Source organism: Kitasatospora sp. NPDC022856, assembly GCF_055561235.1.
Map to the genome: position 1 here is coordinate 1 of NZ_JBVHHE010000016.1, position 113869 is coordinate 113869.

Here is a 113869-nt window from a genome sequence, read left to right on the forward strand (position 1 = left end):
CGGTTACATTCCGAACCCGGAAGCTAAGCCTCACAGCGCCGATGGTACTGCAGGGGGGACCCTGTGGGAGAGTAGGACGCCGCCGAACAATCATTCCAAAGAACCCCCCGGTCCGTAAGGATCGGGGGGTTCTTTGCGTTTCCAGGGGCATTCTCCGGCGGCATTCGCGGTGGGTGGCTGCGGCTCGCCGGGGACCATAAGGGCAAGCTTCGGGCCGCAGGCGGTACTTCGTAGCGGGGTCAGCAGGCGCCGGTGGCGAGAGACGGCAGCAAGCCCTGGGGGCAGGCAGGCCTCCTCGCTCGACCGCCGGCAGAGTAACGGGCGGTTAGTGGCCGCCACAGGGCACCAGGGACAGAGACCCTCCCGAAGCGGCCGAAGCAGCCGAAGCGGTCGTCAGGGCGCCCGCTGACCGGACGTCCGTCCACGGGCAAGGCGTACGACTGACCCCCCCGCCACGGATGTGGCGGGGGGGGTCAGTCATGCGGTCTCACACCGGCCGTACGGCCGGGGGCTCAGAGGCGGCCGGCGGCCTTGAGGGCGAGGTAGGTGTCGGCGAGGGCCGGGGCCACCGCGGTCGGCGGGGCGTCCAGGACGGTCACGCCGCGCCGGGTGAGCCGGTCCGCGGTGAGCCGGCGGTCGGCGCGGGCCTGCTCGGCGGCGGCCGCGCCGTACACGGCCTCGACGGTGCCGCGGCCGGTGGCCAGTTCGTCCAGGTGGGGGTCGGAGACGGAGGCCAGGACCACTTCGTGGCGCTTGGTCAGCAGCGGGAGCAGCGGCAGCAGCCCGTCCTCGACCGGGGCCGCGTCGAGGCCCGTGAGCAGGACGATCAGGGAGCGGTGCGGCGCCATCTTGAGCGCGGTCGCCACCAGCGAGCGCATGTCGGTCTCGTAGAGGGCCGGTTCCAGGACGGCCATCGCGTTGGTGAAGGCCGGCAGGATCTCGCTGGGGGAGCGGCCGGCCACCGAGACGCGCTTGCGCAGGTCGTGGGCGAGCAGGTCGACCCGGTCGCCCGCCTTGGTGGCGAGCGCGGTGAGCAGCAGCGCGGCGTCGAGCGAGGCGTCCAGGCGGGGCGCGTCGCCGACTCGGCCGGCGGAGGTGCGGCCGGTGTCCAGGACGATCAGGATGTGCCGGTCACGCTCGGGGCGCCAGGTGCGGACGGCGACGGTGTTCCGGCGGGCGCTGGCGCGCCAGTCGATGGAACGGATGTCGTCGCCGGGCAGGTACTCGCGCAGGGAGTCGAACTCGGTGCCCTGGCCCCGGGTCAGGACGGAGGTGCGGCCGTCGAGTTCGCGCAGCCGGGCGAGCCGGGACGGCAGGTGCTTGCGGCTGTTGAACGGCGGCAGGGCGCGGACCGTCCAGGGGACGAGGTGCGAGCCCTGCCGCCCGGCCAGTCCGAGCGGGCCGAGCGAACGGACCGTCACCCGCTGGGCGTGGTGGTCGCCGCGCCGGGTCGGGGTGAGCACGGTGGTGGCCCGGCGCCGCTCGCGGCCGGGAATGCGCAGGGCGTGGCGGGAGGCGGCGATCTCCGTGCCGCGCCGCCACGCGGACGGGGCCCAGGCGTCGCGGACGCGGCCTCTGAGCGGGCGGCCACTGGGGTTGGTGACGGTCAGTTCGACGGTGGCCGGCTCGCCGAGCCGGACGGTCGTGTCGCCGCCCCGGGTGATCCGCAGGCTGCGGACGGGGGCGGCGAGCACCAGGTCGACGACGACGGCGAGCAGGACCGTGCCGGTGACGGCCGCGATCCCGCCCCAGGACGGCAGGAGCAGGCCCACGACGAGCGCGCCGAGTGCGGCGAGCAGGGCGGTTCGCCCGGTGAGGGCCATGCGGTTGCGCTCCTTCGTGAACGGGGCGGGGCGGTCGGTCAGCGGGGGGCGGGCGTCTGGGCCAGGACCGCCTGGATGACGGAGTCGGCGGTGACGCCCTCCATCTCGGCCTCGGCGCGCAGCGCGACGCGGTGCCGCAGGGTCGGCAGGGCGAGTGCCTTGACGTCGTCGGGGGTGACGTAGTCGCGGCCGGCCAGCCAGGCCCAGGCGCGGGAGGCGCCGAGCAGGGCGGTGGCGCCACGGGGGGAGACGCCGATCGAGAGCGACGGGGACTGCCGGGTGGCCCGGCAGAGGTCGACGATGTAGGCGAGCACCTCGGGCGAGACGGTGAGCTTGGCGATCTGCTCGCGGGCGGCGGTGATGTGTTCGGGGCCGGCGACCGGGCGCACGCCGGCTGCGGCGAGGTTGCGCGGGTCGAAGCCGCCGGCGTGCCGGGCGAGGACCTGGAACTCCTGGTCGCGGTCGGGCAGCGGCAGGATCAGCTTGAGCAGGAAGCGGTCGAGCTGGGCCTCGGGCAGCGGGTAGGTGCCCTCGTACTCGACCGGGTTCTGGGTGGCGGCGACCAGGAACGGGACCGGCAGCGCGCGGGGCGAGCCGTCGACGGTGACCTGGTGCTCCTCCATGGCCTCCAGCAGGGCGGCCTGGGTCTTCGGCGGGGTGCGGTTGATCTCGTCGGCGAGCAGCAGGTTGGTGAAGACCGGGCCGGGCTGGAAGGAGAACTCGGCGGTGCGGGCGTCGTAGACGAGGGAGCCGGTGACATCGCCCGGCATCAGGTCGGGGGTGAACTGGATCCGCTTGGTGTCCAGGCTGAGCGCGGTGGACAGGGTGCGGATCAGCAGCGTCTTGGCGACGCCGGGGACGCCCTCCAGCAGCACGTGGCCGCCGCAGAGCAGGGCGACGACCAGGCCGGTGACGGCGGCGTCCTGGCCGACCACGGCCTTGGCGATCTCGGCGCGCAGGGCGGTGAGCGCCTGGCGGGGGTCGTCGGTGGCCCCGGGGGTGCCGGTCGCCGTGCCGGGGGTGGAGACGGGGGTGGCGGTGGCCTGTTCGGTCACGGCTTCCGTACCTGCCTTTCGAGGGCGTCGAGGTCGTCGGCGAGCCGCAGCAGCGCGGCGTCGTCGGTCGGGGGCGGGCCGTAGAGGAGGGCCCGTACGTCCCCGGCGGGTCGGTCGGGGAGGCGGTCGAGGACGGCCGCGCAGAGCGCGGTGGCGTCGGGTGCGCCGCCGGTGGGCGGCACGCCGAGGACGGGCGCGAGGCGGTGGGCGGCGGCGCGGCGCAGGGCGTCGGCGGCGCGGCCCCGGGCCCTGGCCCGGCGGTAGAGGCGGGCGCGGCCCTCGGTGGTCTCGGCGGCCCGGACCACGACGGGCAGGTTCTCGCTGATGACCGGGCCGAGCCGGCGGGCCCGCCAGAGCGCGGCCAGCAGGGTCGCGATGCCGAGCTGGACGGCGGCCCAGCGCCAGCCGTCGGGGATGTAGTCGGTGAACCGCTTGTCGCCGACGCTGTCGCCGAGCGGGGCGGTGTAGTCCGGCAGGTGCCAGGTGAGGCGGGGCTGCGAGCCGAGCAGGCCGAGCGCGAGCGAGGCGTTGCCGTCCTTCTTGATCAGCTCGTTGCTGAGGAAGTCACCGCTGCCGAGGACGACGACGTCGGTGCCCTGGCCGGTCCGAACGGCGACCAGCGGGTAGCCGTGGCCGCGCGGGTAGCAGCCCTCGCCGCGGCTGCCGGCGGTGTACAGCAGGCCGCCGAGGTGGGCGGTGCCGGCCCGGACGGCCTCGGTGAGCGCGCACTGGGCGGCGGTGCTGCGGACGGCGGCGTAGGGGGCGCCGCCGCCCTCCTCGGAGGGGCGGACGCCGGGGGCGAGCGCGCTGAGGGCCGCGGGGCCGGGGGAGACGAGGACCAGCCGGCCGTGCCGGGCTGCGGCGAGGGCGCGCAGCTGGTCGGGGCCGAGCAGGTCGGGTTCGGGGACGACGAGGGTGTCGTTGCCGGTGGAGCGGGCGGGGAGGTCGGCGGTGACGTCGACGTCGAGGCCCTGGCGCTGGAGCAGCGCGACGACGGCGTGGGAGCCGGAGGCGTCGTAGGAGCGCGGGTCGAGCGGGGGGTAGCGGCGGTCCTGGTTGAGCCCGGCCAGCACGGCGGCGGCGAGCAGCAGGAGCACGGCGGTGAGCAGGTACCAGCGGGAGCGGTGCCAGAGGCCGCGGCCGGTGGGCGCGAGGCTGCCGGCCGCGGCGGGCGCGGCCGCGGGCGCGGTCTGCGGCGGTACGGGCGGTGCGGCGGGCGGCGGCCCGCCGGGGGCCGGCGGAGCGGCCGGACCGGGGGTGGGGCTGGTCATGCCGCTCCTCCCGCGGCCGGGGCGAACGCCGGGCGGGCGCGTTCCAGGGTCTGGTCGAGGTCGCGCAGCAGCTGGTACGCGGTGCGGTCGGCGGTGCGGTCGCCGTAGGCGATGTCGTCGAAGGTGCGGGCCGCGGCGCGGAGGGCGTCGGCGTGCGCCGGGAGGGCCCGGCCGGCCTCGGCGGCGGCTTCGTCGGCGGTGCGGCCGGGCCGGGCGTCGAGCAGGGTGCGCTCCTCCAGGGCCCGGACGAGGGCGCGCATCTGCTCGCGGACGGCCTCCGTCCACCGGCCGGCCGCGGCGTGCTGTTCGGCGTCGGCCCGGTACTGGCCGGCGCTGCGCGGTCCGGCGGTGCCGAAGACGTCGAGCACGGTGCGGGCGGCCCGCTTGGGCGCGCCGAACCGCCACCAGAGGGCGGCGGCGATCAGCACGGCGATCACCAGGAAGAGGATCAGTCCGGTGGTGCCGCTGGTGCCGTCGCCGGCGATGGTGGTGAGCGCGTCGTCGATCCGGTCCATGACCCAGTCGTAGACCCGCTGCTGCAGGCTCGGGTCGTGCCGGTGGTACTCCGCGTTGAGCAGTTCGTCGCGGGCGGCGTCGCGGGCCGGGTCACGTGGAACGGTGACCGGGGCGCCGCTCGCCGCCAGCGTCCTCTCCCCCCAGTTCGGCATCCGGTTCAGAGCCTCGCCGGGTTCTGGCCGGCCTGGTCGCCCCAGCCGGTGCCGCCGTACTCGGTCAGGCCCGCGGCGCGGGCGAGCTCGATGTCCAGGGCCTCGCGCCGGATCCGCTGGTCGACGTAGAGCAGCACGCCGATGGTGGCGGTGAACGGGATGGTGACGGTGGAGGCGATCACGCCGGCGATCGCGGTGGTGATCAGGACGGCGGTGGGCAGGGTGGCCGGGTCGCCCGCGTCGACCTGGCCGACGAGGTCGTCGAAGCCGAGGGCCAGGCCGACGATCGTGAACGGCACGCTGATGATCCCGGCGACGATGCCGGCCAGGACCTGGCTGAGGAGGTTGATCCCGAACAGCCGCCACCAGGAGCCGCGGACCAGTCGGCGCGAGCGGGAGAGCGCCGTGATGACGCCCTGCTTCTCCAGCATCAGGGCGGGGGCGGCCAGGCTGAGCTGGATCCAGATCCAGATCGCGACCGGGATGCTGAGCAGGCCGACCACGAAGAGCAGGCCCGCGATGGCGGGTTCGTCCGCGCCGGTCAGCAGGTAGCCGATCATCGGGGCGAAGCCGATCAGCACCACGCCGGCGCCGATCAGGGCGGTCAGCAGGGTGAGGCCGGTCAGCTGGAGCAGCCGGGGGCGGGCGTCCCGCCAGGCGTCGCGGATGGTGGCGGACTGCCCGAGGATGGCGCGGCTCACCACCATGGTCAGCAGGGCGGCGGCGACCACGCTGAGCAGCATGGTCACCGGGAGGCTCACCAGGGCGGAGATCACCGGGGTGAGGTCGCCGGTGTCGCCCCGCACGGCCAGCTGGGTGCCGGTGACGGCGGCCTGCTCGACGACGGCGACGCCGAGCGAGAGGCCGAGCGTCGTGCGCCAGTGCGTGCGGATGGTGGAGACGGCTCCGTCGAGGATCTCGCCGAGGCCGAGCGGGCGCAGCGGGATGATGCCCGGCTTGGGGCTGACCGGGGCGCCCCAGCCGTACTGGCCGTGGGGGCCGTGCGGGCCCTGGCCGCCGTACTGGGGGCCGCCCGGTCCGGGGCCGCCGTAGCCGGCGCCCCAGGCGGGGGGCGCGGCCTGGGGTGGTACCGACGGCCCGGGCGCGGCGGCGGACGTGTCGGCCGGGGGCCGGTCGTCGTCGCGGGACGGCTCGGACGAGCTGGGCGAGGCCCAGCCCGGGGTGTCGGTCATCACTGCTCCTCGGAGGGGCGTCAGGGTTCGCGGGGCCGGGTGGATCTTCACCCGCGCGCAGCGCCCATCGTGCCATGGTGGTCGGACGGCCCCCAGGGGTATCCGGTTGCTGAACGGCAACGGGAGGCCGTCGGGCGGGCGGGACGCGGTCCGGACGCGGCCCGGGGGTGACCGGTGGGGCCGGAGGGGCCGGTTCGGGCCAGGTCATTCGTCCGGTATGGCCGGAATTCGCCGGGCTGCCACTTGGCCGTTCTGGAGCAAAGGGACTGCTGTGCGGCAGGTCACAATCCGGTAATGAGAAGATGGACGCATGAAGGGACGCGTCCTCGTCGTTGATGACGACTCCGCACTGGCCGAGATGCTCGGCATTGTGCTGCGTGGTGAGGGTTTTGAGCCGTTTTTCGTCGCGGATGGGGACAAGGCACTAGCCGCGTTCCGGGAGACCAAGCCCGATCTGGTCCTGCTGGACCTGATGCTGCCCGGACGGGACGGCATCGATGTCTGCAGGCAGATCCGGGCGGAGTCCGGCATCCCGATCGTCATGCTGACCGCGAAGACCGACACGGTCGATGTCGTGGTCGGTCTGGAATCGGGTGCCGATGACTATGTCACCAAGCCGTTCAAGCCCAAGGAGCTGGTGGCCCGGGTACGTGCCCGACTTCGCCGTGCCGAGGAGCCGACTCCCGAGCAGCTGACCATCGGCGATCTGGTGATCGACGTGGCCGGCCACTCCGTCAAGCGGGACGGCCGGGGCATCCCGCTGACCCCGCTGGAGTTCGACCTGCTCGTCGCACTGGCCCGCAAGCCCTGGCAGGTGTTCACCCGGGAGGTGCTGCTGGAGCAGGTCTGGGGCTACCGCCACGCGGCGGACACCCGACTGGTCAACGTCCACGTCCAGCGGCTCCGGTCCAAGATCGAGAAGGACCCGGAGCGTCCCGAGATCGTGGTGACCGTCCGTGGCGTCGGCTACAAGGCCGGACCCAGCTGACGTGACGTACCAGGCTGACGACACCCCGTCGGAGTCCTCGACCGACGGGGACTCCGCCGTGCGCGGCGACGTGCTGAGCTCGACCACGCGCAGCCGCCGCCGTCGCGGGCCCGCCGCTCTGCTCGCGCCGGTGACCCGTCAGCTGCGCCGGCCCCTGCACCGGGTTTCGGCGCTGTACCGCCGTTCCATCCAGCTGCGGGTGGTCGCGGCCACCCTGATGCTCTCCGTCGTGGTGGTCCTGGTCCTGGGCGTGGTGGTGGTGGCCCAGGTGCGCAACGGGCTGCTGGGCACCAAGCGGGACTCGGCGCACAGCCAGGCCCGGGCCGGCTTCCAGACCGAGCAGAAGAAGATCGACGAGGCCAAGGACCTGCGGCTCAAGGTCGGCGCACCCGCCGACCAGGCCGTCGAGGAGACCGGTACCTGGCTGCTCAACCAGGTCGGCGACCTCGCGGCCAGCGGCCAGAACGTCTACTCGGTGATCGCGGTGGTGCGCGGCGGCAAGACGGTCTCGCCGGAGACGGCCGGCCTCGGACCGCGCTACACCGGTGACATCTCGCCGGTCAGCATCCCCGACACGCTGCGGGCCAGGGTCTCGGCGGAGCCCGGCCAGATCTTCGACCAGCCCACGCGGATCCACCGCGTGGACGGCGCTGGGCGGACCGAGCCCGGACTGGCCATCGGCATGCAGTTCACCGGCCCCAACGGCGTCTCCTACGAGCTGTACTACATCTTCTCCTTCGGCCAGGAGACGGACACCCTCGACCTGGTCACCGGGACCCTCGCCACGGCCGGGGTCTTCGTGGTGATCCTGATGGGCGGGATCGCCTGGCTGGTGGTGCGCCAGGTGGTCACCCCGGTCCGGATGGCCGCCGGGATCTCGGAGCGGCTGGCCGCGGGCCACCTGGAAGAGCGGATGAAGGTCACCGGGACGGACGACATCGCCCGCCTCGGCGAGTCCTTCAACCGGATGGCGAACGCGCTGCAGGCGCAGATCCGCCAGCTGGAGGAGCTCTCCCGGGTGCAGCGGCGGTTCGTCTCCGACGTCTCGCACGAGCTGCGCACCCCGCTGACCACCGTCCGGATGGCCGCCGACCTGATCTACGACAGCCGCGAGGACCTGGACCCGATGGCGGCCCGCTCGGCCGAGCTGCTCCAGGGCCAGCTGGACCGTTTCGAGTCGCTGCTCGCCGACCTGCTGGAGATCAGCCGCTTCGACGCCGGCGCCGCGATCCTGGACGCCGAGCCGGTCGACCTGCGCGAGATCGTCACCCGGGTGGTGGAGGCCGCCGACCCGCTGGCCCAGGCCAAGGGCAGCGCCGTGGTGATCCGCGGCGACGGCGAACCGGTGCTGGCGGAGGTCGACTCCCGCCGGATCGAGCGCATCCTGCGCAACCTGGTGGTCAACGCGCTGGAGCACGGCGAGGGCCGGGACGTCGTGGTCCGGCTGGGCTCGGCGGACGGCGCCGTCGCGGTCGGCGTGCGCGACTACGGCATCGGGCTCAAGCCCGGCGAGGCGTCCCGGGTCTTCCACCGGTTCTGGCGGGCCGACCCGTCCCGGGTGCGGACCACCGGCGGCACCGGCCTCGGGCTGTCCATCGCGGTCGAGGACGCGCACCTGCACGGCGGCTGGCTGCAGGCCTGGGGCGAGCCCGGCGGTGGCTCGCACTTCCGGCTCACCCTGCCGCGCACCCGCGGCGGCGACATCAACCGGGCACCGTTCCGGCTGGAGCCGGAGGACTCGCGCAACAACCGGGGCCTCGGCTCGTACGGCGTGCCGTACCGCCGGGCGATCCGGCCGGGCGGCGCCACCGCGCTGACCGCCACCGACGAGCCGGCCGTCCCGGAGACCCCGGAGGGCTCCGGGGGCAGCGGGTTCGGCAGCGGCCTCGGCGGCGTACTGAGCATCGGCCCGGGCCTGGGCACCAGCCGGCTGCCCCAGGGCCCGCGGGCCGACCCCTCGGACGTCCGGACCGCCGGCGCCGGGTACGGTGCCACCGGAGCCCAGGTGATGGTGGACCCGACGCCCGGCTGGCCGTCGGTGGCACAGCGGACGGCGGAACCGGGCCCGGCGGAGGCCGGGCACGGCACGGCCGGGACGGACACGGAGGGGTCGCAGCGTGCGAGGGACGAGCGGGACTGAGCCGCGGCTGGCCGCGGTGGCCGGCGTGGTGCTGGGCACCCTGCTGGCCGGCGGCTGCGCGGCCATGCCGGACTCCGGCGGCGTCAGCAAGGTCGAACTGGCGCAGGACTCGGTGGACAAGAACCTGCAGGTCAGGGTCTTCCCGAAGGCGCCCGACAAGGGCGCCAAGCCGCGCGACCTGCTGGCCGGGTTCCTGGACGCCGTCACGGCGGACGAGAGCTACGACACCGCCCGGATGTACCTCACCGAGGAGGCGGCGGCGAGGTGGAAGCCGGACGAGCGCATCCAGGTGCTCTCCGCGACCCCGTCGCTGCCCGTCCAGACCCTGACCGAGGCCGACACCTCCTTCGCCGTCCCGGTGTCCGGCATGGTGGTGGCCGAGGTGGACGCCAAGCACTCGTACACCTTCCTGGACGGCCAGAAGGACGTGGACTTCCAGTTCTCGTTCGTCCGGGACAAGAAGAGCGGCGAGTGGCGGATCGACGCGCTGCCCGACGGCCTGCTCATCAACGAAACCAACTTCCGCAACAGTTACCGCCAGGTGGACCGCTTCTTCTACGCGGCCGACGACCCGTCCGCGGCCGCGACGCTGCGCTCCCCGGCCGTGCTGATCGCCGACCCGATCTACCTGCGGCGCCGAATAGACCCGCTGACCTCGGCCGCCAGGGCCGTGGTCGCCGGGCCGTCCGACTGGCTCTCGCCGGTGGCCCGGAGCGCCTTCCCGACCGGTACCGCCGTCGAGCGGGTGAGCGTCGACGAGGCCCGCACCGCCCACGTGGTGCTCAACGGTGTCGACCTCGGCGGCGCGATGCTCTGCAAGCGGATGGCCACTCAGCTCTTCTACACCCTCGCCGACCAGGGCAAGGGGCAGGTGGACAAGCTGGACCTGAAGGGCCCGCGCAACAGCGGCTGCCAGGCGACCCGCGGCGACCTCCCGCAGACCGGACCGGGCGCGCTGACCGGGGCCGGCTCCCAGCGGCAGTTCTTCCAGCGGGCCGACAACGGCGTCCTGACCGAGGCTCAGGAGACCGGCGACGGCAACCCGGTGCGCGGCCCGCTGGGCCGTCCGCAACCGGCCGGCCGGGACCCGCTCGGCACGATCGCGGTGGCCCGGGACGGCGAGCGGGCCGCGGCGATCGGCGGCCGGGGCCACCAGCTCTACACGGTGCCGCTGGCGGACGGCGTGCAGGCCATGCCCGAGCCGGTGCTCACCACCCCCGTCCGCACCGGGCAGAAGGACGAGGACGGCCTGACCTCGCCCAGCTGGGACGGCCGCGGCGACCTCTGGGTGGTGGACCGCGACCCGCAGAACCGGCGGGTGGTGATGGTGCGCGGCAACCAGCCCCCGGTCACGGTGCCGGTGGACAGCCCCGACGGGCAGGTGCTGCAGGACCTCAAGATCTCCTCGGACGCCGTCCGGATCGCCCTGGTGTTCAAGGACCAGCGCGGGGCGCAGTCGCTCTGGCTCGGTCTGGTGGTGCACGGCGGCACCAAGGACGCCCCGACCGCGCGGATCACCGGACTGCGCCGGGTGGCCCCCGCGATCACCGAGGTCTCCTCGGTGTCCTGGGCGGAGGCCGACCAGCTGCTGGTGCTGGGCAAGGAGAAGGGCCGCCTCCAGCAGCTGCACTACATCAGTACGGACGGCTCGCAGAGCAGCGAGGCCCCGCCCCAGGGCGGCGAGGGGATGGCCTCGGCCCAGGCCTCGGAGGCGCCCGCCGACACCATGGACCAGGCTCCGCCGGTGCTCGCGCGGCAGGGCACCGACGGCAAGATCTACCGGCTGGTCAACAGCCAGTGGCGTGAGCTCGTCCTGAACTTCCGGGCGTCCTCCTTCATCTATCCCGGCTGAGCCGGCGGTCCGGTCCCGGCTTCATCTATCCCGGCTTCGTCTATCCCGGCTGAGCGGGCGGTCCGGTCCCGGCTTCGTCCGAGCTGGTCCGGGGCTACCGGGGGCGGGGCCCGCCCCCGGGGTGGGGTACCCGGCCGACGGGGCGGTGCGGGACGGCGGCCGCGACAGTGGCGGCCGCCGTCGGCGGGAGCCCGGCCGACGCCAACGCCCGAGCGGCCTCGGCGAGGCTGGCCCCCGTGGTCACCAGGTCGTCCACCAGGACCGGCCGGCGGCCGGTCAGCCGGCGGTCCGCCCGCGGCAGGACGGTGAGCGCGCCGTGCAGGTTGCGCCGGCGCTCGGTGGCGGTGAGGCCGGCCTGGTCCGCGACCGGCCGGGTGTGCCGCAGCAGGGCCGCCGCCCTGGCGTCCACTCCGGCCCGGCGCAGTGACCGGGCGGCCGCGCCGGCCAGCCGCAGCGTCGGATCGTGCCCGCGGGCGCGGACGGCGGAACGGGCCGAGGGCATCGGGACCAGCAGCAGCGGGCTCAGCGCCGCGCGCGGCCCGAGCGAGGAGCGCACGGCCCGGGCGAGTGCTTCGCCGAGCGGCCCGGCGAGGTGCAGCACGCCGCGCTCCTTGTGGGCGAGCAGCAGCTGCCGGACCGGTCCGGCGTACGGGGCGGCGGCGTGCACCCAGGGCAGCGCGGTGGGGCCGGGCCGGGCGGCGGCCAGGACGTGCCGGCAGGCCGGGCAGAGCTGGGTGCGGTCGGCGCCGCAGCCGGCGCAGCGGGCGGGCAGCAGCACCTCCAGCAGACCGGCCAGTGCGTGGCCGAACGGCCCTTGGGCGGACCGTGGACGGGTGGGGACGGCGGTGGGCGGCACGGCTGCTCCTGGCGGCGGCAGGCACGGAGAGTGAGCACAGGATGCGCCGTACGGGGGGTGTTGTCCAGGTATTTACCCATGCTTCACTCGCAAGAGGGTAGACAGGGTGCAACAGCTTGACCGCCAGCCCACAGCCTCGGGTCGTACCCGTATTCCCGTTTGGGGAGGCGAAAACCCCGTGTGAGGTGTTCGATGAGGCTCCAGGGGGTTTCAACCGTCCCTGGTGGGGAGGAAGTGAGGTGAGGGCCAGTCGCTTTCGTCGCTCGCGGCGGAGGTGGAGGGTCAGCAGCGAATTGGCTGGTCCGGCTGGGTCTCAGCCCGATCCGGTAGCACCCGGATCGGCGTCAGCACGAGGGATCGGAGTTCTGCGTGGACATCGTCGTCAAGGGCCGCAAGACCGAGGTGCCCAAGAGGTTCCGCGAGCACGTGGCCGAGAAGCTGGAGAAGGTCCAGAAGTTCGACGGCAAGGTGATCAGCCTCGACGTCGAGGTGTCCAAGGAGCACAACCCGCGTCAGGCCGACCGGTCCGAGCGGGTGGAGATCACTCTCCGTACCCGCGGTCCGGTGATCCGGGCCGAGGCCGCCGCCGGCGACCCGTACGCGGCGCTCGACCTGGCTTCGGCGAAGCTCGACGCGCAGCTGCGCAAGTCCGCGGACCGGCGCCGGGTGCACAAGGGCGGCAACGGCCGTACTCCCATCAGCGTCGCCGAGGCGACCGCGGCCCTGGCCGCGCTGCCCGAGACGACCAAGCCGGAGAACGAGACCAACGGGGCCGTCCGCAAGACCATGATGGGATCCCTGGAAGTGGAGGGCGAAGGCCCGCTGGTGGTCCGGGAGAAGACCCACCCGGCCGCCCCCATGGCGCTGGACCAGGCGCTCTACGAGATGGAACTGGTCGGCCACGACTTCTACCTGTTCGTGGAGAAGGACAGCGGCCTGCCGAGCGTCGTCTACCGCCGGCACGGTTACCACTACGGAGTCATCCACCTGAAGGCCGACGGAACGACCGGGCCGGGTGGCGGTGCCGGCGGCGCCATCGGCGGCGCCGACGACGAGGACTGACCGTCCGAGCGGTGTGGGAGTGGTGACCCCGGCGGCGCTGCCGCCGGGGTCACCGGCGTTCGGGGGGCGTTCCGGGCGCGTTCGGGGGTGTTCCGTGGCGTTCGGGGCTGCTCCGGAGCGGGTGCCGGGCCGGTCCGGGCCGGTGACCGGCCGATTCCGGGCGCCGGGAGGTCACCCGGTGCGGGGGAATCGGCATCGGAGGGTGACCGGAGGACGCCTGCGGCGTGGAATGATTGGCGAACGACGACCGGCGACGGGGGAGGAGCGGATGGGGGATCACTTCGGGCTGGGGCCCGGTGCGGGGCCGGTCGGGGGGGTGGCGCGAGGGTCGGGGGAGGACCTCGACTACGCCCCGCGCCGGAGGGAGCCGATCCGCGTCCTGGTGGTGGACGACCACGCGCTGTTCCGCCGCGGCCTGGAGATCGTGCTCGCCGAGGAGGAGGACATCACCGTCGTCGGTGAGGCGGGGGACGGCGCGGAGGCCGTGCTCAAGGCCGCCGACCTGCTGCCCGACATCATTCTGATGGATGTTCGGATGCCCCGTCGCAGCGGGATCGAGGCCTGCACCGCGATCAAGGACGTGGCCCCCAGCACCAAGATCATCATGCTGACGATAAGCGACGAGGAAGCCGACCTCTACGAGGCGATCAAGGCGGGTGCCACCGGGTACCTGCTCAAGGAGATCTCCACCGACGAGGTGGCCACCGCGATCCGGGCGGTCGCCGACGGCCAGTCGCAGATCAGCCCGTCGATGGCCTCCAAGCTGCTCACCGAGTTCAAGTCGATGATCCAGCGCCGCTCCGACGACCGGGACCTCGTGCCCGCACCCCGGTTGACCGACCGGGAGTTGGAGGTGCTGAAGCTGGTGGCGACCGGGATGAACAACCGGGAGATCGCCAAGGAGCTGTTCATCAGCGAGAACACCGTGAAGAACCACGTGCGCAACATCCTGGAGAAGCTCCAGCTGCACTCCCGGATGGAGGCCGTGGTCTACGCGATGCGGGAGAAGATCCTCGAAATAGGGTGACGGCGGAGCCCGTCGCGGGCCCGGTGCCGGCTCAGTCGGCGAGCAGCTTCTCCAGCGCCGGGCGCAACGCCTCGTCGTGCAGCGCCTCCACCCGGACGCTGTCGCAGCCCACCCACGCGGCCGCCTCGCGCAGCGCGGTCGCCAGCGCCCCGACGTGCCGCGCGGAGTCCAGCGAGACCTGACGGGCCACCAGGGTGCCGCCCGCCCGGGCCGGATCGACCCGGCCGACCAGCTGCCCGCCAGCCAGCAGCGGCATCGCGAAGTAGCCGTGCACCCGCTTGTGCTTGGGGGTGTAGGCCTCCAGCCGGTGCGTCATGCCGAAGATCCGCTCGGTGCGCGAGCGGTCCCAGATCAGCGAGTCGAACGGCGAGAGCAGCGTGGTGCGGTGCCGGCCGCGCGGGGCGGTGGCGAGTGCGGCCGGATCGGCCCAGGCCGCGGCGGGGGCGCCGGCCGGGCCCCAGCCCGCGACCCGCACCGGGACCAGGCCGGAGTCGGCGAGCACCGCGTCCAACTGCTCGGCCTTCAGACGGTGGTAGTCGAGCAGATCGGCCCGGGTGGCCACGCCGAGCGCGGCGCCGGCCTGGGCGACCAGGGTGCGCAGGCAGTCCTCGTCGGTCGGCTCCGCCTCGAACAGCTCGGTGGGGATGGCCTGTTCGGCCAGCGCGTAGACCCGCTTCCAGCTCCGGCGCTCGGTGCAGACCACGTCGCCGAAGGCCAGGGCCCGCTCCACCGCGATCTTGGTGTCGGACCAGTCCCACCAGTCGGCCGTCTTCTTGGCGCCGCCCAGCTCGGTCGAGGTGAGCGGCCCCTCGTCGCGCAGCTTGGCCAGGACGGCGCGGTAGGTGGCGGCGTCCACCTGCATGCCCCAGACGTGGGCGCGCTCGCGGTAGCCCCGGCGGCGGAACGCGAAGAGCGGCCACTCCTCGATCGGCAGGATGCAGGCCGCGTGCGACCAGTACTCGAAGCTCGCTCCCGACGCCCAGTAGGCCGCGTCGACGGCGGGCCGGCCGACGGCGCCGAGCCGGGCGTACGGGACCAGCTCGTGAGAGCGGGCCAGCACCGAGATGGTGTCGAGCTGGACGGCGCCGAGGTGGCGCAGCACTCCGCGGACGCCGCCCCGGCGGCCCGGCGCGCCGAGCAGGCCCTGTGCGCGCAGGGCGATCCGGCGGGCCTCGTCGGCGCCGAGGGTCGCGGCGGGAGTCATGACGGTCATGTCGGCGAGCGTAGACCGCGGCACCGACAACGCCCCGGCCCGGAAGGACCGGGCGCCGGGGCGTGGTCGGCGGCCGTCGGCGGGGTGTGGCGGCGGGGCGGGGCTCCGGAGGGGGGTACGGAGTCGGGGCGGGGCTCCGGGGTGGGTACGGAGTCGGGGTATGTGGCGGCTCAGTCCGCGAGGTCGGTGGCGAGGTCGGTGGCGAGCAGCCCGCCGACCCAGGAGTCGCGGAACTCGCCGCGCTGCTCGGCGTACGAGCGCAGGGTGCCCTCGAAGCGGAAGCCGACCTTCTCGGCGACCGCGCGGGAACCCTCGTTGCCCACGTACGCCGTCCACTCCAGCCGGCGCAGGCCCAGCTCGGTGATCGCGTGGTGGGCGACCGCGCGGGCGGCCTCGACGGTGTACCCGCGGCCGCGGTGCTCCCGGGTGGCCCACCAGCCGACCTCGGCGGTCCCCGGCCTGCCCGGGACGCGGACCAGCCCCTGGGTGCCGACCAGGGCGCCACCGGCGCGCTCGACCACGCACCAGACGAGGTTCTCGCCGGTGCGACGGCCGTTCACGGCCAGGTCGTTGACGAAGTACTCCGCGTCCTCGCGGCGGTACGGGCTGGGAACGACCGTCCAGCGCTGGATCTCCGGGTCCTGGCAGGCCTCGAAGATCGCGTCCAGGTCGGATTCCCGGGGCGGTCGCAGGAACAGCCGCTCGGTGACCAGGAGGCCGGGAACGGAGTCGGGCGCGGTGGGCTCGGGGTGCTCTGCCATGAACGGATTATTCCGTGCAGAAAGGAAACCGGGCATCCGAATAACCGGCTCGACCGCTCAACCGCCCGGGTAGCTGACCGTTTTGCCCCGGTGGGCGATGCTATCGGGCCATGTGCCCGCACGGGTGACACGGGAATAGCGTGCTGACGCACCTCCCGGGGTGTTGGACTCCTCGCATACGATGGCCCGTGCGGTGGGGTAAACCCGTCGTGCAGTCGTCCAGTGCCAATACAGGCAAGGAGCCCGCTCAAGTGTCCGTCTTCGACAAGATCCTGCGCGCCGGCGAAGGCAAGATCCTTCGCAAGCTGCAGCGGATTGCTGCCCAGGTCAACTCCATCGAAGAGGACTTCGTCAACCTCACCGACGCCGAGCTGCGCGCGCTGACCGACGAGTACAAGCAGCGGATCGCGGACGGTGAGTCCCTGGACGACATCCTCCCCGAGGCGTTCGCGACCGTCCGCGAGGCCGCCCGGCGAGTGCTCGGGCAGCGGCACTACGACGTCCAGATCATGGGTGGCGCCGCGCTGCACTTCGGCTACGTCGCCGAGATGCGCACCGGTGAGGGCAAGACCCTGGTCGGCACCCTGCCCACCTACCTCAACGCACTGACCGGCAAGGGCGTCCACCTGATCACGGTCAACGACTACCTCGCCGAGCGCGACTCGGAGTGGATGGGCCGGGTGCACCGCTTCCTCGGCCTCGAAGTCGGCGTGATCCTGGGCAACATGACGCCCGCCGAGCGCAAGCGCCAGTACGCGATGGACATCACGTACGGCACCAACAACGAGTTCGGCTTCGACTACCTGCGCGACAACATGGCCTGGTCGAAGGACGAACTCGTCCAGCGCGGCCACAACTTCGCGGTGGTCGACGAGGTCGACTCGATCCTCATCGACGAGGCCCGTACCCCGCTGATCATCTCCGGCCCGGCGGACCAGGCGACCAAGTGGTACGCCGACTTCGCCAAGCTGGTGCAGCGCCTGAAGATCGAGCGCGACTACGAGGTCGACGAGAAGAAGCGCACCGTCGGCGTGCTGGAGGAGGGTGTCACCCGGGTCGAGGACTACCTCGGCATCGACAACCTCTACGAGTCGGTGAACACCCCGCTGGTCGGCTTCCTGAACAACGCCATCAAGGCCAAGGAGCTGTACAAGCGGGACAAGGACTACGTCGTGATGAACGGCGAGGTCATGATCGTCGACGAGCACACCGGCCGCATCCTGGCCGGGCGCCGCTACAACGAGGGCATGCACCAGGCGATCGAGGCGAAGGAGGGGGTGGAGGTCCAGAACGAGAACCAGACGCTGGCCACCATCACCCTGCAGAACTTCTTCCGCCTGTACGACAAGCTTTCCGGAATGACCGGTACCGGTACCACCGAGGCCGCCGAGTTCCACCAGATCTACAAGCTCGGCGTGGTGCCCATTCCGACCAACCGGGACCCGCTGCGCATCGACCAGCCCGACCTGATCTACAAGTCGGAGCCGGCCAAGTTCGCCGCCGTGGTCGAGGACATCGCCGAGAAGCACGAGAAGGGCCAGCCGGTGCTGGTCGGCACCGTGTCGGTGGAGAAGTCCGAGTACCTGTCGCAGGAGCTGCGCAAGCGCGGCATCCCGCACGAGGTGCTGAACGCCAAGCACCACGAGCGCGAGGCGCAGATCGTCGCGCAGGCGGGCCGCAAGGGCGCCGTGACCGTCGCCACCAACATGGCCGGCCGTGGCACCGACATCATGCTCGGCGGCAACTCCGACCACCTCGCCGCGGCCGAGCTGGCCCAGCGCGGCATCACCCCGGTGGACACCCCGGAGGAGTACGAGGAGGCGTTCCCGGCCGCGCTGGAGAAGGCCAAGGCGTCCGTGAAGGCGGAGCAGGACGAGGTCAAGGCGGCCGGTGGCCTCTACGTCCTCGGCACCGAGCGGCACGAGTCCCGCCGGATCGACAACCAGCTGCGCGGCCGTTCCGGCCGTCAGGGCGACCCGGGCGAGTCCCGCTTCTACCTGTCGCTCGGCGACGACCTGATGCGCCTGTTCAAGGCCGGCATGGTCGAGCGCGTGCTCTCGATGGCGAACGTGCCCGAGGACGTGCCGATCGAGTCCAAGATGGTCACCCGCGCCATCGCCTCGGCGCAGACCCAGGTCGAGCAGCAGAACTTCGAGATCCGCAAGAACGTCCTCAAGTACGACGAGGTGCTGAACCGCCAGCGCGAGGTCATCTACGGCGAGCGCCGCCGCGTCCTGGAGGGCGAGGACCTGCAGGAGCAGGTCGGCCACTTCATGGACGACACCGTCGAGGCGTACGTCAAGGCGGCCACCGGCGAGGGCTACGAGGACGACTGGGACCTCGACAAGCTCTGGACGGCGCTGAAGCAGCTCTACCCCGTCACCCTGGACCTGGAGCAGCTGGAGGAGGACGCCGGCGGCACGGCCGGACTCACCCCGGAGTTCCTCACCAAGGTCATCCAGGAGGACATCCAGGGGCAGTACGGCGCCCGCGAGGACCAGCTCGGCGCGGAGATCATGCGCGAGCTGGAGCGCCGGGTCGTCCTCTCGGTGCTGGACCGCCGCTGGCGCGAGCACCTCTACGAGATGGACTACCTCCAGGAGGGCATCGGCCTGCGGGCCATGGCGCAGCGCGACCCGCTGGTCGAGTACCAGCGTGAGGGCTTCGACATGTTCACCGCCATGATGGAGGGCATCAAGGAGGAGTCCGTCGGCTACCTGTTCAACCTGGAGGTCCAGGTCGAGCAGCAGGTCGAGGAGGTGCCGGTGGAGGACGCCGAGGTGCTGCTCGACAAGCTGGAGAAGGACGCCGCCCGTCCGGAGATCAAGGCCAAGGGCCTGGAGGCCCCCAAGCCGCAGCGGCTGCACTACACGGCCCCCTCGGACGAGGTCGGTGGCGGTGTCGTCGAGGGTGACTTCGAGGACCTCGCGCCGGAGGACGAGGGCGACGGGCTGACCCGCGCCGAGCGCCGCAAGGCCGCCAAGTCGGCCAAGGGCCGCCGTCGCAAGAGCTGAGGCGGGGCCGGTCCGCCCGGTCCGCCGCCACGCAGGGCGCCACTCCCGCAGGGGGGTGGCGCCCTGCGCCGTTGCGCCGGTGCCGCTGCCGGTGTGGCTGCCGGTGCCCACGGCGTCGGCGGGCCGGTCGGACCGTGGGGCGGGGTCGGACCGCGGGGTCCACGCGGCCCGTGCGGGCCGCGTGGCGCCGTCGCGGAAGCCGCCGTGGGCACCTGGTGCGGGCCGGCCGCCGCAGCCCGGTGCGGCGCCCGTCCGGGACCGGGGGCGGTGCGACGGGAGGGGCGCGCCGGGCGGGTTCACCGGGCCTCCACGGCGGTGCACTGCCACTGCCCGGCCGCCCCGCGCTGCTCCAGCCGGAACGCCACCACGTGGTGCCGGCTGCCGAGGTCGACCCGGACGCAGGCCTCGATCGCGTCGGGCGAGGGCGACCGGTCGTGCACCGGCCCGAGCCGGGGCCGGTCGGCGGCGCCGCCGCGCCGCAGGATGCCGATCCGGACGAGCGAGGCGAGCTGGCCGTAGCCGTCCAGGCTGGTGTGCCGCATCAGCTGGCCGGACGGCCGGGCGCCGGTGAGCACCTCGACCAGCTGGTGGGCGAACCGTGTGCTCAGCCCGGTGTGGGGGCCCGGGGCGGCGGGGGCGGCGCAGGCGGTCCGGGGCCGGCGCGGTCGCCGGCCGTCGTAGGGGTGGTGGCCGGTCCGGGCGGTGGGGTGGTGCGGCCGGTGCGGGTGGGCCGAAGGGCGGACGGGCCGGCCACCGTGGCCGCCGGGCGGTACGGCGGCCGGCCCGGCGGGTCGGGGGGCGGGCTGGGCGGCGGCGGGGACCGGGCTGGTGGTCATGGGGCCCTCCCGGGCAGTTGGTGCGGGTACGGACGGGTCCTTGGTAGCCCGGTGCCGCACGGGGCGGCAAGCGGGTTCGGCGCATCCGGCGGGCCCGCCCGCGGTCTCACCTATCCGGGTGAAAGACCCGGCGCCGCAAGGGCTGCCGGGCCCGTCGGGAGGGCGCCCGGTTGACGTACCGGGGCCAGCGGGAAGGCCCGAAAGGGGACACCCCGCACCGTCGGGACGGGCGGCGCGCCCGTCGGGCGCGACGTTGCGCCGCCTGGCCCTGGGCGCGCACGATCGGAGCCGGTCCGGGAACCGTGGAGGACGGACCACGACAGCGCCCCGACGAGGACAGGCGGCCGGCATGACGACATGGGTAGCGCAGACACGGGCGTCGTCGTCGGCGGCGCCCGCCGACGGCCGGCCCCGGCGCGGCCTGGTGCTGGGCGGTGGCGGGATGCTGGGCGCGGCGTGGACGGTCGGCGCGCTCTGCGCCGTCGAGGAGGCGGTCGGCTGGCGGCCGGGCGACGCCGAGGTGGTGCTCGGGACGTCGGCGGGCGCGATCCTCGCCGCGATGCTCGCCGGTGGGGTCGGTACCGGCGAGCTCCGCGACCACCAGCGCGGTCTGCCGATTCCGGACGGCCCGCTGGCCGGGGTGGCCTTCGACTACGAGACCGCGGTCGGCGGGGCGCTGCCCCCGCGCCCGCGCGCCGGCATCGGCTCGCCGGGCCTGCTGCGGGACGCCGTCCGCCACCCGCGCGAGTACCCGCTGCTGACCATGGTGTCGGCGATGGCGCCGCACGGCCGCGGCTCGCTGGAGCCCGTCGGCGAGCTGGTGCGCGGTCTGCTGGGCGGGGACGGCTGGCCGGCCGGCTCGCCGCTGCGGGTGGCGGCGGTGGACTACCGCGGCGGCCGCCGGGTGGTCTTCGGCGATCCGGGCGCGCCGGCCGCCGCCGTCGCCGACGCGGTGATGGCCTCCTGCGCGATCCCCGGCTGGTTCGCCCCGGTCCGGGTGAACGGCTCGGCGTACGTGGACGGCGGCTGCTGGTCGGCCACCAACGCCGATCTGATGCTCGGCCGCGGTCTGGACGAGGTGTTCGTGCTCGCCCCGATGGCGCTGCGGCTGCACCCGCGCGGGCGCGCCGAGCCCGGTCGCGGCACCGTGCTGGCGCTGCGCGAGTGGCGCGCCCGGGACCGCCCGCGCGGGGTGCTCGCCCAGCTGGTCGGCCGCTACCGCCGGGCGGTGACCAGGCAGCTGATGCGGGAGACCCGGTTGCTGCGGGCGAGCGGCGTCCGGGTGCACCTGCTCGCGCCGACCCTGGCGGACCTGACGGTGATGGGCCCGAACATGATGGACCCGGCCCGCCGCGGAGCGGTGTTGGAGAGCGCGCTGCGGACCAGCCGGGCGGCCCTGGACGGCGTGCGGTGATCCGGCCCGCGCGCGGGGCAGCGCGTGCGGCGGGTCGTGGCGGTCGGGGGCGCGTGCTCGGGTCGAGGGCGTGCCCGGCCGCCGGGGGCGCCCGGTCCCCTCGCGTGCGGTGATCCGGCCGGCGCCCCGGGTGGTCGGCGGCCGTGTCGGGCACGCCGCAGGGCCGCCGGCCGGCCCGGTTCCCGGCGGCACCGGCGGTGCGCGGCGCCGTCGCCGGGAGCCGGCGGTGCGGGCGGGAGTGAGCGCGTGATCACGGATGCCACCCCGGCGCTTATTCTTGGGGCGCTGGAAGCTGTGCCGCTGGACGAACCGGAGAGTGCCACCGATGCGCGTGTACGTGCCCACCACCCTGACCGGCCTGGCAGCGGCGCACCCGGGCGGCGCCCTGGAGCAGTCCGCGGCGTACGCCGTGACCCCCGCGCTGCGCGAGTGGTACGTCAGTGACGACCTCGAAGAGCTGGAGTACGCGGCGCTGAACCGGGCCGCGCAGTCCTCGCTGCGGCTGCTGGCCGCCGACCCGCAGGCGCCGCGCCGCCGGGTGGTGGTGGCGCTGGACGTCGCCGACTCCGCGGTGCGGCCGTTCCCCGGCGACGAGTACCAGGACCAGGCCTCGCTGGGCCGGGTGGTACTGGCCGGGCCGGTGCGGCTGGCGAAGGCGGCCGCGGTGCACGCGGACGTGGCCGACCAGGAGGTGGTCGCGGACGTCGAGGCGGCGGTCGCGGCCGTCGCCGCGGCCGACGAGGGCGATCAGGACGCCCAGTTCACCGTGGACGGCGCCGAGGACCACGAGCTGCTCTGGTTCGCCACCCAGGAGATCGCCGCCCTGCTGCCCTGAGCCCGGCCCGGGCGGCCTGAGCGGCCCGCCTCGCGCCGCCCGCCCGCCGGGCCCCGGCCACCCCGTCGTACCGCTTCGTCGGTGACCGGGGTTACCGTTCCCTGCGTGCGCACTCATATCGTCTGGGACTGGAACGGCACGCTCTTCCACGACATGGAGGCGGTGCTCGGCGCGAGCAACGCCGCGTTCGCGACCATCGGCATCGGCCCGATGACCATGCAGGAGTACCGCGAGCAGTACGAGATCCCGATTCCCCGCTTCTACCAGCGGCTGCTCGGTCGGATGCCCTCCGACGCCGAGTGGCTGCGGCTCGACGACGTCTTCCACGACCGCTATCTGGAGCTGAGCGTGGCGTGCGGGCTGACCGAGGGCGTGCTGGAGCTGCTGAGCGGCTGGGGGGAGGGCGGGCACAGCCAGTCCCTGCTGTCGATGTACGAGCACCACAAGCTGCTGCCGGTGGTCGACGGCTTCGGCCTGACCGGTCACTTCCTCCGGGTGGACGGCCGCAGCGGGCCCGCCGGTGGCCAGAAGGCGGAGCACCTGGCCAGGCACCTGGCCGCGCTCGGGGAACAGGTGGACCCGGCCCGCACGGTGCTGATCGGCGACGCCGCGGACGACGCGCTGGCGGCGCTGAGCGCGGGTGCGCACGCGGTGCTGTACACCGGTGGCTCGCACACCCGGGCGAAGCTGGAGCCGGTGGGCGTCCCGGTGGTGGACAGCCTGGCCGAGGCCGTCGAGCTGGCCGCGAGCCTGGTCGGCTGAGTCCGGCCCGGTGGCCCGGCGTCCGGTGGCCCGGCGCCCGGACGTGGCGCGAACCACGTCCACCGGTGGCGTGTCCGAGCGGGCGAACCGGCCCTCCGCTCGTCAGTCTGGATTGACGCCAGGCCATCAGGACGACGAGCGGAGCCGCCATGCCCATCGACGCAGTCACCCAGGTCCCGACCCCGGGCAACGAGCCGGTGCACGGGTACGCGCCCGGCAGCCCGGAGCGGACCGGGCTGGTGCGCCGGCTGGACGAGCTGGCCGCCGAGCAGATCCCGCTGCCGATGACCATCGCCGGCGAGCAGCGGTTCGGCGGCGGCGAGCGGATCGAGGTCGTCCAGCCGCACCACCACGCGGCGAAGCTGGGGGTGCTGGGCAACGCCACCCGGGAGGACGCCCGGGCCGCGGTGGACGCGGCGCTGGCGGCCGGGCGCGAGTGGCGCGGGCTGTCCTTCGACGACCGGGCGGCGGTCTTCCTGCGCGCCGCCGACCTGCTGGCCGGCCCCTGGCGGGAGACCCTCAACGCGGCCACCATGCTGGGCCAGTCCAAGACGGTCCAGCAGGCCGAGATCGACTCCGCGTGCGAGCTGATCGACTTCTGGCGGTTCAACGTGCGGTTCGCCCGCGAGATCCTGGCCGACCAGCCGATCTCCTCGCCCGGGGTGTGGAACCGCACCGACCACCGCCCGCTGGAGGGCTTCGTCTACGCGGTCACCCCGTTCAACTTCACCGCCATCGCCGGCAACCTGCCGACCGCGCCGGCCCTGATGGGCAACACCGTGGTCTGGAAGCCGGCGCCCACCCAGACCCTGGCCGCGTACTACCTGATGCGCCTGCTGGAGGCCGCCGGCCTGCCGCCCGGGGTGATCAACATGGTGACCGGCGACGGGCAGCAGCTCTCCCAGGTGGCACTCACCGACCCCGCCCTCGCCGGGCTGCACTTCACCGGCTCCACCGCCACCTTCCAGTCGCTCTGGCAGACCGTCGGCGCCAACATCGGCGGCTACCGGACGTACCCGCGGATCGTCGGCGAGACCGGCGGCAAGGACTTCCTGCTCGCCCACCGCTCGGCCGACCCGGCGATCCTGCGGACCGCGCTGATCCGCGGCGCCTTCGAGTACCAGGGCCAGAAGTGCTCGGCGCTCTCCCGGGCCTACCTGCCGCGCAGCCTCTGGCAGACGATCAAGGACGAGTTCCTGGCCGAGGTGGACGCGCTGGCCGTCGGCGACGTCACCGACCTGTCCAACTTCATGGGCGCGCTGATCGACCGGCGCGCCTTCGAGAAGAACCGCGACGCGATCGACCGGGCCAAGGCCGACCCGACGGTGGAGCTGGCGGCCGGCGGGCAGTACGACGACGCGATCGGCTGGTTCGTCCGCCCCACCGTGCTGGTCTCCTCCGACCACCGGGGCGAGATCTTCCGCACCGAGTACTTCGGTCCGATCCTGGCCGTCCACGTCTACGAGGACTCCCGCTGGGAAGACGTCCTCCGACGGGTGGACTCGGGCGCGCCGTACGGCCTCACCGGTGCGGTGATCGCGCAGGACCGCTACGCCATCGCACAGGCGGTGGAGGAGCTGCGCTTCGCGGCGGGCAACTTCTACATCAACGACAAGCCGACCGGCGCGGTCGTCGGCCAGCAGCCGTTCGGCGGCGGCCGGGCCTCCGGCACCAACGACAAGGCCGGCGCCGCCCAGAACCTGCTGCGCTGGACCTCGGCGCGGTCGATCAAGGAGACCTTCGTCCCGCCGACCACGTATGTTCACCCGCATATGGGCTGATGGCGAACACAGCGGGTCGGATTGGACATGGTGTCCAGGACGGCGGGATCTTCCTGCAGGATTGCGCCTCCCTGTCCCCTGACACCTTCGAATCGGCCCGTTAGGCTGGCTGGCGTCGTCGGGTGGCTGCAGGCCGAACGTCTCGTCCTACCCGCTGCGGAGGTGTTTCATGCGCGCCATGGAGACCTTTCAGCCGGTTGGTGCGGCAGGATTGCGGTGGACCCGGCGGTGAGACCACACACCACCGAGTCACGCAACGGCGCGCGACAGGAGCCAAGAAGTCATGCAGACCAAGCTGGACGCAGCCAAGGCCGAACTGCTCACGAAGGCAGCAGCAGCCGCTGAGAACAGCCAGGTGGGGGGAGCGGCGCCGGGGGAGGGTCTGAGCAACGGCGCTCTGACCGCGTACCTGCACCACTACTACCTCCACACCGCGCCCGAGGACCTGGTCGACCGCGACCCGGTCGACGTGTACGGCGCGGCCGCCTCCCACTACCGCCTCGGCCTCAAGCGCCCGCAGGGCACCGCCGAGGTCCGCGTGCACACCCCGTCGGTGGAGGAGAACGGCTGGTCCTGCGGCCACACCGTGGTCGAGGTCGTCACGGACGACATGCCCTTCCTGGTCGACTCGGTCACCAACGAGCTGTCCCGCCAGGACCGGGCGATCCACATCGTGATCCACCCCCAGCTGGTGGTCCGCCGTGACATCACCGGCAAGCTGCTGGAGATCCTGGACATCGACGCCTGCGCCCGCAGCCAGGCCGCCGGCGCCGAGTGGCCCGCCGACGCCGTCGTCGAGTCCTGGATGCACATCGAGGTCGACCGCGAGACCGACCGCGAGGACCTCCGCGCGATCGAGGCCGACCTGCGCCGGGTCCTGGGCGACGTCCGCGAGGTCGTCGAGGACTGGACGAAGATGCGCGAGTCCGCGCTGCGGCTCGCCGACGAGCTCGCCGAGGAGCCCCCGGCCCACCTGCCCGAGCAGGAGGTCGGCGAGGCCTGGGAGCTGATGCGCTGGCTGGCCGACGACCACTTCACCTTCCTCGGCTACCGCGAGTACGACCTGGTGGAGCACGAGGGCGAGGAGGTCCTGAAGGCCGTCGCCGGCACCGGCCTCGGCATCCTGCGCTCCGACCCGCTCAGCCACGACGACGACCACCACCCGGTCAGCGAGGCCTTCGGCCGGCTCTCCGCGCCGGTGCGCGCCAAGGCCCACGAGAAGAAGCTGCTCGTCCTCACCAAGGCCAACAGCCGCTCCACCGTGCACCGCCCGGCCTACCTCGACTACGTCGGCGTGAAGAAGTTCGACGCCAACGGCGAGGTCGTCGGCGAGCGCCGCTTCCTCGGCCTGTTCTCGGCCGCCGCCTACACCGAGTCGGTCAGCCGCATCCCGGTGGTCCGCCGCAAGGTCCAGGACGTCGTCCTCAGCTCCGGCTTCTCCACCGAGAGCCACGACGGCCGCGACCTGGTGCAGATCCTGGAGACCTTCCCCCGGGACGAGATCTTCCAGACCCCGGCCGAGGAGCTGCTCCAGATCGCCACCAGCGTGCTCTACCTCCAGGAGCGCCGCCGGCTGCGGCTCTTCCTGCGCCAGGACGAGTACGGGCGCTACTTCTCCGCGCTGGTGTACCTGCCGCGCGACCGCTACACCACCCGCATCCGGTTGCGCCTGATGGACATCCTGATGCAGGAGCTCAACGGCGCCTCGATCGACTACACGGTCTGGTCGACGGAGTCCGTGCTGACCCGACTGCACTTCGTCGTCCGGGTCACCCCCGGCAGCGAGCTGCCGCACCTGACCGACGCCGAGATCGAGCGGATCGAGGGCAAGCTCGCCGAGGCCGCCCGGTTCTGGATGGACGGCTTCAACGACCAGCTGCACCTGGAGCTGGGCGAGGAGCGGGCCGCCGAGCTGTCCCGCAAGTACGCCAACGCCTTCCCCGACGGCTACCGCGCCGACTTCACCGCGCGCACCGCCGTCGCCGACCTCAAGCAGATCGAGTCGCTGCACGGCGAGGGCGACTTCCGCCTCAACCTGTACCAGCCGGTCGGCGCGGGCGACGACGAGCGCCGCTTCAAGATCTACCGGGTCGGCGGCCCGATCTCGCTGACCGAGGTCCTGCCGGTCCTGCAGCGCCTGGGCGTCGAGGTGCTCGACGAGCACCCCTACGCGCTGACCCGCTCGGACCAGACCACCGCCTGGGTCTACGACTTCGGCCTGCGGCTGCGCGAGGCCGTCGAGCTGACCGACGAGGCGCGCGACCGCTTCCAGGAGACCTTCGCCGCCACCTGGACCGGCAAGGCCGAGAACGACGGCTTCAACGAGCTGGTGCTGACCGCCGGGCTGACCTGGCGCCAGGCGATGATGCTGCGCGCGTACGCCAAGTACCTGCGCCAGGCGGGCTCGACGTTCTCCCAGGACTACATGGAGGACGCGCTCCGCAACAACACCCACAGCACCCGGCTGCTGGTCAACCTCTTCGAGGCCCGGCTGAGCCCCAGCCACCAGCTGGGCGCGGCCGAGCTGACCGACGCCATCCTGGAGGAGCTGTCCGGCGCGCTGGACGAGGTCGCCTCGCTGGACGAGGACCGCATCCTGCGCTCCTTCCTGCACCTCATCAAGGCCACCCTGCGCACCAACTTCTTCCAGCACACCGGAGAAGCGGGCGCCTGGCACTCCTACGTGTCGATGAAGTTCGACCCGAAGGCCATCCCGGACCTGCCGGCCCCGCGCCCCGCGTTCGAGATCTGGGTGTACTCGCCGCAGGTCGAGGGCGTGCACCTGCGCTTCGGCAAGGTCGCCCGCGGCGGTCTGCGCTGGTCCGACCGGCGTGAGGACTTCCGCACCGAGATCCTGGGCCTGGTCAAGGCGCAGATGGTGAAGAACACCGTCATCGTGCCGGTCGGCGCCAAGGGCGGCTTCGTCGCCAAGCAGCTGCCGGACCCGTCGGTGGACCGGGACGCCTGGCTGGCCGAGGGCATCTCCTCCTACAAGACCTTCATCTCGGCGCTGCTGGACATCACCGACAACCTCAAGGGCGGCGAGGTCGTCCACCCGGCGGACGTGGTCCGCCACGACGAGGACGACACCTACCTGGTCGTCGCCGCGGACAAGGGCACCGCGACCTTCTCCGACATCGCCAACGGCGTCGCCGAGTCGTACGGCTTCTGGCTGGGAGACGCGTTCGCCTCCGGCGGTTCGGCCGGCTACGACCACAAGGGCATGGGCATCACCGCCCGCGGCGCCTGGGAGTCGGTCAAGCGCAACTTCCGCGAGCTCGGCCACGACACCCAGTCCGAGGACTTCACCGTCGTCGGCATCGGCGACATGTCCGGTGACGTCTTCGGCAACGGCATGCTGCTCAGCGAGCACATCCGCCTGGTCGCCGCCTTCGACCACCGGCACATCTTCCTCGACCCCAACCCGGACGCGGCCGTCTCGTACGCCGAGCGCCGCCGCCTCTTCGAGCTGCCGCGCAGCTCCTGGGACGACTACGACAAGTCGCTGATCTCGACCGGCGGCGGGGTCTTCCCGCGCAGCGCCAAGTCGATCCAGCTGACCTCGCAGGTGCGGGCCGCGCTCGGCGTCGAGGAGAGCCGGCTCACCCCGGCCGAGCTGATGAAGCGGATCCTCCAGGCGCCGGTCGACCTGTTCTGGAACGGCGGCATCGGCACCTACGTCAAGGCCTCCACCGAGACCAACGCCGAGGTCGGCGACAAGGCCAACGACGCCATCCGGGTCAATGGCGAGCAGCTGCGGGTCCGGGTCGTCGGCGAGGGCGGCAACCTCGGCTGCACCCAGCTCGGCCGGATCGAGTACGCGGCGTCCGGAGGCCCGCAGGGCGCCGGCGGCTGGATCAACACCGACGCCATCGACAACTCGGCCGGGGTGGACACCTCGGACCACGAGGTCAACATCAAGATCCTGCTCAACCAGGTCGTCGGGGACGGCGACATGACGGTCAAGCAGCGCAACCAGCTGCTCGCCGAGATGACCGACGAGGTCGGCCACCTGGTGCTGCGCAACAACTACGCGCAGAACGTGGTGCTGGCCAACGCCGTCGCCCAGGCGACCAGCATGGTCAACGTCCACTCCCGGATGATCAACCGCCTGGAGCGCGACGGCCGGCTCGACCGCGGGCTGGAGTTCCTGCCCACCGAGCGGCAGATCCGCGAGCGCCAGCAGAACGGCCGCGGCCTCTCGCAGCCCGAGCTGTCGGTGCTGCTCGCCTACACCAAGATCACCCTGGCCGACGAGCTGCTCGCCACCGAGCTGCCCGACGACCCGTTCTTCCGCACCGCGCTGCACGAGTACTTCCCCAGCGCGCTGCGGGCCCGGTTCGCCGAGGCGATCGACAACCACGCGCTGCGCCGCGAGATCATCACCACGCTGATCGTCAACGACACGATCAACCGCGGTGGCTGCACCTTCGCCTTCCGGCTGAAGGAGGAGACCGGCGCCACGTACGAGGAGATCGCCCGGACGCACACCGCCGCGCGGGCCGTCTTCAGCCTGGAGCAGATCTGGTCCGAGATCGAGGCCCTGGACAACCGGGTCCCGGCCGGCGCCCAGACCAGGATGCGGCTGCACTCGCGCCGGCTCGTCGAGCGCGCCACCCGGTGGATGCTCAACAACCGCCGCCAGCCGCTCGACATCGCCGGCACCATCGAGTTCTTCCACGACCGGGTCAACCAGGTCTGGGGCTCGCTGCCCAAGCCGCTGCGCGGCGAGGACCTGGCCTGGTTCGAGTCGGTCTACGGCGAGCTCGCCGCGGCCGGCGTGCCGGAGGAGCTGGCCACCCGGATCGCGGGTCTGTCCTCGACCTTCCCGACCCTGGACATCACCGAGGTCGCGGACCGGTCCGGCAAGGACGTCGCCGAGGTCGCCGAGCTGTACTACGACCTGGCCGACCGGCTGCAGATCACCCACCTGCTCGACCGCATCATCGAGCTGCCGCGGACCGACCGCTGGTCGTCGATGGCCCGCGCGGCGATCCGCGAGGACCTCTTCGCGGCCCACGCGGCGCTGACCGCCGACATCCTGGCCTGCGGCCCCGAGGGCGCGACCCCCGAGGAGCGGTACACCGCCTGGGCGGAGCTCAACTCCACCCTGCTGAACCGCGCCAAGAGCACGCTCGACGACATAAGGGGTTCGGACAACTACGAGCTGTCCAGCCTCTCCGTCGCGATGCGCGTCATTCGCACCCTGCTCCGCACGGGTTCGATGCGCTGACGACCGGGAGCCGGACGGCCCGGACGGCGGGGCCGCGTCTTCGGACGCGGCCCCGCCGTCGTCGTTCTCCGGGTCGGCGGCCGGGGCTGCGGCCGGGTCGGCGGTAGGGGCTGCGGGTCGGCGGGAGGGCGTCGAGGCGGAGCGTGTCAGGGCGGTCACTCCGGGTGCGAATCCGTTTGTGGCCCGGATGTGAGGTGCGGGTGAACGCGGGGTCACAATGTCCGGTACGTCGGCCCCGAAGTGTCGTCAGGTGGCGGAGTTCCTCCCCAACTGCCCTGATTGGCAACTGTTCTGACATGCCAAGAGTTGCAGTAAGCTAACTCCGCGATAGGCGTTGCCGCAGGTCCGTGCCGGAAGAGCTCCACCGACGTGCTGGAACAACAGGTGTCTTTCGGCGGGGAGCAGGCCGCCAGTCCCACCCGCGCAGGGCGGTCCGGACCAGTTCCTGACGCGATGCCACCTGAAGAGAGTTTCATGACGTCATTTGTGCAGGAACCCTTTTTCTGGGTCTCCATCGTGGTGATGCTCGTAGTAGTCGGGGTCTCCCTCCAAGCCCGCAGGACGAACCTCTCCCTGCGCAGGCGAAACGTTTCCCTTGAGGAGGCGGCCGCCCAGGCGCAGCGGCAGCGCGACGAACTCGGCGCGCTGAACTCGCGCCTGCAGAGCCAGCACGCGGCCGTGCTGGCGGAGGTCCGCCGGGACGCCGAGGAGGACACCAAGGCCGTCCTCAAGGCGGCGATGCGGACCCTGCAGGGTCTGGCCGACGAGCAGCAGGTCGTCATCGACAAGGTCCAGCGCAAGTACGGCGACAGCCCGCAGATCCTCGCCGACCTGATGCTGATCGACCACACCAACAGCCAGTTCGGCCGGCGCGCCCAGGGCATCGCGGTGCTCTGCGGCGGCTGGCTGGGCCGCCGGGAGACCGTCGCCTCGATCTACGACGTGGCCCGCAGCGCCCAGGGCCGGATCCGGCACTTCGACCGGGTGCAGATCCACTCCCGGGTCAGCGTCTCGCTGGTCAGCAAGGTCGTCGAGCCGGTCGCCGTCGTGCTGGCCGAGCTGCTGGCCAACGCCACCAACTACTCCGCGCCGGACACCCCGGTGGAGATCAGCGTCCAGGCCGTCCCGACCGGGGTCTGCCTGATCATCGACGACGCCGGCCTCGGCATGGGGCAGGAGGAGAAGGACCGCGCCGCCGCGCTCCTGAACCCCGGTGCGCCGATCAGCCTCACCGGCCTCGGCAACCCCCCGAAGTTCGGCTTCGCCGTCTCCGGCATGCTGGCCGCCCGCTACGGCTTCCGGGTCTCGGTCGACTCGGTCTCCCCGTACGGCGGGGTGCGGGCCGTGGTGCTGCTGCCCGCCGAACTGCTCAGCAGCGAGGTCGCGCCCCCGGCGGCCGCCGGCCACGGCGACTACAGCGGTGCCTACCAGGGCGCCCAGCAGAACGCGTACCAGGGCGAGTACGACGGCGCCCAGCAGAGCACGTACCCGAGCACGTACCAGGGTGAGTACCAGGGGGAGCCGGTGGAGCAGCCCGTACCGGCCCGGGCGCAGCGGCTCGCGTCGCTGCCCGAGCCCGTTCCGGCCGCCCTCGCCCAGGTCGCCCCGGCCGCGGCGCAGGCGGTCCCGGAGATGACGGCGGACGGACGGCTGCCCAGGCGCCGCCGCCAGCGCACTGTCTCGGTGGTCCCGCACCCGCAGGACTCCGGCCGCGTCGACGAGCCGGTGCCGAGCACCGGCCAGGAGACGGCGTCCCGCCTCGGCGCGTTCCAGCGCGGGACGCTGTCCGGGCGCAACACCATGACCACGGAAGGAACCGAGATCCAGTGAGCCCTGATCTGACCTGGGTGCTCAACGACGTGCTGCAGGTGCGCGGTGCCCGGCACGCCATTCTCGTCTCCGCCGACGGCCTCCTGCTCGAACGGTCCAGCGAGATCGGCCGCGACGAGGCGGAGACCAACGCCGCCGCGATGAGTTCGATGCAGTCGCTGAGCCGCGCGGTGGCCCCGTTCGTCGGCGGCAACGGCGGGACGTGGCGCCAGACGCTCCTGGAGTACGACCACGGCTGGATCTTCCTGATCGCGGCCGGCAGTGGCGCCTACCTCGCGGCCTCCACCGCCTCCGACGTGGACATGGAAGCGATGTCCTTCCGGATGCAGCAGCAGGTGGGCGCGCTCGGACGGGCCATGACAGCGGCGCCGCGCCAGAGCACACACAGCGGCTCATGACGGTTCCCGGCGAGGAGCAGCGGGTTGCCAGCGGATTCATCCGCTCCTATGTCATCACCGGCGGCCGTGAGCTGCCGAGTGCGGACGACCTGTCCCTGATCACCCTGGTCACCGTCGCTCCCGAGCAGGGCCTCCCGGCCCGGCCGAGCCCGGAGACCACGGCGATCTGGGAACTGTGCTCCGGCGGCTACCTCTCGGTGGCCGAGGTCGCGGCCCACCTGGTGCTCCCGGTGGGGGTGGTCCGGCTGCTGCTGACGGACCTGATCCGCGAGGGGCGGCTGCTGCGCCGGGCGGCCCCGCCACCGGCCCAGGCCCCGGATCCGAGACTTCTAGAGAAGGTACTGCATGGACTTCAACGCCGGTTCGCCTGAGGACATCTACGTCCCGGGCGGGGTGACGACCGCCGTCAAGATCCTGGTCGTGGGCCACTTCGCGGTCGGCAAGACCACGCTCATCGGCGCCCTGTCGGAGATCGCCCCGCTGAGCACCGAGGAGAAGATGACGCAGGCGTCCACCGGCGTCGACGACCTCCGGGGCGCACCGGACAAGAAGACCACGACCGTGGCCCTGGACTTCGGCCGGCTGACGCTCGGCGACGACCTGGTGCTGTACCTGTTCGGCACGCCGGGCCAGCAGCGCTTCATGCAGCTCTGGGAGGACATGGCGCGGGGGGCGCTGGGAGCGCTGCTGCTGACCGACCCGACCCGGCTCACGGACACCTTCCCCGTCATCGACCTGATCGAGCAGTACGGCCTGGAGTACGCCGTGGCGGTCAACAGCTTCGACCGGCAGAGCGACTACACCGAGGACGAGCTGCGCGAGGCGCTCGACCTGCTGCCGCACACGCCGGTGGTGTTCTGCGACGCCCGCGACCAGCGGTCGTCGGCCGACGCGCTGCTGACCCTCGTCCGGCACCTGCTCGAACGCGCCTCCTGACCCTTCCCCGTCACCGCCCCCCGTCACCGCCTCCCGGGGCCGCACCCGCCCGGGGCCATTTCCGAGGAACGACCCATGGAATCTCCGCAGCGCTCCGCCCCGCAGTCGCCGCCCCCGGGCTGCCCGATGCACGGGGGCCCGACCCCGCTGTACGGGGAGATGTTCTCGTCCGACCCCGAGGCGGTCTACGACGCGCTGCGCGCGCACGGCCCCGTCGCGCCCGTGGAGTTGTCGCCCGGTGTGGACGCCACGCTGGTGACCTCGCACGAGGTCGCCCTGCGGGTGCTGCAGAACCCGGGGCTGTTCGCCCGGGACTCCCGGCGGTGGTCGGCGCTGAAGGAGGGGCGGGTGCCGATGGACAGCCCCGTCCTGCCGATGATGTTCTACCGGCCCAACTGCCTGTTCACGGACGGCACCGAGCACCTCCGGCTGCGCAAGGCCGTCACCGAGAGCCTGGAGCGGCTCAACGACAACCGGCTCAACCGGCACGTCGAGCGGATCGCCGGCTACCTGATCGACCAGTTCAGCCCGCTGGGCCGGGCCGACCTGATCAACGACTACGCCAAGCTGCTGCCGCTGCTGCTGTTCAACCAGCTCTTCGGCTGCCCGGCCGACATCGGCGACCGGCTGACCCGCAGCATGTCCGCGCTCTTCGACGGGCTGGACGTGCTCCAGGCCAACGAGGAGCTGAACGCCTGCCTGATGGACCTGGTCGCGCTGAAACGCCGCCAGCCCGGCGACGACATCACCTCGTGGCTCGTCCAGCACCCGGCCGGGCTGCGCGACGAGGAGCTCAAGGACCAGCTGGTCATGCTGATGGGCGCCGGGGTCGAGCCCGAGCGCAACCTGATAGGCAACGCGCTGCTCCTGCTGCTGTCCGGTGACGCCGGCTCCGGGATGCGCATCGAGGACGCCCTCGACGACGTGCTGTGGAACAACCCGCCGATCGCCAACTACGCGACGCACTTCCCGATGCAGGACGTCGAGGTGGGCGGGGTCCGGATGCCCGCGGACAGCCCGGTGGTGATCAGCTTCGCCGCCGCCAACACCGACCCGGCGCTGACCGACGCCCGACTGACCCTCAGCAAGGGCGCTCACCTGGCCTGGGGCGCCGGCCCGCACGCCTGCCCGGCCAAGTCGCCGGCCCAGCTGATCGCGCTGACCGCGATCGAGTGCCTGCTCAACGCGCTCCCGGACGTCACGCTCGCGGTGCCCGCGCAGAGCGTGGGCTGGCGGCCGGGCCCGTTCCAGCGCGGACTGGTCTCGCTGCCGGTGCGGTTCAGCCCGGCGCCCGTCCGCCCCCCGGTGGCGGGCACGGGAGCCGGCCTCGGTGGCCCGCCCGTCGGCCAGGCCGCCGCCAACGGGACGCCGCACCCGCCGTCCGCCACCGCCGCGGCGCCCGCCGCGGGCCGGGCCCCGGCCAAGCAGAAGGGGTGGTGGAGCTCCTTCCTGGACGTCTTCCGGCTCTGACCGGGACGGCGCGGGGGACCGGACGACCGCTCAGCGGTGCACGTGGTCCGGTGACTTCGCGCATGTGACGGGGGCAACTCCGTTCGACGCTTGAGCGTGCTCCCGGTGGGTAGGTCGCCGCCGTACTGCCCGCCAGCGCAAGGAGCCCCGTGTGACCGCCATGATGGAAGCCCGCCCCGGGACGCCGGAGTGCCGTGCTGGAACCGTCGACCGCCGCGCCGCCGTGCCGTTGCTACGGCGGCTGCGGTCGGCGGAGGGGCTGGCCGATCCGTTCCCGATCTACGACGAGCTGCGGGCCATGGGCGATCTCGTGCCGGCGCCGTGGGGCGGGTACCTGGTCACCGGTTACGACGCGTGCGACCAGGTCCTGCGGGGCAGGAACTGGCTCGTCCCCGACCTGGCCTGGCAGGGGCGGCAGACCGAGACCGAGCGCTGGCAGGCCGTCGCCACCCAGGAGATGAGCCGGACCCTCCACCGGCTCAACGCCCCCGTCCACACCCGGCAGCGGCAGGGCCTCGGGAACCTCTTCGGCCGCCACACCCTCCAGGCCCTGGCGCCGGAGATCGAGGCCGACGTCACCGAACTGCTCGACCGGCTGGCCGAGCGAATACGCGTGGACGGCGAGGCGGACCTGGCCTCATTGGTCGGCGACCGGCTCCCGATCAACACCATCGGGCGCTGGCTGGACCTTCCGCCGGAGGACTACGCGCACATCCTGGAGATCACCCACAACCAGGTGCACGCCCAGGAACTCCTGCCCACCAAGAGCCAGTTGGCGATCTCCGAAGCGGCCACCCTGCACCTGCGCCGGTACTTCACCGACCTCGTCCAGGAGCGTCGTGCCCATCCGGGCGACGACGTGGTGTCCGGCTGGATCCGCACCTGGGACGCGCTGGAGTCGGACCGCGAAGCCACCGACCGGACCGTCTACGAGCTCACCATGTTCGTCACCATCGCGTCGCTGGAGGCCACGGCGGCGTCGCTCTCCCTGATGGTGTGGTCGCTGCTCCGGTCCCCGGGCACCTGGGACTGGCTGCGGGCCCGGCCGGAGCACATCGACGACGCGGTCGAGGAGGCGCTGCGCTACGACCCGCCGGTCCGCCTCAACAGCCGGGTGGCGGGGGAGGACACGGAGCTGGCCGGGGTTTCCATTCCCAAGGACACCATGGTCCACGTGATGTACGGCGCGGCCAACCGCGACCCGCGCCGCAATCCGGCTCCGCACACCTTCGACGTCCTCCGCAAGGGCTCCCACATCGCCTTCGGCGGGGGCGCCCACTACTGCCTCGGCGCGGCCCTGGCCCGGCTGGAGGCGCGCACCCTGCTGGGGCAGCTGCTGCGGCGCTTCCCGACCCTGCGGGTGGTGGGCCAGCCCGAGTTCGCACCCCGGATGGTCTTCCACCGGGTGATGTCCTTGAGAGTGGCGGCATGAACGTTTCCTCCGAGGCGATCCCGTACCCTCCGTACCCCCTCCAGCCGCCGGCGCCGCCCGGGCGGGCCCCCGCGGGCGAGGCGGCCCATGACCGCGCCGCGTACGAGGCGGGCGATCCGGAGCCCGCCGGTTCCCACGCCCCGGCGCCCCGCGCCGTCCACGCCGAGCGCCGGGGCGCGGTGCTGTACGTCGAGCTGGACAGCCCCGAGACCGGCAACGCCGTCACCGAGGCCGTGCTGCGCGACCTCCTCGCCGTGCTGGCCGCGCCGGACCCGGCCGTCCGCGCCGTGGTGCTGTCCGGCGCCGGTCCGGACTTCTGCCTCGGCGGCGACCGGGACGAGTTCGCCGACTCGCTCGGCGCGGACCCCACGGGTGGCGGCATCCGCACCGCCGGCACCCTGGCCCGCCAGGTCTGCGCGGCCCTCACCGACAGCCCGGCCGTCACCATCGCGCGGGTCCAGGGCCGGGCGATCGGCGCCGGCTTCGCGCTGGCCCTCGCCTGTGACCTGCGGGTCGGCGCCGACACGGCCGCCTTCCGGCTTCCCGAACTCGCCCTCGGCCTGCCCGTCGCGTGGGGCGGCCTGCTGCCCCGACTGCTGCACGAGGTGGGCGCGGCCCGGGCTCGCGAGATCATCCTCACCGGCCGCCCGGTCGGTGCCGCCGAGGCGTACGACCTCTCCATCCTCCAGCGGGTCGTCCCCGAGGAGGAGCTGGACGTGGCGGTGGCCGAGTGGGTCAGGCCCGTGACGCGCCGCCCCGAAGCCGCGCTGCGGGTCACCAAGACGCTGCTCAACTCCCACGCGGCGGCGACCAGGCTGGCCGACACCTCCGTCCTGGACGCGGAGTTGATGGCCGCCGTCCTCGCCGGCGCCCACTACGCCCGCGGGACCGGCGCTCCTCTTCCTGAGCCGCCGTCCTCCTGAGCCGCCGTCCGAGCGGATGAAGGCCAACCAGGGGACGCTCGAACAGCTGGCCAAGGCCACCGACGAGCTGAAGGTCGCGCGGGCGACCCGCGACGCCGCGTTCCTGGCCACCGGCCGGGCCGGGTTCGGCCCGGAGGGTCTGCGCGAGCTGGTGGCCCCGGCGGGCGCCCGGACCGCCGAGGGCATCGGGGCCGGTTCGACGGTCGAGGCGCTCAGGGAGGCCTACGGCGACAAGGGGCTGGAGCTGGCCAGGAGCGGCAAGTTCGAGATGCCGGTCGAGGGCGGCCGGGGCACGCAGGGCTGGAAGGACGAGTTCACCCTGGACGGTGACAAGGTCGGCGGCCTGGCCGTGGCGAACCGCGGCATGTACTGCTCCTGAGCACCCGCGCGCCGGACGACCGGGGCGGGGCGGACCGGCGACCGGTCCGCCCTGCCGCCGTGTCAGTGCGTGGCCGCCCGCTGGAGCGCGCTCGCCAGCAGGGCGAGGTCGGTCGGGCCGTTGCCGAGCTCGCGCACCGGCCGGCGGGCCGGCGGGGCACCGAGCTGGAGCGGGTCTATCGCGACCACCGTCGGCCGCAGGGTGGCGGTCCGCGGGATGCGGCCGCTGATCCGGGCGCTCTGGAACGCGGTGACACCGCCGTCCGGCAGCCGCAGATAGCCGCGGCCGGGGGTGTCCTCGCCCAGGGCGGCGGCGTCACCGAGGTGGATCAGCAGGTCCGAGTCGGCCGGGTCGTCGGTGCGCAGCGCGATCCGCAGCAGCGCGGCCTCGTCGACCTCGGTGCCGGCGCTCTCCTCGGGGCGGCCGGTGGTGACGGCGAGGTGGACGCCGAGCGGGCCGCCGCGGCGGGCGACGGCCGCGAGGGCGCGGGCCAGGGGCCGGCCGGCCGGGGAGGTCGGGGCGAGCAGGGCGTCGTAGTCGTCCACCACGACGACCAGCCGGGCGGGCACCACAGGGGCCGGGGCGGCGGCGGACCGGGGGGAGTCGCCGCTGCGGGGGTGGATGATCCTGGCGGTGGTCGCCGGCGCCGTGGTGCCGGCGGCGCCGACCGCGGCGGGTACCGGGACGGCCGGCCGCCCCGCTTCCAGGCCCCGGGCGTCGTCCTGCCCGCGCTCGCCGTCCAGGCCCCGCTCGCCGTCCAAGATGCGGGCCGCGTGCCAGGAGGCGAAGTCCAGGCCGTCGAACAGCCGCTCCCGCAGGGCGAGTTCGTCCTCCAGTGCCTCCGCCGCGAGCAGTGCGGCGCGCGGGTCGGTGGCGGCGTTGACCAGCCCGGTGACGTGCGGCAGTTCGGTACAGCCGTCCAGGCCCTCCTCCGTCGCCCGGCCCTCGATGAGGGAGACGGCCAGCCGCTCGGGCCGCTCGGAGACGGCCAGCGAGGCGACCAGGGTGCGCAGCAGCTCGGTCTTGCCCGAGCCGCGCGCGCCGCCGATGAGCAGGTGCGGGCCGCCCGGGTCGGGCGAGGGCAGGGCGAGCTCGGGGTCGGCGAGGTCGAGGGTGCAGAGCTCGTCGCGGGTGGTGCCCAGCAGGGCGGTGGCGGCGCCGATGCCGCTGGCGTGCGCGGCCCAGCGGGCCGAGAGCTTGGCCGGGGTGACGGTGTCGAGCTGCAGCAGGTCGAGCAGGCGCAGCGCGTCGGGCAGCGGGCCGCGGGCGGCGGGGACGGCCTCGCGCAGCGGGGCGAGGACGCGGGCCAGCCGTTCGGCCCAGACGTCGGAGACGGCGTCCAGCGAGACCTCGTGCAGCGTCTCGCGGCCCCGGGCGACCGGCCGGTCGAGGGAGAGCTGGGTGCCGACCTCGCCGGTGATCAGGGCGGTGGCGCCGACGCCGCGCGGCAGCAGCTCGGGCTGTTCGGCGAGGCAGATCGGGAAGATGCCGACGGCCGGGCCCTGGCGCAGCAGCAGGTCGAGGGCCTGCCGGGCGGCGTCGCCGGGCGGGCGGCCGTCGACCACGACCACGGTGGCGGGGTGGCCGCCGAGCCCGACCGGGCCGCTGAGCCGGGCGGTGAGCTCGGCGAGGCGGGCGGTGGCCTGCTCGTCGTCGAGGCCGATCAGCAGCCGGCAGTCCTGGCCGTCGACGGGGCGCAGGTGCGGCAGCCACAGCGCCCAGGCCCAGGTGTCGACGCGGTCCTGCGCGGGCCGCGCCGGGTCGGCGTCGACCACGACGAGGCTGAGGCCGGTGGGCGGGTGCAGGGCGGCCAGCTGGGCGACGACCGCGCGGGTGAGGGCGTCCAGCCGCTCGCGCGGGCCGCTGAGGCCGAGGCTGCCGGCGGTCTGCAGGTCGAGGGTGACCGGGACGGCGGGCAGCAGCGTGCCGGGGGTGGTGCCGGGCCCGCCGGGCCGGTCGGCGGTGCCGAGGCGCAGGGTGAGCGCGTCGGGGTGGCCGGGGCCGCGCTCCCAGAGCCGCGGGCCCGGGCCGAGGGCGTTGAGCAGCAGGGTGGCGAGGTCGGGCCAGCGCTCGCGCTGGGCGGCGGCCTGCCGGGTGCGGACGGCGGCGTGGTGGCGCTCGGCGCTCTCCTGGCCGGGCGGCTCGGCGCCGGCGCGGCCGAGCCGGAGCGAGAGCAGGCCCCGGCCGCGGCCGGGGGCGGGCTCGGGCACGGCGGGCGGTTCGGCCACCGGCGGCGCGGGCCGCGCGGGGGCGGGCGCGGCGAGCTGGAGGTGGCCGTTGCCGTCGGGCAGCGCAGCGCGGGCGGGCGCGCCCGGGCCGGACCCGGGATCCGGCGGGGTGACCCGCAGGGTGGACTCGCCGATCCGGAGCAGGGCGCCGCCCTCCAGCGGGACGGCCTCCTCGGGCGGTCCGGGCGGGACGATCCGGCCGTCCAGGGTGGTGCCGTTGGTGGAGCCGAGGTCCCGCACGGTGACCCGGCCGTCCTCCCCGAGGTGCAGCGCGAGGTGGAGGCGGGAGACGTCGGGGTCGTCGAGCGGGACGTCGGCCTCGCCGGAGCGGCCGACCCGGATCTCCCGGCCGTGCAGGCGGTGCACGCCGCCGGCGTCGGGGCCGCCGACCACCCGCAGCTCGGCGGCGGCCGGGCCGTCGTCCGGGTCGTCGGCGGTCGGGTCGGGCTCGTTGAGGCTGAGGACGGCGCCGTCGAGCAGCGGGGGGTGGCCGAGCAGGGTGTGCTCGTCCACCCGGTGCGCCCCGGCGTACAGGTGTACATGGGTGGCGGCTCGTGGGCCGCGCACGCCCACGGCGCCCGCGAGGGCGCCCGCGAGGGAGCCGAGCGCGGTGCCGACGGGCGCGGTGACCAGCACGTCCACGTAGGGGATGGCGGAGCCGGCGGCTGCCGGGCCGCTGCGCGGTCGGAGGACGGTCAGCCGGATCTGCATCTCGCCCGCGGTCCCTTCTGCTGGTGCTGACGCCTGGTGCTGACGCTTGCTGCCCGGGCTGCCTGCGGTGGACGCCCCTGCGGGCGGCTGCGACGACGGTGGGCCACAAGAGTGGCGACTGTCATCCTGCCATCCGTCACCGACAGTCCGCGCACGGTACCGGATTTGACGATCTTGCGATCATCGCCATGGTGGGGGCGACGGAGGGTCAGGTCAACCGTCCCCCCGAACGCCCCGCCCGCCGGCCTCGGGGACCCCCCTAGGGGATGTCCCCCAGACCCGTCCGGAACCCTCGCCGGTCGCCCCGAAAACGTGAACGGACCCGGTTAGAGTGGCCGCAACACGGGCCCGGCAGGCTCACCGCACCTGCGGAGGAGCGCCCCGCGCGGGCGGCACGGCGAGGAGTGCGACAGGTGCGGCCAGTCGGCAGCAAGTATCTGCTTGAGGAGACCCTCGGACGGGGGGCCACCGGCACCGTCTGGCGCGGACGGGTCCGCGCGGATGTCGCGGTGCCCGGCAGCGAGCCCGGGCAGCCGGTGGCGATCAAGGTGCTGCGCGAGGAGCTCGCGGCCGACCCCGACGTGGTGATGCGCTTCCTGCGCGAGCGCTCGCTGCTGCTGCGGCTGACCCACCCCAACATCGTCAAGGTCCGCGACCTGGTGGTCGAGGGTGAGCTGCTGGCCCTGGTGATGGACCTGATCGAGGGCCCCGACCTGGCCCGCTACCTGCGCGGCAACGGCCCGTTCAGCCCGATCGCCGGCGCCCTGCTGATGGCCCAGGTCGCCGACGCGCTGGCGGCCAGCCACGCCGACGGCGTCGTCCACCGCGACCTCAAGCCGGCCAACGTGCTGCTCGCCTCCAGCGTGGTGGACGGCACCGAGCAGATGCACCCGATGCTGACCGACTTCGGCATCGCCCGCCTCGCCGACTCTCCCGGCATCACCCGCACCCACGAGTTCGTCGGCACTCCGGCGTACGTCGCGCCCGAGTCCGCCGAGGGCCGCCCGCAGACCTCCGCGGTGGACGTCTACGGCGCCGGGATCATGCTGTACGAGCTGGTCACCGGCCGCCAGCCGTTCCAGGGCGACGGCCCGCTGCAGATCCTCCAGGCGCACCTCGCCCAGGAGCCGCAGCGGCCCTCCACCATGCCCGACCCGCTCTGGACGGTGATCGAGCGCTGCCTGCGCAAGGACCCGGCGCAGCGGCCGAGCGCCGTCGCGCTGGCCCGCGCGCTGCGGGTGGTCGCGGCCGGGGTCGGCGTGCACGCCTCCCCGGCGGCGGTGGACGCGGCGCTCGCGGTGGGCGCGCTGCTGCTGCCGGACCCGCAGCCGGCCGCCGTGCCGGGCAACCCGCCGGGCGTCCTCCCCGACGCCGCCGCGGGCGGGCCGGGTACGGAGGACCGGACCCAGGTGCTGCCGGCCGGCCAGCCGGGCGGGCAGCACTACGACCCGGCCGCCGCGACCCGGGTGATGGGCACCCAGCCGCCGCCGGCCGCCCCGTACGGCGCCGCGGACCGCACCCAGGTGATGCCGCCCACCCCGCCGGGACCGCCGCAGCCGGAGGCGCCGCACCCCTGGCAGAGCCAGCTGCGCGCCGCCCGCGACCGCAACCAGCAGACCGAGATCGGCTACTTCGACCCGGCGGACTTCGAGGCTCCGCCGGTCGCCCCGCCGCCGTACCAGGCCCGACCGGGCGGCCGGGCCGACCAGGGCGGCCAGGGCGGCCAGGGCGGCCAGGGCGGCCAGGGTGGTCAGCCCCGGCCGCAGGGCTACCCCCAGCAGCCGCCGCCGCGCGGCTACCAGCAGGCCCCGCCGCCCGGCTACGCCCAGCGGCCGCCGGTGGCCCCGCCGCCCTACCAGGCGGGGCAGGGGGGCCAGGCCCCCGGCGGCCGCCCGCAGCCGCCGGGCGGCTACAACCAGGCCCCGCAGCACAACCAGGCCCCGCAGCCCTACGGGCAGCAGCAGCCGCAGGCCGGCCCGCCCGGCGGCTACCAGGCCCCGCCGCCGCCCGCGCCGCAGCGCCGGGCGGAGCCGCCCGCCCCGCAGCGGCGGGAGCCCCCGCAGCGCCGCGAGGCACCGCCGGAGCCCGCCCGGCGGGAGGCCGCGCCGGCCCGCGAGCCGCGCCGGCGCAGCCGCAACCGGATGTACATCCCGGGCCTCGGCTGCCTCAAGGGCTGTCTGATGGTGCTGCTGGTGCTGGCCGTGGCGGCGGTGGCGCTGTGGAACTTCACACCGCTCCCGCAGTACTGGGCCGACGTCCAGGACTGGTTCAGCAGTGCGAGCGACTGGGTGAGCAATATCGTCGGCAGCTCCAAGAACTGACCGCGGGGGCCCGGCGCCGCGCCAGGGGCCGGGCCCGGCGGCAACATTGACGCTTTATCGACAATCCACGAGATTTCTCGCCCGTCAGTGCCCGCCGAGCGCCCTCAGGCGGCCCGCGAAGGGCGTTCGGGCGCGTAGGTTGGTCGCTGTTGTCCCGCCCCACCGAGCGCACCGGACCCTCCCCCGCGCGCTCCCGCCGCCCACGGAGCAGCATTGGCACGCAAGATCGGCAGCCGCTACACCGTCCACCAGGTGATCGGCCGGGGTTCCGCCGGGACGGTCTGGCTCGGTGAGGGCCCGGACGGCCCGGTCGCGGTCAAGCTGCTGCGCGAGGACCTCGCCGCCGACCAGGTCCTGGTCGGCCGCTTCGTCCAGGAGCGCGCCGCGCTGACCAGCCTCGACCACCCCCGGGTGGTCGGCGTGCGCGACATGGTGGTCGACGGCAGCGACCTCGCCCTGGTGATGGAGCTGGTCCAGGGCACCGACCTGCGCTCCCGGCTGGAGCGCGACGGCGCGCTCGCCCCGCAGACCGCCGTCTCGGTCATCGCCGACGTCGCCGACGGCCTGGCCGCCGCGCACGCCGCCGGCATCGTCCACCGCGACGTCAAGCCGGAGAACGTCCTGCTCGACCTCGCCGCCGCGCCCGGCCCCGGCGGCGCCCCGCGCGCCAAGCTGACCGACTTCGGCGTGGCCCGCCTGGTCGACGCCCCGCGCCGGACCCGCGCCACCCGGATCATCGGCACCCCCGACTACCTCGCCCCCGAGATCATCGAGGGCCTGGAGCCGCGCGCCGCCGTCGACATCTACGCGCTCGCCACCGTGCTCTACGAGCTGCTGGCCGGTTCCACCCCGTTCGGCGGCGGCCACACCGGCGCCGTGCTGCGCCGCCACGTCACCGAGCAGGTGCCGCCCGTCCCCGGGCTGCCCGACGGCCTCTGGCGGATCATCGCCGAGTGCCTGGCCAAGGCCCCGGCCTCCCGGCTGCGCGCCGCCGAGCTGGCCGCCCGGCTCCGCGAGCAGCTGCCCGCGCTGGCCGGACTGCCGGTGCTCGCCGTCCCGCAGCAGGGCCGGACCCCGGCCGAGGAGCAGCTGACCCCCGGCGAGGCGGTGTACGCCGAGGTGGACGCCGCCCCCGGCGCCCACAAGCGCCGCCGCGGCCCGGCCGTCCCGCTGGTGCCCGGGGTCGCCCCCGACTCCACCCGGGACACCCACACCAGCCTGCGCCGCCCCTCCGCGCAGGAGCTGGCCTCCTACGCCGCCGAGTCCCGGGCGCAGCGCACCGCCCCGGGCGCCACCCACCGCCGGGACCGCCAGGCCCTGCTGCGCCGCCGCCGGCTGCTGGCCGTCCTGCTGGCCACCGTGCTGCTGCTGGCCGGTGCGGCCGCCGCCTGGACGGCCTTCGCCGCCACCGCGCCGGAGGGCGGGCAGGCGCCCCGTCCGGCCGTCCACTCCGCGCCGCCGCGGGCCCCGTAGGAGGCCCGGCGACCCCGGTGTCGCCAGGTGCCCCCCCGGAACCATTACCCTGGGTGCGTGGCAGCCGTCGATCCTTCCGAAGAGCTCAAGAACCTCGACACGACCATGGGGTCGATCGAGGCAGTCCTCGACCTGGACAAGATCCGGGCCGACATCGCGCGTCTGGAGGAGGAGGCAGCCGCCCCCGACCTGTGGGACGACCTCGCGAACGCGCAGAAGGTGACCAGCCGGCTCTCCTTCCTCCAGGGTGAACTGCGCCGCGTCGAAGGCCTGCGCAGCCGCATCGACGACCTGGGCGTCCTGTTCGAGCTCGCCGAGGCCGAGGACGACGCGGACACCCGCGTCGAGGCCGAGCAGGAGCTCGGGGTCGTCATGAAGGCGGTCGAGGAGCTGGAGGTCCGCACCCTCCTGTCCGGCGAGTACGACGCCCGCGAGGCGCTGATCAACATCCGCGCCGAGGCCGGTGGCGTGGACGCCGCCGACTTCGCCGAGCAGCTGATGCGGATGTACCTGCGCTGGGCCGAGCGGCACGGGTACCCCACCGAGGTGTACGACACCTCGTACGCGGAGGAGGCCGGCATCAAGTCCGCGACCTTCACCGTCAAGGCGCCCTACGCCTACGGCACCCTCTCGGTCGAGCAGGGCACCCACCGCCTGGTCCGCATCTCGCCCTTCGACAACCAGGGCCGCCGGCAGACCTCCTTCGCCGGTGTCGAGGTGCTCCCCGTCGTCGAGCAGTCCGACCACGTCGACATCGACGAGTCCGAGCTGCGGATCGACGTCTACCGCGCGTCCGGCCCCGGCGGCCAGGGCGTCAACACCACCGACTCGGCGGTGCGCATCACGCACCTCCCGACCGGCGTCGTGGTCTCCTGCCAGAACGAGCGCTCGCAGATCCAGAACAAGGCGTCCGCGATGAACGTCCTCCAGGCCAAGCTGCTGGAGCGGCGGCGCCAGGAGGAGCGGGCGGCCATGGACGCGCTGAAGGACAGCGGCAGCTCCTGGGGCAACCAGATGCGCTCCTACGTGCTGCACCCGTACCAGATGGTGAAGGACGTCCGCACCGAGTACGAGGTCGGCAACCCGCAGGGCGTGCTGGACGGCGACATCGACGGCTTCATCGAGGCCGGCATCCGCTGGCGCAAGCAGCGCGAGACCGCCGCGAACTGAGCGTGAACGACGGAAGGCCCCCGACGGATCCCCGTCGGGGGCCTTCCGGCTGTCCGTCGTGGCTCAGGCCAGCGCCTGCCGGGCGATCAGTGCCACCGCGATCAGCCCGGCCAGCAGGGCCAGCAGCATCACGGGGGAGAGCGTGGCGAACGGACCCTGCTGCTCCTGCAGCCGGGCCCGGTTGGCGCGGCACACGGGGCAGCGGCCATCGCTCACGCGGCCGTTGCAGTTGGCGCACACCAGATGGTCGCAGGTCATGCGATCTCCTCCTCGCTGCTACTGCCAACGCACCGGACGGGGCTTTGGTTCCTGTTCTTGCCCTGTGCGGGGGAGTGGCCGGCCCCGGCCACCACCTCCACTCTGCCAGGTTCCGACCGTTCCGGCCCCCGGGCTGTGAGATGCCTCCAAATTTTCCGGGCATAACCGGACATTGTCTCCCAAGATGAGGTTTCCGTCCCGGACCGGCCCTGCGAGCCGGACGCCGGTTCGCGTATGGTCCCAAGCCGGGAGCGGCCCTTTCCGCTCCCGCCGCCCGCCCCCGGGCCGGGCGCCCGGGGTGGACCGACCGAGGACTGGCGCCGCCTAGGATGGCCTCCGTGATGCAGCCGTGATCAGATTCGACAACGTCTCCAAGACCTATCCCAAGCAGAACCGTCCCGCCCTGGACAACGTCTCGCTGGAGATCGAGAAGGGTGAGTTCGTCTTCCTGGTCGGTTCGTCCGGCTCGGGCAAGTCCACCTTCCTGCGCCTGTGCCTGCGCGAGGAGCGCCCCAGCACCGGCGAGGTGCACGTGATGGGCAAGGACCTGGGCAAGCTGTCCAACTGGAAGGTGCCGCACATGCGCCGCCAGCTGGGCACCGTCTTCCAGGACTTCCGCCTGCTGCCCAACAAGACGGTCGCGCAGAACGTGGCCTTCGCCCTCGAAGTGATCGGCAAGCCCAAGAGCGCCATCAACAAGGTGGTGCCCGAGGTGCTGGACCTGGTCGGCCTCGGCGGCAAGGAGGACCGCATGCCGGGCGAGCTCTCCGGTGGTGAGCAGCAGCGCGTCGCGATCGCCCGGGCGTTCGTGAACCGCCCGATGCTGCTGATCGCGGACGAGCCCACCGGCAACCTCGACCCGCAGAACTCGGTCGGCATCATGAAGCTGCTGGACCGGATCAACCGCACCGGCACCACGGTGCTGATGGCCACGCACGACCAGGCCATCGTCGACCAGATGCGCAAGCGCGTCATCGAACTCGACAAGGGGCTGCTGGTCCGCGACCAGGCCCGCGGCGTCTACGGGTACCAGCACTGATCCCGTAGGCCGCCGGCCCGTCTCGCCCGACCAGCAACCGACCCTGGAGTTGTTACCCGCATGCGCGCCCAGTTCGTCCTGTCGGAGATCGGTGTGGGTCTCCGCCGCAACCTGACGATGACCATCGCGGTGGTCGTCAGTGTCGCGCTCTCCCTCGCCCTCGCCGGTGCCTCCCTGCTGGTTCGTGACCAGGTGAACTCCATGAAGGGGTACTGGTACGACAAGGTCGAGGTGAGCATCTACTTCTGCACCAAGGCGGATGCCCGCAACTCGCCGCAGTGCCAGGCGGGTGCGGCCACCGACCAGCAGATCGCCGACATCAAGACCCAGCTCGACAAGATGGACTCGGTCGTCCAGTCCTCCGTGTTCGAGGACTCCGCCGAGGCCTACAAGCACTGGAAGGAGATGAACCCGGACAACCCGCTCATCTCCGTCCTCGGGCCGGAGGCCATCCCGCAGTCCTGGCGGGTGAAGCTGAACGACCCGACCAAGTACGACGTCATCCAGAGCGCCTTCGCGGGCAAGCCCGGGGTGAAGTCGGTCGAGGACCAGCGCAAGATCCTGGAGAACCTGTTCGGCCTGCTGAACGGCCTCCAGACCGCGGCCTTCGTGATCATGGTGCTGATGCTCTTCGTCGCGTTGCTGCTGATCGTGAACACCGTCCGGGTGTCGGCGTTCAGCAGGCGGCGCGAGACCGGCATCATGCGCCTGGTCGGTGCCTCGAACTTCTACGTCCAGATGCCCTTCATCGCCGAGGCGGCGTTCGCCGCGCTGCTCGGCGCGGTGATGGCCTCCGGACTGCTGCTCGGCGGGCACTTCTTCGTCCACAGCTGGCTGGCCGAACGGGTGCAGTTCATCCACTTCATCGGGCTCGGTTCGGTGCTGGCGGTGATACCGCTGCTGGTGGTGGTCGGTATGGGCATGGCCGGCATCGCGGCGTTCTTCACCCTGCGCAAGTACCTCAAGGTCTGACCCCGCACGGCCCCGACGGCCCCGGACGGCACTGCGCCGTCCGGGGCCGTCGGGGTTTCGCCGTCGGCCGATCCGGCCCACCGCCCCGCACGCTGCGCCTACACTCCGATGCCATGCCAGAAACTCCGCGCAGAGCACGTCAGGTGGTCACCCTCAGCCTGGTGTTCGGCGCCGTGCTGCTGGCCGGGGCCGCGACCGGTGCCTGGGGCGACCCGGCCGCGCCGCACCCGCGCCCCTCCGGCGACGCGGCCCCGGCCGCCGTCGCCACGGTCGGGGCCGGCCAGGACCCGGCCGGCGCGACCCTCTCCGAGCAGCAGGCCGAGCACCTGATCGGCGCCACCGGCGACCGCTGGGGCGCCTACTACAGCGCGCGGGAGTACGCCGAGTTCAGCCAGGGCCTGGACGGCCGCTACCTCGGCGTGGGCCTCTCGGTCGGCCGGGGCCAGGACGGCGTCACCGCCGTCTCCCAGGTGCTGCCGGCCGGTCCGGCCGCCGCCGCCGGGATCGCGGTGGGCGACCGGCTGCTGACGATCGACGCGGACCAGGCCGACCGGCTGCCGGTCACCGAAGTGGTCGCCCGGCTGCGCGGCCGCGAGGGCGAGCGCCAGGCCGGCTCCGAGGTGACCCTGACCGTCCGGCGCGGCGATGGCGAGGTCCGCGAGGTCCGGCTGCGGCGGGCCCTGCTGGACAGTCAGCAGGTCGCGGTGGAGCGGCTGGACAAGGGGGTCGTGCGGATCACGGTGCGGGCCTTCACCAGCGGCGTCGCCGAGCAGGTGCGCGCCGCCGTGCACGGCGCCCACGGGGTGGTGCTCGACCTGCGGGGGAACTCCGGCGGCCTGGTCGAGGAGGCCGCCGGCACCGCCGCGGTCTTCCTGGACGGCGGTCCGGTCGGCTCCTACCAGGAGCGCGGCGGGACGCGCGAGCTGACCGCCCCGCCCGGCGGCGACCAGCGCACCCCGCTGGTGGTGCTGGTGGACGGCGGCACCATGAGCGCCGCCGAGCTGCTCACCGGCGCCCTCCAGGACCGCAGCCGGGCCGTCGTGGTGGGCGGCCGGACCTTCGGCAAGGGCACCGTCCAGCAGCCCAGCCGGCTGGCCGACGGCGCGGTGCTGGAGCTGACCGTCGGGCGCTACTACACCCCCGCCGGCCGCTCCCCGGAGGGCGTCGGCCTGGTGCCCGACGTGCCCGCGTCCGGCACCGAGGACGCCGGCGCGCTGGCCCTGCGGGTGCTCGCCGGCCTCGGCACCCGGACCTGAGGCACCGCGGGGAAAGGAGCTGCCCGCCACCGCGTCGAGGTGCGAGAATGGCGGCGCTATGGCAAAGGAAACCGGACACAAGCTGATCGCGCAGAACAAGAAGGCGCGACACGAGTACACCATCCTCGACACCTACGAGTGCGGTCTCGTGCTCACCGGCACCGAGGTCAAGTCACTGCGCGAGGGGCGGGCCAACCTGGTCGACGGCTATGCCTACATCCAGAACCACGAGGCCTGGATCGACAACGTCTTCATCCCCGAGTACACCCAGGGGACGTGGACCAACCACGCCGCGCGGCGCAAGCGCAAGCTGCTGCTGCACCGGCTGGAGATCCACAAGATCGAGGCGAAGGTCCGGGACGCGGGTCACACCCTGATCCCGCTCTCGCTGTACTTCAAGGACGGCCGGGTGAAGCTCGAACTGGCACTCGCCGTCGGCAAGAAGCTGTACGACAAGCGCCAGACGCTGCGGGAGAAGCAGGACACCCGCGAGACGGCCCGCGCCGTCGCCGCCGCCCGGCGGCGCCAGCAGTGACCCGGCGGCCACGTCGGAGTTAATCCGCTGGACCCTCGCAGGCCGCCTCGCGTAGTATGGCGCCAGCACCACGGACGGTTCGCCGTCCGAGTTGTTTCTCAACAAAACATGGGGATGATCGGTTTCGACAGGGGAAGTCGAAACAGGAGAAGCGAGCCGAGGAACGCGGCAATGATCTCGTTAACCATCTGTCGCAAACAAATAATCGCCAACTCTAAGCGCGATTCCCAGCAGTTCGCTCTCGCTGCCTAATAAGCACCGATAGCGCTTGGGTGTCAGACCGGGGAGTTCCCGACCCGGACCCTGGCATAATCTAGGGAACTCAACCGTCCACCCGGGCTGCGGGGGTGGAGGGGAAATCAAACAGCAGCTGGGCCTGTTGGCGGCTTGTCCGCGTGACCGCCAGGGCCGAGAAAATCACAGCGGACTGCGCTCGGAGAAGTCCTGAATCCACTCCACTGGACCCGGGTTCGATTCCCGGCATCTCCACCACCCCATGTTTGAAGATCGAAGGCCGCCCACCGCTCAGCGGGGGGCGGCCTTCGTGCGTCCCGGGTCCCGTCCGGAGCCTCCCGCGCCACATTCCGGCCCTGGTGCGGCGCGGGGGAGGGGTGGGGGCGTAGGATTTTCCGTCCGCTCGTTTCGCCGGGCCGGACCCCATCCATCGCAGGACGTACGTCAGGGGGCTTCTTGGGCGAGACCGGCTCCACCCAGTACTCCGCCGCAACCACCGAGGCCATGCAGAGCAACACGGACACCACCGCCGTCACCGATTCCGAGACCGTCCGCGAGCGCGAGATCGCCGGGGAACAGCGTCACCTCGACACGGTCTACCACCGCCTGGAGGAGAAGCTCGCCGAGGCCGAGTACATCCTGGAGGACGCCGCCAAGCGCGTGCAGGTCGGCACCCCCGGCGCGCTCGCCGAGCGCGACGCCCAGGTGTACCGAGCCGGCGCGCACCTCCAGCGGCTCAACAACGAATTCGAGGACTTCCTCTTCGGCCGGATCGACCTCCAGCAGGCCGATGCGCCGGAGGAGCACGGCATCCCCTCGGACACCCCGCTCGACCCGGCCGACCCGGCCGTCGCCGAGACCCTGCACATCGGCCGGCTCGGGGTGCTGGACGCCGAGTACGGCCCGCTGGTGATCGACTGGCGGGCGCCCGCGGCGGCGCCCTTCTACCGCGCCACGCCGCTGGAGCCGGGCCGGGTGGTCCGCCGCCGGGTGATCCGGTCCAAGGGCCGCCGGGTGATCGGGGTCGAGGACGACCTGCTCCGCCCCGACCTGACCCCCACCCTGGACGGCCGCGAGCTGGCCGTGGTCGGCGACGGCGCGCTGATGGCCTCGCTCGGCCGGGCCCGCAGCCACTCGATGCGCGACATCGTCTCGTCCATCCAGAAGGAGCAGGACGAGGTGATCCGCGCCGCCGCGGCCGGGGCCACCCTGGTCACCGGCGGCCCCGGCACCGGCAAGACCGCCGTCGCCCTGCACCGCGCCGCCTTCCTGCTCTACCAGGACCGCCGCCGCTACGCCGGGGGCATCCTGGTGGTCTCCCCGACCCCGCTGCTGGTCTCCTACACCGAGGGCGTGCTGCCCTCGCTCGGCGAGGAGGGGCAGGTCGCCGTCCGCGCGGTCGGCTCGCTGGTGGACGGCATCGAGGCGGGCACCTACGACACCCCGGAGGCGGCCCGGATCAAGGGCTCGGCCCGGATGACGCAGCTGCTGCGCCGGGCCGCCAGGGGCGCCCTGGAGCTGGGCGCGCCGCAGGAGCTCAAGGTGGTCGCCCGCGGCGAGGTGCTGCGGCTGGACGCCGGCCGGCTGAAGGCCGTCCGCGGCCACGTGATCGGCTCCGGCGGCACCCCGCTGAACCTGCTGCGCCCGCGCGCCCGCAGGCTGCTGCTGGACGCCCTCTGGCAGGAGCTCACCCGGCACCTGCCCAGGCCCGCCGACCACTACGCCCGCGAGCAGCGTCAGGAGGAGAAGGAGTCCTTCGACGACTACGTCTCGGACGAGGCGCCGTTCCTGGACTTCCTGGACGCCTGGTGGCCCGCGCTGACCCCGCGTCGGGTGCTCGCCACGCTGAAGCAGAGCCGGCACACCAACCGGATCGCCCGTCGCGCCGTCACCCCGGAGGAGGCCAGGGTGCTGGCCGGCTCCTGGCGGCACCTGTCCGAGCGCGGCGAGGGCGCGCTGTCGGCGCACGACGTCGCGCTGGTGGACGAGCTCCAGGTGCTGCTCGGCGAGGCGGCCCGCCCGAAGGTCCGCGAGGTGGACGCGGTGGACCTGCTGAGCGGGCTGGACGAGGTCACCACCTTCGCCGACCGCAGCTCCAGACAGCGGGAGAAGGTGCCGGTGGAGCGCACCGAGTACGCGCACATCATCGTGGACGAGGCGCAGGACCTCACCCCGATGCAGTGGCGGATGATCGGGCGCCGCGCCCGGATGGCCACCTGGACGATCGTCGGCGACCCGGCGCAGTCCTCCTGGCCGTTCCCGCAGGAGGCGCAGGCCGCGCTGGACGAGGTGCTGGCCGGCAAGCCGCGCCGGCGGTTCACGCTGACCGTGAACTACCGCAACCCCGCCGAGATCGCCGAGGTCGCGGCCAAGGTGCTGGCGCTGGCGGCCCCGGGCACGCCCTCGCCGAGCGCGGTGCGCCACGTCGGCGTGGAGCCGCGCTTCGCGGCCGTCACCGATCCGTCGCCCCGGGCCTTCGGCGCGGCGGCCCGGGCGGAGCTGGAGTGGCTGCTGGCGGAGGTGGACGGCACCGTGGCGGTCGTCGTGCCGATGGACCGGCGGGCCGAGGCGGCGGGCTGGATCGAGGGTCTGGGTGCCCGGGCGGTGGCCCTGGGCAGCCTGGAGGCCAAGGGCCTGGAGTACGACGCGACCGTGGTGGCCGACCCGACCGGGATCGCCGGCGAGTCGGAGGCCGGTCTGCGGGTGCTCTACGTGGCCCTCACCCGGGCGACCCAGCGGCTGACGGTGCTCTCCGGTCCGGACGACCTGCCGGACGCGGCCGGGGTGCCGGCGCTGCTGCACGGCTGACCGACCGTCGCGTGCCGCGGGCACGAAGAAGGCCCCTCACCGGTGGTGAGGGGCCTTCAGACGTTGATGACACCGACCCGCCATGCTCGCCTCGCGGCAAGTGGTCCCTCGAAGGGACGAAGGTTGGGCCCGGGGGCTTGGATCGAGCCGGTGTCCCGTCCAATGTAACGCATCTGCCCGGGGAGGCAAGAAGTTGTCGAGTCCGCACACTCAATGAACGTTATTTCTGGCTTCGCCCTGGTAGGTGCGACGATCGAGGTCTAGCATGCGCAGGCGAAGGGCTTCAACATTCTGTTGAAGCAGCTGACGGACGGAAGAAGGAAACGTCGATGGCGACGGTGCCCAGTGTCTCCAACTCGATCACGGTGCGGCTGGAGGTCCCGGCCAGGGGCAACGCCGTCAGTGCGATCACCACGGCGGTCGAGTCCTCCGGCGGCTCGGTCACCGGCCTCGACGTGACCGCCTCCGGCCTGGAGGCCCTGCGGATCGACGTGACGGTGGCCGCGTCCTCGGTCGCGCACGGCGAGGAGATCGTCGAGAAGCTCCGCACCATCGACGGCGTGTCGATCGGCAAGGTCTCGGACCGCACCTTCCTGATGCACCTCGGCGGCAAGATCGAGATGTCCTCGAAGCTCCCGATCCGCAACCGTGACGACCTGAGCATGATCTACACCCCGGGTGTCGCCCGGGTCTGCATGGCGATCGCCGAGAACCCCGAGGACGCCCGCCGCCTGACCATCAAGCGCAACAGCGTCGCCGTGGTCACCGACGGCTCCGCGGTGCTGGGCCTGGGCAACATCGGCCCGGCGGCCGCGCTGCCGGTGATGGAGGGCAAGGCGGCCCTGTTCAAGCGCTTCGCCGGCATCGACGCCTGGCCGATCTGCCTGGACACCCAGGACACCGACGAGATCGTGGCCATCGTCAAGGCGATCGCCCCCGGCTTCGCCGGCATCAACCTGGAGGACATCTCCGCGCCGCGCTGCTTCGAGATCGAGGCCCGGCTGCGCGAGGCCCTGGACATCCCGGTCTTCCACGACGACCAGCACGGCACCGCGATCGTGGTGCTGGCGGCGCTGACCAACGCGCTCAAGGTGGTCGGCAAGGAGATCGGCGACATCCGGGTGGTGATGTCGGGCGCCGGCGCCGCCGGCACCGCGATCCTCAAGCTGCTGCTGGCGGCCGGCGTCGAGCACGCCACCGTCGCGGACGTGCTGGGCGTGGTCCACCAGGGCCGTGAGGACCTCAACGACTCGCTGCGCTGGATCGCCGAGCACACCAACCGCTCGGGTCGCACCGGCAGCCTCAAGGAGGCCGTGGCGGGCGCCGACGTCTTCATCGGCGTCTCGGCCCCGAACGTGCTGGACGGCGACGACCTGGCCACCATGGCCGAGGACGCGATCGTCTTCGCGCTGGCCAACCCGGACCCGGAGGTCGACCCGGCGATCGCCCGCCAGACCGCCGCGGTGGTCGCCACCGGCCGCAGCGACTTCCCGAACCAGATCAACAACGTGCTGGTCTTCCCGGGTGTCTTCCGCGGCCTGCTGGACGCGCAGAGCCGGACCGTCAACACCGAGATGATGATCGCCGCCGCCCGCGCGCTGGCCACCACCGTCGCGGACGACGAGCTGAACGCCAACTACATCATCCCGAGCGTCTTCCACAAGGACGTCGCCAAGACCGTGGCCGCCGCAGTCCGGGACGCCGCCCTGGCCGGCCCCCTGGAGGAGCAGGCGCCGTCCCGGCCGACCCCGGGCATCGTCGGCACGCTCGACACCTCGTCCTTCCCCGTCTTCAAGCTCTGATGGCGGTACGCGACAGGTGTCGCGGATCGGTCAAATGACCGATTAGCGTCCTTACCCGCCCAAGTCCGCCCCGAACCCTTGCGACACAAGGGCGAGGGGCGTGTTTGGGCTTGTCGGGCCTAGGGCGTACGGTAGCCCTGCACGGGGCAGGCGTGTCCGACAAGTACGGAACGTCCCCCTGGTCTTCCGGCGCGTCGTCCCGACCGCCGCCCGCGCCCGGTCCGCCGGAGCCGACGGAGCGTCACACCTCCGGCGGGCGGGCTTTGTTCGGGTGGCACGGCCGGGGCCCGATTGGCTTTCTCGGGGCCGGTCGGGGCAGGATTCGTATCCAGGCAGGCAGACGGGCCGTCGACGGCACCGACCGCGGCACAGGGCGCGAACCCGGCCTGCGACCACGCATTGCCTGAATGAGCACTGTGTGCGGACCTGCGGCCTGTCCGGGTGCCCCCGGAGGGGAGCACCGATGGGCCCCCGCACACCGCAAGCGAACAGACCACAGGAGTACACATGAACCGCAGTGAGCTGGTGGCCGCGCTGTCCGAGCGCGCCGAGGTGACCCGCAAGGACGCCGACGCCGTTCTGGCCGCCTTCGCCGAGATCGTCGGCGAGGTCGTCGCCAAGGGCGACGAGAAGGTCACCATCCCCGGTTTCCTGACCTTCGAGCGCACCCACCGCGCTGCCCGCACCGCCCGCAACCCGCAGACCGGTGAGCCGATCCAGATCGCGGCCGGCTACAGCGCCAAGGTGAGCGCGGGCTCCAAGCTCAAGGAAGCCGCCAAGGGCGCCTGAGCAACCCCTTGAACGCCGAGAGGCCGGGTTCCCTTCGGGGAGCCCGGCCTCTCGCCGTGCGGCCGGGCTCCCCGAAGGGAACCCGGCCCAGGATCAGGCGGTGACCAGCCGCTCGTTGGGCAGCTCGACGTGGGCGCCCAGGTCGCGCAGCTTCTCCATGAAGTTCTCGTAGCCGCGGTTGATCAGGTCGATGCCGTGGACGGTCGAGGTGCCCTCGGCCGCCAGCGCCGCGATCAGGTACGAGAAGCCGCCGCGCAGGTCCGGGATGACCAGCTCGGAGCCCATCAGCTTGGACGGGCCGGAGACGACCGCGGAGTGCAGGAAGTTGCGGGCGCCGAAGCGGCACGGGGTGGCGCCCAGGCACTCGCGGTAGAGCTGGATGTGCGCGCCCATCTGGTTCAGCGCCCCGGTGAAGCCCAGTCGCGACTCGTACACCGTCTCGTGCACGATGGACAGGCCGGTCGCCTGGGTCAACGCGACGACCAGCGGCTGCTGCCAGTCGGTCTGGAAGCCGGGGTGCACGTCGGTCTCCAGAGCGATCGCCTTGAGCTCGCCGCCCGGGTGCCAGAACCGGATGCCCTCGTCGTCCACCTCGAAGGCGCCACCGACCTTACGGAAGGTGTTGAGGAAGGTCATCATCTCCAGCTGGCGGGCGCCGCGGACGTAGATGTCGCCCTTGGTGGCCAGCGCCGCGCAGGCCCAGGAGGCGGACTCCAGGCGGTCCGGCAGGGCGCGGTGGTTGTAGCCGGAGAGCTCGTCCACGCCGGTGATCAGGATCGTCCGGTCGGTGCCCATGGTGATGATCGCGCCCATCTTCTGCAGCACGCAGATGAGGTCGACGATCTCGGGCTCCACGGCCGCGTTGCGCAGCTCGGTGACGCCCTCGCAGAGGACGGCGGTGAGCAGCACCTGCTCGGTCGCGCCGACCGAGGGGTAGGGCAGCTCGATCCGGGTGCCGCGCAGGCGCTGCGGGGCCACCAGGTAGGTGCCCTGCGGGTGCTTCTCGATGCTGGCGCCGAACTGGCGCAGCACCTCGAAGTGGAAGTCGACCGGGCGGCCGCCGATGTCGCAGCCGCCGAGGCCGGGGATGAAGGCGTGGCCGAGGCGGTGCAGCAGCGGGCCGCAGAAGAGGATCGGGATGCGCGAGGAGCCGGCGTGCGCGTCGATGTCGGCGACGTTGGCACTCTCCACGTGGGAGGGGTCGAGGATCAGCTCGCCGTCCTCGTCACCGGTGCGCACGGTGACCCCGTGCAGCTGGAGCAGGCCGCGGACCACCTTGACGTCGCGGATGTCCGGGACGTTGCGCAGTCTGCTGGGGCCCTGCCCGAGGAGGGCGGCGACCATGGCCTTGGGGACCAGGTTCTTCGCACCGCGGACGCGGATCTCGCCTTCGAGCGGGTTTCCGCCGTGGACCAGCAGGACGTCGTCGGTCATCGTTCTCGCAATCCGGGGTGCCAGAGGAGTGGGTGCGGCTCCGGGTGGGAGCCGGGCGGTGGACCGGTCGTGCGGGCGCGCTCGGGCCCCCGGCGTGACCGAGTCGGCACCGCATAAGGGCGTCCACCATCAGTAGATGGTAGTAGGCGTATCGGTGGTTCCCGTCTGCCTCTCCCGTGATGGTGCTCCCGTCCGGGGGTGTCGCGCCCGCCGGTGCGTCCGTACGGGTGTTCGCGCCGCCGTCCGCGGCGGGTGGCGGGCGCTCGCCGGCCGGCTTCGCGTCGAGGTGTCCGGCCCCGGTGGTTCTGCGGGATCATGTGAGACATGACGGCGGCCCATACGCACGGAGGCCGGTCGCACACCGGCCGATTGCTCGTCGCTACGCCCGTGCTCACCGATCCGAACTTCGCCCGGGCGGTGGTGCTCCTCCTCGACCACGACGCCGAGGGGGCGCTCGGTGTGGTCCTCAACCGGCCGACGCCGGTCGAGGTGGGCAGCGTGCTGGACGGCTGGGGCGGTCTCGTCGGGCACCCCGCCGTGGTGTTCCAGGGCGGGCCGGTGGCGCTGGACTCCGCGCTCGGCCTGGCGGTGGCACCGGGGGAGCCGGAGACCGTGGAGCCGCTCGGCTGGCGCCGGGTGCACGGGGCGATCGGCCTGGTGGACCTGGAGGCGCCGCCCGAGGTGCTGGCCGGTGAGCTCGGCGGCCTGCGGATCTTCGCCGGGTACGCGGGCTGGTCGCCGGGGCAGCTGGAGGCGGAGCTGGGCACCGGGGCCTGGTACCTGGTCGACTGCGAGCCGGGGGACATCTCCAGCCCCGAGCCGGAGCGGCTGTGGCGCGCCGTGCTGCGCCGCCAGCGCGGCCCGTTGGCGCTGCTCGCGACGTACCCGGACGACCCCACGCTGAACTGACCCGAGGGCCGGCCGGCGGGCCGGTCCGCGCCGCCCGCGGCGGCCCAGCGGGCGCGGCCGCCGGCACGACACTGGCCCGGTTTCCCGGGGCGCCCATAGACTTGGCACCTATGAGCACTCTTGAGCCCGAGCGCGGCCTCGGCACCGGCACCCTGGTCGAGCCCGTCCCCCAGGTGTCCCACGGGGACGGCGACCACGAGCGCTTCGCGCACTACGTCCAGAAGGACAAGATCATGGAGAGCGCGCTCTCCGGGTCTCCCGTGGTGGCGCTCTGCGGCAAGGTCTGGGTGCCCGGGCGCGACCCGAAGAAGTACCCGGTCTGCCCGATGTGCAAGGAGATCTACGACGGCATCGGCAAGCCCCAGGACGGCAAGGGCGGCGACGACAAGTAGCCCGGCCGCCTGGTCGGGCCGGGGTGCCCGGCCCGGGACGGCGCCGACCCGTCCGCACTGCGCTGTTCCGCACTGCGCTGTTCCGCACTGCGCTGTTCCGCACGGTGCCGTTTTGCACTGTGCGGCATTGTGCAAAGTGGTCTATGCCAATTGACCGGGCCGGGGGCAGGATGGCGGAATGGACCTCATTCCCGCCCCCTTGAGTTCCGTCCGCCTCCAGGACCAGGACTTCCCCCTCGACCGCTCCACCACCCTGACCGCGCCGCCGGAGCTGTCCGGGGCCGAGCGGTGGCTGCGCACCGCGCTGACCGCCGCCACCGGACTGCCGCTCGGTCCCGGGCGGCCCGGCGAGGGCATCGAACTGGTCCACGACGCGGCGCTGGCCGGTGAGGCGTACCGGCTCTCGGTGCGCCCCGGCCGCGCCGTGGTCACCGCCGGCGGCCCGGCCGGCGCGCTCTGGGGCGCGCAGACCCTGCGCCGCCTGCTCGGCCCGGACGCCTACCGCCGGGCGCCGCTGCGCGACACCGGCTGGGTGCTGCCCGGCGTCGACATCGAGGACGCCCCCCGCTTCGGCTGGCGCGGCGCGCTGCTGGACGTCGCCCGACACTTCCTGCCCAAGTCCGACGTGCTGCGCTTCATCGACCAGCTCTCCGCGCACAAGCTCAACGTGCTCCACCTGCACCTGACCGACGACCAGGGCTGGCGGGTGGAGATCAAGCGCTACCCGAAGCTCACCGAGCTGGCCTCCTGGCGGGAGCGCTCGATGGTCGGCTACCGCTCCGCCCAGCGCCGCGACGACCGCCCGCACGGCGGCTTCTACACCCAGGACGACCTGCGCGAGATCGTCGCGTACGCCGCCGAACGGGCGATCACCGTCGTCCCGGAGATCGACCTTCCGGGTCACTCCCAGGCCGCGATCTCCGCCTACCCCGAACTGGGCAACACCGACGTGGTGGACACCGCCGCCCTCGGGGTGTGGACGGACTGGGGCGTGAGTCACAACGTGCTCAACCCCTCCGAGGCCACCGTCCGCTTCTTCGAGGGGGTGCTGGAGGAGGTCCTGGAGCTCTTCCCGTCGGAGTTCGTCCACCTGGGCGGCGACGAGTGCCCGAAGGAGCAGTGGAAGGACAGTGCCGCGGCCCAGGAGCGGATCCAGGAGCTCGGGCTGAGCAACGAGGACGAGCTGCAGAGCTGGGTGATCCGGCACTTCGACCGCTGGCTGGCCGAGCGCGGGCGCCGGCTGATCGGCTGGGACGAGATCCTGGAGGGCGGGCTGGCACCCGGTGCGGCGGTCTCCTCCTGGCGCGGCTACGGGGGCGGGATCGCCGCCGCGCAGGCCGGGCACGACGTGGTGATGTGCCCCGAGCAGCACGTGTACCTGGACCACCGGCAGGCCCCGGGCGAGGACGAGCCGGTCCCGGTCGGCTTCGTCCGCACCCTGGAGGACGTGTACCGCTTCGAGCCGGTGCCGTCGCAGCTCGACGAAGCCGCGGCCCGCCGGGTGATCGGCACCCAGGCCAACCTGTGGAGCGAGTTCATGGACAGCGCCCGGGACATCGACTACCGGGCCTTCCCCCGGCTCGCGGCCTTCTCGGAGGTGGCCTGGTCCGCGCTGCCCGCCGACCCGGCCGAGCGCGACTACGCGGGCTTCGAGCGGCGGATGGAGTCGCACCGGGCCGTGCTGGACGCGCTCGGCGTCGAGTACCGCCCGGTCGACGGGCCGCACCCCTGGCAGCGCCGGCCCGGGGTGGCCGGCCGTCCGATCGAGGGTGCGCCGCCGGCGGTCTGACCACGATCGGCCACCGGGCTCCATGGCGACCGGGAACTTCTGAGTGGTCATCCGACGTCAAGAACAGATGAACATCTGCTCCGGTCCGGTTTCGGGCCGGAGCAGATACCGCCCGGTATGCGTCCCAATCGGGCAGTTCCGTTCGCCCGTCCCGAAATGATCATCGAGCATTGTGTGCCAGAGTTGCCCAACCCGGCCCGATCGCCCGTACCCTACGGGCCAGGCCGGGCTGCCGACGCGGACACCCCGGCCGAGGGCCGCGGGCGGCAGGCGATCGATGAGCAAGTGGAGCACGGTGGGACCCAGGTGAACCGGACGATCATGCTGCCGGCCTCCCTCGACGAGGCCGTCGACGCGCTGGCCGCCACCCCGGCCGCGGTGCCGGTGGCCGGCGCCACCGACCTGATGGAGGCCGTCAACGCCGGGCGGTTGCGCCCCGCGGCCCTGATCGGCCTCGGCCGGATCACCGAGCTGCGCGGCTGGCGCTACGAGGACGGCGGCACCGCCGTGCTCGGCGCCGGGCTCACCCACGCCCGGATGGACCGCCCCGACTTCGCGGCCCTCATCCCCGCCCTGGCCGACGCGGCCCGGACCGCGGGGCCCCCGCAGGTGCGCAACGTCGGCACCCTCGGCGGCAACATCGTCACCGCCGCGCCGGCCGGCGACACCCTCCCGGTGCTGGCCGCGCTGGAGGCCACCGCGACCCTCGCCCGGGCCGGCGCCACCCGCGAGGTCCCGGTCAGCCACCTGCTCACCGGCCTCGACCCGCTGCGCCCCGGTGAGCTGCTCACCTGGGTGCGCGTCCCGCTGCTGCACGCCCCGCAGGTCTTCCTCAAGGCCACCGGCCGCAGCGGCCCGGCCCGCGCCACCGCCTCCGTCGCGCTCGTCCTCGACCCCGCCCGGCGCGCCGTGCGCTGCGCCGTCGGAGCCGTCGCCCCGGTGCCGCTGCGCCCGCTGGAGGCCGAGGCCTGGGTGGCCGGCTGCATCGACTGGGACGGCAGCCGCGAGATCGACCCCACCGCGACGGCCGCCTTCGGCGAGTACGTGGCCGCCGCGTGCGTACCCGACAGCTACGGCGCCGAGGGCGCCTGGGAGGCCGTGACCGAGGGGCCGAGCGCGGCCGCCGTTCGGCTGCGGCGTACCGTATCGGTGCTGGCCCGCCGGGCACTGGGAAGGGCGCTGAAGTGACCACTGACCCCATCGGAACCCTCGACGCCGGCCCGTTCGACCACGCGCCGCAGGTCAGCCGCGAGCTGCGCCCCTGCGCCTCGTACACCCTGCGGGTCAACGGTTTCGAACGGCCCGTCACCGACGCCTGGATCGGCGAGAGCCTGCTGTACGTGCTGCGCGAGCGGCTCGGGCTGGCCGGCGCCAAGGACGGCTGCGAGCAGGGCGAGTGCGGCGCCTGCTCGGTCCAGGTGGACGGCCAGCTGGTGGCCGGCTGCCTGGTGCCCGCCGCGCTGGCCGCGGACAGCGAGATCAACACCGTCGAGGGCCTCTCGGCCGGCGGCGGCGCCAGCGAGGTCCAGCAGGCGCTGGCCGAGTCCGGCGCGGTGCAGTGCGGCTACTGCACGCCCGGCATGGCGATGGCCGTGCACGACCTGCTCCAGCGCAACCACCGGCCCACCGAGGTCGAGGCCCGCCAGGCGCTCTGCGGCAACCTCTGCCGCTGCACCGGCTACCGGGGCGTGCTGGCCGCGGTGCAGTCCGTCGCCGACGCCCGCGCCCTGGAGGCCGAGGAGGCGGAGGAGGCCCACGCGGCGGCCGCCGGAGCGGCCGCGCCCGCCGGCGACGCCCCCGCGGGCGGGGCACCGGCGCCCGAGCCGGCCGCCCGGGCCGCCGACCTGCCGGTCTACACCGACGCCGACGCCTGGATCGAGCACGTCCCGCAGTCGCACGGCTCGCAGTCGCACGCCCCGCAGCCGCCCGTCGAGGAGGCCCCGGCCACCGGCGGGGCGGGCCCGGGCGTGCCCTACGGCAGCCCCGACGGCCACGGCGGCTACGACACCGGCGTGTACGACACCGCGGTGCTCACCCCCGTCACCGGCATCCCCGCCCAGGCGGCCGGCGAGGGGCAGGGCTACTACCCGCCGCAGGGCTACCCCGAGCAGCAGCCCTACCAGGGCGCCCCCGCACCCGGTGGCTACCTGCCCGGCGGCTACCCGGACGGGGGCTACCCGCAGCAGTCCGGCTACGACGCCTCCCCGTACGACGGCCCGGTCTACGAGCAGACCCCGGCGCACGGCATCCCGGCCCCCGGCGGCGGGTTCGACGGCACGGCCCCGAACGGGGCCGGGTACGACGGCACGCCCGCCCACGGCACGCCGTACGCGCACACGCCCCCGCACGGGGTCCCGGTCGAGGGCGTCGCCCCCGCCGGCGTCCCGTACGGTGCCACCCCCGCCCACGGCATCCGGCTCCCCGAGGACGACCACGCATCATGACGTCGCCTACCGACATCGGCGCAGCACCCCAGCAGGACGGCGACGAGGGCGGCGCACGGGAGCCGTTCGGGCTGGGCAGCTCCCCGCTGCGCAGCGACGCCCTGCCGAAGGCACTCGGCATCTACCCGTACGCCGCCGACCTCTGGGCCGAGGGCCTGCTCTGGGGCGCGGTGCTGCGCTCCCCGCACCCGCACGCCCGGATCAGGGGCATCGACACCTCGGCCGCGCTCGCGCTGCCGGGCGTGCACGCGGTGGTCACCTCCGCCGACCTGCCGCCCGGGCCGGACGGCACCCCCGACGGCGCCCCGGCCGGGCCGATCGTCGCGGACCGGCCGGTGCTGGCCGCCGGTGTGGTGCGCCACCACGGCGAGCCGGTCGCCGCGGTCGCCGCCGACCACCCGGACACCGCCCGGCTGGCGGTCGGTCTGATCACCGTCGAGTACGAGCCGCTGGAGGCGGTGACCGATCCCGAGCAGGCCTTCACCGCCGGCCCGCTGCACCCGGACGGCAACCTCTTCCGGCACCTGCCGCTGCGCACCGGGGACCCGGACGCGGCCGGCGAGGTCATCGTCGAGGGCCTCTACCAGGTCGGCCGCCAGGACCCGGCGCCGCTCGGCGCGGAGGCCGGTCTGGCCGTGCCGCGCCCGGACGGCGGCGTCGAACTGCACCTGTCGTCCACCGACCCGCACGGCGACCGCGACCGCACCGCCGCCTGCCTCGGCCTGGAGCCGGACCGGGTCCGACTGGTGGTCACCGGCGTGCCCGGCGCCACCTCGGACCGCGAGGACCTCTCCTTCCAGGTGACCCTGGCGCTGCTGGCGCTTCGCACCGGCCGCCCGGTGAAGATGACCCTCACCCGCGAGGAGTCGTTCCACACCCACACCTCCCGCCACCCGGCGCTGCTGCGCTACCGCCACCACGCCGACGCCGAGGGCAAGCTGGTCAAGGTGGAGGCGCAGATCCTGCTGGACGGCGGCGCCTACGCGGACGTCTCGGCCGAGGCGCTGGCCGCCGCCACCGCCTTCTCGGTCGGGCCCTACGTCTGCCCGAACGTCTTCGTGGACGCCTGGGCGGTGCGCACCAACAACCCGCCGGCCGGCCGGATGCGCGGCGAGGGCGCCCTGCAGGCCTGCTTCGCCTACGAGTCGCAGCTGGACCAGCTGGCGGCCCGGGTCGGCGTGGACCCGGTGGAGATCCGTCGGCGTAACGCGATGGCGACCGGAGACCCGATGCCCACCGGACAGGCCGTCACCTGCCCCGCGCCGGTGGCCGCGCTGCTGGACGCGGTCGCCGAGGAGCCGCTGCCCCCGCTGCCGGTGGACGACCCGGACGCCGAGTGGCTGCTGCCGGGCGGGCCCGGCGGGGCCGGCGACCCGGCGGCGGTGCGCCGCGGCATCGGCTACGCGGTCGGCATGGTGCACATGCTGGGCGCCGAGGGCGAGGACGAGGTCTCCACCGCGACGGTGCGGGTCAGCGGCGACCACGCCACGGTGATCTGCGCCGCCGTCGACTCCGGGCAGGGCTTCGCCACCCTGGCGCGGCAGATCGTGCAGTCGGTGCTGGGGATCAACGAGGTCTACATCGCACCGGCCGACAGCGACCAGTCGATCGCCGGGCCCGCCGCCCGGGGCCGGCACACCTGGGTCTCCGGCGGCGCGGTCGAGCGGGCCGCGCTGATGGTCCGCCACCAGTTGCTCCAGCCGATCGCCGCCGACTTCGGGATGTCGGTCGAGCTGCTGCAGATCTCCGACGGAAAGATCACCTCCTACGACGGCGTGCTCGGTATGCCGGTCGCCGAGGCGCTGGAGGGCAAGGAGCTCTGGGCGACCGCGCAGTGCCGCCCGCACCCGACCGAGCCGCTGGACGACGCCGGGCACGGTGACGCCTTCGTCTCCATCGCGTTCTGCGCGATGCGCGCGGTGGTGGACGTGGACATCGAGCTGGGCGCGGTCCGGGTGGTGGACGTGACGGTGGCCCAGGACGTCGGCCGGGCGCTCAACCCGCGTCAGATCGAGGACCGGATCGAGGCGGGCGTGGCCCAGGGCGTGGGGCTGGCGCTGCTGGAGGACCTGCGCACCGAGGGCGGCCTGCTGCTGAACCCCTCGCTCACCGGCTACCGGCTGCCGACCGCCCTGGACACCCCGGAGGTCCGCATCGCCGCCCTGGTCGAGGAGCGCGACGTGGTCGCCACCTTCGGTGCCAAGGCGGTCAGCGCGGCCCCCGCGGTGGTCGCCCCGGCCGCCGTGGCCGCCGCCGTCCGGGCCGCGACCGGCCTCCCCGTCGGGCGGCTGCCGATCCGGCCCGAGGACGCCGTCGCCGGCTGACCGGGGGGCGGGGCACCCGCCCCGCCGCCGGGATGAATTCCCGACGGTATTCCGGGGGCCCGGAATATCCGGCCGGGAGAACGCCGAACAGCCGGTCCGCGAATTCTTCGCGGACCGGCGCATTCATTTCGGTGGAGGCCATGACGGGAATCGAACCCGTGTAAACCGCTTTGCAGGCGGTTCCCTAAACCACTCGGGCACACGGCCGTGGGGAGGAGCTGTTCCGCAGATGCGCTCAGGCGTGGCGGCAACAGCGACAGGCGCGACAACACCGGGGAGCCGCGGCACAGGCGCGGGGCGCGAGAAGGGCCACCGTCTTCCTGTCCATTGCCGACTCCTGTCGTCGTTCGCCATGTTGGTGAATTCATCTTCGCGGAATGGCGGGCGGCCCGTCAACGTCCTTGTGTAAATTCTGTGTGGCGGGTCGTGCTACCGTCGAAAGCAGGTGGCCGGACTCCGGCCGCTCCGGACGAGCGCGTCGTACCCGGTGACGACAAGACGGCGCAGCACAGCGGCAACCCGGCCGCTGCTGACTGCGGAGGTCCCTCGTCATGGCATGGCTCGTTCTCATCGTCTCCGGTGTCCTGGAGACCGTCTGGGCGGTGGCCCTGGACTCGTCCAAGGGCTTCTCCCGGCTCGTCCCCACCGTGGTCTTCGCCGTCGCGCTGGCGCTCAGCATGGGCGGTCTGGCGTACGCGATGCGCTCCATCCCGATCGGCACCGGCTACGCGGTCTGGGTCGGCATCGGCGCGGTCGGTACGGCGCTCTACGGCATGGCCGTCCTGGGGGACGCGGTCACCGCGGCGCGGATCGGCTGCCTGCTGCTGATCGTCTCCGGCGTGGTGGGCCTCAAGGTGCTGCACTGAGCGGGTCGCCCCACGGGCCGGGGCCCCGGGTCCTAGGCCCTGCGGACCACGCGGAACCGGTCCACCGGTCAGGGGTCATGGTGCCCTACGGGCCTTACGATATGACCCATGACCACAGCCTCCGCCACCTCGGTCGACTCCGGCCCGACACCCCCCGACGAGACCGACCCCGGTGGCGGCGTGCTCACCGGCCGCTACCGGGCGCTGACCCTGGGGATCGTCTCGGTGGTCCTGCTGCTCGCCTTCGAGGCGACCGCCGTCAACACCGCGATGCCGGTGGCGGCCCGCCAGCTGGACGGGCTCCCGCTGTACGCCTTCGCCTTCTCCGGGTACTTCACCACCACGCTGTTCGCCCTGGTGGTCTCCGGCCAGTGGTGCGACCGGCGGGGTCCGCTGCGACCCCTGTTCACCGGCATCGCGGTGTTCGGGGCCGGTCTGGTGGTGGCCGGGGCGGCGCCCGGCATGTGGGTCTTCGTGGCCGGCCGGGCGATCCAGGGCCTGGGCGGCGGGCTGGTGATCGTCGCGCTGTACGTGGTGGTCGGCCGGGCCTACCCGGAGCGGCTGCGGCCGTCGGTGTTCGCGGCCTTCTCCTCGGCCTGGGTGCTGCCCTCGATCGTCGGCCCGGTGGTCTCCGGCGCCGTCACCGACCACCTGGGCTGGCGCTGGGTGTTCCTCGCCGTCCCGGTGCTGATCCTGCTGCCGCTCGCGGTGATGGGGCCGGCGCTGCGCCGCTCCGAGCGCGAGCAGCCGGTGCTGAAGGGCGCGGAGTTCGACCGCCGCCGGAGCAGGTTGGCGGCGATGGCGGCGCTGGGCGCCGGTCTGCTGCAGTACGCCGGCCAGCGGTTGGACCTGATCGGGCTGCTCCCGGCGTTCGCGGGGGTGGCGCTGCTGGTGCCCGCCGTCCTGGGGCTGCTGCCCGCCGGGACGCTGCGGGCCGCGCGCGGGCTGCCGACGGTGATCCTGCTGCGCGGCGTGGCCGCCGGGGCGTTCTTCGCGGCGGAGGCGTTCATCCCGCTGATGATGGTGACCCAGCGCGGCCTGTCGCCGACGCTGGCCGGTCTGACCCTGACCAGCGGCGGTCTCTCCTGGGCGCTCGGCTCCTGGCTGCAGGGCCGGCCGGGCGCGGAGCCGTACCGGGAGGCGATGATCCGCTGGGGCTTCCTGCTGACGGCGGTGGCGATCGCGGGGGCGGCGCTGGTGCTGGTCCCGGCGGTGCCGGCCTGGGTGGCGGCGGCGGCCTGGGGTGTCGGCGGGATCGGGATGGGGCTGACGGTGGCGAGCGTCAGCGTGCTGATGATGAAGCTGTCGACGCCCGAGGACGCCGGGGCCAACTCCGCCTCGCTACAGATGAGCGACGCGCTCGGCAACGTCCTGCTGGTGGGGCTGTCCGGGGTGCTCTTCTCGGCGCTGGGCGGCGGCTCGGTGGCCGCCGCCCACGCGGGCGCCGAGGGCTCCGGTTCGGTCGGCGCGTTCACCGTGATCTTCCTGACCATGACGGGCGTGGCGCTGGTGGGCGCGCTGCTCGGCGGCCGGGTCCGGAGGACGGCGTAGCGTCAGCCGGCGGCGGCACCGGCCGGCGCGGGGGAGCCGAGGAAGGTCTCCCAGCCGCCGGTCGGCGCCTGGCCGACGGCGAGGCCCTGCAGCTTGCGGAGCACCGCCGGGTCCTGGGCGTCCAGCCAGTCGACCAGCTGGCGGAACGAGACCAGCCGCACCCCGGGCTTTCCGGCGATCTCCTTGAGCGCGTCCTCGACGGCGTTCATGTAGATGCCGCCGTTCCACTGCTCGAAGTGGTTGCCGATGACGAACGGCGCCCGGTTGCCGTTGTAGGCGCGCTCGAAGCCCATCAGGTAGGAGTCCCTGGCCTGGGTCTGGTACGCGGCGTGCAGCGAGGGGTCGGCCTTGGTGTTGCTGCCGGACTGGTTGAACATGATGTTGTAGTCCATCGACAGCACCTGGAAGGTGTGCCCGGGGAAGGGGATGGACTGCAGCGGGAGGTCCCAGAGCGCCCCGCCCTGGATCTTCTGCGGCCAGACCTGCGTCCCGTTGCCGCTGCTGTCGTAGCGCCAGCCGCGCTTGACGGCGGTCGGCAGCAGGTTGCGCTGGCCCTCCAGGCACGGGGTGCGGCTGCCGATCAGCTCCTTGCGGTAGTCGAAGGGCAGCGCCGGCAGGTCGGTGAAGCCGGTGGTGGTCTTCCAGTTGGTGACGAAGTCCATCGCCTGCTGGATCTCGCTGTCCCACTCCTGCGGCGACCACTGCCCGACGCCGGTGGCGCCGCAGAAGTGCCCGTTGAAGTGGGTGCCGATCTCGTGCCCCTCCAGCCAGGCCGCGTGCAGGTTCTCCAGGGTGTCGTGGATGTGCTGGTCCGACAGGTAGCCGATGTCGGAGGCGCCGACCTTGTGCTGCGGCGGACGGTAGAGGTCCTTCTTGGCCTCGGGCAGCAGGTAGAGGCCGCTCAGGAAGAAGGTCATCGACGCGTTGTGCTCCTGCGCCAGCCGGCGGAACCGGCGGAACAGGCCGTTGTCCAGTTCGCCGGCGCCGTCCCAGGAGAAGACCACGAACTGCGGCGGGCGCTCGCCGAGCTTCAGCGGCTCGACGGCGGGCTGGTTCGGCTGCGCACCGGTGTCCGAGGTGGAGCCGTCGCCGATCAGCGTGACGGGGGCCTTCGGGGGCGCGGAGCCCGGGCCGGCGTGGTCCGCCGCGGGGCTGGCCGGGGCCGGTTCCGGGGTCGCCGCCTGCGCTCCGCCGGCCCCGCCCTTGGTGCCGCAGCCGGCCGTGAGGGCGGCTGCGGTCGCGGCTCCGGCGGCCAGTAGGGTGCGGCGGGAGAGAGCGTCCATGGTCACTCCGTTCGTGGGGCGTGCGGCGGACCGGAGGCGCCCGGTCGGACAAGTGCGGTGATAGGCCTGTGAACGGGGTCAGCATGGCATGCGGACACGATCGGTCGGTGATCCACCACGAACGGTCGCAACTGATCGCCCGATTGGTGCAACCGGACAGGTGTCCGAGATTGTCGATGGTCATGCAGGTGGACTCGGGGGCGGTCCGTCCGGCGGGATCCGGTCTCTCCCCGTGTTCGCCCCCCTACCCGGAGCACGGATCGGGCCGGTAGCCCTGCCGATCGGGGGGTGTCGATAGGACCATCGTATGGACGTGCCTTAAGGTCCAATCCGGTTGAATTGTTCCCAGGAAACTCTCAGGAACGATCGAGCTGTCAGCAGAGGGGAGCGCCGGGTGGGCGCCCAGCAGAGCAGGAGCCCGTGGCCGGGTACCCTGGCGGTCGGCGCCGCGATCGTCCTCGGGGCCTGGCTGCTGAACGACGGGGGCCACGCCGCACTGCCTCCGGCCCCCGGTGCGGGACAGTCCCTCTCCGGCTTCGCCCCGGTCTCCGTCGTCCCCCCGCTCGGCCCCTCCGCCCCGACCCGGATCAGGATCCCCGCCGTCAAGCTCGACGCCCCCGTCACCGGACTCGGACTGGACGGCGACGGCCGCCTCCAGACGCCCCCGGCGGCCGACCGCAACCTCGCCGGCTGGTACCGCGGCGGCGCCACCCCCGGTCAGCGCGGCACCGCGATCCTCGCGGGGCACGTCGACAACCAGAGCGGGCCCGCCGTCTTCTATCATCTGGGCGCGCTGCACCGCGGCGACCGGATCGAGATCGCCCGCGAGGACGGCGCGACCGCCGTCTACCAGCTCTACGCCATCGAAGTGCACGACCGAAAGGACTTCCCGGACGACCGGGTGTACCGCCAGGCCGCCGACGCCCAGCTCCGGGTGATCACGTGCGGCGGCGGGTACAGCGAGGAACACGGCTACCAGGGAAACGTGGTCGCCTACGGATTCCTGGCCGACACCACCCGGCCGGGGACACGTACATGACCACCGCCACGCTCGCCGTCCAATGGAACCCGATCGACTGGCCGCTGACGCACGGCCCGATCCCGCTCGCCGTGCTCGCCGCCGGCTGGGGCTCGTTGCTCCTGCTCGCGCTCGCCCGCGGCCGGAGCTGGTGGAACCGCCGGCTGCCCGCCGCGCTGTTCAGCGCCGCCGCGCTCAGCCTGGTGCTGGACGTCGTCGTGGACGACTGGTGGCACCCCTTCCCGGAGGGCCTGCCCCGCTACGTCACCTGGTGGATCGCCGTCGCGCTCCTCGGACTCTGCCTGGCCGGCTTCCGGATGCCCCGGCTCGGCCGGCGCGGCAAGCTGCTGGCGGTCGCCGCCGGAGCGCTGGTGCTGCTGATGGCCTCCTCCCAGGTCAACCGCGGGTTCGGCCAGTACCCCAGCGGCCGGGTCATGCTCGCGCCCTGGCTCTCCAAGACCCAGGGCCTCACCACCGGCTTCGACGCCCGGACGGTGAGCCCGCCCCCCGGCAAGGTGCTCGCCGACGTCTGGCAGGCGCCGCCCGGGCTGCCCGCCAAGGGCACCGTCTCGATCGAGCCGATACCGGGCGGAAAGTCCGGCTTCAAGGCCCGCGACGCGTACATCTACCTGCCGCCCGCCTACCAGGCCAGCCCGCGCCCGCTGCTGCCGGTGGTGGTCCTGGTCACCGGCCAGCCCGGCAACCCGGGCGACTGGGTGCTCGGCGGCCAGGTGAACGAGGCGCTGGACGCCTTCGCCGCCGAGCACGACGGCCTGGCCCCGATCGTGGTGATGCCCGACCAGCTCGGGTCGATCTGGAACAACACGCTCTGCATGGACTCCAAGCTCGGCAACGTGCAGACCTACCTGGCCGAGGACGTGCCGAACTGGGTGCACCAGCACCTCCAGGCCGCCAAGGGCCGGGGCTCCTGGTCCATCGGCGGCGCCTCGATGGGCGGCACCTGCGCGCTCCAGATGGCCGTCAACGCCCCCGACGTCTACGGGTCGTTCCTCGACATGTCCGGGCAGGAGGAACCCACCCTGGGTACCCGGGAGCAGACCGTCGCCGCCGCCTTCGGCGGTGACCACGCCAAGTTCGACGCGATCGACCCGCTGCAGGTGATGCGGCGCAAGCGGTTCCCGGACACGGCGGCGGCGATCGTCGTCGGCCGCACCGACGGCGAGTTCCGCCCGCAGCAGGAGAAGGTCTACCAGGCGGCGCTCGACGCCGGGATGAAGGCGAGGTTCGATCTGATGCCGGGTGGGCACGGCTGGGTGGTGTTCCGGCCCGGAATCGTCGACCAACTGCCGTGGCTGGCCCAACAGACGGGATTGATCCGGTGATCCGGCTCAGCGCGGCTCCGGCGGTCGTCGCCGCCCGCGAACGGGAACGCGAACGGGAACGCGAGCGCGAGCGTGAACGCGCGCACGACCACGGCCCCGGGCCGGTACCGGTGGCGACCGCCCCCGAGCCGGCCCCCCAGCCCGGGCGGCAGGCCGTCACCGGGATCGCCGACCGGCTGCGCGCCGCGCCGCTGACCCTGGCGCTGCTCGGCCTGCTCTGGACGGTCGGCGCCGCCACCGGCAGCCTGGCCGGCGGCCCCTCCCGGGGCCTGCTGGCCCAGATCGGCGTCGGCCTGCCCACCCTCGGCGAGGGCCGCTGGTGGACGCCGTTCACCTCGCTGCTCTGGTGCTCCAGCGCGGGCTCGTACGTCTTCACCAGCCTGCTGCTGCTCCTGGTCGGCCCGGCCGCCGAGAGCCGGCTCGGCCGGCGCCGGACCCTCCTGGTGCTGGTCGGCGGGCAGGTGCTGGGCACCCTGCTCGGAACCGGACTGGTCGCCTTCGGCTCACGGGCCGGCGAGCAGTGGACCCTCGCCGTCGCCGACCAGACCGCGACCGGCCCGGTCGTCGGCCTGTTCGCGCTGGCCGGCGTGCTCGGCTACCGGCTCACCGTGCTCTGGCGCCGCCGGCTGCACCTGCTGGTGGTGCTCGTCCCGCTGGTGATGACGCTGTACGTCGGCCACCTGCAGAGCGTCCAGCGCTGCGCCGGCGCGCTGCTCGGCCTCGGCATCGGCGCGCTGCTCGCCCGGCGCCGATGGCAGCTGCGCCCGCACCGCTCCTCGCACACCGAGACCCGGGTGCTGGTCGCGCTCTGCCTGGTGGCCGCCGCCCTCGGGCCGCTGGTCGCCTCGCTGTACGACAACGCGGCGGGGCCCTTCAACACCTTCTCCGAGCTGTACTTCTCGCACCGGCTCTCCCCGGACGAGGTCGCCGACTTCTGCGCGATGTCCGCCCACGACTGCGCCCGCGCGCACGCCGTCGAGCGGATATTCGACACCCCGGCGCGGCTGATGGCCGCGCTCTTCCCGGCCCTGCTGCTGGTCCTCGCCGAGGGCCTGCGCCGCGGCCTGCGGCTGGCCTGGCGGATCACCGTCGCCACCGAACTGCTCTGGGCGGCGCTGCTGCTCTGGCTGTTCGCCGGCACCGGCACCGGCGCCGGCGACGTGGTGCAGTACTTCGTCGAGGCGCTGCTGCTGCCGCTGCTCACCACCGGCCTGCTGCTGGCCACCCGGCACCGGTTCGGGCTGCGGCTGCCGGCCGCGGTGCTGCGCCGGCTCGCCCTCGTCACCGGCGGGGCGGCGCTGGCCGCGGCGGCCGCGTACGTGGGGTTCGGCCGGCTGGTGGCCGGCGAGTTCGACCCCCGCGCCGGGGTGGGCGGCCTGGTCGCCGGACTGCCGGCGCAGTTCCTGCCGCCCGCCTACAACGACCTGCTGCCCGACTACCCGATAGCGGTCGGCCCGCCGGCCCGCCTCCTGGAGACGTACTGCGGCCTGGCGTTCTGGGTGGTCGCGCTGACCGCCCTGCTGGTCGCCTTCCGCCGCCCGGTGGTGCACGCCGACGCCGAGGACGCCGCCCGCGCCCGCGCGCTGCTCACCGCGCACGGCGGCGGCACGCTGTCCTTCATCACCACCTGGGACGGCAACCACTACTGGTTCGACGAGGAGGGCCGGGCCGCCGTCGCCTACCGGGTGCTCTCCACCGTGGCGCTGACCACCGGCGACCCGTTCGGCGAGCCGGAGGCCCGACGCCGGGCGGTGGCCGGCTTCGCCCGGTACTGCGACACCCGCGGCTGGACGCCCTGCTTCTACAGCGTCACCCCGGAGACCAGCGACGCCGCCGGGCAGCTCGGCTGGCGCTCGCTCCAGGTGGCGGAGGACACCGTGGTCGCCCTGCCCGGACTGGCCTTCACCGGCCGCAAGTGGCAGGACATCCGGACCGCCCTCAACAAGGCGGGCAAGCAGGGCATCACCGCCGAGTGGTGGGCCTACCACGACGCGCCGCTCGCCCTGCGCGACCAGATCCGCTCGATCTCGGAGGAGTGGGTCTCCGAGAAGGGCCTGCCCGAGATGGGCTTCACCCTCGGCGGCCTGGAGGAGCTGGACGACCCGGCGGTCCGGCTGCTGGTCGCCGTCGACGGCGACCGCGTCGTGCACGGGCTGACCAGCTGGATGCCGGTCTACGAGGACGGGGTGCCGGTCGGCTGGACGCTGGACTTCATGCGCCGCCGCTCGGACGGCTTCCGGGGGGTGACGGAGTTCCTGATCGCCTCGGCCGCGCTCGGCTTCAAGGAGGAGGGCGCGCGCTTCGTCTCGCTCTCCGGCGCGCCGCTGGCCCGCTCCGGGCAGGACGCGCCGCCCAACGGGCTGCAGCGCACGCTGGACTGGATGGGCCGGGTCCTGGAGCCGGTCTACGGGTTCCGCTCGCTGCTGGCCTTCAAGGCGAAGTTCCAGCCGGAGTACCGGCCGCTGTACATGGCGTACCCCGACCCGGCGGCGCTGCCCAGCATCACCCGGGCGATAGGGAAGGCCTACCTGCCGCACCTGACGGCGGCGCAGGGCGTCCGGCTGATGCGCCGGCTCTCCTCCTGAGCCGCCCCGCTCCCGGCCCGCCGGGACGCCCGCCCGGGCCTCGGCCCCGGGCGGGCGCCGGCGGGCGCGCCACCGCCACCGCCACCGCCGGCGCCGGTCAGCCCAGGAGCTCGGCGAGGGCGCGGTCGGCGTCCAGGTGGCGGTGCTCCTCGCCCTCGGGAACGACCAGCCGGCTGTGCCAGAGGAAGCGCCGCAGGTCGGCGGTGTCGAACCGGACCAGCGCGGTGCCCTCGGCCGCGCGCAGCTCGACCATGGTGCGCCGGCCGGGGGCGGGCCGGACGTGGACGTCGCCGTCGCCGGCGGCCAGCTCCAGGCCGGCCGACAGCAGCTGCCGGGCGAAGACCCACTCGATGTCCGGGCCGGCGTCCCGGCCGGAGCCCGGCCCGGCGCCGTCGCCCGGTTCGTCCAGCGAGAACTCGGCGGGGAAGCCCATCCGGACGGCGAGCGGGTCCTCCCGGCGGTAGCCGAGGGCGACCCGCAGCCGGACCGACCGGTGGGCGGACAGGATCAGACGGGCCTGGACGGTCTCTTCGACGGTGGCGTGCACGGCGCGCCCTTTCTGGGGGAGTGAGGTCTTCGCGGGGGCATGAGGCCGGGGTGGCGGCTCTGGAGGGTGGGGCGGCCTCACTGGAGAGAGTCGGGCGGGGCGGTAGCGCTTACGCGGTTCCGGTGGGTGATTTCCGTGATCCGGGTCACATCGGTTTCCGGCCGTCCGGGCGAACCGGAGGTCGAGCCTGGCCGCTCGAACGGCGCCGGACCGGTACGCTGGACCGGTTGTCCGATTGCCGCCCGACCGCGGCCGGGGGCCGCTAAACGGCCTCTGACCTGCGATGATCCCCCTCGGAGACCGTGAGTACTGCCGCCGCCTCCTCGATGCCCCTCTTCTCCGACGCGCAGGAGCCGCACGCGCCCGCCCGGGCCGCCGGCCAAGGCGCGTCGGCCGCTTCGCACCACCTGTCGCCGGCCTTCCCCGGCCGGGCCCCCTGGGGCACCGCCGGCAAGCTCCGGGCCTGGCAGCAGGGTGCGCTGGACAGGTACATCGAGAACCAGCCGCGCGACTTCCTCGCGGTCGCGACCCCGGGCGCCGGTAAGACCACCTTCGCCCTGACGCTGGCCTCCTACCTGCTGCACAACCACCTGGTGCAGCAGATCACCGTCGTCGCGCCGACCGAGCACCTGAAGAAGCAGTGGGCCGAGGCCGCCGCCCGGATAGGCATCAAGCTCGATCCGGCCTACTCCTCGGGCCCGCTCTCCCGCGAGTACCACGGCATCGTGGTCACCTACGCGGGCGTCGGGGTCAACCCGATGCTGCACCGCAACCGGACCGAGGCCCGCAAGACGCTGGTCATCATGGACGAGATCCACCACGCCGGTGACTCGAAGTCCTGGGGCGAGGCCTGCTTCGAGGCCTTCGAGCCGGCCTCCCGCCGGCTGGCGCTGACCGGTACGCCGTTCCGTTCGGACACCAACCCGATCCCGTTCGTCCAGTACGAGGCGGGCGGCGACGGCATCCGCAAGTCGGTCGCCGACTACACCTACGGCTACGGGCACGCGCTCGCCGACCACGTCGTGCGTCCGGTGATCTTCCTGAGCTACAGCGGCAACATGCGCTGGCGCACCAAGTCCGGCGACGAGCTGGAGGCGCGGCTCGGCGAGCCGATGACCAAGGACCTGATCGCCCAGGCCTGGCGCACCGCGCTGGCGCCGCAGGGCGAGTGGATCCCCAGCGTGCTCCAGGCCGCCGACCGGCGGCTGAGCGAGGTCCGCAAGGCGATCCCGGACGCCGGCGGCCTGGTGATCGCCACCGACCAGAACACCGCCCGCGCCTACGCCAAGATCCTCCGGGAGATCAGCGGCGAGAAGGCCACCGTGGTGCTCTCCGACGAGGCGGAGGCGTCCCAGCGGATCTCCGACTTCTCGGCGGGCGACGCGCGCTGGATGGTCGCGGTCCGGATGGTGTCCGAGGGCGTCGACGTGCCGCGGCTGGCCGTCGGGGTGTACGCCACCTCGATCTCCACCCCGCTGTTCTTCGCGCAGGCCGTCGGCCGTTTCGTGCGGGCCCGCAAGCGTGGCGAGACCGCGTCCGTCTTCCTGCCGACCATCCCGACGCTGCTGGGCTTCGCCAACGAGATGGAGCTTCAGCGCGACCACGTGCTGGACCGGCCGAAGAAGGAGGGCGAGGGCCTCTTCGACGAGGAGGACCGGCTGCTCGCCGAGGCCGAGCGGGCCAACGACGGGCCGGACGGCGCGGGCGGCGAGGAGTTCTCCTACGAGGCGATCGGCTCCGACGCGGTCTTCGACCGGGTGCTGTACAACGCCATGGAATTCGGCATGCAGGCGCACCCGGGCAGCGAGGAGGAGGAGGAGTACCTCGGCATCCCGGGCCTGCTGGAGCCGGACCAGGTGCAGATGCTGCTGCAGAAGCGCCAGCACCGCCAGATCCAGCGCAGCAAGGCCAAGCCCGCCGAGGAGGCCGACCTGCTGGAGCTGCCGGCCGAGCAGCGGCCGGTGGTCACCCACCAGGAACTGCGCGAGCTGCGCAAGGAGTTGAACGCGCTGGTGGCGGCCTGGCACCACCGGACGAGCCAGCCGCACGGCACCATCCACAACGAGCTGCGGCGCCAGTGCGGCGGTCCGCTCACCGCGCAGGCGACGGTCAATCAGCTGAAGGCCCGGATCGAGCGGATCCGGGAGTGGGCGAAGTAACGGACGTCGGCGAATTGTCCGGCAACGCCCGAAGGTCATGTGACGGTCAGGCGAACGCGAAGAATCTGTGGAGACAGCCGGTGTGATGATCGGCTAGTGTTCCGCGTGCCGCGCCGCCTCCGGGTCTGTCGTGGCTGCGCCCCGCCCCGTCCGGACGGTGGCCGCAGCCCCCGGTGAGCCGGGCCGGCAACCTCACCAGTCGAGGCAGCGACCGTCCCGTCGCGAGCTCGAACATGCCGTCACAAGGAGCACACCGAACGTGTCGTACCCGCCCCACGCCCAGCCCGAGCTCTCCGACAAGTCCAAGGTCGTCGCCGGCATCCTGACGATCCTGCTCGGCAGCCTGGGCGTCGGCCGCTTCTACACCGGCCACATCGGCATGGGCATCGCCCAGCTGCTGACCTGCGGTGGTCTCGGTGTCTGGTCGCTGATCGACGGCATCCTGTTCCTCACCAGCAACGACCGCACGGACGCCCAGGGCCGTCTGCTGCGCAGCTGATCTTGCCCAGGCCATTCGCGGCGCGCCGCCCCGGCTCCGGCCGGGGCGGCTTCGCCGTGCCCGGGGCCGACGGCCCCGCCCCCCGGCTGCCGCTCCTCGCCCGGCTGCCCCTCCCGGCCCGGCTGCGCACCGCGGGACCGCCGCTGGCGGTGCTCGGCGGCGGCCTGGCCGGCTGCGCCTACCTGTGGTCGCGCGACCCGCACCTGCCCGGGCAGCTGCTGCCGTTCTGCCCCTGGCACAAGGTCACCGGGCTGGACTGCCCCGGCTGCGGCGGCACCCGGATGACGTACGACCTGCTGCACGGCGACCTCGCGGCGGCCTGGCACGACAACGCGGCGCTGCTGCTCTCGCTGCCGCTGGTCGCGCTCCTCTACCTCACCTGGCTGCGGCACGGCCTGGCCGGCCGGAGCTGGCGGCCGACGCTCGGCCGGGGCGGCACGGCGGTGGTGCTGGGCACCGCGGTGGCCTGGACGGTGCTGCGCAACCTGCTCTGAGCCGCGATCTGCTCTGAGCCGCGATCTGCTCCGAGCCGCGATCTGTTCCGAGCCGCCACCTGCTCCGAGGCGCGACCTGCTCCGAGCCGCGCCCGGCGAGCGGCCCCCGCCGCGGGGCTGTCCGAACTTCGGACTGTGGTCGAACTTGCGCCCAGTCCAGGGCTGTGAAATGTGGGCGTTTGTCCGGGTTCGTCATGCGTGACGAAATCGATCATGCCCGAATTTTGGACAACCACTTCCGCCGCGACAATTCCTTCACTACCTTTCCCACACGCTCCCCCGTCGGGTAACCCACGTCGGGACGGGCGCTGCAGGACCGCCAGGACGTCAAGGACGACACACCGCGGCCCGAGCGCGGCCACCCACCTGCGCGCGACACCTGAGTCCCGGACCGGCGCCGCCGCTCCGGCGGCCGCCGCGGAAAGGACATGCGCGTCGTGACTGCAGAGACCTCCCAGACCCTGGACCGGGGCGTCCGGGTCCTCAAACTCCTCGCCGACTCGGAACGCGGGCTCACCGTCACCGAGCTCGCCGCCCGCCTCGCGGTCAACCGGACCGTCGTCTACCGGCTGCTGGCCACGCTGGAGCAGCACGGGCTGGTCCGCCGCGACATCGGCGGCCGGGCCCGGGTGGGCCTGGGCGTGCTGCGGCTGGCCCACCGGGTGCACCCGCTGCTGCGCGAGGCGGCGCTGCCGGCCCTGCGCAGCCTGGCCGAGGACCTCGGCGCCACCGCCCACCTCACCCTGGTCGACGGCAACGAGGCGCTGGCCGTCGCCGTGGTCGAGCCCAGCTGGACGGACTTCCACGTCGCCTACCGGACCGGGCTGCGCCACCCGCTGGGGGAGAGCGCCGCCGGGCGGGCGATCCTGGAGGCGCGCGGCTTCCCCAGCCAGCGCCGTCCGGAGTCCGGTTTCGTCATCACCCGTGCGGAGGAGCAGTCGGGTGCGAGCGGCGCGGCCGCCGCACTGGTCGGGCTGAGCGGGATCGAGGGCAGCGTCGGCGTGGTGATGCTGAACGGGCTCGTCCCCGAGCGGGTCGGCCCCCGGGTGGTGGAGGCGGCGACCGAGGTCGCCGACGCCCTGCGATAGCGCCGGGTGTGTTTGGATGCCTCTGTGTCCGACACCAAGCTGCCCAAGGCCCTGACCGCCCCCCGCACCCGCGCGCTGGCACTGTGCGGGGTGCTGGTCGCCGCGCTGTTCGGCGTGGCGGCCTTCGTCCCGCTGCCGTACACGCTCACCTGGCCGGGGGTCACCGCGGACACCCTCGGCAGCTACCAGGACAAGCCGGTGCTGACCGTCACCGGAGCGCCGGTGCGCACCACCGACGGGGAGCTGCGGATGGTGACCATCTCGGCGACCAATCCGGGGGACCGCACCACCTTCTGGCGGTCGCTGCGGGCCTGGTTCGACCAGGACGAGGCGGTGCGTCCGACCGAGACGGTCTACCCGCAGGGTGATCCGGCCAAGGCGCAGGAGGTGACGGCCCAGCAGATGACCGAGTCGCAGGACAGCGCCACCACGGCCGCGCTCTCCTACCTCCACCTCTCGCCCGCCCAGGTGAAGGTGAAGGTCGACCTCGGTGACATCGGCGGCCCGAGCGCGGGCCAGATGCTGGCGCTGGGCATCGTCGACAAGCTGGCCGGCGACGGCAAGGGCGGCGACCTCACCGGCGGGCTGACGGTCGCGGGGACCGGCACCATCGACGACCAGGGCGTCATCGGCCCGGTCGGCGGCGTGCCGCTGAAGACCCAGGCGGCGGCCCGGGACGGCGCGACGGTGTTCCTGCTGCCCAAGGACGAGTGCGCGGACGCCAAGGTCAACCTGCCCGACGGTCTGCGGCTGGTGCCGGTGGGCACGCTGAGCGAGTCGATCTCCGCGCTGGACGCGCTGCGCGGCGGCGGGACCGTCCCCACCTGCTGAGGTCCCGGCGGGCACCGCCGGAGCCGGACCGGACGGGCTACTCGGCCGCGGCCTGGTCCACCAGCGGCAGGATCCGGTACGGCACCGGGTTCTCCAGCGCGATGGCCGTCGAGGAGCGGACGATCCCGTCGAACCCCACCACCCGGTCGATCACGCGCTGCAGATCGGCGTTGGAGCGGGCCACGATCCGCACCATCATGTCCCCGTGCCCGGTGATCGTGTGCAGCTCCAGGACCTCCGGCACCGCCGCCAGGTGGGCCCGCACGTCGGCGCCCTGGCCCTGGGAGATCTCCAGCGTGGCGAAGGCCGTCACCGGGTAGCCGAGCGCGGCCGGGTCGACCTCGGGCCCGAAGCCGCCGATCACCCCCTTGGCCTGGAGCCGGTCCAGCCGCGCCTGGACGGTGCCCCGGGCCACCTGGAGGCGGCGCGAGCACTCCAGCACGCCGATCCGCGGCTCCTCCGCCAGCAGCCGGATCAGCCGGCCGTCCAGGACGTCGATCGCGTCGTTGGCGGTACCCGGCGCGGCGGCCGAAGACGCTTGCCCAGGAGTGGAGTTGGGCGATCCGGTGGAGTTCGGGGAACTCGGGGAGTGGGCGGGGGGCATCGCGGGGCTCCGTCCTCCGGTGGGCATTCTGTACAGCGGTGCGGCCGATTCTCCCGCCCCGGCGCACACCTTGACCAGGAGGAAACGGAACAGTTGCGCGCCGGTCGGCCCGGCGCCACCCTCCAGCCACAACCCCGTGAGCCGGTCCCCACGCCGGCCCGCGGGGCAGACCGTGGTTGCGCACGCCCACCGGGAGGGCCGTCATGACCGACACCGCCGCCGAACCCCTGCTGTTCACCGCGGGCCTGGAGGAGCCCGACCTCGTCCCGATGGGGCACGCCGACGCGGTGGTCTTCGCCGTCGCCGACGCGGAGCGTGCGGCACGCCGCTACGCCACGGCGCTCGGCCTGCGCTGTACCGCCTACGCCGGGCCCGACACCGGCGAGCCGGAGACCGTCTCCTACGTGCTGCGCGCACCCGGGACCAGGTTCGTGCTGACCTCGCTGGTCCAGGTGATCGGGCCGCGCGGCCGGGAGCTGGCCGGCCACCTGGCCCGGCACGGCGACGGGGTGCTCGACCTCGCCGTCGGCGTTCCGGACGTCCACTACGCCTACGACTACGCGGTGGACCGGGGCGCCAGCTCGCTCGCCGAGCCCTACGAGGCTCACGACCGGTACGGGGTGGTGGTGCTGGCCTCGATCGGGGTGCCCGGCGGCACCCGGCACACCCTGGTCGACCGCTCCCGCTACCGGGGCCCGTAGTACCTGCCCGGGTACGTCCCCTTCGACCGGTGGTGACCGCCCGGGGGACCGCCGGGCGGACGGCGGTCAGCGGACGACCGTCTCCACCGTCGGCGGGTGGCCGTTCCAGGCGACGAAGACCGAGTTGGCCTGGTCGCCCTTGGTGAAGTCCACCCGCATCCACTGCGGGCCGTTCCAGACCTGCATCTGCCAGCCCGGGTCCGGGGTGGCGGAGACCAGCGAGGCGTTGTCCGGCCGGATGTCCAGGGCCACCTTGCCGCCGGGGACGGGGTAACTGCGCACGGTGGACGTGGCGGTCGGGGCGGCGGCCGCGGTCGTCGTGGCGGTGGTGGGCGCGGGACGGCGTGACGCGGGCGAGGTACCGGGCGCCGCCGCACTGCGCTGGGTGGTCGACGAGGCCGGCGCGGGCGTCGGGCCGGAGCTCTCCGGCCGGGGCGCGGACGGCTCCTGGGGCGGCGTCGGAACCGGCGCCGACGTGACCGGGGAGCGTGCTCCGCCGGCGGCCGGGGACGGCAGCGGCAGCGCCGTCGGCTGCTCGAACGCGGCGCCGGTCAGCACCGCGTGCACGCCGAACCAGGACAGCGCCACCGCCGCCCCGGTGGCCGCCGCCCAGGCGCCGAGCTGTACCAGTCCGTTCCGCATCGTGCGCACATCCTGCCGTATTCGGGGCCGCCGCAGGTGGGCAGCCCTGCTATTCAGCAGGCAACTTGCACAAAACACCAGGGGACGGAGCGAATCGGTCCGGAGCCGTCCGGCGGCCCCTCCCGGACCCACCCCGAGGTACAGACCACCGCACGCCGATGGCGTACCGTGCAGCCCCATGGCAACAGTGCTCGTGGTCGAGGACGACCCCTTCGTACGCTCCGCCCTCATCCGGCATCTGGCCGACACCGGTCACGCGGTCCGCAGTGTGGGCACGGCACTTGAGGCGTTGCGCGAGGTGGCCCAGGTCGGCTGCGACCTGGTGATCCTCGATCTCGGCCTGCCCGATCTGGACGGCAGCGAGGCGCTCAAGATGATCCGTGGCCTGACCAACGTGCCGGTGATCATCTCCACCGCCCGGGACGACGAGGCCGAGATCGTCCGGCTGCTCAACGACGGTGCCGACGACTACCTGGTGAAACCTTTCTCCGGGGAACACCTCAGCGCCCGGATGGCCGCCGTACTGCGCCGCCTCGGCGGCGGGACGGCCCCGGTCACCCAGGTGCTCCGGGTCGGCGGGCTCGCCATCGACCTCCAGCGCCGCGAGGCCACCCTGGACGGCCGGGCGCTCGACCTGACCCGCCGCGAGTTCGACCTGCTGGCCTTCCTCGCCGCCCGCCCCGGCGTGGTCGTGCCGCGCAAGGAGATCCTGGCCGAGGTGTGGCGCCAGACCTACGGCGGCGACCAGACCATCGACGTCCACCTCTCCTGGCTGCGCCGCAAGCTCGGCGAGACCGCCTCCAACCCCCGCTACCTGCACACCGTGCGCGGCGTCGGCGTCCGGCTGGAGGCGACCGGGCACCCGGCGGGGCCCGGCCCCGCCCCCACGGAGGGCCGGGCGTGAGGCGGTTCGGGCACTCGTTGCGCTGGGCCCTGATCAAGGCCGCGGTGGCCGGGACCACCATGGTCGCGCTGGCCTTCCTCATCCCGCTCGGGCTGATGGTCCAACAGACCGCGCGGGACCGGGCGTTCACCGCGGCCGAACGGCAGGCGGCGGCGCTCGGCCCGGCCCTCGCCATCACCACCGACCAGGGCGCCATCGCCCGTGCGGTGGCCAGTACCGACGCCGGTGCGCAGGGGCGGATGGCGGTCCATCTGCCGGCCCCGGGCCCGGTGCCGGCCGCGGACTCGCCCTCGCCGCCCTCGGCGCCGTCGAACCCGCCGTCGAACCCGCCGTCGAACCCGCTGCCGTCATCGTTGCCCTCCTCGCTGCCCTCCGAACCGTCCTCCGCCGGGGCGCCGATGATCGGGCCGGACGGCGGGGCGACCATCGGCGAGGCCCGTGCGCTGGCCGCCGACGTGGGCACCGCCGGCGGCCAGGGCCGCTCGTTCACCGTCGAGGTGCCCGGCGGCTTCGCCCTCCTGCAGCCGGTGGCCGTCGACACCGGCCGGACGGCCGTGGTCGAGGTGTTCGTGGCCGACGGCGACCTCACCCGCGGGGTCTCCACCGCCTGGCTGGTGCTGTCCGCGGTCGCGCTCGCCCTGGTCGCCATCTCGGTGCTGGTGGCCGACCGGATGGGCACCCGGATCGTCGGCTCGGCCCGCCGGTTGGCCGCCGCGGCCCGCTCGCTCGGCGGCGGCAACCTCGCCGTCCGGGTGCCCGTCGACGACCGGCGGACCGCCGGGAGCCCGGAGGAACTGCGCGAAGCCGCCCACGCGTTCAACACGATGGCCGACCGGGTCGTCCAGTTGCTCGCCGCCGAAAGGGAGTTGGCCGCCGACCTGTCGCACCGGCTGCGCACCCCGCTCACCGTGCTGCGGCTCAACGCCGCCTCGCTGGGCGAGGGCGACGCGGCCGACGCCACCCGGCACGCCGTCTCCCAACTGGAGCGCGAGGTCGACCAGATCATCCGTTCGGCCCGGCGGGCGCCCGAGGACGCGCCCGCCGTCACCGTCGGCTGCGACGCCGCCGAGGTGATCCGGGAGCGGGTCGGCTTCTGGTCCGCGCTCGCCGAGGACGAGGGGCGCCGCTGGCAGTTGGCCGGCGCCGACCAACCCGCCGGCGTGTCCGTCCAACGCGGCGACCTCGCCGCCGCCGTCGACGCCCTGCTCGGCAACGTCTTCCGCCACACCGCCGTCGGCACCGCGTTCTCGGTCGACGTGCTCGCCACCGACAGCTCGGTGATCGTGCTGGTCGGCGACGCCGGACCGGGCTTCACCGACCCCGAGGCCGCCCTGGAGCGCGGGCAGGGCGACGGCGGCGAGGGCTCCACCGGCCTCGGCCTGGACATCGCCCGCAAGCTCGCCGAGGTCACCGGCGGCGACCTCGCGCTCGGTCGCTCCGCCGGGCTCGGGGGCGCCGAGATCCGGCTGCGGCTGCAGGCCCGCCCCGACGGCGCCCCCGCCCGCGCCAGCCGCCGGCGCAGCCGCGGCACGCTGTTCCAGCGCTGAGCGGTCCCCGGCGCCGGGCGGCCCCGCGCGCCGGTGCCGCGCACCGGTGTCGCCCCTCTTCCTTAAGCGGGCCCTAAGAGAGCTGTACCCCTCGCTCAGCAGGCCCGTTCCGGCCCTCCCGCCCCACTAGCGTCATCCGCGCCGGTCACCCGACCGAGCCGGGTCACGCCGCCCGCGACGGGTCCATCCACCCGCGCCCGGCCGCCGCGACCCCGTCCGGCCCAGCCGTCCCCCGCGCCCTCCGGGCGGGAGGCGCCCCCTACGGAGGTACGCCCATGACGACCCAGCCCGAACGCCGCCGGGGCCGCCGCCGACGCAGCCGCAAGGGAGTCGTCCTCGCCTCCTCGGCCGTCGCCGCCGCGCTGGTCGCGGGCGCGGCCGTGGCCCTCGCCTCCTCGGCCAGCGCCGCCTCGCTCGGCGCCGTCTACACCCGCACCAGCGCCTGGGACGCCGGCTACACCGGCCAGTACCTGGTCACCAACCCGGCCGGCAGCGCGATCGAGGACTGGACGCTGTCCTTCGACCTGCCGGCCGGAGCGAAGATCGACTCGCTCTGGAACGCCACCTTCAGCGCCGACGGGCAGCACGTCACCGTCAAGCCCGAGGCTTGGAGCAAGCGACTGGAGCCCGGCCGGAGCCTGGTGGTCGGCTTCGTCGCCCAGGGCGCCGGCGCCGCGCAGGCGGAGCCCGGCAACTGCCTGATCAACAACGCCTCCTGCAAGGCCGGCGACACCGTGCCGACCCCCTCGGGCCGCCCGACGGGCACCCCCGGCACCTCGCCGACCCCGACCGGCACGCCCGTCGTGACGCCGACCGCGACGGCCACCGCCACCGCCCGGCCGACCACCGCGTCCCCGAGCCCCACCGCCACGACCAGGCCGACCACCCCGGCGCCGACCACCAGCGCCACCCCCGCGCCCACCGCCACCGCGACCGGCACGCCCGCCCCGGCCACCGGCGCCGGCTTCGCGCCGTACGTGGACACCTCGCTGTACCCGCCGTACGACCTGGTCGCCACCGCGAAGGCCACCGGCGTGAAGAACTTCACCCTCGCCTTCGTGGTCTCCGGCGGCGGCTGCACCCCGAAGTGGGGCGGCGTCAGCGAGCTGTCCGCCGACGCGGTGGCCGCCCAGATCGGCGCGCTGCGGGCGATCGGCGGCGACGTCCGGGTCTCCTTCGGCGGCGCCAACGGCAGCGAGCTGGCCCTCGCCTGCGCCACCACGGCCGACCTGACCGCCGTGTACCAGAAGACCGTCGACGCCTTCGGTTTGACCAAGGTCGACTTCGACGTCGAGGGCGGCGCGATCGCCAACACCGCCGCCAACACCCGCCGTGCCCAGGCCGTCGCCCAGCTGCAGAAGAACGCGGCCGCCAAGGGCAAGGCCCTGGACGTCTCCTTCACCCTCCCCGCGCTGCCCTCCGGCCTCACCCAGGAAGGCGTCGACCTGGTGGCCGACGCCAAGCGCAACGGCGTCGCGATCGGCGCGGTCAACATCATGGCGATGGACTTCGGGGACGGCGTCGCCCCGAACCCGCAGGGTCAGATGGGCAAGTACGCCATCGCCGCGGCCACCGCCACCCAGGCCCAGGTCAAGAGCGTGCTCGGGCTGGACGACGCGGCCGCCTGGCGCAAGGTCGCGGTCACCCCGATGATCGGGGTCAACGACGTGGCCAGCGAGGTCTTCACCGTCGCCGACGCCAAGCAGCTCGCCGAGTTCGCCGGGACCAAGCACCTGGCCTGGCTGGCGATGTGGTCCGGCACCCGCGACAAGGCGTGCGCTGGCGGTGCCAAGGCGTACGCCGACGCGAGCTGCAGCAGCATCGTCCAGCAGCCGCTGGACTTCACCCGGGCCCTCGGCGCCTACGCCGGCTGAGCCCCGCGATCCCTCCCCGGGACCCCGGCCGTCCGTGCTCCGCCCGCAACGGAGTACGGCCGGCCGGGGTGCACTTCCACCCGGGCGATCACGCTCGGTAGTCGGCTCGACCGGACCCGGTCGCCGGGCATCCGGTATCGTCGCTGGTTGGCCGAACGGTGGACGGAGCGAACAGTGACAGCGGTGCAAGACGAGCGCAGCGTGGTGCCGACGGCACCGGACCCGGCGCCCGGACCTCTGTCGGACCGCCTCAAGGACGCCCTCGGCGCGCCCGTGCGGGCCCTGCGGGAGGCACCGCGCCGCCCGCTGCTGGCCGTCTCCGCCGTGGCGCTGCTGTCCCTGGTGGTCTACGCCGTGGTGCGGCACTTCGTCCACACCTCGATGGTCGACATGATCGTCTACCGGGCGGAGGGCGGCGCCGTCGCCGACGGGACCGACCTCTACGCGCTGCGGGTCACCGAATGGAACCTGCCCGCCACCTACCCGCCGTTCGCCGCGATGCTGTTCGTGCCGACGACCTGGTTCCCGGTGCCGTTCCTGCGGGTGGCGATCACGCTCGGCAACCTCGGGCTGCTCGCGCTGCTCACCCACCTGTCGTTCAAGCTGGTCGGCTGGCCGCGCCGCGAACTGCGCCCGCTCGGCGTGATCCTGGTCACCGGCGGCGGCGTCTGGCTCGAACCGGTCTTCACCACGCTGCGCTACGGCCAGATCAACCTCGCGCTGGCCTGCCTGATCCTCTGGGACCTCACCCGCCCCGACGGCCGCCGCAGCAAGGGCGTCGCGATCGGCATCGCCGCGGGCATCAAGCTCACCCCCGGCCTCTTCGCCGTCTACCTGCTGCTCACCGGCCGGATCCGGGCCGCCTTCGTGGCCGGCTTCACCTTCCTCGGTACCTTCCTGCTCGGCGCGCTCGTCCTGCCCGACGCCACCTGGGGCTTCTGGACCAAGTACCTCTACGACTCCTCGCGGGTCGGCAAGACCGAGATCGTCGACAACCAGTCGGTACGCGGCGCCGTGGCCCGGCTGCTGCACACCGCCGAGCCCGGGACCGTCGCGACGCTGGCCGGCGCCGTGATCGCGGTGCTCGGCCTCGCCATCGCCGCCTGGGCGGCCTCCAGCTCCCGCTGGCTGCCGCGCGCCGAGGCGTGGGGCGTCTGCTGCGCCGCCGTCACCGCGGTCCTGATCTCGCCGATCAGCTGGACCCACCACTGGATCTGGTGCGTGCCCGTGCTCGCGCTGCTCGCCTGCGAGGCCGCGGTCGAGCAGGCCCGCCCGGCCGCCGTCCGCCGGCTGCGCTGGCGCGCGGCCTTCGGGGCGACGCTGATCGCCTTCTTCTCGTTCGGGATGTGGGTCGTGCCGCACCACGGCGACCTCGACCTGCACCTGTCGGCGGTCAGCCAGATCCCGGCCTCGGTCTACCCGCTCGTCGGGATCTGCTTCCTGCTGGCCTCGGCGCTACGGATAAGGGCGCGGCGGCGGGCCGCCGGCGCCCCGCTCGTCCCGCTGCCCGGGCAGCGCAGCGGCGGCGGCCGTCCGGGCCCCGCGCACGACCGTCAGCAGGCCCCCGCGGCCCGCTGAGTCGCCGGGGACTCCCGGGCCCACGGGCCCGGGGGTGCTCCACCCGGGGCCGCCGTGGGCGGGGGTCCCGCTTCCGGGGGTTCCGCGTCCGGGGCTGTCCCGCCCGGGGGTGCCCGGTGCCGGGGCGGCCGGGGTGGGGCGGCGCCGTGCGGCGCGGTCGCTCACGCGAGCAGCTCGGCGAGCGACCCGTCCATGTCCAGCGCGGCCAGTTCGCTGCCCGGCGGCACCAGCCGGTGCGCCCGCTCCAGCCAGGCGGCCACCACCGGCAGCGGGGCCTCCAGCAGGGCGTCCCCGGCGGGCGAACTCAGGGCCATGCAGAGCACGCTGCGCCGGCCCGAGCGGGTCGGCCAGATCCGCACGTCCCCCTGGCCGCACGGCCGGAAGGTGCCCTCCACCAGCAGCTCGCGGGCGAACACCCAGGTGACCGGCGAGCCGGTGTCCAGGTGGAAGGTGATGTGCACCGCGTAGGGGTCGTGGCTGCCGTAGGACAGTCGGGCCGGGACGGGGACGCTGTGCTCGGGGGAGAGCACCAGGTTGAGTTCCAGCTCGTGCTCGACCACGCTCGTCGCGCGCTCCATGATCGGGTTCCTCTCTGACTCCGGTTCGTGCCCGGTTCCGGGCCCTGTGACCTTGGAGAGCGCGGGTCGAGGGCGCTCTTACACATGTTTCCGAGATTTCTTGGCGGAGTTCCCGCGGGCGTGGGCGGGCCGTGGAGACCGTGGGGGAGCGGGCGCGGGTCCGCTGACGCGCGCCGTCCTCCTTATCCCGGGCGGACCCGGCCTGTCCGGCGATCGCGCAACTTGCCACCTTCGCGCCGCCGAGGTACTACCCTTTGTGACTGCCCCGCGACTGTCCGCCAATGAGGCGGTGTCCTCGCGCGCGCCGACGGGCGAAGCGACCTCCGCCGCCCGAGTCGCCGTCGCGTGGTCCGCCCGCCGGGTGCGCCGCAACGGCCCTGCCAGAAAGAAGACCCCATGACGGACCGGCCCTTCGCCGGCGGCGCGGAGACGGCCGTCGGCCCCACACCGGGGTACTACCCCGACCCCTCGGTGCCCGGCTTCGTCCGCTACTGGGGCGGTACCGCGTGGGTGCCGGGCACCAGCCGCCCGGCCCCGGCCGCGGGCGAGGTGCTGCAGCCGCCCCGGTTCGCGGCCCGCCGCGGCGGCGTGGCGGGTGGCGCGGCGGCCGGCGCGGGGGCTGGGCCCGGGGCGGGGGCGCGCTTCGTGCCGCCGCCGGCGTCGCCGGAGGCCCGTCCGCCGTCGTCCGCGGTGCCGTCTTCCGCGGTGCCGTCTTCCGCTGTACCTCCGTCCGTCGCGCCTTCGTCCGTCGCGCCTGCGCGTGCGGTGCCCTCGCCCGCGGTGCCGGCGATCGCCGGGATGTCCGGGGAGACCGGGCCGGTGTACCTGGACCAGACGGCGGGTGGGGCGTCGTTCAGCGTCGGGCCGCATCTGGCGGCCCGTGCGGCGCTGCGTCCGGCGGTGGCGCAACCGGCCGCCGGTGAGGAGGCGGCGCGCGCCGGGGAGATCCGCGACGGGGCCGCCGGGCGGGAGCGCGGCGGCACGGTCGAGGAGGCGGAGGAGGTCGAGGAGCAGCGTGCGGGCGAGCCGGGGGCCGTCGGCTGGCAGGTCGACCCGCGGGCGCAGCGTGGCCTGATGGAGACCGGCGGTGCGCCGCGCTGGGTCTCCTGGGGCGTGCTGCCGGGGGCGGAGCCGGACTCCGGCGCGGACGGGCCGGCGGAGGATCGGGCGGTGGGTGCGGCGCGGCTGTCCGGCGAGGCATCCGGCGAGCGGGCGGAGCCCGTCGCCGCGCCGGTGGCCGGGCGTGCTCCCGAGGCGGTGCCGGTGCCCGCGTCGGTGCCTGCGCCTGCCTCGGAGCCGGAGCCGGAGTCGGAGCCGGTGTCGGTGTCGGAGTCGCAGCCGGTGTCGGAGCAGGCCTCGGGGTCGCAGCCGGACGCTTCGGCCGAGTCGGCCGTCGCGGTGGTGCCCGCCGTCACGGTCCCCCGCACCCTCACCACCTCGTCCGCCGCCACCACCTCGTCCGCCGCCCCGGTCGCGGGGCCGGTCGGAGCCCCCGCTCCGGGCGCGCTCGCCGACCCGGCGAAGGCCGGGGCCGCCGTGCCCCGGCCGGCTCGCCGTCGTCCCCCCGCCCCGCTGCCCGCCGGGCTCGGACGCCGGCTGGCCGCCCGACTGGTGGACACCGCCGTCCTCGCCGTGGTCGCCACCGCGACCGCCATCCCGCTCGGCAACTCCGTGGTGTCCCACGTCCAGCAGAAGCTCGACCAGGCCAGGATGGCCAGCGCGCTGACCCGCCGCCAGGTGGACGTCTGGCTGGTGGACGGGGTGGTGCTGGGCAAGGTGGCCGTCCTGTTCGCCGTCCTCGCCTTCGTCGGGGTGCTCTACGAAGTCCTGCCGACCGCCCGCACCGGGCAGACCTTCGGCAAGCGCCTGGTCCGGATCCGGGTGGTCCACGCGGCCCCGTCGGCCGCCCGGGACCGGCTGAGCCTCGCCCGGTCGCTGGCCCGCTGGCTGGCCCGGAACGCCTCGGCGGTGCTGCTGCTCGGCCTGGTCTGGCCGCTGTTCGACCGCCCCGCCCGGCGCGGGTGGCACGACCGGATGGCGGGCACCCGGGTGGTCCGGGGCTGACCGCGGTACGCCGGAGGTTGCCGGGCGAAACGGACTAAATATCCGAAACTTAGCCAATCTGCAATGTTCTACTCGTTGAATGAGCACCCAGAACCCCTCAGGCTCCGAGCCGGAGGGGGGCGGTCAGCCCTCCTTCGACAAGCAGCCCCCGTCCCCGGGTGGCGGCACGCCGGAAGGTGCGCCGTCGGACCCGTCCGGAAACCCGCCGCCGTCCTCGACCCCGCCGCCCGGCAGTCCCTACGGCGACCGGCCCGGCGCGTACGGGGGCGACTACGGGGGCACCCCCGGCGGTTCGCCGTACGGGCAACCGCCGCACGGGCAGGACCCGTACGGCGGGCCGCCGTCCGACCAGCCACCGCCCGGATACGGGTCTGCGGGGCACGGCACGCCCGGCGCCGGGCCCGTCCCCGGGATGCCGCCGCTCGGCACCTGGCCGAACCGGATCCTCGCGCAGGTGATCGACTACGTCCTGGTGCAGATCGTGGCGATCGTCCTGGTGCTGCCCTTCGCCACGCTCAGCGACCGCTCGGGCGAGGCCGGCGCGTTCTGGCTGGCCTGCGGCCTCTACCTGATCTACGACGGCGTGATGCTCAGCCGGGACGGCCAGACCCTCGGCAAGAAGGCCATGAAGATCAGGGTCGCGATGCTGATCGACGGCAGCACGCCGCCACCGGCCGCCGCCTGGACCAGGGCCGCCGTCTTCATCCTCCCTGCGGTCATCTGCTGCGCGGCGCTCTGGTGGCTGATCGACGGGCTGTTCGGCGTCTTCGACAAGCCGTACCGCCAGTGCCTCCACGACAAGGCCGCGAAGACCGTGGTGGTCTCCACGGTCTGATCCCGTCCGCGTGTCCGGACCGCCCGGTGGTGCCGCCTCAGCGCTGCCGGGCGTACGCGTGCCCGGCCGGGGCCGGGGCGTCGGCTTGGCGGGGTGCCGCGCCGGGCGTGGCGGTGGTGCCGGCCGTGGCGGTGGTGCGGCGCTGCGCGGCGGTGGACAGCGACAGCAGCGTCACCAGCGTCCCGAGCGCGAGCGCGAAGCCCACCAGCACGGCGATCTCCAGGACGCCCGTGGCGCCCGAGACGGCCAGCAGCGCCACGGCGGCGGCGACGACGGTGCAGGTGCCGAGGCAGAACTGAGCGGTGGTCGGGCGCGGCATGGCGATCGGTCCTTCGCACGTCGGGGGAACGGGCGGGAAGCGGGGTGGAGCGGTGCCGGTGCTGGAAACCTCTCCACAACTCCTACCCAGTACGGCAGTTCGGTAAGTGCAGCCTAAGCCGCCGGATCCGGGGCACGGGGGGCGCACAGGCTCACTGCGGGGTCGTCCGCCCCACTCGGTACGGTGACCGGGACACATTCCTTGACACCCGACGCCCCAGGGGGAGACCCTCCGTGCCCATCCCCGCCGACTGGCCCGCCACCGAGGCCGAGGCGCTCACCGAACAGGAACGGCTGCGACCGCTCGTCCAGCCGTACGGCCCCGTCCCGGGGGCCGGGACCGAGGCCGACGACGCGCTGATCGCCGGTGTGGACGTCGCCTACGACGACGAGCGGGACCTCGTGGTCGCCGCCGCCGTGGTCCTGGACCGCGAGACCCTGGCCGTCGTCGACGAGTCGACCGCCGTCGGCCGGATCGCCTTCCCCTACGTGCCCGGCCTGCTCGCCTTCCGTGAACTCCCGGCCGTGCTGGACGCCCTGGCCGCCCTCCGCCGCACCCCCGGCACCGTGGTCTGCGACGGCTACGGCCTCGCCCACCCGCGCCGCCTCGGCCTGGCCAGCCATCTCGGCGTGCTCACCGGCCTGCGCACGCTCGGCGTCGCCAAGACCCCGTTCGTCTTCGACCACCACGAGCCCGGGGCCGCCCGCGGCGCCTGGACCCCGCTCACCGACCCGGCCACCGGGGAGGAGGTCGGCCGCGCCGTCCGGACCAGAGCCGGCGTCAAACCGGTGTTCGTCTCCGTCGGCCACCGGATCGGCCTGTCCGAGGCGGTCGCCACCACCCTGGCCCTCGCCCCGCACTACCGGCTGCCCGAGACCACCCGCCGCGCCGACTCGCTCTGCCGCCGCGCCCTCACGGCCCGACAGCGTGGAACATCCGTGAACTGACGGTCCGCCAGGACGTCGACCGCTTCGCCGCGAGCACCGTTCAGCTTGCCCCGCCCATGTGTTAGACATGTGTCTCCCGGAGCTGTGCACGACAGCGCGGGGCGGACGCACGGGGGAGGCGCCGGACGTGTCAACGGGGACCGGATCGACGGGCGGGGCCGGCGGCGGCTACCGCGTCGAAGTCGAGCAACTACGGGCCTTCGCCGCCCAGGTGAGGCTCCTGCTGGCCGAGTTCGAACGCCATGCCGACGGCACCCGCACCCACGGACAGAGCGCTGTCGGCAAGACCTCCTTCGGCACCTTCGCCGAGGCCACCGAACTGCACGGCCGGTACCAGACGATGCGCGACGGCCTGCGCGACGTGCTCAACCAGCTCCAGGAGGCCGTCGACGAGGCCCAGAAGAAGGCCGAACTCACCGCCACCAACTACCAGGAGCAGGAACACCGCACCGCCGGCAAGCTGAAACTCGGCGACGACGGCTGGTCGGTGGCGGAACCGTCCGCCACCAGCACCGCCGCCTACACCCGCACGGTGGCGCCGCCCCGGCACGACGGCGGGAAGTCCGAACGATGAGCGCCGACCGGGCACAGCCCCGCGGGAACGGAGGCGGCCACCGATGACGTACACCAACTTCAACGACTACAGCCACGCCGAACTCCGGAAGATGGCCCAGGCCCTCAACCCCGGAGAGGTGATGGCCGCCGGCGACCCCTGGCGCCGCGCCGCCGACACCCTCAAAGCCATCCGCGCGACCCTCACCCGGGCCAGCACCGAGGCCGCCGTCAGCTGGGAGGGCACCACCAGCGACGCCTTCCACACCCGCATGCTCAATCTCGCCGCCACCATCAACAACGCGGCCTCCTACGCCAACGACGCCGCCAACACCCTCAAGGCGATGTCCGAGGCCATCGCCAAGGCCAAGCACGACATGCCCGAGGAACCCAGCGGCTGGGACCAGGTCAAGGACGGCATCGGCGACACCGTCTCGTCCCTCTTCGGCGACGACGACGAGGACAGCAGAACGGCCATCGCCGAACAGCGCAAACTCGAAGCCGCCGCAGTGATGCAGACCCTCGCCATGCACTACCGCGTCGCCACCCCGATGCTGAAGCCACCACCGCCTTACCAGCCGCTCGGAAAGCTGGGCGACAATCGCGACATCGGTCCTCAAGACGATTCGAGCGGCTCGGCAGCGGTCGCCAGCGCGATGATGGCGGGTACCGGCCTCGGCGGTCCCACAATGACTCCGACCCAGGTCGGGGAGCAGCAGGCGCGGCCTCGGAGGACGTCCGAGCCGCCCCTGGTCAAGCGCCCCGTCTCGGCCGCTCCTCCCGCGCCCACCGATGCGGGGATCAAGGGCGGCACCGCGCAGACGCTTCCCAAGCCGCCCGGAACGACGAACTACGGCCCGGGAGTGGGTATCGATGCCGCGGTGGTGAACGCTCCCAACAACGCCACCAGCAACAACGTCGTGACAGCCGGAACACAGTCGTCCGGTGGCAATCCGGGTAGCGGGCCCGGAGGGCTTCCGAGGCCCACCGGGGCCGTCCCCGGAGGCGGGCCGTCCGTCGACCCGGGCGGGACGACCGCGGGTGCGAAGAGTGCCTCCGGAAGCGTCCAGGGCAAGGGCGCCGCCTTGGGTAAGGACCCGATGGGCCGGCCGAGCGTCGCTGAGAAGTCTGTGAACCGTAGCGGTCGAGCCGTCGGCGCCGGTGAGGTGTTCGGGAGCGGGACCGGGAGCGGAGCCGGTGGCCGTGGCGCAGGTGCGACCACGGGTGGCAGCAGGACACCGGGGCGCACCGGCGGTGTCATCGGTGAGGGCGGCCGTTCCAGCACCGGCGGGGGCGGTAGGTACGCATTCACCGAGGGAGGCTCGGGCCTGGGCGCCCGAGCCCGGGCGAAGGCCGACCTGGGGGTCGGAGGTACGAGCGGGGTGGCACCGGGAGTGCCGGTCGGCGAAGCCAGGCAGCGCAAGAAGAACGAGGAGAAGAGCTCCAAGCGCCCGGACTATCTGGTGGAGGACGAGGAGACCTGGGCGTCGGACAAATCGACCAATCCGAACGTGGTGGAATGAGCCTGTCCTCGGGGAGGACGGGTTGATCTGATCCGGTGCCCCGCAGATCGGTGATCTGCGGGGCACATCGCTGAGTGGAGTGACCAGATTTGACGAGCAACCGACTGGCGCGCAGTGCAGCGGCTATCGCCGCTGGGGGCTTGCTCTGGGCCACCTGCGCCACGCCGGCAGCGGCAGATCAGATCCGCGACAAGCAGTGGGCTCTGAAGACCTTCGAAGCCGAGAAGAAGGTCTGGCCCGTCAGCCAGGGCGAAGGCGTGATTGTCGGGCTGCTGGACAGTGGAGTCAGCCAGGAACACCAGGACTTGGCAGGGCAGGTCCTCCCCGGCGCCGACTTCTCCGGGGCGAACTCGGACGGGCGTGTCGACAGCGACGGCCATGGAACGTCGATGGCGAGTCTGATCGTGGGGCACGGGCACGGCGCTCAGGACGGAATCATGGGGCTGGCGCCCAAGGCGAAAGTCCTCCCCGTCAGACTGACGGCGAACGGCGAAGCGACAGGGCTTCAACAGAACAGCCTTGCGTCGGCCGTTCGGTTCGCGGTGGACCACGGCGCGAAGGTGGTCAATATGTCCATCGGCGGAGCGTCCCGATTCGACTCCGAGGTGCGCGAGGCCATCGGCTATGCCGCTTCCAAGGACGTCCTGCTGGTAGCCGCCGCCGGGAATACCGGAGGGGATCTGAAGGCAGTCTCGTACCCGGCCGCGTTTCCCGGAGTCGTCGCGGTCGGAGCCGTCGACGACGGAGGACGGGTCTGGGAGAGATCCACCTCGGGGCCCGAGGTCACCCTGGCCGCACCGGGGGTCGAGGTCTATCAGGCCACGGCCAAGTCCGCGTCGAGCTATGGCATCGGCAACGGCACCTCCGACGCCACCGCCTACGTCTCGGCCACCGCCGCGCTGATCAGGTCGAAGTATCCCGGGCTCTCGGCGGGGCAGGTCATCAATCGGATGATCAAGAGTGCGACGGCGCCGGGGGACGGGTCGGCGGTGCCGAACGCGCACTACGGGTACGGGATCGTCGATCCGGCCAAGGCGCTGGAGGCGAATCCCGCGGTGGACGGCGGGCCCAGGGCCAATCCGTTGCTCGGGCGGGCGGAGTCGCAGGGGGCTCCGCCGGATTCCGGGGCGGTGCCCGGCGACGGTGCCTCCGGGCCGCCGATGGCGGCGCCGGTGGCGGGGGCGGGCGGGAACGCGGGGGTCACGTACACGCTGCTCGGGGCCGGGGGGCTGCTGGTGCTGGTGGTCGCCGGGCTGGCGGCGCGGTTGGCGGCGCGGGCGCGGAAGCGGCGGCGGGCCGTCGCGGCGAGCCCCTATCCGTACCCGCCGCAGCAGCCGCCGCAGTGGTGAGCCGGGTGTGCGCGGGCGCCGTCCTCAGAGCCGGCGGTGCATGATGTGCAGGCCGACGTAGCCCTTCCGGGGGTGGTGGAAGGCTTCGGGGACGGTGGTGAGGATCTCGAAGCCCAGGGACTCCCAGAGGGCCACCGCACGGGTGTTGGTCTCCACGACGGCGTTGAACTGCATCGCCCGGTAGCCGTCGGCGCGGGCTTGGTCGAGGACGTGGGCGCCGAGGGCGCGGGCGACGCCCCGGCCGGAGTGGCGGGGGTCGACCATGAAGCCCGCATTGGCGACGTGGGCGCCGCCGCCGGCCTGGTTGGGGTGGCTCTCGGCGGTGCCCAGGACGGTGCCGTCCTCGTCGACGGCGACGAAGGTGCGGCCGGGGGCGGGTTTGCACCAGAGCGCGCGGGCCCGGTCCTCGGTGGTGTCGCGGTCCCAGCTGTAGGTCTCGCCGGCGGCGACGATCTCGCGGAGGAAGGCCCAGATGGCCGGCCAGTCGGCGGGGGTGGCTTCGCGGATGAGCATGGTGCCCAGCATGGACCCGGGCACCCCCGCCCGACCACGCGGGAGGCGTACGAGCGGGACGAGGCCGGGCGGAACGGCTGAGCCGGGCGGGACGGCTGAGCGGGACGGCGCGGCCGTGCGGCGCTGGCAGGATGTCGGCGGTCGGTGGCGGTCGGGCGGCTGGTGGCGGGCCGTTCCCCGCGGCCATCCTGGACGCATGACCAGCCCCGAGAACGCCCCCGCCCCGAAGGCTCCGGCCGCCGCCCCCGGAACCGTCGACACCCCCGACGCCGTCGTCCCGGACACCAAGGACTGGACCTGGGTGCTGGAGCGGGCCTGCCCGGACTGCGGCCTGGACTCCGGGGCCGTGGCCCGCGAGGCCGTCCCCGGGCTGATCCGGGCCAACGCGGACGCCTGGGTGGCGGTCCTGGCCGGCGACGGGGAGGCGCTGCGCCGGCGGCCCCGCCCGGAGACCTGGTCGGACCTGGAGTACGCCTGCCACGTGCGCGACGTCTTCCGGCTGTTCCACGTCCGGCTGAACCTCATGCTCGACCGGGAGGGCCCGGACTTCCCGAACTGGGACCAGGACGAGACGGCCGTCGCCGAACGCTACGGGGAGCAGCGGCCGGACGCCGTCGCGGCGGATCTGGCCGCGGCGGCGCGGATCCTGGCGGACGCCTTCGAGCGGGTCACGGACGGGCAGTGGCGGCGCACCGGCAACCGCAGCGACGGCGCGCGCTTCACGGTGGAGTCGTTCGCCCGCTACCTGGTCCACGACCCGGTCCACCACCTCTACGACGTGACGGGCGAGCGGGTCTGATCCACCGGTCGCGGGTCCGGGCGCCGGTACGCGGCGCGGCGGCCCGGCGCGAGGGCTCGGCCGGGGTCACCAGCCGGATGCCTCACGCAGCATGGTGCGGCGGAGTCGGCCGGCCACGCTGGCGGTGTCGGTGCCGATGACATCGGCGATCTCGGGTGCGGCGAGGCCGACCACGTAGTGCAGGATCGCCAGGTCGTCGTCGGCGGCCGGGTGGTCGGGTCCGGGCCGGCGGGTGTGGTCGCCGACCGTGCCGCGCAGGATCTGCCAGGCGTGCGCCGTGGGGTTGGAGCTGCCCAGCAACTCCCGCCAGTGGACGGCGATTTCAGCGAAGGCCTGTTGGACCGCGCCGTCCGCCTCGGTCTGGTCCGGCAGCCATACCCGGGCGTAGCTGAGGTACCGCGGTCGGTGCAGCTCGCAGAAGGCCGCGAACTCCAGCGGTACGGCAGGCGGTTCGTCGAGCCCCGGGGGAGGTTCGGCGGTGCTGTCATGACGGTTGGTCATCTCGGCTTCTCGGCAAGTGAGATGGGCTTCTGACGGTCGATCATCTGTGCTCACTCTACGGTAGGCGCTCGGTGCGCTGGGTGACCAATCGGATTGAATGCCCGGAACGCACCGCCGCTCGGCCGGTTCCGGCGGTGGCCGGATGCGGGCGGGCGGACGGCAAGGTGGCGCGGGGCCGGTGGTGGAGTGGGGCGCAGTGGTGCGGCAGGCGCGGATCTGAGTGCGTCGTGGCCGGTCAGCGGGGTGGGGCGACGGAATCGCGGGGCGGTTGATGAGCCACCGTAGGCGGTTCGGCGGCTCACGTCCACGCCATCGGCGTGAAGCCGCACGCGCGCAACCGGTCGCGCGCGTGGCGGGCCTGGGCAGGTGTTCGGACGGTCCCCGGGGCGGGTCGGCGAAGGGGTGGTGCGCTCGCGCCGCCGGGGGGCGGTGCCGGGTGGGAGCCGGCCGGCCGGGGAGGGGTCACGTGGGGCCGGATGGGGCCTGACGGAGTCCCCGGTGCAGCCCTGTGGGGCCGTGCGTGCTGGGCGGGGCCGTGCGGTGCCGGGCGGCGCTGTGCGGAGACGGTGGGGACGGGTGGACCGGGGCCGGGAGCGGGTCGAAGCGGTGCGGTCGGTGCTGCGGCGTCCAGAGCGGCCCCCCGAGCGGTCCGTCGGGCGGTGCCGCCCGGTCGGTGCGGTCGAGGCGGCGGGGCGGGCGGTCCGGCCCCCTCCGGCCGCCCTGTCCGTGTCGGTGGCGCTCCGGCGCCCGGTGCGCGGGCGCGTGACGCGGGTCGCTCGTCCGAGCGAACGTCAGCCGGTGCGCCCGGCCTCCGAAGTGGTGATCCGGCCGTCCGCCGCGGCGGCCCGTCCGAGCTGGGCGGGAAACGCCTCGACGGCCCGCCGCCGGGCCAGTTCGGCCGCCGCCGCAGCGGCTCCGGCGGCGCTCGCGGCCGGGTCCGGCCCGGTGGCGTCGTCGGTCCGTCGTTCGCGGCCGACCGCGGTGCGGGCGGCCTGGTCCTCGGCCGCCTGTCTCGCGGCCAGGTAGGCCTGGACGGCGGCCATCCCGTAGACGGGCTGGATCAGCTGGTGGCCCTTGAAGAAGGGCCTGGCCGGGGCGAATCCGGCGGCGACCACCAGGTCGCGGATCTCGGCTATCTCCGCCTCGCTGCGGGCGGTGAAGCGAACCTCCCAGCCCTTTTTGTACGTATGGCCCTGTTCGCCGCTGCGGCGGGCCGGGTCCGGCCGGCGGACGTATCCGGGCAGGCGGCCAAGGCGGAGCTGGGCCGCGCGGAGGCCGGCGGTCTCGTCACGTGACATGCACCAAGAGTAGGCAATCCGGGGAGTGGGAGTGACGTCCGGACGCGCTTCATCGTATGCCCTTGGTCACGCACGGTCAGACACCCTGGTGGTCGATCGGCATCGATCAATGATGACAAGTATATGAACGCCTATTACGCCGAATGAGTGAGGGTATGAGGACTTTAGTGCGGGCTGGTCCCGGTTTCGCGACGGTTGGGTAACAGTGCGTCAGGTGGCCGATGGTCGGTGCGGGCGGTTGGGGATGGTGTCGGCATGAGCTACCGGATCCCCTCGCCGCCGCCCTCCCTGGAGGAACTGGCGAAGCGTCAGCAGAACGTCATCACCGCCAGCCAGCTGCGCGCCCGGGGCGTGCCGGCCCGGGTGGTCACCGAGCACTGCCGCCGCGGCGGCCCCTGGCAGCGGCTGCTGCCCAGGGTCTACCTCCTGCAGTCCGCCGAGCCGACCCCGGAGCAGCGGATGTGGGCGGCCCTGCTCTACGCCGCGCAGAACGGGCGCGAGGAGGGCCGCCGGGAGGGCGCCGTGATCACCGGGACGGCCGCGCTGGCGCTCTACGGCTTCGCCGCCGTGCCCCGGCTGCCCGCCGTCACCGGGGTGGACGTCCTGGTGCCCCGCCAGCGCCGCCTGAAGGACGCCGGCGGGGTGCGGATCCGGCGCACCGAGCGGGAGCTGGTCGCCAGCTCGGTGCACGGTCTGGCCTGCGCGCCGGTCGCCCGGGCGGTCGCCGACGCGCTGCGCGAGTGGACGGCGGACGGCGCCGCGCCGGAGTTCGGCGAGGGCGTCGCGCTGCCGGTCCGCGCGGTGCTGCGGGAGGCCGTGGCGCGCCCCGGCATCCGGTGCACCGTCCGGGAGTTGGTCGCCGAGCTGACCGAGTCCGGGCTGGCCGCCGACCTGCGGGTGCGGGCCGCGCTGGACGAACTGCTGGCCGCCGAGCGGGAGGCGGTGCTGGAGCGGGTCGGCGCCCTGCTGGACGAGTGGCTGCTGCCCGCCCCGCTGACCGGTCCCGAGCTGCGGATGCGCGGCGGCACCTACATCGCCGTCCCGGACCTCTACTGGCCGCGGTCGGGGGTGGCGGTGGAGGTCGACTCCGAGCTGCGCTGCGTCAGCGAGGGGGAGGCCGCCTGGGTGCGCGCCGGCCAGCACCGGATGGAGTACCTCGGGGTCCGGGTGGTCTACCTCTCCGGTGCGCGGCTGGCCGATGAGCCGGAGGCCGTCGGCGCCGAGCTGCGCGAGGCCTTCCGGCAGGGCGGCACCGACGTGGTGGAGCTGCTGGTCACCGAGCGGTGAGCCGGCGCCGCTCCGGGGCTCAGCCCCGAACCGTCGGCGTCCCGACCAGTTCGACGCCGGCCGCCCGCAGCTCCTCCAGCGCGGCGGCGGTGGTCCGCGGCGACACGCCGGCCGTGAGGTCGAGCAGGATCCGGGTCGCGAAGCCCGCCCGGACGGCGTCCAGCGCGGTGGCCTTGACGCAGTGGTCGGTGGCGAGCCCGACCACGTCGACCTCGCTGACCTGACGCTCGCGCAGCCACTCGATCGGGCCGCGGTTGTTCTCGTCGACGCCCTCGAATCCGCTGTACGCCGCCGCGTAGGCGCCCTTGTCGAAGACCGCCTCGATCGCGCCGGAGGTGACGGAGGGCGCGAAGTTGGGGTGGAAGCCGACGCCCTCGGTGCCCGCCACGCAGTGCACCGGCCAGCTGTTGACGTAGTCCGGGTGGTCGGAGAAGTGGTCGCCCGGATCGATGTGGTTGTCGCGGGTCGCGAGGACGTGCTGGTAGCCGGCGGGGGACTCGGCGATCAGGTCGGTGATCGCGGCGGCCACCTCGGCCCCGCCGGCGACGGCCAGGCTGCCGCCCTCGCAGAAGTCGTTCTGCACGTCGACGACGATCAGTGCCCGGTGCATGGCTTGCATCCTCGGTGGTGTGGTGGGGGCGGTGCGCTGGTTCTCCGCGCTTCCGGTTGAACTCTACGGTCGACTGTAGGCAGTGGCACCCGGTGGCGGAAGGCCCGGGGAGCGCCCGGGCCCTCCGCCGCCGGCCGTGCGGCCCGCGCCGACCGGCGGTCAGACGATCAGTTCGGTCGGCAGCACCGGGTCGCCCTTGGACAGCTGGGTCGCCGACAGCGGCAGCCCGGCCAGGGCCCGGACGAGCCGCTCGCGCGCCGCGCCGAGCGGCTCCCGCCCGACCACCTCGCCGGCCCGCACCAGCGGTACCTGAAGGAGGTGCGGCTCCAGCTCGGCCGGGATCGGCCCGGTGCCGACCACCTCGGCCTCGGCGACGCCGTCCTGGTCGGGGCGGCGGGCCGCCCACTTGCGGCCGCCGACACTGCTCTTGGCGCCCGCCGAGCGCTTGGCGACCGGCAGCAGCGGTCCGTCCGGCACCTGGGCGCGGGCGACCAGCTTGTAGACCATCGCGCAGGTCGGGTGGCCGCTGCCGGTGACCAGGCTGGTGCCGACGCCGTAGCCGTCGACCGGGGCGGCGGCCAGCGCGGCGATCGCGTACTCGTCCAGGTCGGAGGTGACGATGATCCGGGTCTTCTCGGCGCCGAGCTCGTCCAGCTGACGGCGGACCCGGTGGGCCAGCAGGGTGAGGTCGCCGGAGTCGATCCGCACCGCGCCGAGCTCGGGGCCGGCCACCTCGACGGCGGTGCGCACGGCCTCGCGCAGGTCGAAGGTGTCGACCAGCAGGGTGGTGCCCCGGCCCATCGAGGCGATCTGTGCCCGGAACGCGTCCCGCTCGTCGTCGTGCACCAGGGTGAAGGCGTGCGCGGCGGTGCCGGTGGTCGGGATGTCGTAGGTGAAGCCGGCCTCCAGGTCGGAGGTGGCCGCGAAGCCGGCCACGTACGCGGCGCGGGCGGCGGCCACGGCGGCCTGCTCGTGGGCGCGCCGGGCGCCCATCTCGATGCACGGGCGGCCGCCGGCGGCGGCGGTCATCCGGGCGGCGGCGGCCGCGATCGCCGAGTCGTGGTTGAGGATCGAGAGGATCACCGTCTCCAGGATCACCGCCTCGGCGAAGCTGCCCTCGACGGTGAGCAGCGGCGAACCGGGGAAGTAGACCTCGCCCTCCGGGTAGCCGTGGATGTCGCCGGTGAACCGGTAGTCGGCCAGGAAGCGCAGGGTGTCCTCCTCGACCACGCCCTGGCCGGCCAGCCAGTCGAGCTGCGCGCTGGTGAAGCGGAAGTTCTCGACGGCGTCGAGCACCCGCCCGGTGCCGGCCATCACGCCGTAGCGGCGGCCGGCCGGCAGGCGGCGGGTGAACACCTCGAAGACGGAGCGGCGGTGCGCGGCTCCGCTGCGCAGGGCGGCCTGCAACATGGTGAGCTCGTAGCGGTCGGTGAGGAGCGCGGTCGAACCGGCCGCGCGCACTGAAGTGGCGTCCATGGGGATGATGCTACTACCACTTAGCGTCAGATTGACGATTTCTCGTCGGGGGTGTTCGCGGACCCCGGGTCGGAATCGCCCGGAGGTTCCCCGGATGGCAGCATGGGGGCTGAAGGGGTATGTGCGGGAAGAACCGGCGAGGAGGACCCAGCGGTGAGTGTCGCGCCCGTGGAGATCGAGCGCCCGGAGGTCGAAGGCCTGCCGGTGGCGGAGCCGGACACGCCCTGGGTGACCATCGTGCACAACGACCCGGTCAACCTGATGAGCTACGTCCAGTACGTGTTCCAGGCCTACTTCGGCTACCCGAAGGACAAGGCCCGGAAGCTGATGATGGAGGTGCACAGCAAGGGCCGGGCGGTGGTCTCCAGCGGATCCCGCGAGGAGATGGAGCGCGACGTGCAGGCGATGCACGGCTACGGGCTGTGGGCCACGCTGCAGCACGACTGACCCGCGGACCGCGTCCCCGCACCCCACCGAAGACGACGAAGACGGGCTGACCGATACAGATGGCTGGGTTGTTCGAGAGTGCCGGCGGCGGGAGCGCGGCGATCGCGCTGGACGAGCTGGAGGCCTCCATCCTGCGCTCGCTGGAGGTGCAGATGCTGGAGCTGATCGGACCGGGCCCGGGTGGGGACTCCGACGACCCGCTCGCCGCGCTGTTCGCGGACGGGCCGACCGAGGCCCCCGCCGACCCGGCGCTGGCCCGGCTCTTCCCCGACGCCTACGGCGACCCGGAGAAGCCGGACGACGCCGAGGCCAGGGAAGCCGCCCGGGAGTTCCGCCGCTACACCGAGCTGGACCTGCGGGCCCGCAAGCGCGAGGACGCGCTGCAGGTGGTCCGCGCGCTGGACGGTCTCGGTGGCGAGGGCGGCGTGCTCAAGCTGGCCGCCGCCGACTGCCTGCGCTGGCTGGGCGCGCTCAACGACCTGCGGCTCACCCTGGGGGTGCGGCTGGAGGTCGAGGAGGAGGACGAGCAGGGCCTGTACGACCTGCCGGACAGCGACGAGCGCAAGCCGCTGGTGATGGCCTACCTGTGGCTGGGGGCGCTGCAGGAGTCGCTGCTGGAGGCGATCGCGGACTGATCCCGCCCCGCTGCCGGGCCGCCGTGACCCCCCGTCCGCATGCTGGACGGGGGGTAACGGCTTTTCCGCTCAAAACGGGCGGAATCATATGACGACATGCTCAAATGTCGCTCAGATGAACACCGCTATCCGGAACCTGCGTGGTACGACTGCTCCACCCCACGAGACCCACCCAGGACGGTGCACCATGGCCGAACAGATCTACGACGAGGTCGTCGACTCCAAACCGGACGAGGAGGGCTACGAGCGGGGTCTGGGCAGTCGCCAGATCCAGATGATCGCCATCGGCGGCGCCATCGGCACCGGGCTCTTCCTCGGCGCCGGCACCGCGATCTCCAAGTCCGGACCGAGCCTGATCCTCTCCTACGCCGTGGCCGGCGTGGTGATCTTCGTGATCATGCGGGCCCTCGGCGAGCTGCTCACCTACCGCCCGGTCGCCGGCAGCTTCGCCGAGTACGCCCGGGAGTTCCTCGGCCCCTTCGCGGGCTTCGTGACCGGCTGGACGTACTGGCTGTTCTGGGTGGTCACCGGCATGGCCGAGACCACCGCCGCCGCCGTCTACGTGAAGTTCTGGGCGCCCGGCATCCCGCAGTGGCTCAGCGCGCTCACCTTCCTGGTCATCCTCTACGGGGCCAACCTGATCTCGGTGAAGCTGTTCGGCGAGATCGAGTTCTGGTTCTCGATGGTCAAGGTCACCGCCATCATCGGCATGATCCTGATCGGCATCGGCGTGCTGACCCTCGGCTTCAGCGACGCCGGTGACACCGCGTCGATCACCCACCTCTGGGACAACGGCGGCTTCTTCCCCAAGGGGATCGGCGCCACCGTGATGACCCTGCAGATCGTCATGTTCGCCTACCTCGGCGTCGAGCTGGTCGGCGTCACCGCCGGTGAGAGCGAGAACCCGCAGAAGACCCTGCCGCGCGCCATCAACACGCTGCCCTGGCGGATCGCGCTCTTCTACATCGGCGCCCTGGTGATCATCCTGTCGCTGGTGCCGTGGACCGAATTCCAGCCCGGCGTCAGCCCGTTCGTCGCCGCCTTCGGCAAGATCGGCATCCCCGCCGCGGCCGGCATCATCAACTTCGTGGTGCTCACCGCGGCGCTCTCCTCCTGCAACTCCGGCATGTACTCCACCGGCCGGATGCTGCGCGACCTCGCCCTGCGCGGCCAGGCCCCCGGCCGGCTCACCAAGCTCAACTCCCACCGCAGCCCCGCCGTCGCGATCACCCTCTCCTCGCTGCTGATGGGCGCCGGCGTGGTGCTCAACTACCTCGTCCCGGCCAAGGCGTTCGAGTACATCACCTCGGTGGCCACCGTCTGCGGCCTCTGGACCTGGGCGGTCATCCTGGTCTCCCAGATCCGCTACCGGAAGGCCTGGAAGGGCGGCCACCTGCCGCCCCCCGGCTTCAAGGCGCCCGGCGGCCTCTGGAGCAGCTGGGCCGCCCTCGGCTTCCTCGCCCTGGTGATCGTCCTGATCGCCCTCGACAAGGACAACCGCATCTCGCTGTACGTCTTCCCCGGCTGGGCCGTCCTGCTCGTGGTCGGCTACCAGGTGCTCAAGCGCCGCCGCCCGCAGGCCGTCCACGCCGTCGCCCACGACCACCTGCACGCCCGCAACGGCAACGGCGGCGGCCACTGAGCCGCCCGCCGTCCGCCTCCCGGACCGGCGCCGACCACGCCCCGGACGCTCCGGCGGACACCCGCCGGGGCGTGGCTATCCTGACCGCATGCTGACCATCACCCGAGAACTGCGCGACGCCATCGTCGCCCACGCCCGCGCCGACCACCCGGACGAGGCCTGTGGCGTGGTCGCCGGACCGGCCGGCAGCGGACGGCCCGAGCGGTTCGTCCCGATGCTCAACGCCGCCCGGTCGCCCACCTTCTACGAGTTCGACTCGGGCGACCTGCTGAAGCTCTACCGCGAGATGGACGACCGGGACGAGGAGCCCGTGATCGTCTACCACTCGCACACCGCCACGGAGGCCTACCCCTCGCGCACCGACGTGAGCTACGCCTCCGAGCCGTTCGCCCACTACGTCCTGGTCTCCACCGCCGACGGCAACGGCCCGGACGACCCGTACCAGTTCCGATCGTTCCGCATCGTGGACGGCGCGATCACGGAGGAAGACGTCCAGGTCGTCGAGGCCTACCAGCCCTGACCGGCACCCCCCTGGGCGCGGCCCGCCGACCGTCCGAGCGACGGCGGCGGGCCCTGCCGTCTCAGCCACAGAAACGGAAACATCCGGATTCCGAGACGGGCATGTCGGAGCGAGCCCGGGAATCTATACGATGAGCCCATGCGTTCCGTCGATGTGAGCACTCAGGCCCCGGGCACCCGCCTCGTGGCGCGCCTGCACGTCGACCTGTGCCGGCTCGCCAGCGCGATCTGTCCCGGCACGCCGGCGCGCTCGCGCTGAGCCGCCCGCCCCAGGCCCGCCGCACGCCCTGCGCACCGGGCCGGACCCGACCTGCCGCGCCCGCTGCGGCCTACCCACCTCACGACTCGCACAGGAGCGCACCCATGGCCATCGAGGTCCGCATCCCGACCATCCTCCGCACCTACACCGACGGCGCCAAGGCCGTCGAGGGCACCGGCAGCAACCTCGGGGAACTCTTCCAGGACCTCGACGCCCGCCACCCGGGCATCGCCGCCCGCCTGCTGGACGGCGGCGAGCTGCGCCGCTTCGTCAACGTCTACCTCAACGACGAGGACGTCCGCTTCCTGGAGGGCATCTCCACCGCCCTCGCCGACGGAGACAGCGTCACCATCCTGCCCGCCGTGGCCGGCGGCGCCCGCTGACCTCCGGTCCTCCCGCCCGCCGGCCGCGCGGGCGGGAGGACCGCCGCACCCGACCCTCACCGCCGTTGCCGGAGGCACCCCTTGCGTTACGACAGCCCGCTCGAAGCCGTCGGCAACACCCCGCTGGTCCGCCTGCCCCGACTCTCCGCCGCCGTCCCCGGCAACACCGACGGCCTGGTGACCCTCTGGGCCAAGCTGGAGGACCGCAACCCCACCGGCTCCATCAAGGACCGCCCCGCGCTGCACATGATCGAGCGCGCCGAGGCCGCCGGGCTGCTCACCCCCGGGTGCACCATCCTGGAGCCCACCAGCGGCAACACCGGCATCTCGCTCGCCATGGCCGCCAAGCTCAAGGGCTACCGGATGGTCTGCGTGATGCCGGAGAACACCAGCGAGGAGCGCCGCGAGCTGCTGCGCATGTGGGGCGCGGAGATCATCCCCTCACCGGCCGCCGGCGGCTCCAACACCGCGGTGCGTATCGCCAAGGAGATCGCCGCCGAGCATCCCGACTGGGTCATGCTCTACCAGTACGGCAACCCCGACAACGCCGGCGCCCACTACGCCACCACCGGCCCCGAGATCCTCGCGGACCTGCCCTCCGTCACCCACTTCGTGGCCGGCCTGGGCACCACCGGCACCCTGATGGGCGTCGGACGGTTCCTGCGCGAGAAGGTGCCCGGGGTGCGGATCGTCGCCGCCGAGCCCCGCTACGACGACCTGGTCTACGGCCTGCGCAACCTCGACGAGGGCTTCGTCCCCGAGCTGTACGACGCCGAGGTGCTCACCACCCGCTTCTCGGTCGGCTCCGCCGACGCCGTCCGCCGCACCCGTGAACTCCTCCAGCAGGAGGGCATCTTCGCGGGCGTCTCCACCGGCGCCATCCTGCACGCCGCGATCGGCGTCGGCCGCAAGGCCGCCACCGCCGCGGAGCGCGCCGACATCGTCTTCGTCGTCGCGGACGGCGGCTGGAAGTACCTCTCCACCGGCATCTACACCGCCGAGTCGACCGAGGCCGCGGTCGAGGCCCTGCAGGGCCAGCTCTGGGCCTGACGGAGGCTCCGGGCCCGTCCCTGCGGCCCGGCCCGGCCCGGCCGGACGCCCCTAGCCCGAGACCGCCTGCCGGGCCCGGGCCCAGATCCGCCCGTCGACCACACCGGCCCGGCGGCGGAAGGCCGAGAGCGGCACCTCGCGCAGCTCGTCGGTCTCCAGCCAGCTGGTCCGCCCCTGGCGGTCGCCCACCGAGCCGGGCGGCAGCGCCAGCACGCCCGGCCGCTCCGCGTGGTGCTTGCTGGTGATCTTCGCGACGGTCGCGGTCCGGCCGCCGACCCGCAGCACCAGGCAGGGGCGGTCCTTCGCCCCCGGGCCGTCCTCGAACGGCACCTCCGCCCACCAGATCTCCTGCGGCGCCGGGCCCGGGCGCCCCTTCGCCGGGCGCGGCCGCGGCGCCGGCCGGGTCGGCGCGGGCCCGCCGCGGGCCCGCCGGACCAGTACCGACACGACAACGGCCAGCAGCGCGGCACCCGCCACGGCCAGCAGCACCCAGAAGCCAGTCATGCGCCAGACCGTACCCGGCACCCGGCCGGCCCCACCACCACGACGGCTGTGACAGTCGGGCATTTGTCCGTTCCCTGCTCCCGGTTCGTCACGGAATGACCACGGAGTCCGTTGTGCGCAGGATGCCGCTCCCGGGGCCCGGAAAGCTGATCACGCACGTCCCCCCTGCACCCCGAGGTGACCCGTGAGCCGCAGCACCGACCTGTGGTCGTACGCCGAGATCGCCCGCCACATCAACGTCCAGCCGGAGACCGTCCGCAACTACCGCCGGCACGGCCTGCTCCCCGACCCCGATGCCGTCGACGGCAACGGACACCCCCGCTGGCACCCCGACACGATCAAGGCCTGGGCCCGCCGGCGCCCCGGCCACCGCTGAACCACCGCACCGAGCCGCCCCCGGCGTTCTGGTGATTCCAGCCACAGCCCGGCACGGAGACGGGGGCAAAGTGCCCCTCCGCCCTTACTCTCGACACGCGAACGCAGTGCTACCCGCCGGTTCACCGGCCGGTACTGCCATTGACCAGCAGCAGCCGAAACGTGTCGGGGCGGAGGGGCTCGGATGAAACTGACCGTGGTGGGGTGCTCGGGGAGCTTCCCGTCCGCCGACTCGCCGTGCTCCAGCTACCTCGTGGAGGCCGACGGCTACCGCGTCGTGCTCGACCTCGGCAACGGCGCGCTCGGCGCCCTGCAGAAGTACGTCAGCCTCTACGAGGTCGACGCCGTCCTGCTCAGCCACCTGCACGCCGACCACTGCGTCGACCTCTGCGCCTACTGGGTCGCCCGCAACTACCGGGCCGAGGGCTGCCCCGACCCGCTGCCCGTCTACGGCCCCGCCGGCACCGCCGAGCGGATGGCCCGCGCCTACGACATGCCCGAGAACCCCGGCATGAAGGGGGTCTTCGACTTCCGGACCCTCACCCCCGGCGCCTTCGACCTCGGCCCGTTCCGGATCGAGGTCGCCCAGGTCAACCACCCCGTCGACGCGTTCGCCTTCCGACTCGAACACGCCGGCCGCACCCTCGTCTACTCCGGCGACACCGGCGAGAGCGCCGCCCTCGTCGAACTCGCCCGCGACAGCGACCTCTTCCTCTGCGAAGCCGCCTACATCGACGGCCGCGACACCTACCGGGCCGTCCACCTCAACGGCCGCGAGGCCGGCGAACACGCCACCGCCGCCCGCGCCCGCCGGCTCGTCCTCACCCACATCCCGCCGTGGACCGACGCCGAACACAACCGCCGGGACGCCGCCGCCGCCTTCGCCGGACCGGTCGACGTCGCGAGAGCCGGCGCCGTCTACGACCTCTGAACGCTCACCCCACCGGCGTCAGCCAGCGCCGGTAGCGCGGGTCCTCGCCGGAGACCGCCGCCTCGTACGCCTCGCGCAGCCGCTCCGTGACCGGGCCGGGGGAGGACGGCAGCTCGCGGTCGTCCAGTGACCGCACCGGCACCACCCCGGCCGCCGTCCCGCACAGGAACACCTCGTCCGCCGCGTAAAGGTCCGAGCGCAGCAGACCCTCCACCCGCACCGGCACCCCCAGACCGGCGGCCAGCTCCAGCACCGTGTCCTGGGTGATCCCCTCCAAGGCGCCCGCGCTCGACGGCGGCGTCCGCAGCACCCCGTCACGCACCAGGAACACGTTCTCGCCGGTGCACTCGCTCACCGAACCGTCCGACCCCAGCAGCAGCGCCTCGTCGTACCCCGCGTCGCTCGCCTCCCGGCGGGCCAGCACCGAGTTCAGGTACGGCCCGGTCGCCTTCGCCGCAGGCGGCACCGCGTTCGGGTCGTTCCGCCGCCAACTGCTCGTCTTCACCCTGATCCCACCACCGCCGTCCGGCAGTTGGGACTGCCACTGCCAACTCGCGATCGCCGTGGTGGTGGGCGAGAAGCGCATGTCCAGGCCCATCGAGCCGTACCCCAGGAACGCGAAGTGCCGCAGATAGCACGACCGGTGGCCGTTCGCCCGGACCAGCTCCACCGTCGCCTTGGTCAAATCCTCCACACTGTAGGGGAGTTCCATTCGCAGCATCCGCGCACTGCGGTCCAGCCGGCGCAGGTGCTCGGGCAGCCGGAACACCGCCGGACCGTCCGCCGTCTCGAACACCCGGGTGCCCTCCAACACCCCCGTGCCGTAGTGCAGGCCGTGCGTCAGCACATGCGTCCGCGCCTGCTGCCAGGGCACCAGCGCGCCGTCCATCCAGATCGTCGAAGCCTCGGGAAGAGCCATGGCCCCATCCTGGCCGCCGCCGGACCGCGGCCGGGCCCTCCCGGCGCTGCCGCAACCGGACATGACCGGGAGCGGAACCGGCCCGCCGCCCCGCCCCTCGGAGACCCCGGCCCGCCGTCTCGGTCCTCGGGAAACCCCGGCCCGCCCGCGCCCGGCCTCACTACGCTGCGCCGATGGAGCGCATGGAGAGTGCGGCGCGGGCCGACCACCCCGCCGGCGGCCCCGACCGAGACGCCACCCGGCTCTACGCCCGGCTGCTCGCCGAACCCGGCCGCCCGGCCGCCGACCTCGGCCTCGGCTGGGACGAGCCCCGCCTGGCCGCCGCCACCGCCGAACTCCGCGCCCTCGGCCTGCTCCAGCCCACCGCGGCCGCCGGGGCGGACGGCACCGGCACGGCCGGACACGCCGCCGTCTCCGTCGACACCGCCGTCCGCCAACTGCTGCTCGACGCGGACACCCAGGTCACCGCCCTCGTCGAGGCCCTGGGCCGGGCCCGCGACTCCGTCGACCGGCTGCACACCGGCTACCTGCCGGTCCAGCACCGCCGGCCCGGCGGCGCCGCCCTCGAACTCGTCCGCGGCGCCGACCGGATCGCCGCCCTGCTGGAGGACGCGGCCCGCGGCGCCCGCACCCGGGCCCTCTCCCTCCGGCCCGGCCAGGACCTCTCCGGCCCCGCCCTGGCGGGCAAGTTGGCCCGCGAACGCCTCGCCCTCGACCGCGGCGCCGCCCTGCGCTCCGTCTACCCGGCCGCCGCGCTGCGCCGGCCCGCCGTGCTCGCGCACGTCCGGGAGCTGACCGGGGCCGGGGCGCGGATCAGGGTCGCGCACTCGCTGCCGCTCCGGCTGATCGTGGTCGACGCCCGGCTGGCGGTCCTGCCCGCGCCGGGCGACCTGTCGGACGAGGTGTCCGAGGACGGGCCGGACGCGGCTGCTCCCCGGGTCCGGGGCCGTGCGGAGGCCGCCGTGGTGGTCCGCGAGCCGGCCCTGGTCGCCCTGGTCGCGGAGCTGTTCGAGTACTTCTGGTCGGCGGCCTCGGCCCCGCCGGAACTGCATCCGGGGGCGGCGGGGAGGACGGACCGTCATGACGTGGTGCTGCGGCTGCTCGCGGCCGGGCTGACGGATGCCGCGATCGCCCGGAAGCTGGAGGTCTCCGAGCGGACGGTGCGCCGGCTGGTCGCCGAGCTGACCGCCGACCTGGGCGCGGAGAGCCGCTTCCAGGCCGGCGTCCACGCGGCCCGCCTCGGCCGGATCTGAGGCCGTTCCGGGCGGGGCGCCCGCTCGTCCGAGGCGCTCAGCGCCGCCCGGGGACGGGCAGGCCGAGGTGGTCGCGCAGGGTCGTCCCGGTGTACTCGGTGCGGAACACCCCGCGTTCCTGGAGCAGCGGCACCACCTGGTCCACGAAGTCGTCCAGGCCGCCCGGCGTGAGGTGCGGGACGAGGATGAAGCCGTCCGCCGCGTCGTTCTGCACATAGGCGTCGAGCTGCTCGGCGACCGCCGCCGGGGTGCCGATGAAGGACTGCCGTCCGGTCACCTCGATCACCAGCTCGCGGCTGCTGAGCCGCTTCTCGGCGGCGACCGCGCGCCACCGGGCGGCGATCTCCAGCGGGTCCCCGATCCTGGTCCGGCCCTGGACGACGGTGCTGTCGACCACCGGGTCGGCGGTGGGCAGCGGGCCGTCCGGGTCGTGGTCGGACAGGTCGATGCCCCAGACCTGCTCCAGGTAGGCGATGGCGGTCCGCGGTCCGACCTGGGCGCGGCGGATCTCGGCGGCCCGCTCGGTCGCCTCCTCGTCGGTGTCGCCCAGGACGTAGGTGACCCCGGGCATGATCTTCAGCTCGTCCGGCTTGCGCCCGTACGCGGCCAGCCGGCGCTTGACGTCGGTGTGGAAGGCCTGGCCGGCGGTGAGGGTCGAGTGCCGGCTGAAGATGATGTCGGCGGTGGCGGCGGCGAACTCCCGGCCCTCGTCGGAGTCCCCGGCCTGGATCACCACCGGGTGGCCCTGCGGCGGGCGCGGCAGCGACAGCCGGCCCTCGACGTCGAACTGCGGGCCGCTGTGCCGGACCTGCCCGCCGTCCCAGAACTCCCGTGCCAGCTGGACGAACTCGGCGGCCCGGGTGTACCGGTCGGCGCGGTCGAGGAAGCCGCCGCGGCGGAAGTTCTCGCCGGTGAAGGCGTCCGAGGAGGTGACCACGTTCCAGGCCGCCCGGCCGCCGGAGAGGTGGTCGAGCGACGCGAACCGGCGGGCCAGCTCGTACGGCTCGTTGAAGGTCGCGTTGACGGTGGCGGCCAGTCCGAGGTGGGTGGTGACGGCGGCCAGCGCGCCGAGCACGGTGATCGACTCGGGCCGGCCGACCACGTCCAGGTCGTGGATCAGGCCGTTGACCTCGCGCAGCCGCAGGCCCTCGGCGAGGAAGAAGAAGTCGAACCGGCCGCGCTCGGCGGTCTCCGCGAGGTGGCGGAAGGAGGCGAACTCGATCTGGCTGCGGGACGCCGGGTCGGTCCAGACCGTGGTGTTGTTGACGCCCGGGAAGTGCGCGGCGAGGTGGATCTGCTTCAGCGGTCGGTCCGTCATCGGGTCACCTCGGCGTGGGCGGCGGCGGTCGCCGTGGGAGCGGCGGGAGCGGGAGTGGCGGGGGCGTACCGGTTGGCCGGGCGGGCCAGGCCGAGGTGGTCGCGCAGGGTGGTGCCGGTGTAGCCGGTGCGGAACAGGCCGCGCTCGCGCAGGGCCGGGACGACGTGGTCGGCCACCGCGGCGAGGTCCCGGGCCGGGTCGGCGGGAACGAGGTGGAAGCCGTCGACGCCGCCGCCGCCCTCGGTGACCTCCTCGATCAGCGCGCTGATCGAGGCGCCGTCGGGGAGGTCCGCGGTGAGCCGGGCGAGGATCCGCAGGCCCTCGCCCGCCCGCAGCCGCAGTTCGGTGGCGGCGGTCAGCCGGGCCGCCGGGCCGGGGGCGTCCAGCAGGACGACGTCCGCGTACCGGGCGGCCGTCTCCACCCGGGCCCGGCTGCCGGCGGGGGCGCCCGGGGCGAGGTCGGCGGCGGAGACCGGGACGGCGATCACCGGTCGGCCCTGGGGCGGGCGAGGGGTGATGGAGGGGCCGCGGACCGAGAAGTGCGGGCCCGCGAAGTCGATGTAGTGCAGCTTGCCCCGGTCGATGAACCGGCCGGTGGCCACGTCGCGGATCTCCGCGTCGTCCTCCCAGCTGTCCCAGAGCCGCGCGGCGACCTCGGCGGCGTCGGCCGCCTCCGCCCAGAGCTCGTCGGCCGGGGCGACGCCCTTGCGCCCGAAGGCCCGGGCCTGCGCCTCGGTGTCGGAGATCCCGATCAGCCAGCCGGCCCGGCCCTCGCTCACCCAGTCCAGGGTGTTGACCGATATCGAGGTGTGGAACGGCTCGGTGTGCGTGGTGGTGACGGTCGGGACCAGGCCCAGCCCCCGGGTCAGCGGCGCGAGCCGGGCGAAGGCGGCGAGGGCGTCGAGCCGGTGCGGCTCGGGTGCGTAGGAGTCGTCGAGGGTGACGAAGTCGAGCGCGGCGCGCTCGGCGTGGCGGGCGAGGGCGGTGAAGTGCCCGGCGTCGAAGCGGCCGGGGCTGTCGACGGCGGCGGACAGGTGCAACTGGCGCGGCATGGCGTGGCCTTGACTTTCCTCGTGCGTGCGCTGCTTCATCTTCGTTTCGCGCACGGGACGCAGCTGGGTACGTGGCGGTGGCCCGGGTACGGGCCGACACGAGAGGCGGGGAAGCGGGGGCCGGGGCGCGGCGGGAGGTCAGCCGGGCGGCGGCGGGGGGAACGGACGGGTCAGGCGCAACACGCGGCCGACCACACACGACCGAAGTCGATGTGGCAGCGGCTGACCAGGATGCGCGGCGCGTTCACCGCCTCAGTTGACCAGCGCGGTCGCCGGTTCGTCAACCGTCGTCCCACCGGTCGGGCGGTGGCCGCGGGCCGGGCCGGGACGCGCGACGGCCCCGCCCCGCCGCTCGGGGGAGCGAGCGGCGGGGCGGGGCCGTGGGGTGGTGCGGGTCGTTCCTCGGCGTCAGGCCTTGGTGACGTCCTCGATCTCCTCGTCGTCCTCGCGACCGGGGGTCTTGAGGTTGAACTTGACGATCGCGAAGCGGAACAGGAAGTAGTACAGCGCTCCGAACACGAGACCCAGCGGGATGATCATCCACGGGTCGGTGGCCTTGTTCCACGCCAGCAGGTAGTCGATCAGACCACCGGAGAAGGTGAAGCCGTCGTGCACGCCGAGCGCCCAGGTGACGGCCATCGAGACGGCGGTCAGCAGCGCGTGGATCACGTACAGGACCGGGGCGATGAAGACGAAGGAGAACTCGATCGGCTCGGTGACACCGGTCACGAAGGAGGTCAGCGCCAGCGAGAGCATCATGCCGGTGACGGCCTTGCGGCGGTGCGGCTTGGCGGTGTGGGCGATGGCGAACGCGGCGGCCGGCAGGGCGAACATCATGATCGGGAAGAAGCCCGACATGAACTGTCCGGCGGTCGGGTCACCGGCGAAGAAGCGGGTCAGGTCGCCGTGCACGACGGTGCCGTCGGGCTTGGTGAAGTCACCGGTCTGGAACCAGGCGTAGGAGTTCACGAACTGGTGCATGCCGACCGGCAGCAGACCGCGGTTGACCAGGCCGAACGCACCGGCGCCGAACGCGCCGGCACCGATCAGGGAGTCGTTCAGGCTCTTGATGGCGTCGCCGATCGGGCCCCAGGTCAGGGCGAAGACCACACCGACGGCGGTGCCGACGAAGGCCATGATGATCGGGACCAGGCGGCGGCCGTTGAAGAAGCCGAGCCAGTCGACCAGCCGGGTGCGGTGGTACTTCTGCCACAGCACGGCCGAGAGGAGACCGATCACGATGCCGCCGAGCACGCCCGGGTTCTGGTACGTGGCGGCCGCGTCCTTGCCGGGCAGGACCTGGGCCTCGGTGACCGGGAACGCGGTCAGCACGTTCTTGTACACCAGGAAGCCGACGAGGGCCGCGAGCGCGGTGGAGCCGTCGGCCTTCTTGGCGAAGCCGATCGCGATGCCCACCGCGAACAGCAGCGGCAGGTTGTCGAAGACGGCGCCACCGGCGGTGTTGAACACCGCGGCGACCTTGTCCCAGCCGAGGCCGTCCTTGCCGAACACGTCGTCCTGGCCGAGCCGCAGCAGCAGACCGGCGGCGGGGAGAACGGCGATGGGCAGCTGGAGGCTGCGGCCGATCTTCTGCAGACCCTGCAGCAGGTTCTGGCCGAACTTCTTGGTGGGGCTTGGCGTGGCCGGAGCCGCGGCGGGCGCCGGTGCCTGCGCAGACTGACTCATGGGGGTGGGTTCCTAACGGCAGGGCGGGTCGGTCGGGGGGTAGGTGCACAGAGGGGCCGAACCGCGAACTGGTCTACACCACACGTGGTGT

General features: G+C 73.6%; 96 protein-coding genes, 1 tRNA gene, 1 rRNA gene, 1 other RNA gene and 1 riboswitch. Of the genes, 70 read left to right on the forward strand and 29 right to left on the reverse strand.

All coding sequences use genetic code 11. The annotated features are described in order from the left end of the window. Positions 1-88, forward strand: a 5S ribosomal RNA gene (rrf, locus tag ACZ34W_RS21230); the annotation flags it as partial. Between the two features lie 424 nt (positions 89-512). Here the strand turns inward: rrf and ACZ34W_RS21235 are convergent. The 5 genes from ACZ34W_RS21235 to ACZ34W_RS21255 form a co-directional block, all read right to left on the reverse strand. Further along, the gene (locus tag ACZ34W_RS21235) at positions 513-1823 is read right to left on the reverse strand and encodes a DUF58 domain-containing protein (protein ID WP_465606186.1); all 1311 of its coding nucleotides are present in this window, start codon (positions 1821-1823) and stop codon (positions 513-515) included. 38 nt (positions 1824-1861) lie between these two features. After that, positions 1862-2782: an AAA family ATPase gene (locus ACZ34W_RS21240; RefSeq protein ID WP_329492121.1), complete on the reverse strand. Its 921-nt coding sequence runs from the start codon at positions 2780-2782 to the stop codon at positions 1862-1864. A 92-nt stretch (positions 2783-2874) separates the two neighbouring features. After that, positions 2875-4149: a DUF4350 domain-containing protein gene (locus ACZ34W_RS21245; RefSeq protein ID WP_465606188.1), complete on the reverse strand. Its 1275-nt coding sequence runs from the start codon at positions 4147-4149 to the stop codon at positions 2875-2877. Then, on the reverse strand, positions 4146-4817 hold the full coding sequence (locus tag ACZ34W_RS21250) for a DUF4129 domain-containing protein (RefSeq protein ID WP_465606190.1): 672 nt from the start codon (positions 4815-4817) through the stop codon (positions 4146-4148). Before ACZ34W_RS21250 ends, ACZ34W_RS21245 begins: the two co-directional genes overlap by 4 nt. A gap of 5 nt (positions 4818-4822) precedes the next feature. Then, on the reverse strand, positions 4823-6010 hold the full coding sequence (locus tag ACZ34W_RS21255; protein ID WP_329487906.1) for a DUF7847 domain-containing protein: 1188 nt from the start codon (positions 6008-6010) through the stop codon (positions 4823-4825). 310 nt (positions 6011-6320) lie between these two features. Between ACZ34W_RS21255 and mtrA the strand changes: the two genes are divergently transcribed. From mtrA to ACZ34W_RS21270, 3 genes are read left to right on the forward strand one after another with little or no spacing between them, the layout of a single operon-like run. Then, a complete protein-coding gene (gene mtrA, locus ACZ34W_RS21260; protein WP_030061806.1) occupies positions 6321-6998 on the forward strand; it encodes an MtrAB system response regulator MtrA in 678 nt (225 codons plus the stop codon). A 1-nt stretch (position 6999) separates the two neighbouring features. Further along, complete coding sequence (gene mtrB, locus ACZ34W_RS21265; RefSeq protein ID WP_465606193.1) at positions 7000-9138, forward strand: MtrAB system histidine kinase MtrB; 2139 nt, start codon at positions 7000-7002, stop codon at positions 9136-9138. Beyond that, a complete protein-coding gene (locus tag ACZ34W_RS21270; RefSeq protein ID WP_465606195.1) occupies positions 9116-10990 on the forward strand; it encodes an LpqB family beta-propeller domain-containing protein in 1875 nt (624 codons plus the stop codon). Before mtrB ends, ACZ34W_RS21270 begins: the two co-directional genes overlap by 23 nt. Positions 10991-11084: 94 nt before the next feature. On the opposite strand, the gene ACZ34W_RS21275 is transcribed toward ACZ34W_RS21270, so the two are convergent. Beyond that, a complete protein-coding gene (locus ACZ34W_RS21275) occupies positions 11085-11765 on the reverse strand; it encodes a ComF family protein (protein WP_465606395.1) in 681 nt (226 codons plus the stop codon). A 450-nt stretch (positions 11766-12215) separates the two neighbouring features. Between ACZ34W_RS21275 and hpf the strand changes: the two genes are divergently transcribed. Beyond that, entirely contained in the window at positions 12216-12908 is a 693-nt protein-coding gene (gene hpf, locus ACZ34W_RS21280; RefSeq protein WP_329487904.1) for a ribosome hibernation-promoting factor, HPF/YfiA family, read from the forward strand. 268 nt (positions 12909-13176) lie between these two features. Continuing rightward, on the forward strand, positions 13177-13935 hold the full coding sequence (locus tag ACZ34W_RS21285) for a response regulator transcription factor (protein ID WP_329487903.1): 759 nt from the start codon (positions 13177-13179) through the stop codon (positions 13933-13935). A gap of 31 nt (positions 13936-13966) precedes the next feature. Here the strand turns inward: ACZ34W_RS21285 and ACZ34W_RS21290 are convergent, their stop codons facing one another. Both ACZ34W_RS21290 and ACZ34W_RS21295 read right to left on the reverse strand, forming a co-directional pair. Continuing rightward, on the reverse strand, positions 13967-15148 hold the full coding sequence (locus tag ACZ34W_RS21290) for a winged helix-turn-helix domain-containing protein (RefSeq protein ID WP_465606197.1): 1182 nt from the start codon (positions 15146-15148) through the stop codon (positions 13967-13969). Positions 15149-15318: 170 nt separating this feature from the next. After that, positions 15319-15909 carry a GNAT family N-acetyltransferase gene (locus tag ACZ34W_RS21295; protein ID WP_465606199.1) on the reverse strand — a complete coding sequence of 197 codons (591 nt, stop codon included), beginning with the start codon at positions 15907-15909 and terminating at the stop codon, positions 15319-15321. A 251-nt stretch (positions 15910-16160) separates the two neighbouring features. Here ACZ34W_RS21295 and secA point away from each other — a divergent pair, with 251 nt between their 5' ends. Then, positions 16161-18923: a preprotein translocase subunit SecA gene (gene secA, locus ACZ34W_RS21300; RefSeq protein ID WP_329487900.1), complete on the forward strand. Its 2763-nt coding sequence runs from the start codon at positions 16161-16163 to the stop codon at positions 18921-18923. A gap of 296 nt (positions 18924-19219) precedes the next feature. On the opposite strand, the gene ACZ34W_RS21305 is transcribed toward secA, so the two are convergent. Continuing rightward, positions 19220-19759 carry an Rv3235 family protein gene (locus tag ACZ34W_RS21305; protein WP_465606202.1) on the reverse strand — a complete coding sequence of 180 codons (540 nt, stop codon included), beginning with the start codon at positions 19757-19759 and terminating at the stop codon, positions 19220-19222. 349 nt (positions 19760-20108) lie between these two features. Between ACZ34W_RS21305 and ACZ34W_RS21310 the strand changes: the two genes are divergently transcribed. The 13 genes from ACZ34W_RS21310 to ACZ34W_RS21370 all read left to right on the forward strand — a co-directional run bounded on the left by ACZ34W_RS21310 (position 20109) and on the right by ACZ34W_RS21370 (position 37152). Next, positions 20109-21173 (forward strand): patatin-like phospholipase family protein, encoded by a 1065-nt coding sequence (locus ACZ34W_RS21310; RefSeq protein ID WP_465606204.1) that lies wholly within the window; start codon positions 20109-20111, stop codon positions 21171-21173. 325 nt (positions 21174-21498) lie between these two features. After that, the gene (locus tag ACZ34W_RS21315; RefSeq protein WP_329487897.1) at positions 21499-22008 is read left to right on the forward strand and encodes a DUF6912 family protein; all 510 of its coding nucleotides are present in this window, start codon (positions 21499-21501) and stop codon (positions 22006-22008) included. A gap of 105 nt (positions 22009-22113) precedes the next feature. Next, positions 22114-22770: an HAD family hydrolase gene (locus ACZ34W_RS21320; protein ID WP_465606206.1), complete on the forward strand. Its 657-nt coding sequence runs from the start codon at positions 22114-22116 to the stop codon at positions 22768-22770. A 155-nt stretch (positions 22771-22925) separates the two neighbouring features. Beyond that, positions 22926-24551, forward strand: a complete 1626-nt coding sequence (gene pruA / locus ACZ34W_RS21325) for an L-glutamate gamma-semialdehyde dehydrogenase (RefSeq protein ID WP_465606397.1) — start codon at positions 22926-22928, stop codon at positions 24549-24551. Positions 24552-24834: 283 nt separating this feature from the next. Further along, the gene (locus ACZ34W_RS21330) at positions 24835-29784 is read left to right on the forward strand and encodes an NAD-glutamate dehydrogenase (protein ID WP_329487895.1); all 4950 of its coding nucleotides are present in this window, start codon (positions 24835-24837) and stop codon (positions 29782-29784) included. 474 nt (positions 29785-30258) lie between these two features. Continuing rightward, positions 30259-31614: an ATP-binding protein gene (locus ACZ34W_RS21335; protein WP_465606209.1), complete on the forward strand. Its 1356-nt coding sequence runs from the start codon at positions 30259-30261 to the stop codon at positions 31612-31614. Beyond that, positions 31611-32012, forward strand: coding sequence for a roadblock/LC7 domain-containing protein (locus tag ACZ34W_RS21340; RefSeq protein WP_329487893.1), 402 nt, complete (start codon positions 31611-31613; stop codon positions 32010-32012). The genes ACZ34W_RS21335 and ACZ34W_RS21340 overlap by 4 nt, the downstream gene beginning before the upstream one ends. Further along, complete coding sequence (locus tag ACZ34W_RS21345; RefSeq protein ID WP_329487892.1) at positions 32009-32383, forward strand: DUF742 domain-containing protein; 375 nt, start codon at positions 32009-32011, stop codon at positions 32381-32383. Before ACZ34W_RS21340 ends, ACZ34W_RS21345 begins: the two co-directional genes overlap by 4 nt. Next, entirely contained in the window at positions 32358-32948 is a 591-nt protein-coding gene (locus ACZ34W_RS21350; RefSeq protein ID WP_329487891.1) for a GTP-binding protein, read from the forward strand. The genes ACZ34W_RS21345 and ACZ34W_RS21350 overlap by 26 nt, the downstream gene beginning before the upstream one ends. Before the next feature lie 75 nt (positions 32949-33023). Continuing rightward, positions 33024-34418 carry a cytochrome P450 family protein gene (locus tag ACZ34W_RS21355; protein ID WP_465606212.1) on the forward strand — a complete coding sequence of 465 codons (1395 nt, stop codon included), beginning with the start codon at positions 33024-33026 and terminating at the stop codon, positions 34416-34418. Between the two features lie 298 nt (positions 34419-34716). Then, positions 34717-35850 (forward strand): cytochrome P450, encoded by a 1134-nt coding sequence (locus ACZ34W_RS21360; protein WP_329492117.1) that lies wholly within the window; start codon positions 34717-34719, stop codon positions 35848-35850. Further along, positions 35847-36773, forward strand: a complete 927-nt coding sequence (locus tag ACZ34W_RS21365) for an enoyl-CoA hydratase/isomerase family protein (RefSeq protein WP_465606214.1) — start codon at positions 35847-35849, stop codon at positions 36771-36773. Before ACZ34W_RS21360 ends, ACZ34W_RS21365 begins: the two co-directional genes overlap by 4 nt. Positions 36774-36789: 16 nt before the next feature. Next, positions 36790-37152, forward strand: coding sequence for a hypothetical protein (locus tag ACZ34W_RS21370; RefSeq protein WP_465606216.1), 363 nt, complete (start codon positions 36790-36792; stop codon positions 37150-37152). Positions 37153-37214: 62 nt separating this feature from the next. Here ACZ34W_RS21370 and ACZ34W_RS21375 read toward each other — a convergent pair whose 3' ends face one another. Next, positions 37215-40091: an FtsK/SpoIIIE domain-containing protein gene (locus tag ACZ34W_RS21375; RefSeq protein WP_465606217.1), complete on the reverse strand. Its 2877-nt coding sequence runs from the start codon at positions 40089-40091 to the stop codon at positions 37215-37217. Positions 40092-40504: 413 nt separating this feature from the next. On the opposite strand from ACZ34W_RS21375, the gene ACZ34W_RS21380 reads away from it, so the two are divergent. The 3 genes from ACZ34W_RS21380 (at position 40505) to prfB (ending at position 45055) form a co-directional block, all read left to right on the forward strand. Then, the gene (locus tag ACZ34W_RS21380) at positions 40505-42412 is read left to right on the forward strand and encodes a serine/threonine-protein kinase (RefSeq protein ID WP_465606219.1); all 1908 of its coding nucleotides are present in this window, start codon (positions 40505-40507) and stop codon (positions 42410-42412) included. A gap of 213 nt (positions 42413-42625) precedes the next feature. Then, positions 42626-43885: a serine/threonine-protein kinase gene (locus ACZ34W_RS21385; protein ID WP_329487885.1), complete on the forward strand. Its 1260-nt coding sequence runs from the start codon at positions 42626-42628 to the stop codon at positions 43883-43885. 57 nt (positions 43886-43942) lie between these two features. Beyond that, positions 43943-45055, forward strand: coding sequence for a peptide chain release factor 2 (prfB, locus tag ACZ34W_RS21390; RefSeq protein WP_329487884.1), 1113 nt, complete (start codon positions 43943-43945; stop codon positions 45053-45055). 63 nt (positions 45056-45118) lie between these two features. Here the strand turns inward: prfB and ACZ34W_RS21395 are convergent, their stop codons facing one another. Next, complete coding sequence (locus ACZ34W_RS21395) at positions 45119-45313, reverse strand: hypothetical protein (protein WP_380575627.1); 195 nt, start codon at positions 45311-45313, stop codon at positions 45119-45121. A gap of 349 nt (positions 45314-45662) precedes the next feature. On the opposite strand from ACZ34W_RS21395, the gene ftsE reads away from it, so the two are divergent. The 8 genes from ftsE to ACZ34W_RS21435 all read left to right on the forward strand — a co-directional run bounded on the left by ftsE (position 45663) and on the right by ACZ34W_RS21435 (position 54748). Continuing rightward, the gene (gene ftsE / locus ACZ34W_RS21400; protein ID WP_329487882.1) at positions 45663-46352 is read left to right on the forward strand and encodes a cell division ATP-binding protein FtsE; all 690 of its coding nucleotides are present in this window, start codon (positions 45663-45665) and stop codon (positions 46350-46352) included. Between the two features lie 60 nt (positions 46353-46412). Then, the gene (gene ftsX, locus ACZ34W_RS21405) at positions 46413-47324 is read left to right on the forward strand and encodes a permease-like cell division protein FtsX (protein ID WP_329487881.1); all 912 of its coding nucleotides are present in this window, start codon (positions 46413-46415) and stop codon (positions 47322-47324) included. Between the two features lie 113 nt (positions 47325-47437). Next, complete coding sequence (locus ACZ34W_RS21410; RefSeq protein WP_465606223.1) at positions 47438-48580, forward strand: S41 family peptidase; 1143 nt, start codon at positions 47438-47440, stop codon at positions 48578-48580. Between the two features lie 58 nt (positions 48581-48638). Further along, a complete protein-coding gene (gene smpB, locus ACZ34W_RS21415; protein ID WP_329487879.1) occupies positions 48639-49115 on the forward strand; it encodes an SsrA-binding protein SmpB in 477 nt (158 codons plus the stop codon). Positions 49116-49225: 110 nt separating this feature from the next. Next, positions 49226-49607, forward strand: a transfer-messenger RNA (tmRNA) gene (gene ssrA / locus ACZ34W_RS21420). 246 nt (positions 49608-49853) lie between these two features. Further along, positions 49854-52157 (forward strand): HelD family protein, encoded by a 2304-nt coding sequence (locus ACZ34W_RS21425; RefSeq protein ID WP_465606400.1) that lies wholly within the window; start codon positions 49854-49856, stop codon positions 52155-52157. A 329-nt stretch (positions 52158-52486) separates the two neighbouring features. Then, the gene (locus tag ACZ34W_RS21430; RefSeq protein WP_465606225.1) at positions 52487-53959 is read left to right on the forward strand and encodes an NAD-dependent malic enzyme; all 1473 of its coding nucleotides are present in this window, start codon (positions 52487-52489) and stop codon (positions 53957-53959) included. Positions 53960-54466: 507 nt separating this feature from the next. Beyond that, a complete protein-coding gene (locus ACZ34W_RS21435) occupies positions 54467-54748 on the forward strand; it encodes an HU family DNA-binding protein (protein ID WP_030059737.1) in 282 nt (93 codons plus the stop codon). 93 nt (positions 54749-54841) lie between these two features. On the opposite strand, the gene murA is transcribed toward ACZ34W_RS21435, so the two are convergent. Further along, positions 54842-56182: a UDP-N-acetylglucosamine 1-carboxyvinyltransferase gene (gene murA, locus ACZ34W_RS21440; RefSeq protein ID WP_329487877.1), complete on the reverse strand. Its 1341-nt coding sequence runs from the start codon at positions 56180-56182 to the stop codon at positions 54842-54844. A 324-nt stretch (positions 56183-56506) separates the two neighbouring features. On the opposite strand from murA, the gene ACZ34W_RS21445 reads away from it, so the two are divergent. The 6 genes from ACZ34W_RS21445 to ACZ34W_RS21470 all read left to right on the forward strand — a co-directional run bounded on the left by ACZ34W_RS21445 (position 56507) and on the right by ACZ34W_RS21470 (position 64040). Further along, the gene (locus ACZ34W_RS21445) at positions 56507-57091 is read left to right on the forward strand and encodes a YqgE/AlgH family protein (RefSeq protein WP_329487876.1); all 585 of its coding nucleotides are present in this window, start codon (positions 56507-56509) and stop codon (positions 57089-57091) included. Positions 57092-57201: 110 nt separating this feature from the next. Then, positions 57202-57483: a DUF3039 domain-containing protein gene (locus ACZ34W_RS21450; protein WP_329487875.1), complete on the forward strand. Its 282-nt coding sequence runs from the start codon at positions 57202-57204 to the stop codon at positions 57481-57483. 178 nt (positions 57484-57661) lie between these two features. Next, positions 57662-59272, forward strand: a complete 1611-nt coding sequence (locus tag ACZ34W_RS21455) for a beta-N-acetylhexosaminidase (RefSeq protein ID WP_465606229.1) — start codon at positions 57662-57664, stop codon at positions 59270-59272. A gap of 321 nt (positions 59273-59593) precedes the next feature. Next, entirely contained in the window at positions 59594-60460 is an 867-nt protein-coding gene (locus tag ACZ34W_RS21460) for an FAD binding domain-containing protein (protein ID WP_329492115.1), read from the forward strand. Next, positions 60457-61716, forward strand: a complete 1260-nt coding sequence (locus ACZ34W_RS21465; protein WP_465606231.1) for a (2Fe-2S)-binding protein — start codon at positions 60457-60459, stop codon at positions 61714-61716. Before ACZ34W_RS21460 ends, ACZ34W_RS21465 begins: the two co-directional genes overlap by 4 nt. Then, positions 61713-64040: a xanthine dehydrogenase family protein molybdopterin-binding subunit gene (locus ACZ34W_RS21470; protein WP_465606233.1), complete on the forward strand. Its 2328-nt coding sequence runs from the start codon at positions 61713-61715 to the stop codon at positions 64038-64040. The genes ACZ34W_RS21465 and ACZ34W_RS21470 overlap by 4 nt, the downstream gene beginning before the upstream one ends. A gap of 132 nt (positions 64041-64172) precedes the next feature. Here the strand turns inward: ACZ34W_RS21470 and ACZ34W_RS21475 are convergent. Further along, positions 64173-64247: transfer RNA gene (locus tag ACZ34W_RS21475), tRNA-Cys, on the reverse strand. Positions 64248-64482: 235 nt separating this feature from the next. Continuing rightward, a riboswitch (guanidine-III (ykkC-III) riboswitch) is annotated at positions 64483-64548 on the forward strand. Positions 64549-64591: 43 nt separating this feature from the next. Here ACZ34W_RS21475 and ACZ34W_RS21480 point away from each other — a divergent pair. Both ACZ34W_RS21480 and ACZ34W_RS21485 read left to right on the forward strand, forming a co-directional pair. Continuing rightward, entirely contained in the window at positions 64592-64906 is a 315-nt protein-coding gene (locus tag ACZ34W_RS21480) for a DMT family transporter (protein ID WP_329487872.1), read from the forward strand. A gap of 108 nt (positions 64907-65014) precedes the next feature. Continuing rightward, positions 65015-66457, forward strand: a complete 1443-nt coding sequence (locus ACZ34W_RS21485) for an MFS transporter (RefSeq protein WP_465606235.1) — start codon at positions 65015-65017, stop codon at positions 66455-66457. Positions 66458-66459: 2 nt separating this feature from the next. On the opposite strand, the gene ACZ34W_RS21490 is transcribed toward ACZ34W_RS21485, so the two are convergent. After that, positions 66460-67740, reverse strand: coding sequence for a polysaccharide deacetylase family protein (locus ACZ34W_RS21490; protein WP_329487870.1), 1281 nt, complete (start codon positions 67738-67740; stop codon positions 66460-66462). A gap of 394 nt (positions 67741-68134) precedes the next feature. On the opposite strand from ACZ34W_RS21490, the gene ACZ34W_RS21495 reads away from it, so the two are divergent. The 3 genes from ACZ34W_RS21495 to ACZ34W_RS21505 are packed head-to-tail and all read left to right on the forward strand — an operon-like array spanning position 68135 to position 72686. Beyond that, positions 68135-68779, forward strand: a complete 645-nt coding sequence (locus ACZ34W_RS21495) for a class F sortase (protein ID WP_329487869.1) — start codon at positions 68135-68137, stop codon at positions 68777-68779. After that, complete coding sequence (locus ACZ34W_RS21500; RefSeq protein WP_329487868.1) at positions 68776-70101, forward strand: alpha/beta hydrolase; 1326 nt, start codon at positions 68776-68778, stop codon at positions 70099-70101. The genes ACZ34W_RS21495 and ACZ34W_RS21500 overlap by 4 nt, the downstream gene beginning before the upstream one ends. Continuing rightward, on the forward strand, positions 70098-72686 hold the full coding sequence (locus ACZ34W_RS21505) for a bifunctional lysylphosphatidylglycerol flippase/synthetase MprF (RefSeq protein ID WP_465606238.1): 2589 nt from the start codon (positions 70098-70100) through the stop codon (positions 72684-72686). Before ACZ34W_RS21500 ends, ACZ34W_RS21505 begins: the two co-directional genes overlap by 4 nt. Positions 72687-72783: 97 nt before the next feature. On the opposite strand, the gene ACZ34W_RS21510 is transcribed toward ACZ34W_RS21505, so the two are convergent. Further along, entirely contained in the window at positions 72784-73233 is a 450-nt protein-coding gene (locus ACZ34W_RS21510; protein ID WP_329487866.1) for an SsgA family sporulation/cell division regulator, read from the reverse strand. 326 nt (positions 73234-73559) lie between these two features. Between ACZ34W_RS21510 and ACZ34W_RS21515 the strand changes: the two genes are divergently transcribed. The 5 genes from ACZ34W_RS21515 to ACZ34W_RS21535 all read left to right on the forward strand — a co-directional run bounded on the left by ACZ34W_RS21515 (position 73560) and on the right by ACZ34W_RS21535 (position 78304). Then, positions 73560-75392: a DEAD/DEAH box helicase gene (locus tag ACZ34W_RS21515; protein ID WP_329492114.1), complete on the forward strand. Its 1833-nt coding sequence runs from the start codon at positions 73560-73562 to the stop codon at positions 75390-75392. 259 nt (positions 75393-75651) lie between these two features. Next, positions 75652-75891, forward strand: a complete 240-nt coding sequence (locus ACZ34W_RS21520; protein ID WP_329487865.1) for a TM2 domain-containing protein — start codon at positions 75652-75654, stop codon at positions 75889-75891. A gap of 2 nt (positions 75892-75893) precedes the next feature. Further along, complete coding sequence (locus tag ACZ34W_RS21525) at positions 75894-76385, forward strand: DUF2752 domain-containing protein (RefSeq protein WP_465606240.1); 492 nt, start codon at positions 75894-75896, stop codon at positions 76383-76385. Positions 76386-76822: 437 nt separating this feature from the next. Next, a complete protein-coding gene (locus ACZ34W_RS21530; protein WP_329487863.1) occupies positions 76823-77473 on the forward strand; it encodes an IclR family transcriptional regulator in 651 nt (216 codons plus the stop codon). A 24-nt stretch (positions 77474-77497) separates the two neighbouring features. Continuing rightward, complete coding sequence (locus tag ACZ34W_RS21535; RefSeq protein ID WP_352293238.1) at positions 77498-78304, forward strand: S16 family serine protease; 807 nt, start codon at positions 77498-77500, stop codon at positions 78302-78304. 37 nt (positions 78305-78341) lie between these two features. Here the strand turns inward: ACZ34W_RS21535 and ACZ34W_RS21540 are convergent, their stop codons facing one another. Further along, complete coding sequence (locus ACZ34W_RS21540) at positions 78342-78908, reverse strand: Lrp/AsnC family transcriptional regulator (protein WP_359804906.1); 567 nt, start codon at positions 78906-78908, stop codon at positions 78342-78344. Between the two features lie 203 nt (positions 78909-79111). Between ACZ34W_RS21540 and ACZ34W_RS21545 the strand changes: the two genes are divergently transcribed. Further along, positions 79112-79609, forward strand: a complete 498-nt coding sequence (locus tag ACZ34W_RS21545; RefSeq protein ID WP_465606243.1) for a VOC family protein — start codon at positions 79112-79114, stop codon at positions 79607-79609. A 66-nt stretch (positions 79610-79675) separates the two neighbouring features. On the opposite strand, the gene ACZ34W_RS21550 is transcribed toward ACZ34W_RS21545, so the two are convergent. After that, the gene (locus ACZ34W_RS21550) at positions 79676-80251 is read right to left on the reverse strand and encodes a hypothetical protein (protein WP_465606245.1); all 576 of its coding nucleotides are present in this window, start codon (positions 80249-80251) and stop codon (positions 79676-79678) included. A 178-nt stretch (positions 80252-80429) separates the two neighbouring features. Here ACZ34W_RS21550 and ACZ34W_RS21555 point away from each other — a divergent pair, with 178 nt between their 5' ends. The 4 genes from ACZ34W_RS21555 (at position 80430) to ACZ34W_RS21570 (ending at position 86154) form a co-directional block, all read left to right on the forward strand. Beyond that, complete coding sequence (locus tag ACZ34W_RS21555) at positions 80430-81155, forward strand: response regulator transcription factor (RefSeq protein ID WP_329487858.1); 726 nt, start codon at positions 80430-80432, stop codon at positions 81153-81155. Between the two features lie 17 nt (positions 81156-81172). Next, positions 81173-82702 carry a sensor histidine kinase gene (locus tag ACZ34W_RS21560; protein ID WP_465606403.1) on the forward strand — a complete coding sequence of 510 codons (1530 nt, stop codon included), beginning with the start codon at positions 81173-81175 and terminating at the stop codon, positions 82700-82702. A 275-nt stretch (positions 82703-82977) separates the two neighbouring features. After that, positions 82978-84576, forward strand: coding sequence for a glycoside hydrolase family 18 protein (locus tag ACZ34W_RS21565; protein WP_329487857.1), 1599 nt, complete (start codon positions 82978-82980; stop codon positions 84574-84576). A gap of 174 nt (positions 84577-84750) precedes the next feature. After that, positions 84751-86154 carry a glycosyltransferase 87 family protein gene (locus tag ACZ34W_RS21570; protein ID WP_465606248.1) on the forward strand — a complete coding sequence of 468 codons (1404 nt, stop codon included), beginning with the start codon at positions 84751-84753 and terminating at the stop codon, positions 86152-86154. 161 nt (positions 86155-86315) lie between these two features. Here the strand turns inward: ACZ34W_RS21570 and ACZ34W_RS21575 are convergent, their stop codons facing one another. Next, positions 86316-86732, reverse strand: a complete 417-nt coding sequence (locus tag ACZ34W_RS21575) for an SsgA family sporulation/cell division regulator (protein ID WP_352293229.1) — start codon at positions 86730-86732, stop codon at positions 86316-86318. Positions 86733-87128: 396 nt separating this feature from the next. Between ACZ34W_RS21575 and ACZ34W_RS21580 the strand changes: the two genes are divergently transcribed. Together ACZ34W_RS21580 and ACZ34W_RS21585 are read left to right on the forward strand one after the other, a co-directional pair. Further along, positions 87129-88796 carry an RDD family protein gene (locus ACZ34W_RS21580; protein WP_465606250.1) on the forward strand — a complete coding sequence of 556 codons (1668 nt, stop codon included), beginning with the start codon at positions 87129-87131 and terminating at the stop codon, positions 88794-88796. Between the two features lie 79 nt (positions 88797-88875). Next, positions 88876-89631 (forward strand): RDD family protein, encoded by a 756-nt coding sequence (locus ACZ34W_RS21585; protein ID WP_465606252.1) that lies wholly within the window; start codon positions 88876-88878, stop codon positions 89629-89631. A 37-nt stretch (positions 89632-89668) separates the two neighbouring features. Here ACZ34W_RS21585 and ACZ34W_RS21590 read toward each other — a convergent pair whose 3' ends face one another. Next, positions 89669-89950, reverse strand: coding sequence for a hypothetical protein (locus tag ACZ34W_RS21590; protein ID WP_465606254.1), 282 nt, complete (start codon positions 89948-89950; stop codon positions 89669-89671). Positions 89951-90183: 233 nt separating this feature from the next. Here ACZ34W_RS21590 and ACZ34W_RS21595 point away from each other — a divergent pair, with 233 nt between their 5' ends. The 4 genes from ACZ34W_RS21595 to mycP all read left to right on the forward strand — a co-directional run bounded on the left by ACZ34W_RS21595 (position 90184) and on the right by mycP (position 94321). Then, positions 90184-90897, forward strand: a complete 714-nt coding sequence (locus ACZ34W_RS21595; RefSeq protein ID WP_465606256.1) for an endonuclease V — start codon at positions 90184-90186, stop codon at positions 90895-90897. A 127-nt stretch (positions 90898-91024) separates the two neighbouring features. Continuing rightward, positions 91025-91471 carry a hypothetical protein gene (locus ACZ34W_RS21600; RefSeq protein ID WP_465606258.1) on the forward strand — a complete coding sequence of 149 codons (447 nt, stop codon included), beginning with the start codon at positions 91025-91027 and terminating at the stop codon, positions 91469-91471. Positions 91472-91514: 43 nt separating this feature from the next. Continuing rightward, on the forward strand, positions 91515-92972 hold the full coding sequence (locus ACZ34W_RS21605) for a WXG100 family type VII secretion target (protein WP_465606260.1): 1458 nt from the start codon (positions 91515-91517) through the stop codon (positions 92970-92972). Positions 92973-93061: 89 nt separating this feature from the next. After that, positions 93062-94321 (forward strand): type VII secretion-associated serine protease mycosin, encoded by a 1260-nt coding sequence (mycP, locus tag ACZ34W_RS21610; protein ID WP_465606262.1) that lies wholly within the window; start codon positions 93062-93064, stop codon positions 94319-94321. 24 nt (positions 94322-94345) lie between these two features. On the opposite strand, the gene ACZ34W_RS21615 is transcribed toward mycP, so the two are convergent. After that, a complete protein-coding gene (locus ACZ34W_RS21615; protein ID WP_329487847.1) occupies positions 94346-94834 on the reverse strand; it encodes a GNAT family N-acetyltransferase in 489 nt (162 codons plus the stop codon). A gap of 196 nt (positions 94835-95030) precedes the next feature. Here ACZ34W_RS21615 and ACZ34W_RS21620 point away from each other — a divergent pair, with 196 nt between their 5' ends. Continuing rightward, positions 95031-95633 carry a DinB family protein gene (locus ACZ34W_RS21620; RefSeq protein WP_465606264.1) on the forward strand — a complete coding sequence of 201 codons (603 nt, stop codon included), beginning with the start codon at positions 95031-95033 and terminating at the stop codon, positions 95631-95633. 66 nt (positions 95634-95699) lie between these two features. On the opposite strand, the gene ACZ34W_RS21625 is transcribed toward ACZ34W_RS21620, so the two are convergent. Then, positions 95700-96134: an RNA polymerase sigma factor gene (locus tag ACZ34W_RS21625; protein WP_329487845.1), complete on the reverse strand. Its 435-nt coding sequence runs from the start codon at positions 96132-96134 to the stop codon at positions 95700-95702. A 791-nt stretch (positions 96135-96925) separates the two neighbouring features. Next, on the reverse strand, positions 96926-97432 hold the full coding sequence (locus ACZ34W_RS21630) for a hypothetical protein (protein ID WP_465606266.1): 507 nt from the start codon (positions 97430-97432) through the stop codon (positions 96926-96928). Positions 97433-97687: 255 nt separating this feature from the next. Between ACZ34W_RS21630 and ACZ34W_RS21635 the strand changes: the two genes are divergently transcribed. Continuing rightward, positions 97688-98719 carry a hypothetical protein gene (locus tag ACZ34W_RS21635; RefSeq protein ID WP_329487843.1) on the forward strand — a complete coding sequence of 344 codons (1032 nt, stop codon included), beginning with the start codon at positions 97688-97690 and terminating at the stop codon, positions 98717-98719. A 19-nt stretch (positions 98720-98738) separates the two neighbouring features. On the opposite strand, the gene ACZ34W_RS21640 is transcribed toward ACZ34W_RS21635, so the two are convergent. Together ACZ34W_RS21640 and ACZ34W_RS21645 are read right to left on the reverse strand one after the other, a co-directional pair. Continuing rightward, positions 98739-99329, reverse strand: coding sequence for an isochorismatase family protein (locus ACZ34W_RS21640; protein ID WP_329487842.1), 591 nt, complete (start codon positions 99327-99329; stop codon positions 98739-98741). A gap of 159 nt (positions 99330-99488) precedes the next feature. Continuing rightward, the gene (locus tag ACZ34W_RS21645) at positions 99489-100805 is read right to left on the reverse strand and encodes a nicotinate phosphoribosyltransferase (RefSeq protein ID WP_465606268.1); all 1317 of its coding nucleotides are present in this window, start codon (positions 100803-100805) and stop codon (positions 99489-99491) included. A 153-nt stretch (positions 100806-100958) separates the two neighbouring features. Between ACZ34W_RS21645 and clpS the strand changes: the two genes are divergently transcribed. From clpS to ACZ34W_RS21680, 7 genes are all read left to right on the forward strand, one after another. Next, positions 100959-101252 carry an ATP-dependent Clp protease adapter ClpS gene (gene clpS, locus ACZ34W_RS21650; RefSeq protein WP_329487840.1) on the forward strand — a complete coding sequence of 98 codons (294 nt, stop codon included), beginning with the start codon at positions 100959-100961 and terminating at the stop codon, positions 101250-101252. Between the two features lie 59 nt (positions 101253-101311). Continuing rightward, positions 101312-101887, forward strand: coding sequence for a DUF2017 domain-containing protein (locus ACZ34W_RS21655; protein ID WP_329487839.1), 576 nt, complete (start codon positions 101312-101314; stop codon positions 101885-101887). 187 nt (positions 101888-102074) lie between these two features. Further along, complete coding sequence (locus ACZ34W_RS21660) at positions 102075-103529, forward strand: amino acid permease (protein WP_329487838.1); 1455 nt, start codon at positions 102075-102077, stop codon at positions 103527-103529. Between the two features lie 88 nt (positions 103530-103617). After that, positions 103618-104049 (forward strand): M67 family metallopeptidase, encoded by a 432-nt coding sequence (locus ACZ34W_RS21665; protein ID WP_329487837.1) that lies wholly within the window; start codon positions 103618-103620, stop codon positions 104047-104049. A 138-nt stretch (positions 104050-104187) separates the two neighbouring features. After that, a complete protein-coding gene (locus ACZ34W_RS21670; RefSeq protein ID WP_327677307.1) occupies positions 104188-104307 on the forward strand; it encodes a putative leader peptide in 120 nt (39 codons plus the stop codon). Between the two features lie 104 nt (positions 104308-104411). Continuing rightward, positions 104412-104690: a MoaD/ThiS family protein gene (locus ACZ34W_RS21675; RefSeq protein WP_030394231.1), complete on the forward strand. Its 279-nt coding sequence runs from the start codon at positions 104412-104414 to the stop codon at positions 104688-104690. An 81-nt stretch (positions 104691-104771) separates the two neighbouring features. After that, complete coding sequence (locus ACZ34W_RS21680) at positions 104772-105740, forward strand: PLP-dependent cysteine synthase family protein (protein WP_329487836.1); 969 nt, start codon at positions 104772-104774, stop codon at positions 105738-105740. Between the two features lie 51 nt (positions 105741-105791). On the opposite strand, the gene ACZ34W_RS21685 is transcribed toward ACZ34W_RS21680, so the two are convergent. Beyond that, positions 105792-106244, reverse strand: coding sequence for a type II toxin-antitoxin system PemK/MazF family toxin (locus ACZ34W_RS21685; protein ID WP_329487834.1), 453 nt, complete (start codon positions 106242-106244; stop codon positions 105792-105794). 184 nt (positions 106245-106428) lie between these two features. Between ACZ34W_RS21685 and ACZ34W_RS21690 the strand changes: the two genes are divergently transcribed. Both ACZ34W_RS21690 and ACZ34W_RS21695 read left to right on the forward strand, forming a co-directional pair. Continuing rightward, entirely contained in the window at positions 106429-106620 is a 192-nt protein-coding gene (locus ACZ34W_RS21690) for a helix-turn-helix transcriptional regulator (protein ID WP_329487833.1), read from the forward strand. A gap of 183 nt (positions 106621-106803) precedes the next feature. After that, the gene (locus ACZ34W_RS21695) at positions 106804-107550 is read left to right on the forward strand and encodes an MBL fold metallo-hydrolase (RefSeq protein WP_329487832.1); all 747 of its coding nucleotides are present in this window, start codon (positions 106804-106806) and stop codon (positions 107548-107550) included. 4 nt (positions 107551-107554) lie between these two features. Here ACZ34W_RS21695 and ACZ34W_RS21700 read toward each other — a convergent pair whose 3' ends face one another. Further along, a complete protein-coding gene (locus tag ACZ34W_RS21700) occupies positions 107555-108469 on the reverse strand; it encodes a branched-chain amino acid transaminase (RefSeq protein ID WP_359804947.1) in 915 nt (304 codons plus the stop codon). 173 nt (positions 108470-108642) lie between these two features. Between ACZ34W_RS21700 and ACZ34W_RS21705 the strand changes: the two genes are divergently transcribed. Next, positions 108643-109722, forward strand: coding sequence for a LuxR C-terminal-related transcriptional regulator (locus ACZ34W_RS21705; RefSeq protein WP_465606274.1), 1080 nt, complete (start codon positions 108643-108645; stop codon positions 109720-109722). Positions 109723-109759: 37 nt separating this feature from the next. On the opposite strand, the gene ACZ34W_RS21710 is transcribed toward ACZ34W_RS21705, so the two are convergent. From ACZ34W_RS21710 to ACZ34W_RS21720, 3 genes are all read right to left on the reverse strand, one after another. Next, a complete protein-coding gene (locus tag ACZ34W_RS21710; protein WP_465606276.1) occupies positions 109760-111040 on the reverse strand; it encodes an LLM class flavin-dependent oxidoreductase in 1281 nt (426 codons plus the stop codon). Further along, complete coding sequence (locus tag ACZ34W_RS21715; RefSeq protein ID WP_465606278.1) at positions 111037-112131, reverse strand: LLM class flavin-dependent oxidoreductase; 1095 nt, start codon at positions 112129-112131, stop codon at positions 111037-111039. The genes ACZ34W_RS21710 and ACZ34W_RS21715 overlap by 4 nt, the downstream gene beginning before the upstream one ends. Before the next feature lie 369 nt (positions 112132-112500). Then, entirely contained in the window at positions 112501-113778 is a 1278-nt protein-coding gene (locus ACZ34W_RS21720; protein ID WP_329487827.1) for a PTS transporter subunit EIIC, read from the reverse strand. Positions 113779-113869 lie beyond the last annotated feature (91 nt).

Coding starts and splice junctions, on each gene's coding strand:
- ACZ34W_RS21645 (WP_465606268.1), bottom strand. CDS start 100,805: ATGGACGCCACTTCAGTGCGCGCGGCCGGTTCGACCGCGCTCCTCACC.
- ACZ34W_RS21700 (WP_359804947.1), bottom strand. CDS start 108,469: ATGGCTCTTCCCGAGGCTTCGACGATCTGGATGGACGGCGCGCTGGTG.
- ACZ34W_RS21335 (WP_465606209.1), top strand. CDS start 30,259: ATGACGTCATTTGTGCAGGAACCCTTTTTCTGGGTCTCCATCGTGGTG.
- ACZ34W_RS21675 (WP_030394231.1), top strand. CDS start 104,412: ATGGCCATCGAGGTCCGCATCCCGACCATCCTCCGCACCTACACCGAC.
- ACZ34W_RS21290 (WP_465606197.1), bottom strand. CDS start 15,148: ATGACCGTCATGACTCCCGCCGCGACCCTCGGCGCCGACGAGGCCCGC.
- ACZ34W_RS21355 (WP_465606212.1), top strand. CDS start 33,024: ATGGAATCTCCGCAGCGCTCCGCCCCGCAGTCGCCGCCCCCGGGCTGC.
- murA (WP_329487877.1), bottom strand. CDS start 56,182: ATGACCGACGACGTCCTGCTGGTCCACGGCGGAAACCCGCTCGAAGGC.
- ACZ34W_RS21635 (WP_329487843.1), top strand. CDS start 97,688: ATGAGCTACCGGATCCCCTCGCCGCCGCCCTCCCTGGAGGAACTGGCG.
- ACZ34W_RS21345 (WP_329487892.1), top strand. CDS start 32,009: ATGACGGTTCCCGGCGAGGAGCAGCGGGTTGCCAGCGGATTCATCCGC.
- ACZ34W_RS21395 (WP_380575627.1), bottom strand. CDS start 45,313: ATGACCTGCGACCATCTGGTGTGCGCCAACTGCAACGGCCGCGTGAGC.
- ACZ34W_RS21450 (WP_329487875.1), top strand. CDS start 57,202: ATGAGCACTCTTGAGCCCGAGCGCGGCCTCGGCACCGGCACCCTGGTC.
- ACZ34W_RS21695 (WP_329487832.1), top strand. CDS start 106,804: ATGAAACTGACCGTGGTGGGGTGCTCGGGGAGCTTCCCGTCCGCCGAC.
- ACZ34W_RS21360 (WP_329492117.1), top strand. CDS start 34,717: ATGGGCGATCTCGTGCCGGCGCCGTGGGGCGGGTACCTGGTCACCGGT.
- ACZ34W_RS21435 (WP_030059737.1), top strand. CDS start 54,467: ATGAACCGCAGTGAGCTGGTGGCCGCGCTGTCCGAGCGCGCCGAGGTG.
- ACZ34W_RS21665 (WP_329487837.1), top strand. CDS start 103,618: ATGCTGACCATCACCCGAGAACTGCGCGACGCCATCGTCGCCCACGCC.
- ACZ34W_RS21250 (WP_465606190.1), bottom strand. CDS start 4,817: ATGCCGAACTGGGGGGAGAGGACGCTGGCGGCGAGCGGCGCCCCGGTC.
- ACZ34W_RS21310 (WP_465606204.1), top strand. CDS start 20,109: ATGACGACATGGGTAGCGCAGACACGGGCGTCGTCGTCGGCGGCGCCC.
- ACZ34W_RS21655 (WP_329487839.1), top strand. CDS start 101,312: ATGGCTGGGTTGTTCGAGAGTGCCGGCGGCGGGAGCGCGGCGATCGCG.
- ACZ34W_RS21625 (WP_329487845.1), bottom strand. CDS start 96,134: ATGACCAACCGTCATGACAGCACCGCCGAACCTCCCCCGGGGCTCGAC.
- ACZ34W_RS21470 (WP_465606233.1), top strand. CDS start 61,713: ATGACGTCGCCTACCGACATCGGCGCAGCACCCCAGCAGGACGGCGAC.
- ACZ34W_RS21580 (WP_465606250.1), top strand. CDS start 87,129: ATGACGGACCGGCCCTTCGCCGGCGGCGCGGAGACGGCCGTCGGCCCC.
- ACZ34W_RS21590 (WP_465606254.1), bottom strand. CDS start 89,950: ATGCCGCGCCCGACCACCGCTCAGTTCTGCCTCGGCACCTGCACCGTC.
- ACZ34W_RS21500 (WP_329487868.1), top strand. CDS start 68,776: ATGACCACCGCCACGCTCGCCGTCCAATGGAACCCGATCGACTGGCCG.
- ACZ34W_RS21365 (WP_465606214.1), top strand. CDS start 35,847: ATGAACGTTTCCTCCGAGGCGATCCCGTACCCTCCGTACCCCCTCCAG.
- ACZ34W_RS21235 (WP_465606186.1), bottom strand. CDS start 1,823: ATGGCCCTCACCGGGCGAACCGCCCTGCTCGCCGCACTCGGCGCGCTC.
- ACZ34W_RS21350 (WP_329487891.1), top strand. CDS start 32,358: ATGGACTTCAACGCCGGTTCGCCTGAGGACATCTACGTCCCGGGCGGG.
- ACZ34W_RS21455 (WP_465606229.1), top strand. CDS start 57,662: ATGGACCTCATTCCCGCCCCCTTGAGTTCCGTCCGCCTCCAGGACCAG.
- ACZ34W_RS21515 (WP_329492114.1), top strand. CDS start 73,560: ATGCCCCTCTTCTCCGACGCGCAGGAGCCGCACGCGCCCGCCCGGGCC.
- ACZ34W_RS21605 (WP_465606260.1), top strand. CDS start 91,515: ATGACGTACACCAACTTCAACGACTACAGCCACGCCGAACTCCGGAAG.
- ACZ34W_RS21705 (WP_465606274.1), top strand. CDS start 108,643: ATGGAGCGCATGGAGAGTGCGGCGCGGGCCGACCACCCCGCCGGCGGC.
- ACZ34W_RS21485 (WP_465606235.1), top strand. CDS start 65,015: ATGACCACAGCCTCCGCCACCTCGGTCGACTCCGGCCCGACACCCCCC.
- ACZ34W_RS21430 (WP_465606225.1), top strand. CDS start 52,487: ATGGCGACGGTGCCCAGTGTCTCCAACTCGATCACGGTGCGGCTGGAG.
- ACZ34W_RS21715 (WP_465606278.1), bottom strand. CDS start 112,131: ATGAAGCAGCGCACGCACGAGGAAAGTCAAGGCCACGCCATGCCGCGC.
- ACZ34W_RS21245 (WP_465606188.1), bottom strand. CDS start 4,149: ATGACCAGCCCCACCCCCGGTCCGGCCGCTCCGCCGGCCCCCGGCGGG.
- ACZ34W_RS21670 (WP_327677307.1), top strand. CDS start 104,188: ATGCGTTCCGTCGATGTGAGCACTCAGGCCCCGGGCACCCGCCTCGTG.
- ACZ34W_RS21425 (WP_465606400.1), top strand. CDS start 49,854: ATGCAGAGCAACACGGACACCACCGCCGTCACCGATTCCGAGACCGTC.
- ACZ34W_RS21540 (WP_359804906.1), bottom strand. CDS start 78,908: ATGCCCCCCGCCCACTCCCCGAGTTCCCCGAACTCCACCGGATCGCCC.
- ACZ34W_RS21295 (WP_465606199.1), bottom strand. CDS start 15,909: ATGGCAGAGCACCCCGAGCCCACCGCGCCCGACTCCGTTCCCGGCCTC.
- ACZ34W_RS21555 (WP_329487858.1), top strand. CDS start 80,430: ATGGCAACAGTGCTCGTGGTCGAGGACGACCCCTTCGTACGCTCCGCC.
- ACZ34W_RS21685 (WP_329487834.1), bottom strand. CDS start 106,244: ATGACTGGCTTCTGGGTGCTGCTGGCCGTGGCGGGTGCCGCGCTGCTG.
- mtrA (WP_030061806.1), top strand. CDS start 6,321: ATGAAGGGACGCGTCCTCGTCGTTGATGACGACTCCGCACTGGCCGAG.
- ACZ34W_RS21575 (WP_352293229.1), bottom strand. CDS start 86,732: ATGGAGCGCGCGACGAGCGTGGTCGAGCACGAGCTGGAACTCAACCTG.
- ACZ34W_RS21615 (WP_329487847.1), bottom strand. CDS start 94,834: ATGCTCATCCGCGAAGCCACCCCCGCCGACTGGCCGGCCATCTGGGCC.
- ACZ34W_RS21460 (WP_329492115.1), top strand. CDS start 59,594: ATGCTGCCGGCCTCCCTCGACGAGGCCGTCGACGCGCTGGCCGCCACC.
- ACZ34W_RS21410 (WP_465606223.1), top strand. CDS start 47,438: ATGCCAGAAACTCCGCGCAGAGCACGTCAGGTGGTCACCCTCAGCCTG.
- ACZ34W_RS21255 (WP_329487906.1), bottom strand. CDS start 6,010: ATGACCGACACCCCGGGCTGGGCCTCGCCCAGCTCGTCCGAGCCGTCC.
- ACZ34W_RS21585 (WP_465606252.1), top strand. CDS start 88,876: ATGAGCACCCAGAACCCCTCAGGCTCCGAGCCGGAGGGGGGCGGTCAG.
- ACZ34W_RS21660 (WP_329487838.1), top strand. CDS start 102,075: ATGGCCGAACAGATCTACGACGAGGTCGTCGACTCCAAACCGGACGAG.
- ACZ34W_RS21630 (WP_465606266.1), bottom strand. CDS start 97,432: ATGTCACGTGACGAGACCGCCGGCCTCCGCGCGGCCCAGCTCCGCCTT.
- ACZ34W_RS21285 (WP_329487903.1), top strand. CDS start 13,177: ATGGGGGATCACTTCGGGCTGGGGCCCGGTGCGGGGCCGGTCGGGGGG.
- ACZ34W_RS21640 (WP_329487842.1), bottom strand. CDS start 99,329: ATGCACCGGGCACTGATCGTCGTCGACGTGCAGAACGACTTCTGCGAG.
- ACZ34W_RS21480 (WP_329487872.1), top strand. CDS start 64,592: ATGGCATGGCTCGTTCTCATCGTCTCCGGTGTCCTGGAGACCGTCTGG.
- ACZ34W_RS21375 (WP_465606217.1), bottom strand. CDS start 40,091: ATGCAGATCCGGCTGACCGTCCTCCGACCGCGCAGCGGCCCGGCAGCC.
- ACZ34W_RS21565 (WP_329487857.1), top strand. CDS start 82,978: ATGACGACCCAGCCCGAACGCCGCCGGGGCCGCCGCCGACGCAGCCGC.
- ACZ34W_RS21620 (WP_465606264.1), top strand. CDS start 95,031: ATGACCAGCCCCGAGAACGCCCCCGCCCCGAAGGCTCCGGCCGCCGCC.
- ACZ34W_RS21330 (WP_329487895.1), top strand. CDS start 24,835: ATGCAGACCAAGCTGGACGCAGCCAAGGCCGAACTGCTCACGAAGGCA.
- ACZ34W_RS21490 (WP_329487870.1), bottom strand. CDS start 67,740: ATGGACGCTCTCTCCCGCCGCACCCTACTGGCCGCCGGAGCCGCGACC.
- ACZ34W_RS21710 (WP_465606276.1), bottom strand. CDS start 111,040: ATGACGGACCGACCGCTGAAGCAGATCCACCTCGCCGCGCACTTCCCG.
- ACZ34W_RS21545 (WP_465606243.1), top strand. CDS start 79,112: ATGACCGACACCGCCGCCGAACCCCTGCTGTTCACCGCGGGCCTGGAG.
- ftsX (WP_329487881.1), top strand. CDS start 46,413: ATGCGCGCCCAGTTCGTCCTGTCGGAGATCGGTGTGGGTCTCCGCCGC.
- ACZ34W_RS21720 (WP_329487827.1), bottom strand. CDS start 113,778: ATGAGTCAGTCTGCGCAGGCACCGGCGCCCGCCGCGGCTCCGGCCACG.
- ACZ34W_RS21550 (WP_465606245.1), bottom strand. CDS start 80,251: ATGCGGAACGGACTGGTACAGCTCGGCGCCTGGGCGGCGGCCACCGGG.
- ACZ34W_RS21370 (WP_465606216.1), top strand. CDS start 36,790: ATGAAGGCCAACCAGGGGACGCTCGAACAGCTGGCCAAGGCCACCGAC.
- smpB (WP_329487879.1), top strand. CDS start 48,639: ATGGCAAAGGAAACCGGACACAAGCTGATCGCGCAGAACAAGAAGGCG.
- ACZ34W_RS21305 (WP_465606202.1), bottom strand. CDS start 19,759: ATGACCACCAGCCCGGTCCCCGCCGCCGCCCAGCCCGCCCCCCGACCC.
- ACZ34W_RS21445 (WP_329487876.1), top strand. CDS start 56,507: ATGACGGCGGCCCATACGCACGGAGGCCGGTCGCACACCGGCCGATTG.
- ACZ34W_RS21315 (WP_329487897.1), top strand. CDS start 21,499: ATGCGCGTGTACGTGCCCACCACCCTGACCGGCCTGGCAGCGGCGCAC.